This is a genomic window from Dyadobacter linearis (assembly GCF_907165045.1).
GTDB classification, from domain to species: domain Bacteria; phylum Bacteroidota; class Bacteroidia; order Cytophagales; family Spirosomataceae; genus Dyadobacter; species Dyadobacter linearis.
Map to the genome: position 1 here is coordinate 57,672 of NZ_CAJRAU010000004.1, position 115,343 is coordinate 173,014.

Annotated in this window: 96 protein-coding genes and 1 tRNA gene (2 of these 97 cut by a window edge); 56 read left to right on the plus strand and 41 right to left on the minus strand. The window is 46.2% G+C overall.

Going from position 1 to position 115,343, the window contains the following annotated elements; translation table 11 throughout:
- Positions 1–4,546, minus strand: partial view of an alpha-2-macroglobulin family protein gene (locus KOD92_RS14820; protein ID WP_215234364.1) — the 5' portion only. 1,508 nt of this gene lie to the left of the window's left edge; the window shows 4,546 of its 6,054 coding nt (coding positions 1–4,546); it begins with the start codon at positions 4,544–4,546; the stop codon falls past the left edge of the window.
- 241 nt (positions 4,547–4,787) lie between these two features.
- Here KOD92_RS14820 and KOD92_RS14825 point away from each other — a divergent pair, with 241 nt between their 5' ends.
- The 4 genes from KOD92_RS14825 to KOD92_RS14840 are packed head-to-tail and all read left to right on the plus strand — an operon-like array spanning position 4,788 to position 9,681.
- The gene (locus KOD92_RS14825) at positions 4,788–5,861 is read left to right on the plus strand and encodes an efflux RND transporter periplasmic adaptor subunit (protein WP_215234365.1); all 1,074 of its coding nucleotides are present in this window, start codon (positions 4,788–4,790) and stop codon (positions 5,859–5,861) included.
- A 13-nt stretch (positions 5,862–5,874) separates the two neighbouring features.
- Complete coding sequence (locus tag KOD92_RS14830) at positions 5,875–8,991, plus strand: efflux RND transporter permease subunit (RefSeq protein WP_215234366.1); 3,117 nt, start codon at positions 5,875–5,877, stop codon at positions 8,989–8,991.
- 46 nt (positions 8,992–9,037) lie between these two features.
- Positions 9,038–9,253: a hypothetical protein gene (locus KOD92_RS14835; RefSeq protein WP_215234367.1), complete on the plus strand. Its 216-nt coding sequence runs from the start codon at positions 9,038–9,040 to the stop codon at positions 9,251–9,253.
- Entirely contained in the window at positions 9,253–9,681 is a 429-nt protein-coding gene (locus tag KOD92_RS14840; RefSeq protein WP_215234368.1) for a putative toxin-antitoxin system toxin component, PIN family, read from the plus strand. Before KOD92_RS14835 ends, KOD92_RS14840 begins: the two co-directional genes overlap by 1 nt.
- Before the next feature lie 56 nt (positions 9,682–9,737).
- Here KOD92_RS14840 and metK read toward each other — a convergent pair whose 3' ends face one another.
- The 3 genes from metK to KOD92_RS14855 all read right to left on the minus strand — a co-directional run bounded on the left by metK (position 9,738) and on the right by KOD92_RS14855 (position 12,938).
- The gene (metK, locus tag KOD92_RS14845; protein WP_215234369.1) at positions 9,738–11,018 is read right to left on the minus strand and encodes a methionine adenosyltransferase; all 1,281 of its coding nucleotides are present in this window, start codon (positions 11,016–11,018) and stop codon (positions 9,738–9,740) included.
- Between the two features lie 211 nt (positions 11,019–11,229).
- Positions 11,230–12,108 (minus strand): lipoyl synthase, encoded by an 879-nt coding sequence (lipA, locus tag KOD92_RS14850; protein WP_215234370.1) that lies wholly within the window; start codon positions 12,106–12,108, stop codon positions 11,230–11,232.
- Positions 12,109–12,167: 59 nt separating this feature from the next.
- A complete protein-coding gene (locus tag KOD92_RS14855) occupies positions 12,168–12,938 on the minus strand; it encodes a hypothetical protein (RefSeq protein ID WP_215234371.1) in 771 nt (256 codons plus the stop codon).
- 218 nt (positions 12,939–13,156) lie between these two features.
- On the opposite strand from KOD92_RS14855, the gene KOD92_RS14860 reads away from it, so the two are divergent.
- Positions 13,157–14,413 (plus strand): 3-deoxy-D-manno-octulosonic acid transferase, encoded by a 1,257-nt coding sequence (locus KOD92_RS14860; protein WP_215234372.1) that lies wholly within the window; start codon positions 13,157–13,159, stop codon positions 14,411–14,413.
- Between the two features lie 19 nt (positions 14,414–14,432).
- On the opposite strand, the gene KOD92_RS14865 is transcribed toward KOD92_RS14860, so the two are convergent.
- On the minus strand, positions 14,433–15,656 hold the full coding sequence (locus KOD92_RS14865) for an ROK family transcriptional regulator (RefSeq protein ID WP_215234373.1): 1,224 nt from the start codon (positions 15,654–15,656) through the stop codon (positions 14,433–14,435).
- Between the two features lie 335 nt (positions 15,657–15,991).
- Here KOD92_RS14865 and rsgA point away from each other — a divergent pair, with 335 nt between their 5' ends.
- Positions 15,992–16,927 (plus strand): ribosome small subunit-dependent GTPase A, encoded by a 936-nt coding sequence (gene rsgA / locus KOD92_RS14870; RefSeq protein ID WP_215234374.1) that lies wholly within the window; start codon positions 15,992–15,994, stop codon positions 16,925–16,927.
- 47 nt (positions 16,928–16,974) lie between these two features.
- Complete coding sequence (gene mce, locus KOD92_RS14875) at positions 16,975–17,376, plus strand: methylmalonyl-CoA epimerase (RefSeq protein ID WP_215234375.1); 402 nt, start codon at positions 16,975–16,977, stop codon at positions 17,374–17,376.
- A gap of 847 nt (positions 17,377–18,223) precedes the next feature.
- Here the strand turns inward: mce and tamL are convergent.
- The 4 genes from tamL to KOD92_RS14895 form a co-directional block, all read right to left on the minus strand.
- Complete coding sequence (gene tamL / locus KOD92_RS14880; protein WP_215234376.1) at positions 18,224–20,674, minus strand: translocation and assembly module lipoprotein TamL; 2,451 nt, start codon at positions 20,672–20,674, stop codon at positions 18,224–18,226.
- Positions 20,664–25,604 carry a translocation/assembly module TamB domain-containing protein gene (locus KOD92_RS14885; RefSeq protein WP_215234377.1) on the minus strand — a complete coding sequence of 1,647 codons (4,941 nt, stop codon included), beginning with the start codon at positions 25,602–25,604 and terminating at the stop codon, positions 20,664–20,666. Before KOD92_RS14885 ends, tamL begins: the two co-directional genes overlap by 11 nt.
- A 131-nt stretch (positions 25,605–25,735) precedes the next feature.
- Complete coding sequence (locus tag KOD92_RS14890) at positions 25,736–26,449, minus strand: hypothetical protein (protein WP_215234378.1); 714 nt, start codon at positions 26,447–26,449, stop codon at positions 25,736–25,738.
- A 263-nt stretch (positions 26,450–26,712) separates the two neighbouring features.
- Positions 26,713–29,139: a TonB-dependent receptor domain-containing protein gene (locus tag KOD92_RS14895; protein ID WP_229254682.1), complete on the minus strand. Its 2,427-nt coding sequence runs from the start codon at positions 29,137–29,139 to the stop codon at positions 26,713–26,715.
- A gap of 270 nt (positions 29,140–29,409) precedes the next feature.
- On the opposite strand from KOD92_RS14895, the gene KOD92_RS14900 reads away from it, so the two are divergent.
- The 5 genes from KOD92_RS14900 to KOD92_RS14920 all read left to right on the plus strand — a co-directional run bounded on the left by KOD92_RS14900 (position 29,410) and on the right by KOD92_RS14920 (position 34,542).
- Entirely contained in the window at positions 29,410–29,619 is a 210-nt protein-coding gene (locus KOD92_RS14900) for a hypothetical protein (RefSeq protein ID WP_215234379.1), read from the plus strand.
- Positions 29,610–30,086: a hypothetical protein gene (locus KOD92_RS14905; RefSeq protein ID WP_215234380.1), complete on the plus strand. Its 477-nt coding sequence runs from the start codon at positions 29,610–29,612 to the stop codon at positions 30,084–30,086. The genes KOD92_RS14900 and KOD92_RS14905 overlap by 10 nt, the downstream gene beginning before the upstream one ends.
- Positions 30,087–30,162: 76 nt before the next feature.
- Positions 30,163–31,194 (plus strand): quinone-dependent dihydroorotate dehydrogenase, encoded by a 1,032-nt coding sequence (locus KOD92_RS14910; protein ID WP_215234381.1) that lies wholly within the window; start codon positions 30,163–30,165, stop codon positions 31,192–31,194.
- A gap of 42 nt (positions 31,195–31,236) precedes the next feature.
- Positions 31,237–33,765: an FtsK/SpoIIIE family DNA translocase gene (locus KOD92_RS14915; RefSeq protein WP_215234382.1), complete on the plus strand. Its 2,529-nt coding sequence runs from the start codon at positions 31,237–31,239 to the stop codon at positions 33,763–33,765.
- A 132-nt stretch (positions 33,766–33,897) separates the two neighbouring features.
- Positions 33,898–34,542, plus strand: coding sequence for a LolA family protein (locus tag KOD92_RS14920; protein ID WP_229254683.1), 645 nt, complete (start codon positions 33,898–33,900; stop codon positions 34,540–34,542).
- Between the two features lie 86 nt (positions 34,543–34,628).
- Here the strand turns inward: KOD92_RS14920 and KOD92_RS14925 are convergent, their stop codons facing one another.
- The 5 genes from KOD92_RS14925 to KOD92_RS14945 all read right to left on the minus strand — a co-directional run bounded on the left by KOD92_RS14925 (position 34,629) and on the right by KOD92_RS14945 (position 39,922).
- A complete protein-coding gene (locus KOD92_RS14925; protein WP_215234383.1) occupies positions 34,629–35,099 on the minus strand; it encodes a ferritin-like domain-containing protein in 471 nt (156 codons plus the stop codon).
- Positions 35,100–35,238: 139 nt separating this feature from the next.
- Positions 35,239–36,345: a DNA topoisomerase IB gene (locus tag KOD92_RS14930; RefSeq protein ID WP_215234384.1), complete on the minus strand. Its 1,107-nt coding sequence runs from the start codon at positions 36,343–36,345 to the stop codon at positions 35,239–35,241.
- A gap of 189 nt (positions 36,346–36,534) precedes the next feature.
- Positions 36,535–38,820, minus strand: a complete 2,286-nt coding sequence (locus KOD92_RS14935) for an ATP-binding protein (RefSeq protein ID WP_215234385.1) — start codon at positions 38,818–38,820, stop codon at positions 36,535–36,537.
- 19 nt (positions 38,821–38,839) lie between these two features.
- Positions 38,840–39,451 (minus strand): biliverdin-producing heme oxygenase, encoded by a 612-nt coding sequence (locus KOD92_RS14940; RefSeq protein WP_215234386.1) that lies wholly within the window; start codon positions 39,449–39,451, stop codon positions 38,840–38,842.
- Positions 39,452–39,478: 27 nt separating this feature from the next.
- A complete protein-coding gene (locus KOD92_RS14945; protein WP_215234387.1) occupies positions 39,479–39,922 on the minus strand; it encodes a response regulator in 444 nt (147 codons plus the stop codon).
- A gap of 203 nt (positions 39,923–40,125) precedes the next feature.
- Here KOD92_RS14945 and KOD92_RS14950 point away from each other — a divergent pair, with 203 nt between their 5' ends.
- From KOD92_RS14950 to KOD92_RS15055, 22 genes are all read left to right on the plus strand, one after another.
- Positions 40,126–40,689 (plus strand): DUF4142 domain-containing protein, encoded by a 564-nt coding sequence (locus KOD92_RS14950; protein WP_215234388.1) that lies wholly within the window; start codon positions 40,126–40,128, stop codon positions 40,687–40,689.
- A gap of 189 nt (positions 40,690–40,878) precedes the next feature.
- The gene (locus tag KOD92_RS14955) at positions 40,879–42,447 is read left to right on the plus strand and encodes a sulfatase family protein (protein WP_215234389.1); all 1,569 of its coding nucleotides are present in this window, start codon (positions 40,879–40,881) and stop codon (positions 42,445–42,447) included.
- Between the two features lie 6 nt (positions 42,448–42,453).
- Positions 42,454–43,893, plus strand: a complete 1,440-nt coding sequence (locus KOD92_RS14960) for a phytoene desaturase family protein (protein ID WP_215234390.1) — start codon at positions 42,454–42,456, stop codon at positions 43,891–43,893.
- A 140-nt stretch (positions 43,894–44,033) separates the two neighbouring features.
- The gene (locus KOD92_RS14965; RefSeq protein ID WP_229254714.1) at positions 44,034–45,008 is read left to right on the plus strand and encodes a formylglycine-generating enzyme family protein; all 975 of its coding nucleotides are present in this window, start codon (positions 44,034–44,036) and stop codon (positions 45,006–45,008) included.
- Positions 45,009–45,034: 26 nt separating this feature from the next.
- On the plus strand, positions 45,035–45,601 hold the full coding sequence (locus KOD92_RS14970) for an RBBP9/YdeN family alpha/beta hydrolase (protein WP_229254684.1): 567 nt from the start codon (positions 45,035–45,037) through the stop codon (positions 45,599–45,601).
- Between the two features lie 84 nt (positions 45,602–45,685).
- A complete protein-coding gene (locus tag KOD92_RS14975; RefSeq protein ID WP_229254685.1) occupies positions 45,686–46,297 on the plus strand; it encodes a YceI family protein in 612 nt (203 codons plus the stop codon).
- Between the two features lie 69 nt (positions 46,298–46,366).
- Positions 46,367–47,512, plus strand: a complete 1,146-nt coding sequence (locus KOD92_RS14980) for a glycoside hydrolase family 130 protein (RefSeq protein WP_215234393.1) — start codon at positions 46,367–46,369, stop codon at positions 47,510–47,512.
- Between the two features lie 112 nt (positions 47,513–47,624).
- A complete protein-coding gene (locus KOD92_RS14985; RefSeq protein WP_215234394.1) occupies positions 47,625–48,182 on the plus strand; it encodes a fasciclin domain-containing protein in 558 nt (185 codons plus the stop codon).
- A 249-nt stretch (positions 48,183–48,431) separates the two neighbouring features.
- Positions 48,432–49,196, plus strand: a complete 765-nt coding sequence (locus tag KOD92_RS14990; RefSeq protein WP_215234395.1) for a 3-keto-disaccharide hydrolase — start codon at positions 48,432–48,434, stop codon at positions 49,194–49,196.
- Between the two features lie 198 nt (positions 49,197–49,394).
- The gene (locus KOD92_RS14995) at positions 49,395–50,246 is read left to right on the plus strand and encodes a sugar phosphate isomerase/epimerase family protein (RefSeq protein WP_215234396.1); all 852 of its coding nucleotides are present in this window, start codon (positions 49,395–49,397) and stop codon (positions 50,244–50,246) included.
- Positions 50,247–50,373: 127 nt separating this feature from the next.
- A complete protein-coding gene (locus tag KOD92_RS15000; protein ID WP_215234397.1) occupies positions 50,374–51,408 on the plus strand; it encodes a ThuA domain-containing protein in 1,035 nt (344 codons plus the stop codon).
- Positions 51,409–51,441: 33 nt separating this feature from the next.
- Entirely contained in the window at positions 51,442–52,269 is an 828-nt protein-coding gene (locus KOD92_RS15005) for a sugar phosphate isomerase/epimerase family protein (protein WP_215234398.1), read from the plus strand.
- Between the two features lie 54 nt (positions 52,270–52,323).
- Complete coding sequence (locus KOD92_RS15010) at positions 52,324–53,127, plus strand: alpha/beta fold hydrolase (protein ID WP_215234399.1); 804 nt, start codon at positions 52,324–52,326, stop codon at positions 53,125–53,127.
- Between the two features lie 94 nt (positions 53,128–53,221).
- Entirely contained in the window at positions 53,222–54,319 is a 1,098-nt protein-coding gene (locus tag KOD92_RS15015) for an aldose 1-epimerase family protein (RefSeq protein ID WP_215234400.1), read from the plus strand.
- Between the two features lie 66 nt (positions 54,320–54,385).
- Positions 54,386–55,600 (plus strand): hypothetical protein, encoded by a 1,215-nt coding sequence (locus tag KOD92_RS15020; RefSeq protein WP_215234401.1) that lies wholly within the window; start codon positions 54,386–54,388, stop codon positions 55,598–55,600.
- A gap of 173 nt (positions 55,601–55,773) precedes the next feature.
- Positions 55,774–56,814, plus strand: a complete 1,041-nt coding sequence (locus tag KOD92_RS15025) for a sugar phosphate isomerase/epimerase family protein (protein WP_215234402.1) — start codon at positions 55,774–55,776, stop codon at positions 56,812–56,814.
- 164 nt (positions 56,815–56,978) lie between these two features.
- Entirely contained in the window at positions 56,979–58,139 is a 1,161-nt protein-coding gene (locus KOD92_RS15030; protein ID WP_215234768.1) for a Gfo/Idh/MocA family protein, read from the plus strand.
- Between the two features lie 83 nt (positions 58,140–58,222).
- A complete protein-coding gene (locus tag KOD92_RS15035) occupies positions 58,223–59,725 on the plus strand; it encodes a sugar ABC transporter ATP-binding protein (protein WP_215234403.1) in 1,503 nt (500 codons plus the stop codon).
- Positions 59,726–59,754: 29 nt separating this feature from the next.
- Positions 59,755–60,702, plus strand: a complete 948-nt coding sequence (locus KOD92_RS15040) for an ABC transporter permease (RefSeq protein WP_215234404.1) — start codon at positions 59,755–59,757, stop codon at positions 60,700–60,702.
- A 125-nt stretch (positions 60,703–60,827) separates the two neighbouring features.
- Positions 60,828–61,760 carry a sugar ABC transporter substrate-binding protein gene (locus tag KOD92_RS15045; protein WP_215234405.1) on the plus strand — a complete coding sequence of 311 codons (933 nt, stop codon included), beginning with the start codon at positions 60,828–60,830 and terminating at the stop codon, positions 61,758–61,760.
- 64 nt (positions 61,761–61,824) lie between these two features.
- On the plus strand, positions 61,825–62,058 hold the full coding sequence (locus KOD92_RS15050; RefSeq protein ID WP_215234406.1) for a hypothetical protein: 234 nt from the start codon (positions 61,825–61,827) through the stop codon (positions 62,056–62,058).
- The gene (locus tag KOD92_RS15055; protein ID WP_215234407.1) at positions 62,058–62,345 is read left to right on the plus strand and encodes a type II toxin-antitoxin system RelE/ParE family toxin; all 288 of its coding nucleotides are present in this window, start codon (positions 62,058–62,060) and stop codon (positions 62,343–62,345) included. Before KOD92_RS15050 ends, KOD92_RS15055 begins: the two co-directional genes overlap by 1 nt.
- Before the next feature lie 192 nt (positions 62,346–62,537).
- On the opposite strand, the gene KOD92_RS15060 is transcribed toward KOD92_RS15055, so the two are convergent.
- Positions 62,538–62,990, minus strand: a complete 453-nt coding sequence (locus tag KOD92_RS15060; RefSeq protein ID WP_215234408.1) for a DUF6934 family protein — start codon at positions 62,988–62,990, stop codon at positions 62,538–62,540.
- A 132-nt stretch (positions 62,991–63,122) separates the two neighbouring features.
- Between KOD92_RS15060 and KOD92_RS15065 the strand changes: the two genes are divergently transcribed.
- Both KOD92_RS15065 and KOD92_RS15070 read left to right on the plus strand, forming a co-directional pair.
- Positions 63,123–64,490 (plus strand): Gfo/Idh/MocA family protein, encoded by a 1,368-nt coding sequence (locus KOD92_RS15065; RefSeq protein ID WP_215234409.1) that lies wholly within the window; start codon positions 63,123–63,125, stop codon positions 64,488–64,490.
- 206 nt (positions 64,491–64,696) lie between these two features.
- On the plus strand, positions 64,697–65,272 hold the full coding sequence (locus tag KOD92_RS15070) for a DUF4136 domain-containing protein (RefSeq protein WP_215234410.1): 576 nt from the start codon (positions 64,697–64,699) through the stop codon (positions 65,270–65,272).
- Positions 65,273–65,326: 54 nt separating this feature from the next.
- Here the strand turns inward: KOD92_RS15070 and KOD92_RS15075 are convergent, their stop codons facing one another.
- The 4 genes from KOD92_RS15075 to KOD92_RS15090 are packed head-to-tail and all read right to left on the minus strand — an operon-like array spanning position 65,327 to position 71,706.
- Positions 65,327–65,557: a hypothetical protein gene (locus tag KOD92_RS15075; RefSeq protein ID WP_215234411.1), complete on the minus strand. Its 231-nt coding sequence runs from the start codon at positions 65,555–65,557 to the stop codon at positions 65,327–65,329.
- 7 nt (positions 65,558–65,564) lie between these two features.
- Complete coding sequence (locus tag KOD92_RS15080) at positions 65,565–65,858, minus strand: type II toxin-antitoxin system HigB family toxin (protein WP_215234412.1); 294 nt, start codon at positions 65,856–65,858, stop codon at positions 65,565–65,567.
- A 53-nt stretch (positions 65,859–65,911) separates the two neighbouring features.
- Positions 65,912–70,267: an efflux RND transporter permease subunit gene (locus KOD92_RS15085; RefSeq protein WP_215234413.1), complete on the minus strand. Its 4,356-nt coding sequence runs from the start codon at positions 70,265–70,267 to the stop codon at positions 65,912–65,914.
- A gap of 5 nt (positions 70,268–70,272) precedes the next feature.
- Positions 70,273–71,706: a TolC family protein gene (locus KOD92_RS15090; protein WP_215234414.1), complete on the minus strand. Its 1,434-nt coding sequence runs from the start codon at positions 71,704–71,706 to the stop codon at positions 70,273–70,275.
- Between the two features lie 163 nt (positions 71,707–71,869).
- Here KOD92_RS15090 and KOD92_RS15095 point away from each other — a divergent pair, with 163 nt between their 5' ends.
- Positions 71,870–72,547 (plus strand): response regulator transcription factor, encoded by a 678-nt coding sequence (locus tag KOD92_RS15095; protein WP_215234415.1) that lies wholly within the window; start codon positions 71,870–71,872, stop codon positions 72,545–72,547.
- Positions 72,544–73,803, plus strand: a complete 1,260-nt coding sequence (locus KOD92_RS15100; RefSeq protein WP_215234416.1) for a sensor histidine kinase — start codon at positions 72,544–72,546, stop codon at positions 73,801–73,803. Before KOD92_RS15095 ends, KOD92_RS15100 begins: the two co-directional genes overlap by 4 nt.
- Positions 73,804–73,837: 34 nt before the next feature.
- On the opposite strand, the gene KOD92_RS15105 is transcribed toward KOD92_RS15100, so the two are convergent.
- A complete protein-coding gene (locus KOD92_RS15105; protein WP_215234417.1) occupies positions 73,838–75,292 on the minus strand; it encodes a peroxiredoxin family protein in 1,455 nt (484 codons plus the stop codon).
- 174 nt (positions 75,293–75,466) lie between these two features.
- Between KOD92_RS15105 and KOD92_RS15110 the strand changes: the two genes are divergently transcribed.
- A complete protein-coding gene (locus KOD92_RS15110; protein ID WP_215234418.1) occupies positions 75,467–78,424 on the plus strand; it encodes an FAD-binding and (Fe-S)-binding domain-containing protein in 2,958 nt (985 codons plus the stop codon).
- 1 nt (position 78,425) lies between these two features.
- Here KOD92_RS15110 and KOD92_RS15115 read toward each other — a convergent pair whose 3' ends face one another.
- Complete coding sequence (locus KOD92_RS15115; protein ID WP_215234419.1) at positions 78,426–78,677, minus strand: YrdB family protein; 252 nt, start codon at positions 78,675–78,677, stop codon at positions 78,426–78,428.
- 208 nt (positions 78,678–78,885) lie between these two features.
- On the opposite strand from KOD92_RS15115, the gene KOD92_RS15120 reads away from it, so the two are divergent.
- The 7 genes from KOD92_RS15120 (at position 78,886) to KOD92_RS15150 (ending at position 85,338) form a co-directional block, all read left to right on the plus strand.
- Entirely contained in the window at positions 78,886–79,626 is a 741-nt protein-coding gene (locus tag KOD92_RS15120) for a hypothetical protein (RefSeq protein ID WP_215234420.1), read from the plus strand.
- 134 nt (positions 79,627–79,760) lie between these two features.
- Entirely contained in the window at positions 79,761–82,217 is a 2,457-nt protein-coding gene (gene thrA, locus KOD92_RS15125; protein ID WP_215234421.1) for a bifunctional aspartate kinase/homoserine dehydrogenase I, read from the plus strand.
- Positions 82,218–82,253: 36 nt separating this feature from the next.
- Positions 82,254–82,592: a nucleotidyltransferase domain-containing protein gene (locus KOD92_RS15130; protein ID WP_215234422.1), complete on the plus strand. Its 339-nt coding sequence runs from the start codon at positions 82,254–82,256 to the stop codon at positions 82,590–82,592.
- Positions 82,589–82,981 carry a HEPN domain-containing protein gene (locus KOD92_RS15135; RefSeq protein ID WP_215234423.1) on the plus strand — a complete coding sequence of 131 codons (393 nt, stop codon included), beginning with the start codon at positions 82,589–82,591 and terminating at the stop codon, positions 82,979–82,981. Before KOD92_RS15130 ends, KOD92_RS15135 begins: the two co-directional genes overlap by 4 nt.
- Positions 82,978–83,913 carry a homoserine kinase gene (locus KOD92_RS15140; protein WP_215234424.1) on the plus strand — a complete coding sequence of 312 codons (936 nt, stop codon included), beginning with the start codon at positions 82,978–82,980 and terminating at the stop codon, positions 83,911–83,913. Before KOD92_RS15135 ends, KOD92_RS15140 begins: the two co-directional genes overlap by 4 nt.
- Before the next feature lie 76 nt (positions 83,914–83,989).
- Positions 83,990–84,316 (plus strand): HesB/IscA family protein, encoded by a 327-nt coding sequence (locus tag KOD92_RS15145; RefSeq protein ID WP_215234425.1) that lies wholly within the window; start codon positions 83,990–83,992, stop codon positions 84,314–84,316.
- A 125-nt stretch (positions 84,317–84,441) separates the two neighbouring features.
- Positions 84,442–85,338, plus strand: a complete 897-nt coding sequence (locus KOD92_RS15150) for a nucleotidyltransferase family protein (RefSeq protein ID WP_215234426.1) — start codon at positions 84,442–84,444, stop codon at positions 85,336–85,338.
- 731 nt (positions 85,339–86,069) lie between these two features.
- Here KOD92_RS15150 and KOD92_RS15155 read toward each other — a convergent pair.
- The 4 genes from KOD92_RS15155 to modA all read right to left on the minus strand — a co-directional run bounded on the left by KOD92_RS15155 (position 86,070) and on the right by modA (position 89,321).
- Positions 86,070–86,747 (minus strand): SGNH/GDSL hydrolase family protein, encoded by a 678-nt coding sequence (locus KOD92_RS15155; protein WP_215234427.1) that lies wholly within the window; start codon positions 86,745–86,747, stop codon positions 86,070–86,072.
- 77 nt (positions 86,748–86,824) lie between these two features.
- The gene (locus KOD92_RS15160; protein WP_229254686.1) at positions 86,825–87,715 is read right to left on the minus strand and encodes an ABC transporter ATP-binding protein; all 891 of its coding nucleotides are present in this window, start codon (positions 87,713–87,715) and stop codon (positions 86,825–86,827) included.
- The gene (gene modB / locus KOD92_RS15165; RefSeq protein ID WP_215234428.1) at positions 87,696–88,370 is read right to left on the minus strand and encodes a molybdate ABC transporter permease subunit; all 675 of its coding nucleotides are present in this window, start codon (positions 88,368–88,370) and stop codon (positions 87,696–87,698) included. Before modB ends, KOD92_RS15160 begins: the two co-directional genes overlap by 20 nt.
- Before the next feature lie 69 nt (positions 88,371–88,439).
- Positions 88,440–89,321: a molybdate ABC transporter substrate-binding protein gene (modA, locus tag KOD92_RS15170; protein WP_229254687.1), complete on the minus strand. Its 882-nt coding sequence runs from the start codon at positions 89,319–89,321 to the stop codon at positions 88,440–88,442.
- Between the two features lie 18 nt (positions 89,322–89,339).
- On the opposite strand from modA, the gene KOD92_RS15175 reads away from it, so the two are divergent.
- The 3 genes from KOD92_RS15175 (at position 89,340) to KOD92_RS15185 (ending at position 92,299) form a co-directional block, all read left to right on the plus strand.
- Positions 89,340–90,497 (plus strand): pyridoxal phosphate-dependent aminotransferase, encoded by a 1,158-nt coding sequence (locus KOD92_RS15175; protein WP_215234429.1) that lies wholly within the window; start codon positions 89,340–89,342, stop codon positions 90,495–90,497.
- 15 nt (positions 90,498–90,512) lie between these two features.
- Complete coding sequence (locus KOD92_RS15180) at positions 90,513–91,370, plus strand: prephenate dehydrogenase (protein ID WP_215234430.1); 858 nt, start codon at positions 90,513–90,515, stop codon at positions 91,368–91,370.
- 149 nt (positions 91,371–91,519) lie between these two features.
- Positions 91,520–92,299: a murein L,D-transpeptidase catalytic domain family protein gene (locus KOD92_RS15185; protein WP_215234431.1), complete on the plus strand. Its 780-nt coding sequence runs from the start codon at positions 91,520–91,522 to the stop codon at positions 92,297–92,299.
- Here KOD92_RS15185 and KOD92_RS15190 read toward each other — a convergent pair.
- From KOD92_RS15190 to KOD92_RS15205, 4 genes are all read right to left on the minus strand, one after another.
- The gene (locus tag KOD92_RS15190) at positions 92,212–93,450 is read right to left on the minus strand and encodes a L,D-transpeptidase family protein (protein WP_215234432.1); all 1,239 of its coding nucleotides are present in this window, start codon (positions 93,448–93,450) and stop codon (positions 92,212–92,214) included. The genes KOD92_RS15185 and KOD92_RS15190 overlap by 88 nt on opposite strands.
- Before the next feature lie 241 nt (positions 93,451–93,691).
- On the minus strand, positions 93,692–94,681 hold the full coding sequence (locus KOD92_RS15195) for a glycosyltransferase family 4 protein (protein WP_215234433.1): 990 nt from the start codon (positions 94,679–94,681) through the stop codon (positions 93,692–93,694).
- On the minus strand, positions 94,678–96,012 hold the full coding sequence (locus KOD92_RS15200; protein WP_215234434.1) for a protoporphyrinogen/coproporphyrinogen oxidase: 1,335 nt from the start codon (positions 96,010–96,012) through the stop codon (positions 94,678–94,680). The genes KOD92_RS15195 and KOD92_RS15200 overlap by 4 nt, the downstream gene beginning before the upstream one ends.
- Positions 96,009–97,004, minus strand: coding sequence for an NAD-dependent epimerase/dehydratase family protein (locus KOD92_RS15205; RefSeq protein WP_215234435.1), 996 nt, complete (start codon positions 97,002–97,004; stop codon positions 96,009–96,011). The genes KOD92_RS15200 and KOD92_RS15205 overlap by 4 nt, the downstream gene beginning before the upstream one ends.
- A gap of 102 nt (positions 97,005–97,106) precedes the next feature.
- Between KOD92_RS15205 and KOD92_RS15210 the strand changes: the two genes are divergently transcribed.
- Positions 97,107–98,237: a glycosyltransferase family 4 protein gene (locus KOD92_RS15210; RefSeq protein WP_215234436.1), complete on the plus strand. Its 1,131-nt coding sequence runs from the start codon at positions 97,107–97,109 to the stop codon at positions 98,235–98,237.
- 76 nt (positions 98,238–98,313) lie between these two features.
- Here KOD92_RS15210 and KOD92_RS15215 read toward each other — a convergent pair.
- Both KOD92_RS15215 and hflX read right to left on the minus strand, forming a co-directional pair.
- A tRNA-Arg gene (locus KOD92_RS15215) sits at positions 98,314–98,385 on the minus strand.
- Between the two features lie 179 nt (positions 98,386–98,564).
- On the minus strand, positions 98,565–99,812 hold the full coding sequence (gene hflX, locus KOD92_RS15220; RefSeq protein ID WP_215234437.1) for a GTPase HflX: 1,248 nt from the start codon (positions 99,810–99,812) through the stop codon (positions 98,565–98,567).
- A gap of 330 nt (positions 99,813–100,142) precedes the next feature.
- Between hflX and KOD92_RS15225 the strand changes: the two genes are divergently transcribed.
- The 5 genes from KOD92_RS15225 to KOD92_RS15245 all read left to right on the plus strand — a co-directional run bounded on the left by KOD92_RS15225 (position 100,143) and on the right by KOD92_RS15245 (position 104,737).
- The gene (locus KOD92_RS15225; RefSeq protein WP_215234438.1) at positions 100,143–101,528 is read left to right on the plus strand and encodes an MATE family efflux transporter; all 1,386 of its coding nucleotides are present in this window, start codon (positions 100,143–100,145) and stop codon (positions 101,526–101,528) included.
- Between the two features lie 61 nt (positions 101,529–101,589).
- Positions 101,590–102,981 (plus strand): MBL fold metallo-hydrolase, encoded by a 1,392-nt coding sequence (locus KOD92_RS15230; RefSeq protein WP_215234439.1) that lies wholly within the window; start codon positions 101,590–101,592, stop codon positions 102,979–102,981.
- Positions 102,982–103,220: 239 nt separating this feature from the next.
- Positions 103,221–103,616, plus strand: a complete 396-nt coding sequence (locus KOD92_RS15235) for a type II toxin-antitoxin system VapC family toxin (RefSeq protein ID WP_215234440.1) — start codon at positions 103,221–103,223, stop codon at positions 103,614–103,616.
- A 21-nt stretch (positions 103,617–103,637) separates the two neighbouring features.
- A complete protein-coding gene (locus KOD92_RS15240; protein ID WP_215234441.1) occupies positions 103,638–104,216 on the plus strand; it encodes a YeeE/YedE family protein in 579 nt (192 codons plus the stop codon).
- Between the two features lie 86 nt (positions 104,217–104,302).
- Positions 104,303–104,737 carry a YeeE/YedE family protein gene (locus KOD92_RS15245; RefSeq protein WP_229254718.1) on the plus strand — a complete coding sequence of 145 codons (435 nt, stop codon included), beginning with the start codon at positions 104,303–104,305 and terminating at the stop codon, positions 104,735–104,737.
- On the opposite strand, the gene KOD92_RS15250 is transcribed toward KOD92_RS15245, so the two are convergent.
- The 9 genes from KOD92_RS15250 to KOD92_RS15290 all read right to left on the minus strand — a co-directional run bounded on the left by KOD92_RS15250 (position 104,738) and on the right by KOD92_RS15290 (position 113,675).
- Positions 104,738–105,505 (minus strand): class I SAM-dependent methyltransferase, encoded by a 768-nt coding sequence (locus KOD92_RS15250; protein WP_229254688.1) that lies wholly within the window; start codon positions 105,503–105,505, stop codon positions 104,738–104,740.
- A 44-nt stretch (positions 105,506–105,549) separates the two neighbouring features.
- Positions 105,550–106,950, minus strand: coding sequence for a hypothetical protein (locus KOD92_RS15255; RefSeq protein WP_215234443.1), 1,401 nt, complete (start codon positions 106,948–106,950; stop codon positions 105,550–105,552).
- An 18-nt stretch (positions 106,951–106,968) separates the two neighbouring features.
- Positions 106,969–107,313, minus strand: a complete 345-nt coding sequence (locus tag KOD92_RS15260; RefSeq protein ID WP_215234444.1) for a heavy-metal-associated domain-containing protein — start codon at positions 107,311–107,313, stop codon at positions 106,969–106,971.
- A 24-nt stretch (positions 107,314–107,337) separates the two neighbouring features.
- Positions 107,338–107,586, minus strand: a complete 249-nt coding sequence (locus KOD92_RS15265; protein ID WP_229254689.1) for a heavy metal-binding domain-containing protein — start codon at positions 107,584–107,586, stop codon at positions 107,338–107,340.
- A 47-nt stretch (positions 107,587–107,633) separates the two neighbouring features.
- Positions 107,634–108,200 (minus strand): AraC family transcriptional regulator, encoded by a 567-nt coding sequence (locus KOD92_RS15270; RefSeq protein WP_215234445.1) that lies wholly within the window; start codon positions 108,198–108,200, stop codon positions 107,634–107,636.
- Positions 108,201–108,270: 70 nt separating this feature from the next.
- Positions 108,271–110,493 carry a TonB-dependent receptor gene (locus KOD92_RS15275; RefSeq protein WP_215234446.1) on the minus strand — a complete coding sequence of 741 codons (2,223 nt, stop codon included), beginning with the start codon at positions 110,491–110,493 and terminating at the stop codon, positions 108,271–108,273.
- Between the two features lie 78 nt (positions 110,494–110,571).
- Positions 110,572–111,030, minus strand: a complete 459-nt coding sequence (locus KOD92_RS15280) for a hypothetical protein (protein ID WP_215234447.1) — start codon at positions 111,028–111,030, stop codon at positions 110,572–110,574.
- 73 nt (positions 111,031–111,103) lie between these two features.
- A complete protein-coding gene (locus tag KOD92_RS15285) occupies positions 111,104–111,313 on the minus strand; it encodes a heavy-metal-associated domain-containing protein (protein WP_215234448.1) in 210 nt (69 codons plus the stop codon).
- A gap of 133 nt (positions 111,314–111,446) precedes the next feature.
- A complete protein-coding gene (locus tag KOD92_RS15290; protein ID WP_215234449.1) occupies positions 111,447–113,675 on the minus strand; it encodes a heavy metal translocating P-type ATPase in 2,229 nt (742 codons plus the stop codon).
- A 153-nt stretch (positions 113,676–113,828) separates the two neighbouring features.
- Here KOD92_RS15290 and KOD92_RS15295 point away from each other — a divergent pair, with 153 nt between their 5' ends.
- Entirely contained in the window at positions 113,829–114,935 is a 1,107-nt protein-coding gene (locus KOD92_RS15295) for a lactonase family protein (RefSeq protein WP_215234450.1), read from the plus strand.
- A gap of 3 nt (positions 114,936–114,938) precedes the next feature.
- Here the strand turns inward: KOD92_RS15295 and KOD92_RS15300 are convergent, their stop codons facing one another.
- Positions 114,939–115,343: the 3' portion of a TlpA family protein disulfide reductase gene (locus KOD92_RS15300; protein ID WP_215234451.1), read on the minus strand. It continues 1,002 nt past the right edge of the window; the window shows 405 of its 1,407 coding nt (coding positions 1,003–1,407); the start codon falls outside the window, past its right edge; the stop codon is at positions 114,939–114,941.

Genomic DNA, 115,343 nt, shown 5'->3' on the forward strand with positions numbered 1-115,343 from the left:
CAAGATTACTTACCAATGCAGCTAGATCTTCTGTTTTCCATGCATTGAACACCCGGGCGATCGCAGGTGTACTTTTTACAATATTGCTGGCAAGTGCATTGGCGTAATACCTGTTCCAGGTCTGCTCCGCGCATTCGTACGGATATTCCATTAAATAAGGCAGCGACTGCACCGCGTACCAGGCCGGGTTGCTGGTATATTCAACAGTGACAGATTCGTGCGCCAGTGTTTTTGAATTGCCGGAATGGAGCAGCTTTTCAAACTTAAACTCCTTCTTGCCAGAGCCGCGCATAGCGAGGGGCAGACTTTCAGTTACCAGCATGCGATTAGGCAGAACTGGCAGTGTATTCTCCTCTCCGTCAGATAAATTTCCAGCTTTCGCAACCACACGCCAGGTCAATGCACTGGTGTAGCCTTTCGGGATTTTTAGTGAAAAATCAACTGTTTTGCTTTGTCCGGCAGCGATTGTAAATGCTTTTTCATTAGAACTTAAATCAAATATTTTCGAAACATCTTCATTCGTTTCAGGATCGAAAAGCTGCATTGTCGCATTACCCGCAAGTTCGTGGTCCGAAAGATTGACGATTTTGGCAGGGAATAGAATCCGGTCGCCTTCCCGCAGAAACCGGGGCGCATTGGGCTGCACCATCAATTCTTTTTGCGTGACGATCTCCTTTGTACTATATCCGAAAGCCAGTGCAGGAGTGTGCGCCAAAGCCTGGAATTTCCAGCGGGTAAGTGCTTCCGGTAACGTAAATGAAAAGGTAATAGCGCCGTTTTCGTCCGTTTTCAGATCGGGGAGAAAGAATGCAGTTTCGTTGAAGTTCTGCCGGATTTTAGCAGGTTCCGGCGTAGGTTCTGGTTTAGTTTGAACACCATAACCAACAATAACTACTTTTTCCATTTCCGCTTTATCCTCCAAAATCATTTGAGGAGCGGGAGCTGCTTCAAGCGCTTCTTCCTGGGTGTATTCTCCTTTCTTAAATGACTGGCTTCTTGGCAAGCTCATCCGGTGTCTCGCATTGCCTCCTCCTCTTGGCATTCGCGTTGCGATGTGATCGTCTAGTAGTTTGTCGTATGTTTTTTCAAAAGTCTTACCCAACTCAAACTGAAAGCTGGAAATCGAAGCATCTTTCGCCATAAAACTGACTCCGTTACTCCACCTGTTCAGCATTTGCCCCAGCGGCCAGTGATCCGGCTTTCTCCATTGATGCGGATAAAACTGATCGAGCGAGGCGTCGTACATACTTCCCAGCATTTCCGTCGCTACCCGCTCCTTTTTATAGCCTGAAATCCTGACTTTCCATTGCTCCTCACTGCCTGGCAACGTTTTGTCGCGGAACGTTTCATACTCAACTTCCAGCTCCTTATTTGTCCAGGGCACATTCACGAAATTTTGCGCCTGGTGCACGCGGTTGTGTTTTACAAAAACATAATCAATCGAATACCCTCCGCGGTCAGCTTCGGTAGGCGTGATCGTGAAAGTGCGTTGTTCGTTATTTAAGTTGAAAAATGAAAAGTTTTCGGGATTTTGCTTTTTGCCAAAAGTACTGATCACAAAAACTTTGTCAGCCGAGGTAGCGACTGTCACATTCGTTTTCTCGCCCGGCTCAATGGCTCCGTCGCTCTGCGCTTCCACGTATGCCGGTTTGATAAGTTTTGCATTTTCATAATCAGCTATTTCAATGTATTTGATATCGCTGCTCTCTTCTCCGTTTTCTTCTTTTGAGCGGATTTCTATTTTGTAAAATCCTGCTGTCAGCTTGTGGCCGGTTAATGCAAAATCTTTGTTTTCAATCAGCTTTTCAGTCTTTTCAAATGCAATTCCCTGCTCCGGCCAGTTTTCCATTTCGGTTTCGCTATCGTATTCGTCGTGCGGAAAATCGGCCATAAATTCGCCTTTTGTCATCACAAACATATCCGGCGTTCCCCAGTAGCGTGGCCGGATTAGTCTTTGTTCAGGCACGAGGCGAATCAGCTTCACATTTATAGTAGAGTTCACAAACTCCCCGTTCAGATTCTCCGTGCGGATTTTTAGATTTCTCAAACTATCCGGTGCTACTTTTTCAGGAATATCTGCTTTAATAACTGTTGATTTATACCCAACTGAAATAACAGTTTGCGCACTTCTGGTTTCTCCATTTGAATCGGTTACATCTGCATAAATCGTGTACATGAATACCGGATCCAGGTTTTTGTCTGTTTTTGCATTAGCTGAAGCCTCAAAATTGACATGAAACTGGCCGTCCGCACTCGTCACAGTTTCACCGTGCGTAATTTCTGTCGGCGGCGATGGATAATACCGTTTCCAGCGTGTCCAGGGCGACATAAATCTCTCATTGCGAACAACCCTGTACACCACCTTCGCGCCGTCGATCTGGTTACCCGCATAGGCTGTCCCGATTCCGGTCACTTTAATGGTATCTCCTAATTTGTAAGCATCTCGCAAAGTGTCAAAGCGCACTGCAAACCGCGGTCTTTTGTATTCTTCTACGTGAAATGAGACTGTGTGTTTTGAGTCGGCGACGATGGAAAAAGCACCATTTAATCCGGCGCGTGGCAATGCAAAAGTGCCTACGAAGCTTCCAAAATCGTTGACTGTCTTCGTGATCGTTTCAACGGTTTCACTGTTTGCATTCCGAAGTTCAATCTTGATTTTTTGAGTCTGGTCTTTCAGTACCGTTTTCCCGGAAGCTGCAATTCCTTTAAAGTAAACTGTCTGGCCGGGACGGTACAAGCTGCGGTCTGTGAAGAGGTAAATGCTGGTTTTGAGATCATCTTTTTCAACCTCATCATAATAATAGGTATTACTTCCTTCCTGAATGTAAAGCTTGTCATTGCCTGATGTGATCTCAAAACAATCCTTGTCGACTTGCTTCTGGCTGGCGAAGTGCTCTTTGAAATAGCCATTTTTGTCAGTTACATAGCTGGCGCCGAGTGTTTTCTTGTAAGTGCGGGACCGATAATCAAAACTGGAATCCCACCTTTTCACAACAGCTCCCGCAAGTGGCTGACCGGTATCTCTGTTTAAAACAAAATAATCCCTGTTTCGCTGGATATAGCTGATATTGCTCACATACATAAGCCTCACGCCGCCGATCGACTCGGTATCCGAAAAGTCAGGAGTGGAACTGGCGAGCAGCATATATTCGCCAATGGGTAGTGCATTCGCCTTGATTTGCACGCTATGTTCCTGATAATCTTTGGTATCCGGTAAAATCTGCTCCCAGCTCCGGATCGCCGGCGCTTTTGAAATGTCTCGCCAGAATTTATCCCCGCTACGTTCTTCGAAATTGACTTTCAGCGCTTCCGTCGCCTTTACAAGTTTGAGATACAACTTCTTAATGTTCCTATACTCAACAAAAAGCAAAAATGGTTTCTCAGGAATAACCACGTGTTCTGCATTGAATTGCAGGGTTTTTCGCCGGATACTGTTTAGTAAATTGAAAGCATTGATCCCGCCCTCCGTTTTGGGATTTTCCTGAATGATTTTCTTACAAATCTCCTCCGCTTTTACTTTCGCAAACCGGTTGGTGGAGTCTTCGCCCGTTTTGTAAGTATTGCCCCGGCCCACATAATAATCGGCTAATAGGTACCACGCCTGAGCAGCAGCGGGAGTTTGCTGATATTGCTCGGCGACGTGGTTGATCGACATATAATAAAGCTCATCCGCATTTTCATGCACCGATTTCTGCTTTACAAACTGAATGCGAAGCAGATCCACATCGATCAATGCATCGGGCTGCGGATCATTGATGTGAAAAGCAATTAGCCGCTGGAAGAGCTGCAATGCATAAAATTCAAGAGAAGCGGAATCTTTGGTTTCGAACTTGCGGTGAATAAAATCGGCAGCGGGATCAAATGCGGAGGCAGAATTAATCTGGAACACATTGGCTGGCTTCTTCAATTCTCTTTCGTCAGAAGAAAAATATTGCAACGCATTGTGCGCCAGTAAATCAAACAGGGTAGGGCGGAGCTGGCGGGTGTTGCCTTTTGTAATAATCGCATCAAATTGTTCCAAATCCGTTTGCTGCAACTCCTTTTCATTTTGCAGCGATGCGAGGTACAGCTCTGTGATTCTTTTGTGGAAATCCTCAGTTCCCCAGGTACTTACATCCGTTTTCGTGTAGCCCGATGTAGCAGTTCGCTGGTAAATTCGCCACCTAATATTTTGGTAATAACCATAATACTGATCGGCAACCAGACTTCTCAATATTGACTTTACCACCCCGCTGCTCGCCTCCATTTCGGCTTCCAGCTCCTTAATGGAAGCAATTTCGTTGCTTTCCCGCGTTTCCGCTTGCAGGGTTACCATATATATCGCAGCCTTGATCACCTGCGCTTCCTGCTTTTCGGCTTTGGCGGTTTTGTAGATCTGCTGCACTTCCGTCAATGCAGATTTCGAAAGTCCTTTTGCTTGAAAATCAGCTACTTTTTTCCATTTTACTTCATATTTCTTTGCCGGTACCTGACCATTTGTGTGCATAGTTATCAACAGGATTAATAGTGTGAAAAATAAATTGATCAGACATTTAGTCGCTTTCATTTTTATTCGAGGGTAAAATTTTTAGCCGAAATAAATATAGTGGAATAAGCAAGCTACTGACCAACGGATTATCCAAAGGACATATTTGAACATAAATTGGTAACACAACTTTCGCATTCCCGGAAAGTATAAAAATTACCAATTGCCGCTTTCTTCATTATGAAGTATCTTTAATTAATGCACTTCAAGGAATATTAAATATCTATAGTCTTTTTGAACGAAATTTATTTTAAGTAAGCTTATGCGTACAATCATGCTGGTCGGGGTGATCATTATCGGCCTGGTTATTGGTAAACTGTTCGTTTTCTCAAAGCCGGGTTCGGATAAAAATCCGGAAGGGAAAAAAGGGTCGGAGGGAAAGGGTGCGAAGTCTTCCGGTGGAGGCGCCGTGCCGGTGAATGTATTTGTGGTAGGTAGAGAATCCATTGAAAACCAGATTTTCGCCTCGGGTACTGTCTTGCCAAATGAAGAAGTAAACTTAATGGCGGAAACTTCGGGAAGGTTGGTGAAACTCAATATCCAGGAAGGCGCTCCGATCACGAAAGGCCAGCTGATTGCCAAAATCAATGACCGCGAATTACAGGCGCAATTGCAAAAAGTAGCCTACAACCAGGATCTGAGCAAAAAAATAGAAGCGCGCCAGAAGAAGTTGCTGAATGTAGAAGCGATTAATCTGGAAGAATACGATGTTACTTCCAACAATATCAAGCTTTTGGAAGCGGAAAAAGAAGTGATCGAAGCACAGCTTGAAAAGACTGAAATCCGCGCTCCATTTAGTGGCCGCATTGGTTTAAAATACATTAGTGAAGGCGCATATCTGGCTCCGGGTACGCCCATCGTAACCATTGTTCAGAGTAATCCCATTAAAATCGACTTCACTGTTCCTGAAAAATATACGCCCAATATTCGCGTGGGAAATACCGTGAAATTCAGTCTCGACGGTGATCCTGCTACTTACTCTGCCAAAATTCTTGCAGTGGACCCGAAAGTGGACGAAAGTCTGCGCACGTTGCGGGTTAGAGCAATTGCTCAGAATCCAAGTAACAGGTTTGTGCCTGGTATGTTTGTCAAAATTCTGGCGAACCTGGATGCTAATAAAGCTGCGATGATGATCCCGACGGAGGCGATTGTGCCTGTTTTGAAGGGTAAAAAGGTTTTTGTGGTAAAAAACGGCAAAGCGCAGGAAGTAATGGTAACCACCGGTTTGCGGACAGACAAGAAAATCCAGATTACCGATGGTTTGCAGGTCGGCGACTCGCTGATCACTTCCGGAATTATTGCGATCAAACCCAACACAGCCGTTAAGGTGAACTGATATCCAACCCATTATGAGTATTTCAACACTCTCTATCAAGCGGCCGGTACTCGCAATTGTGATGAACCTGCTGATTATCCTTTTCGGTTTTTTAGGGTACAAATTCCTGGGGATGCGCGAATTCCCATCCATTGACCCGCCCGTAGTTTCGATCCGGACCAGCTACACCGGGGCGAATGCAGATATCATCGAATCCCAGATTACTGAGCCGTTGGAAAAGCAGCTGAACAGTATCGAGGGGATCAAATCAATCAACTCCACGAGTAGCCAGGGTACCAGCCAGATCACAGTCGAATTTGACATTGGTGTGGATATGGAACGCGCCGCAAACGATGTGCGCGACAAAGTAGGTTCTGCTTCCCGCACTTTGCCTTTGGATATCGACGGCCCACCTGTGGTAAGTAAAGCCGACGCAAATTCCGAACCCATTATCGTACTGACCTTCAAAAGCGACACAAGATCCCACCTGGAAGTGAGTGACTACGCTGAAAATGTGATTGCGCAGCGACTTCAAACGATTGAAGGAGTGAGTGAAATCCGCATTTTTGGACAGAAAAAATATGCAATGCGCATTTGGATGGACCCGATCAAAATGGCTTCGCTGGGCATTACGACGCAAGATGTGAAGGTTGCATTGGATCAGGAAAATGTGGAGTTACCAAGTGGAAAGCTCGCGGGAGACAATACCGAGCTCACTGTAAAAACGATCGGGAGGTTCAGGACGGAGGAGGATTTTAATGAAATGATCGTTAAAAACTCGGCTACGCAAACCATTCACCTGAAAGATATCGGTTATGCTACGTTAGGTCCGGAAAATGAAGAAACGATTCTCCGGCTCGACAATGTACCGATGATCGGGCTAGCGATTTCGCCGATGCCGGGAGCCAATTACCTCAATATTGCCGAGGAGGTCAACAAGAGAATGGCCGATATCAAGAAGGAACTTCCCAAGGATTACGAGCTTGATACACTGATCGATAACACAATTTTTGTTGAAAGATCAATAGAGGAAGTTGGTGAAACTTTGCTAATCGCGATCATTTTGGTAGTAATTATCATCTACTTGTTTTTCCGCGACTGGCTGATCGCATTCCGCCCGCTGATCGACATTCCAGTCTCGCTGATCGGGACGTTTTTCATCATGTACATCATGGGTTTCTCGATCAATGTACTCACGCTGCTGGCGATCGTACTGGCAACCGGGCTTGTAGTTGATGATGGGATTGTGGTCACGGAGAACATTTTCAAGAAGATCGAACAGGGAATGGGGCCGATTGAAGCTTCTATTAAAGGTGCGAACGAGATCATTTTCGCGGTTTTATCCACTTCGGTAACGCTCGCCTCCGTGTTTTTGCCGGTGATTTTCATGGAAGGTTTTGTGGGTAAATTGTTCCGTGAATTTGGTATCGTGATATCTGCTGCGGTTTTGATCTCTGCATTTGTATCGCTTACATTGACACCGATGCTGAATGCATATCTCGTTCGTAAAACGCATAAGAAGAGCTGGTTCTACGAAAAGACGGAGCCATTTTTTGAAAAGATCACGGAGAATTACGGAAGTGCATTGGGTAAGTTTTTGAAAATGCGCTGGGTAGCTGCGCCGCTGGTTTTGGTGACGGTAGGTATGATCTGGTTTTTTGGAAAAGACCTGCAATCCGAACTCGCGCCGCTCGACGATCGCAACTGGTTCAGGATCACGATGACAGCGCCGGAAGGTTCGTCTTTTGAATTTACGGACCGGTATGTGAAGAGTGTCAGTGATATGTTAATGGACTCAATGCCTGGTAAAAAGGGCTTAATGCTCATTACTTCGCCGGGAAACTCAGGCTTAGGCGCGGCTAATACAGGAAGCGGCCGCATTGCTTTGGTTGACAAGAAATTCAGGGCAGAATCGCAGCAGGAAATTGCGGATTATATCAATCAAAAATTGAAGCAAATGCCTGATGCTAAATCTTTTGTGGTACAGCAGCAAACAATTTCCGTGGATTCCAGAGGCGGCCTGCCGATTCAATATGTAATCCAGGCGCCTGATTTTGAGAAACTGAGAGCGTACCTTCCGAAGTTCATGGAAGAGGCTTCAAATGATCCAACTTTCGCGATTACGGATGTGAACCTGAAATTCAGCAAGCCAGAGATCCAGATTTCCATCGACCGGGAAAAGGCCAAGTCGCTGGGTGTATCTGTTCAGGATGTGGCCCAAACAATGCAGCTGGCTTTTGCCGGACAGCGTTTTGGCTATTTTACAATGAATGGAAGGCAGTATCAGGTAATTGGTCAGTACGACCGCGCTAACCGCGACGAGCCGCTGGATTTGAAAAGTATGTTTGTGAAAACAAGCAACGGAACTTTGGTACAGCTTGATAATATCGTGAAGGCCGAAGAGGAAAGCAGCCCGCCGCAGCTTTTCCACTACAACAGGTACATGAGCGCGACGGTACAAGCCGCACTCGCGCCCGGGAAAACCATTGGTGACGGGATCGCAGCAATGGACAGGATCCGTGATAAGTTGAAAGACGAAGCAATACAAACTTCGCTGAGTGGCTCTTCACGTGATTATGCAGAAAGTTCGTCAAACACCATGTTCTCCTTTTTCCTCGCATTGGTGCTGATCTACTTCATTCTGGCAGCGCAATTCGAAAGCTTTATCGACCCGTTCATCATTATGTTCACAGTTCCGCTGGCTATCGGAGGGGCGGTATTCTCGCTCTGGTTCTTTGATCAGACATTGAATATTTTCAGTCAGATCGGGATGATTATGCTGATCGGTCTGGTTACGAAAAACGGTATCCTCATTGTGGAGTTTGCAAATCAGCTGCGCGAGCAGGGTAGAAGTATCCAGGAAGCGGCATTGGAAGCGGCCACACTGCGTTTCAGGCCGATCTTAATGACGAGTCTCGCTACAATTCTGGGTGCATTACCTATCGCAATGGCGCTGGGTTCTGCGGGGAAAAGCCGGATGTCAATGGGGATCGTAATCATGGGAGGCCTGCTGTTTTCGCTCGTACTCACATTGTACGTAATCCCCGCCATTTACACCTTCTTCTCGCGACCAAAGAATTACGAAAAAATGCGAATGATCGATAAAGTTGCGCGGGATAGTGAAGTGGAAGAGGCACCGCATTTGGGGTAAATACTTTTTTGATTTTCATTAACTTTGTTTTGAAACAATGTGAGTTATGGAGTCAACACTAAAAATGCCGTTTACAAATTTGCAGCAGGAATTGTTGCAATTGTATGCGCATCAGGTCAGCGAAGACGATCTGGTGAAAATTAAAGAATTGATCGGTAAGTATTTTGCACTGCGACTTTCGTCGATGGCAGACTCTGCCTGGGACCAGAACAATTGGAATCAGCAAAGTATGGAGGATCTTTTAAATGATCCGAATCAATAATGAATGTTGTAATCGACACCAACGTTCTGCTTGTTTCACTTCCAGGTCATTCCAATTATCATCCCATATTTCAAGCATTGCTGAACAAGGATTTCGACCTGTTTATATCAAACGAGATACTTGCAGAATATGAGGAACAAATAGGTAGGAGACTCGGCGTTGATCGAACAGATTTACATCTAATAGAGTTGGTAAACCTCGGCAACGTTCATAAAATTGAATCCTACTTTTTATGGCAGTTAATAGAGGTTGATAAAGACGATAATAAATTTGTGGATTGCGCGATAAGTTGTAACGCAGATTATCTTGTTACTAATGACAGTCACTTTAACATTCTGGCTGAAATCGAATTCCCCAAGGTTAATGTCGTCACGGCACAAAAGTTTTTGCAAATCATAAAAGACGCTGCAAAGTCAAACCAGCTATAAAGCAAAGAAGGCCAACGATTTCGCTGGCCTTCTTTGCTTTTATAAACTTATATCAACTAGATCGAAAACTTCTCCTTAATCTTATCAACAAAATCCAATTTCTCCCAGGTGAAAAGCTCTACTTCTAGTTCTTTTTCTTCACCATTTGCTCCTTTGAAGTATTTCGTAACAGTCTCATTCTTACGTCCCATGTGGCCGTAAGCTGCTGTCTCCGAGTATATTGGATTACGCAGTTTTAGGCGCTGCTCGATTGCGTATGGACGTAAGTCAAAGATCTCACCGATTTTTTCTGCAATTACACCATCGTGATCAGCTACTTTGGAAGTTCCGTAAGTATTGATGTACAAACCGCAAGGTTTTGCAACTCCGATCGCGTAAGATACCTGAACAAGTACTTCGTCGCAAAGACCGGAAGCAACCATATTTTTTGCAATGTGACGCGTTGCGTAAGCCGCAGAACGGTCAACTTTGGAAGGATCTTTTCCTGAGAATGCACCACCACCGTGAGCACCTTTTCCACCGTAAGTATCTACGATGATCTTTCTTCCTGTCAACCCGGTATCTCCGTGAGGACCACCGATCACAAATTTCCCGGTTGGGTTGATGTGGTAAGTGATTTCTCCTGTAAACAGTTTTTGCAATTCAGGAGTCAGTTTCGACTTCACGCGTGGAATGACGATGCTGATAATATCCTGCTTGATTTTCGCAAGCATTGCTTCCTCTGAATCAAAATCGTCGTGCTGGGTAGAAACTACGATCGTGTCGATACGCTGAGGTGCATTATCATCGCTGTATTCAATCGTAACCTGCGATTTCGCATCTGGACGCAGGTAAGGGATCAGGCTTGATTCGTTGTTACGAATAGCCGACATTTCCTGAAGTATTTTATGAGCCAGGTCAAGTGCAAGCGGCATGTAGTTTTCAGTCTCACGCGTCGCGTAACCGAACATCATACCCTGGTCACCAGCACCCTGTGCATTTGCCTTATCTTCAAAGCTAGAAGAAGATACTGCACGATCCACACCCTGGTTGATATCAGCGCTTTGATCATGGATTGCAGACAAAATCCCGCAGGAATTTGCTTCAAACATGTACTCGCTTTTTGTATAACCTATCTTTCTGATTACCTCTCTCGTAATTTTCTGAACATCGAGATAAGTATTGGTTTTAACTTCTCCTGCCAGTACCACCTGACCAGTTGTTACCAGCGTTTCGCAAGCTACCTTACTGTCAGTATCCCAGGCTAAAAAATTATCAATGAGCGCATCTGATATTTGATCTGCTACCTTGTCGGGGTGTCCTTCAGATACGGACTCCGAGGTGAATAAGTACGGCATAAACTAAATAAGTTGAAAAGTTAATCAGTCGGAATTGCGACGTAGTGTATAGACTAAAAAACAAAATTGACTTTTTTTAAGACATTAACCAAATAAAAAACCTGGAAAAAAGCCCCGTCTGTTATCCTGAATGCAAAGCCGCTTTTGTTGGGCTAAAATAAAAAAGCCCGCTCCGGTTGATCCAGAACAGGCTTTTTTAAGAGTATAGTATTTAAATAGGAACATTAACGTGTCTCTCAGCGTGGTAGCTCGACCTTACAAGCGGCCCGGACTCTACGTATTTCAATCCGCGTCTCAATCCTTCCTCTTTGTAGTTTTCGAACATTTCCGGCGTAATCCATTCGATTACTTCATGGTGCATTTTAGTCGGTTGCAGGTATTGTCCCAAAGTCAGGATATCCAGTCCGTGCTCAACAAGATCATCTATTGCTTTGTACACTTCGTCCTGCGTCTCGCCCAGCCCCAGCATAATGCCCGATTTCGTTCTCTGCCCGAAATCTTTCGTCCTTCTGATCTGTTCCAAACTCCGCACATACTTCGCCTGCGGCCTTACCGAACGGTATAAACGTTCAACCGTTTCCATATTATGTGAAACCACTTCCTGGCCTGCTTCGATCATATGGATCAGCGCGTCCCAGTTATTCTTAACGTCGGGGATCAGCGTTTCGATAGTCGTTTCGGGCGTATTCTCCTTCACCTGGCGCACTGTCTGGTACCATATCTCGGCGCCTTTATCTTTCAGCTCATCCCGGTTCACCGACGTAATTACTGCGTGCTTTACCTGCATTAGTTTAATCGCCTCCGCCACACGTCTCGGCTCGTCGGTATCATATTCACTCGGGCGGCCGGTAGCTACTGCACAAAAGCTGCAACTGCGGGTACAAATATTGCCCAGGATCATAAACGTGGCTGTACCTGCGCCCCAGCATTCGCCCATATTCGGGCAACTGCCGCTTTCGCAGATCGTGTGAAGTTTGTAATTATCAACGAGTTGCCGCACCTTGCGAAATTCAGGGCCGGCGGGAAGCTTCACTCTCAACCAGTCGGGGCGTCGTTTGCGTTCCGATGGAATAACTGGTAATTCAATCATATAAATCGTAATCTCTGACAGCGAACCTTTCGGCTTCCTGTCAATTTTTGTAATAGGAACTAGCGTTTTTTGCTGCCGAAATACAGGGTCAGATAGCCGGAAGTAAAGAAGCTTCTGTTTTCGGCAAATGCCATAATGCGCGTTTTCCGGCTGAATGCTTCTGCTATAAAACCAATTTCAAGACCGGTAACGTTCTCTCTGAATGCACTTAATTCGAAACTCAATGCGGTTTTAACATGAACACCCGGTACAATTTTCATTTGACCAAAACCCTGAAAAAAACTTCCTGCACCTACAATGCCCTGAGTTTGAGTGCTACCGGCATGTTTTACAGGATCAAAAGGCTCGGTAACCACTCTGCCGTCCGATTCAAACTGTACCATATAAGGTTTTTCCAAACCAAGTGAAGGGCCGGCAGCAAGAATCCCGCTGATGGAAATACCTTCATCTTCGTGACGGTTGAACAATGTCAGCTCGCGACCGTATTCCGGGCGAACCACAAAAAAATAGTTCTCTTTCCCATAAACCAGCCTGGCGCCAGTGACGAAATCCTGTGTAGAAAGCTCCTTCGGGTGTTTTACATTCACCACCTCAACTGCCAGGTAGCGATATTGATTTTTACCAAAAAGCTTGGATGAAAGTGCGGAAGACTGGCGAAACACAGCACCGCCGAGGATCCCCGAATTGGTGTTGGTGGTAATACCTACGGAGGTGAACGTTTTATAGCTCTCTTCACTATCCTCAATCTTTGCAGCACGGCGCTGGGCGTATATATCTGTTGATTGTGCAAACAGGATAGATACTAAAAGTAAAAGTTTTACACGCATCATTTTGTCAAATAAGTTCTCCGTGAACAGGTATCTCTCGTCTAAAAAGTGAAAATACAAAATAATAGTATAAGCACTTATATGCCGGTTCCACTTTAACGGAATTTCGTACTTTTATGTTCTTTAAACGAAAAAAGAAAGAAAAAAGCCTGCCACGGGCGCTCGGTTAAAGCGAATTTTTAACACTTTCTTTCTTTCTAATATCCTTCAAATCAGCGCCATTGGGTACGGGAATATATCAGCTAGCAATCAATCTCTTCGCGTCAGTAGTCAAGGTTGCTGCGCCTTTTAATAAAAAAATACAATTAGGCGTCGATGGTCGCCGCGACGTGTTTGACGATCTGAAAAAAGCACTTTCCGCCAATGCAGAGCGCCGCCCGGTAGCCTGGTTTCATGCAGCTTCCCTGGGTGAATTTGAGCAGGGCAGACCGGTTATGGAGGCGTATAAAACAGCTTATTCCGATCACTTTTTGCTGCTCACTTTCTTTTCTCCTTCTGGCTATGAAGTTCGAAAAAACTACTCCGGGGCCGATTTTGTTTGTTATCTTCCAATTGATACACAGGCTAATGCAATACGTTTTGTTAAGTGGGTCAAACCTGAAATTGCCTTCTTTATCAAATATGAATTTTGGTTCAACTACCTGCGGGCGCTGAAAAAAAACGGTACTTACATCGTTTCTTTTTCATCAATTTTCCGCCCGAGCCAGATCTATTTCAAACCGCACGGATTCCTTCACCGGCAAATGCTGGCTTGCGTCGATCACCTTTTTGTCCAAAATCAGGAGTCAATATCCATGCTCCATCAAATCGGCATAATAGCTTGCAGTATTGCGGGTGATACACGATTTGACAGGGTAAGGGAAATTGCGACCAAGGCGCGTGATTTGCCAGAAATAGCGGCATTCAAGAGCGGAAAAACCTGTCTGATCGCCGGCTCCGTTTGGGAAGCAGATATGCAGGTTTTGATCCCTGTTTTAAATCAATTTGAAAAGCAGCTGAAAGCGATCATAGCGCCGCACGAAATCAAGAAAGAAGAAATCGAAATCTGGCGAAAACAACTGAAAGGAAAGTCTGTTCTATATTCTGAATTACATTCCAAAACCGACACGAATGCTTTCGATTTCCTGATCATCGATAATGTGGGAATGCTTTCGTCCCTCTATAAATATGGGGAAATGGCGTGGATTGGAGGCTCTTTCGGCGTTGGGCTACATAATATTCTGGAAGCTGCGACTTTCGGTTTACCTGTGATTTTTGGGGATAAAAGCTATCACCGTTTTCAGGAAGCGGTGGATCTGGTAAAGCTGGGCGGTGCATTTCCTGTTTCCGATTCGGCGGGTGCCGGACAATTAGTAGGACAGTTTTTAGAAAATCATCCGGAAAGGGAAAAAGCGGGCCGGATTTCTGAAAACTACGTCGCCTCCGGTACCGGCGCCACGGACATCATCATGAGCAAGGTGAAACAGATTATTGCCTGAATCACCTTGCCGAAAAATTTTAAGGGAATTCTTTTACAATAAGATGCTCAAATAAATGCGCCTGAGTGCCCAGAAGCCGCGCTTTTGGGCCTAGCTTAGATATATGTGTCGTCAGTGAATTCTTAAAATCAGACAGACAATATTTGTTGATCGCCTGCTCAATAGGGTTTGAAATAAATGGCCCGGCCTCGGCAAGCAACCCTCCAACTATAATGACTTCGGGATTAAAAAGATGCACCGCCGTCGCCAGTCCCTTACCGAGCTCGGTACCAACTGTGCTCAGCAGGTCTATTGAAAATTCGTCACCTGCATGTACTGCTTCGATAATGTGTGAAGTTTCCAGCAGGTCAAGATCATTATTAACGATCTGGGTCAGAATAGTGGCCCTACCTGCCGCAATTCCTTCTTTCGCCTGACGGATGAGTGCCATCGCAGATGTGATCGTATCGAGGCAGCCGATCTTGCCGCAGTGGCAAAGCATACCGTCCGGTTTCACCTGAATATGCCCCAGTTCACCCGCAAAGCCCGAAGCGCCATTGAAAACTTCTCCATTTATAATAATCCCGAGACCTACGCCCCAGTCTATATTGATGGTCAGCACCTGTGATTTCTGGACAGCCAGACCAAACCGGTGCTCGCCGATCGTGGTAGCTTTGGTATCATTAAAAAGGCAGATCGGCAGGCGGAAATGATTTCTCAGGTGCGTTACCAGCGGAACGCCAGGCGGTGTCAGGTTCAGGTAAGTCAGGTTAATTCCCTGTGAAGAATTGATAAGTCCCGGCATCGAAACGCCTATGCCCCAAAGTTTGCTGGTATTAATATCATTGGAAGCCAAAAAATCATCGGCGAATTCAAAAAGGCTTTGCATAAAAGTAGCCGAATCGTCGAGGCGGATATCTATTTTTTTTCTGACTATCAGCTGGTTATGCAGGTCAAAAACCACCAATTGCGTATCATGTCTGTTGATGTCCATGATCAGCGTCAGATACTTTTTCGCATTCAGTCCGTAAAGTACCGGCGGGCGGCCTGCTCTGGCGGGACCCGTGCCAGTTTCTGTAATCCATCCTTCGCGGATCAGGTCATTGACTATGCCGGTGGCAGACGGAATACTGGCGTGAAAAAGCCGCGCCATTTTGTTGATAGAAGTGTCACCGTTTTGATACAAATGGAGCAACAGGTTGCTCTTTACACGGTTTTTTCGAATATCAATAACCGAATTCGGTTCTTCGGCAACTAGGTCCATTGGGATCAAAACTCTTTTTTGAGGTGTATTTTTAAGATTCTTTACTAGAAAGGCCAACTAATGTATGAAAAAAGACACGAACACTTCATTTTTTTAAAAAATATTATTTAATGAAATGAACCTTCCGACCATACCAGAAGCATCGTTTTTGAGTTACGTAAAGTTGGCGTATTTGTACTAGGCGTGCGGGCTTGGCAAATTTGATGAGTAAAGCACCTAGCCGGTCAAAAACTACTGGACTTGAAGTGACTCAAATGCCTTCAACGGGAACAATTTTGATGGAATTTTGAGAATCTCCTTTTAATTTTCTGTACTTAGACAAAAAATATTCACGAATGGGTTTGAACAAAGGCTTGGTGCTGCGCTCGACCGGTTCATGGTACGAGGTACGTGACGATACGGACGGCCATATCTGGCAATGCAGACTAAAAGGAAAATTTAAGACGCTGGGATTAAAAGTTACCAATCCCATTGCAGTTGGCGATTTTGTTAAATTTGAAATAGAAGATGAGGGCGAGAATTTCGGGATTATACACGAAATCATGCCAAGGGAGAATTACGTGATCCGCCGATCGGTACACAAAACCGCCCACGCGCATTTGCTCGCGGCCAATGTGGACCAGGCGATACTGATCGCAACGCTGGTGTTTCCAAGAACTTCACTCGGTTTTATCGACCGTTTTCTGGTCGCGATTGAATCTTTCCGCATTCCGGGCGTACTCGTTTTTAACAAGCAGGACCTGCTCAATGACGAAATGAAGGAGTTTCAGTCGGAGTTAATGGAGCTGTATGAGAGTCTGGGATACCGGTGTTTGGCTGTTACTGCGCTAGCTGAAATTGGCCTGGAAAATTTTGCTGAATTATTAAATGGCAAGGTTTCGCTGCTTTCTGGTCACTCGGGCGTGGGTAAGTCGACGCTGGTTAATGCAATTGCGCCGGGACTTTCTATTAAAACACAGGAAGTTTCCACATTTGCAAACAAGGGTGTGCATACCACCACTTTTGCGGAAATGTTTGAACTCAATCAAGGGACCTTTATTATTGATTCTCCCGGGATTAAAGAACTGGGCCTTGCAGATACCAAGCCCGAGGAAATCAGCCACTACTTTCCGGAAATGCGCGACTTATTAAATCAATGTCGCTTTAATAACTGTCAGCATATTAACGAGCCGGGTTGCGCGGTGAAGACTGCTGTGACCGAGGGTACCATTGCATTCAGCCGTTACGAGAGTTATTTGAGTATGGTTGGGGGAGGAGATAACAGGAAGTGAGTTTTGTAAGTTCATGAGTTTAGAGTTTAAAGTTTTTTTGGTTTTGTATGAAAAACGTGGAGCATATTGGGATTGCGGTAAAGGAGCTGGCGGCGGCTGAAAAGTTGTTTTCCACCTTGTTCAATGCGGCGCCCTATAAGCGTGAAACAGTGGAATCGGAACACGTCTCTACTTCATTTTTTCAGATTAATCAAACCAAAATAGAACTCCTGGAAGCGACCAATGAGGAAAGTGCTATTGCTAAATTCATTGAAAAAAAAGGAGAAGGTTTTCATCATATCGCATTCGAGGTAGGGGATATTCACTCGGAAATGCAGCGGCTTCAAGATGAAGGGTTTACACTTCTAAACGCCGAGCCCAAAATCGGTGCAGACAACAAGCTTGTCTGCTTTCTCCATCCTAAGGGTACGAGCGGGATTTTGGTTGAATTGTGTCAGGAGATTAGATAACCGTTTGATCTGTTTCCAGGTAGCTCCGCAGGAGCTCTTAAAAAAAAGGGGAAATCGATTTCTAGAAACAGGCTGCCCCTCTGGGGCATTTTTTTGTGCGAACAGCTCCGGCAGGAGCTACCTGTTTCTAGCAGACCAATTGTTATGACTATCGCGGCTCCGGCAGGAACCTCCTGTATCTAGAAACCATTTGTTATAACCATCGCATCTCCGGCAGGAGCCTCCTGTTTCTAGCAGACCAATTGTTATGACTATCGCGGCTCCGGCAGGAGCCTCCTGTTTCTAGAAACCGATTGTTATGACTATCGCGGCTCCGGCAGGAGCCTCCTGTATCTAGAAACCATTTGTTATAATCATCGCGGCTCCGGCAGGAGCCTCCTGTTTCTAGAAACCCAATTGTTATGACTATCGCGGCTCCGGCAGGAGCCTCCTGTTTCTAGAAACCCGATTGTTATGACTATCACGGCTCCGGCAGGAACCTCCTGTTTCTAGAAACCCGATTGTTATGACTATCGCGGCTCCGGCAGGAGCCTCCTGTTTCTAGAAACCCAATTGTTATGACTATCGCGGCTCCGGCAGGAGCCTCCTGTTTCTAGAAACCCGATTGTTATGACTATCGCGGCTCCGGCAGGAGCCTCCTGTTTCTAGAAACTCGATTGTTATGACTATCGCGGCTCCGGCAGGAGCCTCCTGTTTCTAGAAACCATTTGTTATAACCATCGGGGCTCCGGCAGGAGCCTCCTGTTTCTAGAAACCCATTCAGGGATTTTGGTAGAGCCGTGTCAGGATATTGCCTCGTCTTCTTTAGACTGCCTTTAATCCACAAAAATGCAGCCTAAGAGCATATTTAAAATGGCAAACCAACTGCGATATTCAATATCAAATTCTCCCGCCGCCAGGCTTTGCTTCGGAAATTGATTTCATTGAATACCCACGGACTTTTACTTAAATAGGGGCCGTCAGGATTTTCAACATTTTTATATTGCGTATACCAGGGTTTTCTGAATGGGGTTGCCACATCGAGTCTGAAAACGAGAAACGAGAAATCAAGTCGCAAGCCAATCCCGCCTCCGACAGCAACTTGTTTCATGAAATCCTTGCTGATCAATGCTCTGGAATCGGATACAATTCGTGCTGTATCGCCAAAGGACCAGATATTTCCAGCATCCATGAAAACAGCCCCATTGATGATATTTGTGAATTTGATCCTGAATTCTGTATTGAATTCCAGCCGGATGTCAGCGAATTGCTGATAACCCAAAAGGGCGAAGCTGGCTGTGTCAGGCTCTACTGCGCCGGGTCCAAGTGACCGCGCGCGAAACGCCCTGATGCCTGTACTACCGCCACCGAAGTACTGTTTGAACTGCGGAGTCGGCATCGTTCTCGAATTACCATAAGGCTTTATCATTCCGACCAGCAAGCGGTTGGCCCATTTAATAGAGGGCGTGAGTGTGCGGTAATACCGGATATCTCCATCTACTTTCACATATTGAAAAACAGGGACTTTCAGGAATTCCTTAGGTAATGTATCGTCGGGTGGCAGGGGTCTTTTTGCAAACAAACTTAGCAGGTTACCGCCGTAATCAAGACCCCCGGTTAATGCAAACTGGTTTTTACTGAATGGTCGAGGAGTAGGGCGGTAGGAAATGGAATAATTAGATCCTGCTATAAAGTACTTTGCGTCGATGATTTTGTAGATTCTGTCAATATCAAGTGGATTCGTACTAGGATTAAATATAATCTTGTCCAGATTTTCAGTATTGATGCCCCCAGTTTGTACATAGTTAATCGAAAACGGAGTGAGCGTATGCACTACTTCTGATTTTTTACTCCAAACATAAGACCAATCGGCCCTGATGGAAGTTGTAGTGTAAAGCCCTCGCTGAACCCGGTTTTCGTAGTTGAGCGACAAGATGGTTTTAGGAAGCGCCTGGCTTTTCTCTGGTCGGATCCTGGAAAATGGGATGATAAACCGAGGGAAAGACAAATCTGCTCTGGCACCATATCTGATATACTCATTTCCAATTTTCCTGAAATCCGAAGTTGCTTCAGCCCGGTTGCCTCCGAGCTGCACGTCAAATCCAAAATAAGCATTGACCGACAACATCTCGGCCCCCTTAAATGTATTCCGGTTCCGCCAGGTTACATCCAGCTGCGAACCACCCAGGTTATTGGATTTGGTACTTGCGCTGAGCGTCGTTTGAAGTGACTTTTTCTTCATCGGCGCCAGATCGTAATATACATCCAGCAATGCAGAGTCCGAGCGGGGAACGAGGTCGAAACGATTTTTTACAAAACGGAAATTTTGAAGGTTAACAAGCCGCGAAAGCGACACTTCGTGCATGGTGTTCGTGTACATATTCCCACGGCGGAAACCAATTGCGTCGTAGAAAATCCGTCTCTTATAGAGCTTTCCCGGGTCGGTTACCTGAATCCCCCGGCGCAACCGGCCGCGGGAAGTGACTACCGTATCGGCACTCTGGTTTTCCTCTGTTCCGGTGTTGACAAAAATGTTGTTGATGAAATACTGTTTCAGCGAAGTTTGCGCGGTTTCTTTTTTTACTTCCAAAAATACATTAACCTGCTGCGGCCCCAACGTGGAATCTGCTCTTCCAATCGTCGAGTCAATTTTTACGATCAGATAGTCGGGGTTAAAAAAGTAATATCCTTTGCCTTTCAATTCCTGATCGATCCGCGTTCTTTCCGTAGTAACTACATCCAGGCGGATCGGGTCACCTTTGCGGAAAACGGTTTTTTCCTTCGCTTTTACAAGATCTCTGTTAAACAAAGAGCTGTCCGGCACCATATAACTAATTTCATTGATCACATAGCGCGGCATTACGTAGGCATCAAATTCCATGGTCGCGGTGCGGCGCTTTTGTTTTTTGCTATTTACAATCTTACCCTGCACAGACGAGCGATAATAGCCCTCATTGTCCAAAAACGAAACCATATTAGCCGCATTGATATCCGCCACACGCTCCGTAGCGAAGCGCGGTTCTTCCCCCAGTTTATCACGAAACCAGCTGCGTAATCCGCCTTCATCCTTAGGTTCGCCGATCCAGTAGTAAAACCAAACTTTCCATGCAAATCCAAAAAGCGTGGCGTTTGGTGGCGGCTTCACTAATCCTTCGAGCTGATCTGCTACTCCCGATACATTGGGTTTGGAAATAGTATCCGGCTGTACATTCACCTTGCTTCCTACATACAAACTTTGTCCGGCAGGGACATACTTATTCACCGAGCATCCGCCTAGAAATAAACACGTTACCAGTATGACAAATAAACTATTCTTCATTTCGCTTGTTAAAAAATTCACGGAACAGATCGTAATCGGCAGTTATGATGAAACTAACGCCGGTTTCTATAATAAAACCTTCCAGGATTGACTGATATTGATTTTTACGATAGCCCCTGAAAAGATACCTGCCATCCTTAGTGATTGAATAGTCAAGTGCGATGTTGTCAAAAACTTCCGACGAGCTCGCGGAGTTGCTTTGGCTTTCCAGCTCGAAGTTTTTACCCACTGAAACTTTCAAACGATCGTTCAGAAAAGCTTTGCTCAATCCAAGATTCAGGTCTGTGCGCGCACCGGTGGTCTGGTCTGCGGTAGAATTTACGCCAATGTCCAGATCCACGCCCTTGATCAGATCGGAAGCCAGGTTATTCAGCTGGTCACTCAGCAGCTGGCTCACGCTTTGGCGGGCTACCGCTTCTGCGCTGGAACCGAGGTTGAAGCCGGGTGAAGATTGGTCTGTAATGAATTTATTAGTGATCAACAAAGCAAATGCCTGTTTGTTCATTTCCGACGGGTTATTCTGCATATCCGCCCAGAAGGTCTGGTTGGAAATGTCACTCCTGATCTGTTCGTCGATCTGTGTTTTGGGGAGAACGATATTGAAGGTGATATTCGGAGTGGTCAGGTTTCCGGTAATGACAATTTGAACTTCAATAGGAATTTTGCCCGCTCCCTGAAATTTGGAAGAAATAGACCCCGGGTCGACCATTACCGGGTAAGCTGCTGTAATATTCAAATCCGCTTTCATCGGGTCGCCGGTCCAGAGCAGTGTACTTCCTTCCTTAATCTCAAACTGCCTTTTCAGGATTTGCAGCGTCAGGTCGTAAGAACCTTCTGTCAGATCGTAGGATCCTAAAAGGAATAGCTGACCGTTTGGAGCAATACCGGTATTGAGCTGCGCATTTCCTTTCAGTCTGATATTGTCGCCATTCAATTCATCGATCACCACCTTAAACTCCGACTTATCATCCACCGTTACATCCAGTGAAATCTGGGAGGCGAAATCGACAACTATATTTTCTGTTTTCTCAACCGAATCGGCCAAAGCGACCTGTGTAGAGTCGCTCATATCCACGAATTCTATCACCCCTTTTGTGGCGTCGCCAGCTTCGGTCGCATCGTTGGGCATTACAAAAGTGATATTGCTACCCGGGTCGACTTTAACACTTCCGTCGATCACAGACTTGCTACCCACACCTTTTACAGTCAGGTTAGCATCGATATTTGCTTTGCCGAAAAACAGTTCGTTTTCCTTTTGCGTCGAGTTCAGTACATTGAAGTTCTTACCCTGAATTGTCAGATCATAACCCACATTCGGGATATTCGCAATATTCACATTTCCATTGATCTTCATCTGCTGATTCACTGAATCGGCGATCGTGAAATTATTGAAATTGATCGTCTGACCGTTGAACTGGATTTTCTGATTTGCAAGAGAGTACCGTGATCCGAGTTGAGTCGCATTGAAAGCGACGTTGTCAAAATTCACCGCTCCATTCAGGCGCGGGCTGTCGGTAGCACCGGTAATCGAAATATCGCCGGTCAGATTTCCTTCCGCCCTTTTCAACTCACCGAAACTAAATGCTTCGATCGTCTGCGCACTCAGCTTTTTAAGTGCCATTTTGAAATCCATCGGAGATTCCGATTTCAGGTTGTAGCTCCCGTCGATCGCAATATCGTTCTGGGCGCTCACCAGTGACATCGCAACTTTGATCAGGTCTTCGGTTTCGTTGGTAGATTTCAGAGACAGATTGCCCACTGGAATTTTAGTAACCGCCAAACTATCGATCGTCAGGTCGCCCGTGTACACCGGCGCCGTCATGTAGTTGCTCAAAAGTACTTTTCCATTCAATATCCCCGTCGCCATCGTAGAGTCGCGGGTAGCGATCTCGATCAGTTCGCCGATTGAAATATTGGACATTGCAATATCAAGCGGACTATTCGGCTCCGGTGTAGTGGAGTTGATCACCAGGGACTGCTCGCCATTTTTGATCAGGAAATCCTTTACATAAACACTATCCGTAGCATATTGAATATAGCCCGAAGTGTCAGTCGCCCATTCGCTGTAATTCAAAAGCAGGTTTTCTCTCAGGTTGAGGCGGTACCGGTTATCGGCGATCATCAGATCACCTTTAACCATATGCTGCTCGGTATTCACCGAATCGCGTACGATGAAGTCAAACTTGACATCATTATTCACAATCTTGCTGGCCAGCGAAGCTTTTTGTATCCTGAAACTGCCGGTATTGACAGAACCCACATTCGCATTCAGCGCCGCATTTTCTTCCACCGTACTCAGGTCAACCGACACGCGCTCGATCCGGATACTGTCGTAATCCACCATTGGAATACTCAGCCTCGCCACAATCGAAGAATCTTTCTGGTTGTCCATTTCAGCATGGAACTGTATCGGGTTCATTTCGCGAAGCTGCGGAACGAACATCGTGATGATCGGGTGGTTGGAAACCGTCGCGTCCATCGTGAAGTTGACGGGCTTGGTCACTTCCGTATATGTTAGTTCAGGTGCTTTGAAATGCTTTCCTACCTCCGTCAGCAATGCATCGCCCAGCTCGGTGTAAGAATAATCGCCTTCCATTTTTACCTTCAAAAACGGCGAATCTATGTTAGCCTGCCGCTTACCGCTCGAATCCGTCAGCGCCATATTGATATTCTCGATAGTAGTCGGCCGGCGGTGGTGGGTAAGTACCAGATCATTGATATTAACCGTTCCAAGTGGATTTTCGGGATTTGTTGACGGCATATCTACCTTGATATCTCCTTTGATCTGCAAAGAATCCGCATACAGATTCAATGCGGTCAGGTCGAGGTGATCGATGGAAACGTCGGCTTTTACCGTAGGATATTCTTTGGAAAGATCGGCCTGGGCAGTGAGATTTACGTCAATATTGCGGTCCTGCATATCGGCAGTTACATTCGCCAGTCCGTGGTCAACATCGCCTCTCAGCCTCAGATTTTGGTATACATAACCTTTAATATCCGCACTCGCCACAGTTCCGTCCAGGCGCGCTTTCATTGTAGTAGGCGCATACCCAATACCTTCCAGATCTGTTCGTAATGTCAGCTTGCCCATTTCTGCCGGCGGCTGTTTGGTCAGTTTCCCAAGATCAAAATCCTGAAAAGCCAGCGTACCGTTGTACTGCGCTTTCAGACTATCTGTAATGTTTTTCAGATTTCCGGAGAATGTGCCTGTGCCAAATGAAGTATTGATAGTGGTAGTCATCGTCAGATTTTCCATCGATCCTTTGACCTTACCCGTTATTTTAATATCCTCCGGCAGCTCGATCGACGCAGGTACCGCGCTGTCCGGCAGCATTTTCATCAGGTCTTGTCTGGTAGAAGAGATCTCGCTGATATTCAGGTCCATCGCCAGCTTTTCTGCATCCGGTAATCCCTGTACGCGGCCATTCACATTCAATACCGTTCCATCCAGCATCCGGAAATCGGCTTTCGAAATGAGCATATCGTTTACAGAACCGGTGATGTTCGCCGAGCCTTGCACTACCCCATTCGGTTCTTTGTCAAACGGCGGTGTCTCCGCCATATCCGGCATGATCAGCAGCACATCAGCGAACGAAACGCGGCTGTTGGTCAGTTTTAGTTTCAGTTTTACTTTGGCAATATCATTGGTAAGCTGGTCCAGATTCGCGTATCGCAGACTTAGCTCGTCACGCAGGGTTGTGTTGGGAGTTTTTACCAATAAATTCCTCAAATACGTTTCCTGCGCGCCATAGGCGAAATCGGTGTGAAATTCCAGTAATTTAAATCCGCTCTTTTCGTTGAATGAACCCGATTTCAAGGCGCCAGCGATCAGGTCGGGGTTGAATATAAAATCCTGCAAATCGATATTCAGGTCCTTTACATTCAAATGCGCAAAATCAAGTCCTTTCGGTTGTTTCGGTGCATTATTATCGTCGTAACGAATATCGTTATTCACCAATCTGATCTGCCCGACTTTTACATTCCATCCAGGCGTTTCGGGTGCGGCAGTAGTAGTATCTTTCTTTTCAGCTGTTTTCGCCTTTTTTGCAAATTCCGCAAACAGCGACATATTTTCGAGGTTGACGTTCTTCACATCCACCTGCTGGCTTTCCAGGAAAAGCTTATTAATATGTCCCTGTAACTTACCTACTTCAATGCCGTTTTTCAAACCGGAAACCTCGTCGTCGAACTGGAATTTGAACTGACTGATATCAATATCCCCCAGTTTCAAATCAAGTGTATCGCCTGGTTCAGTATCCACCGGCGGCGGGCCGGCGGCAACGGCGGTTTTTAGCGGGGCGTACATTCTGAGTTTCGCCTCGCTGTTCACCAATGCGACCATTGTTGGATGGTATTGCGAAAGGGTCGGATTGAATTTATCAAACTTAACCTGTGCCGAATCGATCACCGCAATTGCGTCCATTCCGGTAACCGCGTCGCGGTAGGATAGTCGGACTTGTTTAAGCGAAATCTGATCCAGCCGCATTTCCAGGGGAGCAGAAGTCGTATCCTCAACGGTTGTCGTGTCAGTACTTGCAAATGCATCGACGATGAACTGAAAGTTGAAAACGGTGTCAGGAAGTACGCGGTTGATATTCGCATTGATTCCTTCCAGCTCAACCTTATTTATCCCGATATTTCCCTTGATCAGACTGAACATGTCAAGATCGACATACAATCTTTTACCCGCTACCAGCGTGTCGCCGTGGGTATCTTCAAAGTAAACGCCTTCCAGCAATATCCAGTCAGGAATGTCAAAGCGGACTTTCTCGATCGTGACATTCGTTTTGAGTTTTTTGCGTAAAAATGAATTAGCCTGAGATGTTAAAACATTCTGTCCGTATGGTGTGGTTATTCCCCAGATCAGCACGCCGACCAGAATCAATACTGTTAAAACTATAATTGCCAGTACTTTTAGTGCTTTCTTCATCCGTAGCTTAAAATTCCGTTTGCTCTTCCTCCTTCAACAGGCGATTAGGTTAGTTGCGCCGCCTTATAAAAAATCTGGACAGTCGGCGCTATGTCCGGCTATCCAGTATTAATCTTTTGTATTTCAATTAATTATCTTTTAAACAACTCTACATTAACAGGTGCATTCACCGTCACTGCCGACTTGATCGTCACCGGTTTTTTGTCCACTGAATTGATCTCTACCAACTTCGATGGAAACGAAATTCCGTATGCTGATTTTACATAATCCGACATATCCGTAGTGGTTTCAACGCCCGCCTGAGTTTCTCTCTGACGAACCAGCAAGCCCGATTTTGCATCAAAGTAAAGGTTGTATTTCGCACCCTTTCCCTGCAATTCCACGTGATTTACCTGCACACCATTTAATGTTTCAGTACCAACCGTGGTAGCAATCAATCCCCTGTTCTTGTAATTAATGAAAGGCGCCAGGATATCATACATTTCCAGACGCATGTTTTGTTGTTCTGCCTGGCTCAGGTCCTTCACATCCATCCGCTGCCCGATCGGCACTTTGATCCACCCTTCGTTACCTTTTACAGTGTACACGAAGCTGCGTTTCATGATGGTTTTAGATTTATGTATGGATTGATCAGGAAGGGAAACCGTGATATTGGCGTCGTATGGGGCAGCCGCGGCAGCTGAATAACTTCTTTTCAGGCTGTAAGATTTAACCCCGTCCCAAAGTGCTTTTCCACCAGTCGCCTTGTAAAAATTGGCAAAAACAGAATCAGCGGGTATTTTTTGGGCAAACGATGCGGTATTGATCAGCAATAGTGCGGCTAAAATTCTCAATGTATTTTTCATGTGGATCAAATGTTTTTGGTTAAAATGTTGTCTGTGAACATACTTGTATCTCACGACTATTTACAACATTTTAGATCAGTATACTTACCTGAGGTTTAATTACGCCGAATTCCAACTGCTCCTAACCTGCGTTTCTTGGGAATTGCAAAAACCATTCCATCGGAGGCGGAAACCGTATATTGTCCATTAGAATAGCAATAAAACCAAAAAAGGAAGAGCAATCGACGCTCTTCCTTTCCATTATATTTCCTTGTTAACGTTTGTTAAGCATCGTCGCCGCTCGCCGAGATCTTGCCGAAACGGTATTGAAAGGTAAGGTTGACCTGGCGATTTGTCTGCTGCCAATGCGAAGCCTGCGAATAGGTAGCCGTATTCAGCTGACTTTTATATGCTCTCGACAAAAAGATATCCTGCACATTAAAAGATATAGTCGCCTTCTTTTCCAGCAAGTCCTTTCTGATGCCCATATTGGCGATAAATACACCCTCGCGTGTTCCCTGTGCAATCGCGCGCGGACCTTCATAATTCACGTAAGCCGAAGCCCGGAAATCGGCAGGTAGGGTGATAAATGCGTTCAAATTACCTGAGTAACTCCATGTACGGTTGTCGATCTGGGCTAATTGTGAAACTACCTCACTGCGGAATACGCGGCCGCTGCCGTTCAGTTTAAGTACTTCTCCTATTTTTTGTGAAAAATCCGTTTCAAAACCATAAGAAAGTTCGCGACCCACATTGTCGTACCGAGTCAGGGAAACGCCGCTTTCATCGATGGTCCTGATCTGCGTGATCGCGTTGTTGGAATAGTCCATGAATAGCGACGGGCCAAAACCGCCTGATTCCTCATAGTTCGAATAGCCCATTTCTGCTTTGTGCGTAAACTCAGGACGCAGGTTCGGGTTACCGGATTTGATATTTCGCGGATCGGAAACGTCTGTAAACGGGTTCAGCCAATCGGCCTCCGGGCGTTGCACGCGGCGGCTGTAATTCAGTTTTATCTGAGAAGATTCACCTAGTTTTCGAGTCAGTGCGAGGGAGGGTACCAAGGTCAGAAAGTGCACGGTGAATTCGCGGTTGGCGCTGATCTGATCAATTTCCTGGTTGTAGTCCGTCACACGCAGTCCGGCCCGCATTCCCCACAGGTCGGTTTTTTGGGAAAATGTCATAAAACCTGTGTAGGTCGCATCGCGGTACCCGAATATATTACTGATGTTTTCGTCAAATTCATAAGCGCCCGTTTCCTTGTCCATATTATAAAAGGAATTGGTATTATTGTTCGAGCTCATACGGGTTCTTAATCCTGCTTCAAGCGTTGCTTTTGGAGTAATAGGCCAGGTGTAGTCGGTATTGATAAAGAGCGAGTTCCGGTTGTTGTCGCGGAGGTTCTGCTGGTTTCGCATCAAACTGTCGATCGCGCTTTCCTGAACGAAATAGGATTCCCCGTCCGACTCTCCGAGCGAGTAACTGGTCGTGAAGGTAAACTGGTGATCTTTATCGTCGAACTTTTTGCGGTAGTCGAGGTTGAAATTCATATTATTTCCACCCCCGGTGCTATTGTTGAGGCGGCGGAAACTTTCGTATACAAAACCGGTGGCATCACTGGTCTCATTCAGCAGGTTGCTGTTATTCTTGCTGTTGTTGCCAGAATAGTTCATACCCACTTCCAGCGTGTTTTTTTCATTAAAATCATAATTTACCCCAACGCGGCCGAACACGTTTTTGCCGGAATTGTCACCGGTACCGGTTTGTTCAAGCAGTGAGGTATTTTCAGAAATTAAATTTTCACGGTTCAATGTTCTTTTCCACGTCATTCCGCGACTTTGCCCGCTCAGTGAAGCATTAACACCCAGCTTACCTGCACGGTAGCTGATATTCCCGGACGCATTGTGGTTGTTCTTATTTCCCAACCCAATGCGGATCCCACCATTTGTACCGCGGATCTTTGATTTTTTGGTAATGATATCAATCACACCCGAAGCTCCCTCTCCTTCATATTTCGCCGAGGGCGTCGTCATAACGTCTATCCGCTCGATCAGGTTGGCGGGGAAGGATTGTAATATAGTAGGCAGGTCGCTTCCGTACAGGTTCGAAGGTTTTCCGTCGATCAAAACCACCACATTTCCTTTTCCCCGAACCTGCGGATTTCCATTTTCATCTAGGGAAACAGCCGGCACTTTTTCCAGCAGGTCACTCACATTATTACTCGTCGCGAGCATATCCTTTCCGATGTTGACGATCTTTTTATCAATATCATCAACGATCATACTTTTTTCACCTCTAACCAAAACCTCCGCCAGTTTCTGGGCCTCGGGTATCAATGTAATAGAACCGAGATCGATCAGGTTTGCTTCGGGAGAAACGCGGATATTCGGGACGAAAAGCGTCTGATAACCCATATTGGTGATGCGCAGCAAATAGCTTCCTGCGGCTACATTGGACATTGCGAAAACGCCATTTTCATCCGTCACCACCCCGTCTGTAATAGAAGAATCCTTCGCAGCCAGGAGCGCAACCGTCGCAAAGCTCACCGCAGCACCCGCCGGCGACTCCACAACCTTACCTACCAGCTTACCTCCGTCTACAACCGGTGACGTTACCGGAGCGGGATCTGAAAAACTGGAAATGCTGCTTGCAGAAAGGCTTACTGGAATTGCAAAAACTAATAGAAGATTCAGGAAAGTAAATTTGATCACGGGTATAGGATTTTAATTTTTATCAGGAGTAAAGTTGTCAGAATTCGGAACGAATAGTGTGGAGAGACTAAAAAAGCACCAGAAATGGAGCGGAAATGCAAAGTTACCTGAATAATCGTAACGCGCTTTTGCCGGAAAGAATTACATGAAATTATAAAAAAATAAAGATCAGGAAATATTGTAGTACAATACCGCCCTGGAACTTACAGAAGATTTTCCGGAAAGTTAATGTGATCGTTATATTTGTAAAGTGGCATTTAATGTAAGATTATGGGGAAGAAAATTAAGGTTTACGAATCTTTCGAAGCACTCGACGCCGACCAGCTCCGTCAAAACATCGAATCTACATTGGAAGAACGTTGGGAGAAATTTTGGCAACTTCGTAAATTCCACAAAGAGTTGTTTCCTGAAAGTGTAAAAAGCAATGTGTCGTTGAACGGTAAAAAGAAAATCATTATCAGCAAACCGGAGTGGATCTAGAAAATAGTGAATTCCTGAATTTCGTAAAGGCAGCAACTGAATGCGAACTTGACTACTTGCTTGTAGGAGGGCTTGCGCTTGCTATGCATGGAATTCCAAGATTTACTCAGGATGCAGATGTGTGGATAAGGCCCTCAATTGACAACAAGACAAAACTGCTCCTAACACTGGAAAGTTTGGAGTATGAATCGGAGGAGCTTGTCAGAATTGAAGAGCTGGATTTTGGTGTGCCGCAAGTACTTCGCCTGGAAGGACCTATTGACATTCTGACGTCTATTCATTTTAGAATGGAATATGATGTCTGTCGCAAAAGAGCGCGGGCTTTTACTACCTCAGCCGGGGAAATCCTTTTTATTCATATCAATGACCTGAGGGAAGCTAAGTTACTTTCACGGCGGCCAAAAGATCTTAGTGACGTTGTGATGATTGATCAAATGCTGGAAGAGCTGGCAAAACGAAAGGAGTAGTTAGGATCTGTATTGATTTAGAAAATAAATTCCCTTTGCTTCGACCCCTTGCTGTGAAACACCCTATTTTTGCAGCATGTATAAAATTCTCATCTCCCCTATACTTTTCCTGTTTGACGCTGAGCGGATTCACTACTTCGTTGTGGAAGTATTGCATGTTGCATTCAAGATTCCGTTTGTACCGCAGTTGCTTCGGTGGCTGTATACTTTCGAGCATCCTGATCTGGTAACGGAAGTGGCCGGTTTGCGTTTTAGAAATCCCGTAGGACTTGCCGCCGGTTTTGACAAAAACGCAGAAATGGTCGATCAGCTTGAAGCATTAGGGTTTGGGTATATTGAAATCGGAACCGTCACCCCGCGGCCTCAGCCCGGGAATGATAAACCCAGATTGTTCAGATTAAAGAAAGATAAGGCGCTCATCAACAGGATGGGATTTAATAACAAGGGAGCGGCAGTAGCTTCGGCGAAGCTGGCGACACGTAAATCCCGGATCATGGTAGGAGGGAATATCGGCAAGAATAAGGATACCCCGAACGAGGAGGCATTGAAAGATTACCTGATCTGTTTTCGCGAGCTATTTGATGTGGTGGATTATTTTGTAGTCAATGTGAGTTCGCCTAACACGCCGGGCCTGCGCGATCTGCAGGAAAAAGGACCGCTTACTGCTTTGTTAAAAGAACTCCAGACAAAGAATCGCGAGAAATTTCATCCAAAACCTATATTTTTAAAGATTGCTCCGGATCTGACGAACAGCCAGCTTGACGATATCATTGATATCGTGAAAGAAACCGGGATCGCCGGAGTGATTGCAACCAATACTACAATAGAGCGGAAAAACCTTCGCACCGACAAGAGCGAAGTGGAAAAAATCGGGGCGGGCGGACTAAGCGGCGCGCCGCTCACACATCGGTCAACGGAAGTAATTCGTTACCTTTGCGACAAATCGAATCATGCATTTCCTGTAATTGGCGTCGGTGGAATAGCCTCGCCGGGAGAAGCCTTGGAGAAAACAAATGCAGGAGCCGCATTGATTCAACTTTACACCGGATTCATCTACGAAGGCCCGGGGCTCGTTAAAAGGATTTGCAAGGCGATGGTCAGGCAATAAGAGTTACAAAATAAGCATTCACGCATCCCAGAGTTGAAATAAATGTCTGTCAATAAGCCGAGAGGAAACACACAACGTCCGAAAGCAGAGGAAACTGCGGAGTCCCGCATTCGCTTTTCTTTTGACTGGGAGCAAATTTTTTCGAGTCCCAAAGGCACATTGGCCTGGGGTACATTCTTTATATTACTTGGGATATTTCTTGAAATCGCATTCATTTCCTACCTCGTCACCGGTATTTCAGACCAGAGTGTGATCGACGGTCTGGGTCAGCAGTCGGTTCGCGACGCGGGCAGGCAAACGCGCAATTTCTTCGGTGTGCTGGGTGCGGTAATCTCCCATTTCTTTGTTTACAGATGGTTCGGCGTAGGCGCGCTGCTATTGCCGCTGGTCCCTATTGTTGCCGGCTGGAAAATGGCTTTCGACAAAGAGATCATCCCGCTGAACAGAACTACCAAGGAAGTAATCTTTTTTACATTGTGGATCAGTGCGCTGATGGGTTACATTATCCTGATGAGCAACTCCGAAAGTACCATGAGCTTCGTTTCGGGTGGTATTGGTTACATTATCAATGTCACGCTTTTTGACTGGCTCAAATGGGGAAGTATCATTCCGATCATATTCGCATTGTTCGTTTTTGCTGTATTCTTTTACGACGCCAGGTCAGCTTATGATGCGTGGCAGGCAAAAAATGCGAAGCCGGAAGTTACTCCCGAACTCAATGGAACTGCGGCTGCGGAAGCTCCTCAGCCAAAAGTTGCAGAGCCGGTCAGTACCTACGCATCGGTATTAAATGATACCTATGATGATGAACTTCCTGCAACCAACGGTCAGGAAAAGCCTGAAAAGGCTGGTTTGATATTGGAGGTGGAGGAAGAAACGCCGGTAGCTGCTCCTGTCCTGCCCGTTATTCCGATAGCTCCCGTGGTTCCTGTTATTACAGCCCCGGTCGACGCGAAACTGGAACTGGAAGTGGAAGATACCACGCACATAGCTGTTCAGGAAACGGAGGAATTTGAGGATGAGGATGTAAACGCTTCGATCCTGCGCGAGTTCGGCCAATATGACCCGATGCTGGATCTGCCTTCCTATCAATTTCCAAGGGTTGATTTATTGAATGAAGTATTTGAAAATCACCACGAAAAAGTAAGTCAGGAAGAACTTGAAAGTAACAAAACCAAGATCGTCGACACACTTGGAAGTTATGGGATCAATATTTCCAAGATCAAAGCCACGATCGGGCCGACTGTTACTTTATATGAAATTATCCCGGAAGCGGGTGTCAGGATTTCCAAGATCAAAAACCTGGAAGGAGATATTGCATTAAGTCTTGCGGCGCTGGGGATCAGGATCATCGCGCCGATGCCCGGGCGTGGTACCATTGGTATTGAGGTACCAAATAAGAATAGGGAAACCGTTTTTGCTCGCTCCGTTCTATCTAATGAGCGTTTCCTGAAATCAAATTATGACCTGCCTATTGTTCTTGGAAAAACCATTTCCAACGAAATCCATATTGTAGACCTTGCCAAAATGCCCCACTTGCTTATGGCAGGAGCTACCGGACAGGGTAAGTCAGTAGGATTGAACGTGATCCTGGCTTCGCTGATCTACAAAAAGCACCCAGCTGAGCTGAAATTTGTACTGGTCGACCCGAAAAAGGTGGAACTTACGCTTTTCAACAAACTGGAAAGACACTTCCTGGCCAAGCTTCCCAATGCAGAAGAGGCGATCATTACCGATACCAAAAAGGTGATTTTTACATTGAATTCCCTTTGTATCGAAATGGATTCCCGCTACGATCTCTTGAAGGAAGCTGCGGTGCGGAACCTGAAAGAATACAATGCGAAATTTGCCCAGAGAAGACTTAATCCCGAAAAAGGCCACCGCTTCCTTCCATATATTGTACTTGTAATCGATGAGTTGGCGGATTTAATGATGACAGCCGGCAAGGAAGTCGAAACGCCGATCGCACGTTTGGCGCAGCTCGCGCGGGCTGTTGGTATTCACTTGGTTGTGGCTACGCAGCGGCCTTCCGTGAAAGTGATTACCGGTTTGATCAAAGCCAACTTCCCGGCCCGTTTATCTTTCCGCGTTACTTCCAGCATTGATTCACGTACCATTCTGGATATGGGCGGCGCGGAGCAGCTAGTCGGTCAGGGAGATATGCTCCTGGCGATCAACTCGGAGGTGATCCGCCTGCAATGTCCGTTTATTGATACCCGTGAAATCGAGGATGTCTGCGAATTTATCGGCAGTCAGCGCGGCTATGATGAAGCGTATGCATTGCCGGAATATGAAGGGGAAGATGCCGCAGAAGGAAAAGCAGACCTTAACCCGGACGATTTTGACGCATTGTTGCCCGACGCAGCCCGCCTGATCGTAACCCACCAGCAGGGAAGTACTTCGCTGATCCAGCGCAAAATGAAGCTTGGATACAACCGCGCCGGTCGTATTATGGACCAGCTGGAAGTGCTCGGTGTAGTGGGGCCTTTCACAGGAAGCAAAGCGAGGGACGTGATGTTCCACGACCTGAGCGGCCTGGAAGAACACCTTCGGGTAATGGGCGTCCACTAGCATTCATCTCTTGCAAAGCACAATCTGTTGACATACCGGATCTCGCGTTAAACCATCCTTTTCGGCGATGGTCTAAATTTTGTAATATCTCCTAATCAAGCATTTTAATTTTTACTCACTAGAAACCTCGTTATGAAAAATCTGAAAATGAATGCATTCCTGCTTGCTGTACTCTTTGTTTTTCTCGGCGGCAGTGCATTTGCTCAGGGCGACAAAAAGTCATCGGCGATCCTGGAAGCGATGAGCAATAAGTACCAGAAGATCAAATCCTTCAAAGCAGCATTTACTTATCTTCCGGAAGGCGGCAAACCGCTGAAAGGTGAGGCTACCGTGAAAGGAACGAAGTTCAGGCTGAAAATGGCGGGTCAGGAGATCTTCAACGACGGTAAATTAATGGCCACTTATATTAAAGAAACAAACGAAGTCAACTTGCAGGATTTCGATCCGACTGCCGGCGGCGACCTTGACCCGACAAGAATTTATTCAGCCTATAAAAAAGGTTTTAAATACGCATTCCTGAAAGAGAAAAAGGAAGGCGCCAAAGTACTGGAAGTGGTGGAGCTTACTTCTACCAACAAAAGCAGTCAGGTAGATAAGGTGCAGATTGAGGTTAATAAGGCTGATAAGTCTATCAATAGCTGGAAAATATTTCAGAAAAACGGGCAGGAAGTATTGTACAAAGTGGATCAGTTTCAGCCTGACGTGACAGTAGCAGACACTTATTTCACATTCAATGCGAAGCAATATCCGGGAGTTGAAGTAGTTGATCTTCGGTAAAATTCAGGGTACCTGAAAAGCACAAAAAGGCGGGATCGATCAGATCCCGCCTTTTTTATTTAGCGTGTATTCGCATGACTATCAGATCAGCTTTTAACTGCCTGGTGCAAATCCCTGTATTTCTTGATCAGGTTGTGCGATTCCAATAATTCCGCTTTCTGGTTGGCGATGATCTGTCTGATGTCCACAGGCAGGTCGGCATCGGTGGCCAATGCATCGTCGTAAGCTTCCTGCGCCGCATCTTCACCATATTCGCAGCTTTCCAGGACGGAAGTTCTGTCGTGGCCGGTGAAAGTTGCTTTAATATCCATCCAAACCCTGTATATCTTGCCTGAATTCGTAGTGCCCGTTTCAATTTCACCACCGAGGTTACGTACTTCCGCACTTAGCTCATTGATATTCTGGCGGCTCTCATTTGCCATTTTTTGAAATATACCTTTCAGGTCGACGTCAATATCTTCTACTTCATTGATCGCTCTTTCGTATCCTTCAATTCTATCATTATTAATTTTAATCAGGTCGTTGAGAACCTCAACAAGATTTTCATTGGTTTCCATAACTTATGTTTTTTAGTGTTGATAAATTTTTGTTTTGACTTTCGACCCACCTAAAAATGCTGTGCCATTTCAGGTTTAGGCGCTAAGCGCATTGGAATTTTTTGTTTGGGAAAGGCTTAAATGAATCAGTGCCAGCAGGTCAGTTCAAGGCTTTCGGGTTACCAAGCAGCATTTTTACCCGCTGCTCAGACGTTGAAAACTGGTTTATTTCCTCCACTTCCTTGTCCGCATATTTCCTGATCTTGTCTTGCTCGTAAGCCCGGAAAATCGCGGGGTGCACGTAATATTTTTTGCATACTGCCCTGGTATTTCCCAAATGGGCTGCCACCACATCCAGGCAGGTATTCAGTGTGCGCGTCAGCTGGCGCTGCGACGGTGCCTTTTCCTGCGTACTCAGGTATTCGAAGGCAGTAACAGTTCCCATCCAGGTCCTGAAATCTTTGGCGGAAAAATGAGAGCCGGTGTGTTCCCGGATATAATCGTTCACCTGCGCCGCAGACAGCGCACATTTGCCGCCGGCTTCATTTGTATATTGAAAAAGCCGCTTCCCGGGCATTTCTTTATATAGTTTCACCAGCCGCGCAAGCTGCGTATCCCGCAGGGTAATATCCTGTTTTACACCCTTTTTACCCTTAAATACAAACCGGATCCGGCTGCCGGTAACTGTCGCGCATTTTGAGTCAAGTGTGGTAATGCCCGAAGAACCATGCTTTAATTTATACCGCTGATTCCCGACCCGGATACAGGTTTTGTCCATCAGTTTTACGACCAAGGCAATCGACTTATTCAGGTCAAAATCGCGTTTTCTCAGATCGTGTTCCACCTGTTCACGCAGTTTTGGCAAAGCTTCCGAAAAGGTTAATAACCGAAAGTATTTGGCCTGGTTGCGGATCAGGTTCCATTGCGGGTGGTACCGGTATTGCTTTCTGCCAGCGTCGTCAGTTCCGGTTGCCTGCAAATGCGCGTCCGGGTCGCTGCTGATCCAAACATCCTTCCAGGCAGGCGGCAGCACAAGCGATCTGATACGTTTGATTGCTTCCTTATCTTTTACCCGGTTCCCTTTTTGATCTGTATAGTAAAAGCGCGGAGACTTACCTTTCCTCAGGTATCCCGGCGCAAAGCCAGACTTGATATAATTGAGTCCCACGGCCGCGGCTGTCAGCGCCGGATCCTTCCTTAACTTCTTAAATTGCCTGGCTGATATTTCAGGTACTTGTGTGAGCGTCCCGATTGCGACTGGTTGCATTTCATTTCCGTTAAATTTCGGTTGTTATTACCAAATTAGTACCAGTTGAAAACGGGAAACCGCGACGCGGGAAAATGCCACTTATGAAAGCATTCAGCGGCTCGGTACTAAACAAAAATCCTCAGCCCGAATCTTTTCAGATTGACCTGAGGAAGTATATACTCAGTTTTAAAAATTAGCGCAGCTTGATCAGACGGGAAAGTAAACCTGGAATACCGAACCTTTGTCAGGCTCGGAAGAGGCGGTCAGAAAACCTTTATGGTTTTCCATAATCTTCTTGCAGATAGCAAGCCCGATTCCGCTTCCGGGATATTTGTGGGCAGGATGCAGTCTCTGGAAAACGTCGAATATCCTTTCCTTATATTCTTCGCTGAACCCAATGCCGTTATCGGCAAAAGAGATCCGGCAATACCTTGTGTTACCCACCGATTTTTCGTGACTAATATCCTCTCCACTCACTTCGTCGACAGTAATATTGATCTCAGGGTGAATATGCGGGGCGGTAAACTTGATACCATTGCTGATCAGGTTGATAAACAACTGACGAACCTGGAAAGGGATCACAGCCAGCTCGGGCAGCTTGTCGGCATGAACTACTGCTTTTTTCTCCTCGATAACCGTACTCAGTTCCTGTAATACTTCCGATAAAATATTGTTCAGATCCACTTTTTCATACACCTTTTCCATATTTCCAGTCTTGGAATAGGAGAGGATATCTTCGATCAGCAACTGCATTTTTTCGGCAGCAAACCGCATCCGTTCCACAGAATCCTTTACCTGCGCAGAAAGATCTGGATCTTCGCGGTCAAGGACCTTAGAAGCAAATATCTGGATTTTGCGAAGCGGCTCTTTCAAATCGTGGGTGCTGATCCAGTTAAGGTTGGCCAGTTCTTTGTTAGCACTTTTCAGCTCTTCGTTCAGTATCCTGTTTTTATCTTCCTGCGTGCGGATCAGACGAAGATTGACGTGTTTTTGCAAAGAAAAAGAGAAGTTTGCGGCTGCATTGATCTCAGATTTGCGCCAGGTTTCGCTCAGATCTTTTACCTCCTCCGCCCACAGTTCGAAAGACTTACGTGGAGAAAGTCTGTCCCCTGCTTCATTGGGCAGTACAGCCTTGTGCGGATTGCCAGCCCATTTGATCGTCTCGATTTTTTCACTGCGCAGCCACAATATGCCAGCATGCGAACCGGATGGAATCGCGTGATAAATAATCCCTGCCGCGTATCTGGAAAGTGATTTTCCTTCCGGGTAAATGCCGAGCAAGTGCTCGGTGTGAATGCCGTGAGAATTATAATTCGCTGCCAGGTGCTCCAACAGCGGGATCAGCTCCTCGTCGGCTGGTACCTGCCCGTTTTTATAGAGTTTTCCATTGTAATAAATAACTACGCCGGTCGCATTGGCCATTTTCAAAACCGATGGAGCCTGGTGAAAAGCCTCGATGAAATCGTCGTGATCGTGCAGTAAAGTCAGGGATTCGCTGAGCGCCTTATCCACTTCCTGAGTTACCTCAAACTCTTCCGCCACTTCTCTTACAGCGATCTGCGAGGTCAGGAAATGGCCTTGAAGTAAAGCTGAAAGTCGGGTATAATGCGGGAGTATTTTAGGCGAATAATGGTGGCAGGCGATCAGTCCCCACAATTTCTGATTTTGCAAAAGGGAAATGGTAAGCGTTGCGGCTACTCCCATATTCATCAGATATTCAATATGTATGGGCGAAACACTCCTTAATATCGACAGGCTCAGATCAAGCGATTTGTTGCTTTTCCCGGCTGCGTCGTCGAGTGTCAGCAGCGGTACTGGCTTGTAGCTCACGTCCGCGATCATCCGCAGCGGGCTGCGGATATACAGCTCGCGCGCCTGTACCGGAATATCGGTATGCGGGTATTTTTGACCTTCAAAAGAAGCCACGTCTTTATTCCGGCTTTCTGCAATCACTTCCCCGTTATAGTTTGCGTCGAATTTGTAAACCATAACCCGGTCGTAGCCCGTGATTTCGCGCGTTTCATTCACGATCTCCTGACAAAGCTCTTTCATATAGGTCGCTTTTTCCATAATGGAAACAAACTTCCTGGTCTGGTTATACAGGTTTGGGAGATTTAAAGTCCCGTCGGGAAAAGGCTCGAATTCAAGTATTATCGTCTCTCCGCTCTGATGCACCGTTGTGTTGTACAATTCCTCTTTCATGGAGAACACATACGGTTTTGCAGTGTCAATAACGGCCGCACTAACGTATTCAACAAATCCGCTGGCCTCTTCTTCCGTGAAGATTTCGGCCAGGGTTTTTCCCAAAATGACTTCCGGGGTAAGACCAATATAATCAGCTGAGTTTTCGCTGCTGAATTCGATCTTCGAGTTGTTTTTATTTATGCCGAGGAGGAAACCGTGTGGCTGTATGCTGCCAGGAATGTGGATAGGTTCGCTTTCACAGTTCGTCAGGTTAACAATATCCCGGTTTACAATATTCTTAATGTTCATTTCGACACGTTCATTTCGGCTAACTATTTCTGCCGCTTAGCCAATTATCAATAACTGTAAATGTTTGTTTGGCACTATCAATAATGCCGGGCTGGTCATTACTGTTATCTGCAAATTGGGTAAACACGGAAATGAAGGATTTCCATAAAATCCCGGTTTGGGTACCGTAGCCCCAAAAATACGCTGCGCCGGTTTCTGGCGTCAAGCCGAGCTTTTCGTGAATATGCTTGAATATAATCTTGCCGCCCAATGTGGAACCTTCCAGTACATACATAATGCCCATTGCTTCTGATACACCGTCAAATTCGAATTGGTGCAGCGGCAATGCGGCTGTATCCTGTGCTGGCATGCCGGTAGCTTCCAGATCTTTTATAATCAAATGTGATTTGTGTCTCTCGCCCAAATCCGGCACAATATCCGTCAGGAGAGGGAAGATCTGCTTTTCACAAGCAAGTATAACACCGTAGATTTTGGACAGATACAACTGATAGTTGGCCAGGGTCACATCCGGATCAAGTAATGCTCTTGATATTGGATTATCTTCTAAATTCTGGTGGCTTTCGGCCGTTACGTTTCTAAGCGTTTTAATAAAAGAATCCTGATCTTTTACAGAAACAGTTACTTCATTCATAAGAATGCATTTTCAAACCTGACAAAGTTAATTGGTAATCAAAAATTGTTCCATGGGAGCAGCTTCGTCTTTGATCAGACTTTGGAAGAGGCACTTATGAAGTACATTAACAAGCCCCGAAAAGCTGGTTGGTTTCTGGATATACAGGTTCGCGCCACCTTTATATGCGGATTCCCACAGATATTGCGCGACGGAAGTGGAAAGAACAACAATAGGTGTTTTTTCAAATCCCGGGGTCGCCCTGATCTCTTCCAGACATTCCAGCCCATTTTTTACCGGCATATTCATGTCCAGGAAAATGAGGTCCGGATTAATGCTGTCTTTGACGATCGTGTCCATCAGCTCCATGCCATTTGCCGCCGTGAATAATTGCGATTCAAATGAAACCTGTTCCAGTGCTTCGCGAAACAAAAAGGTATCATCATCATCATCGTCAGCGAGCAGGATACGAAAATGTTTATCGTGTTTCATTCTTATTTGCGGGTGGGGCCGCTCTGCTTGTAGGTTATTTTGAACAGATAGTAGGTTGAAGGCTCTCCTGCCAGTGAATGGCCGAAACGCAAAAATAATATTTTCTTTTCCAAATAAACGCTTCAAAACCCTTTTTCCTGATTTGCAGTTGGCATGCTTTTTTAAAAATAGTAAACCAGCATCACAAAAAAATGAAAATGATTATGAAAAAGATAACAATAGGTTCTTTGGCACTTGCCGCTATGATGGCATTTTCTGCGTGTAATAGCAATAAAACAGAAGATACCAAGGACGTTGCAGAAGAACAAAATGAGCAGAAACTGGACGACACCACGCTCGAAGATGATTCGGAATTCGCAGTGGCAGCAGCCGACGGTGGCATGATGGAAGTGAAGCTGGGCGAGCTGGCTAAAACTGCCGCAGTGAATGCTGAGGTGAAGAAATTCGGTGAACAAATGGTGACCGACCACGGAAAAGCAAACGACGAGCTGAAAGCTTTGGCGCAGCAAAAAAACATCACATTGCCTATGGCATTGAGCGATGACAAGCAAAAGAAATATGATGATCTGGCAGCGAAAAAAGGCGCTGACTTCGATAAAGCGTATATCTCTTTTATGGTGGATGATCACAAAGAAGATATCAGCGAGTTTGAAGAAGCGGCCAAAGACGCGAAAGATCCTGATGTAAAATCATGGGCGGCAGGCAAGGTCCCTGCATTGAAACACCATCTTGAAATGGCGCAAAAAATCAAAGACGCTCAGAAATAAGCTGATTTATAGCAAAGCAGTCAGCCGGGTCCATAAAGGATCCGGCTTTTTTTATTTAAAAATCACTTATTTAACAGGAAGTAATATTGAATACTAATTTTGGTACATCCGAAACCCTACTAAATCGAGGAAACGTTTGATAAATACTTTTTAATAACCTTATTTTGTCTATCTATTTAATAGAGTATTATGTTTTCTACCTATCCCAACCATTTCTTGCTGCCTTTCAGGTACTTATTGATTGCTGTTCTCACGTTTGCCGGCTTACAGGCCGCAGCTCAAACCAACTCTAAGCCGAATATCATCTTCATTTTCTCCGACGACCACGCCTATCAGGCGATCAGTGCGTATGGAAATAAGCTTGTTCAAACCCCCAATATTGACCGTATTGCCAAAGAAGGCGCGCTGCTCACTAATAATATTGTAACAAATTCCATCTGCGGACCAAGCCGGGCCACTTTGCTGACTGGTAAATACAGCCATATGAATGGATACAAGCGTAATGATAATACGCGTTTCAATACCAACCAGACGCTGCTTTCAGAGACTTTGAGAAACAGCGGATATCAGACCGCCTGGATCGGAAAAATGCATTTGAATAGCCTACCGGCAGGATTTGACTATTGGAACGTGTTGCCCGGGCAGGGGAGCTACTATAATCCCGACTTTATTGGCCAGCCGAATGATACCACCAAATACACCGGCTATGTGTCCAATGTAATCACGCAGCTCTCGACCGAGTGGCTTGACAAACGGGATAATTCGAAACCTTTTTTCCTGATCGTTGGGCATAAAGCTACCCACCGCGAGTGGCTTCCCGACTTGCAGGACCTGGGTGCTTACGATAAAATTGATTTTCCTGTCCCTGCGAATTTTTATGATGAATATAAAGGAAGAGCAGCTGCATTAAATCAGGATATGTCCATTGAAAAGACGATGCGCCTTAAACAGGATCTGAAAATAGATTTGGATTATGAAAAAGACTGGACTTACAAACGTTTTAATCCAGAACAAAAAAAGGTATTCAAGGCGTATTACGACAAGATCACAAAGGAGTTTCATGAAAAAAAATTGACGGGAAAAGCACTGACCGAGTGGAAATACCAGCGTTATCTCAAAGACTATTACGCAGTGGCCAAGTCGCTCGACAGGAATATCGGTACCCTGCTGGACTATCTGGATAAAAGTGGTTTAGCTAAAAATACGGTAGTTATTTACGCATCCGATCAGGGTTTCTATCTGGGCGAGCACGGCTGGTTTGACAAGCGCTTTATTTACGAAGAATCGCTAAAAACGCCTTTTGTGATCCGTTACCCAGGTGTGATCAAGCCAGGAACGAGAACGGAAGATCTGACCATGAATATAGACTGGGCGCCTACCGTGCTTAATATCGCTGGTGCGAAAATACCGGCAGATATGCAGGGGAAATCCTTCCTGCCCCTTTTGAAGGAAACGCGCACAGCGCAGGTTCCCTGGCGGAAAGAAGCCTATTATCACTACTATGAATTTCCGGACCCGCACCATGTTTACCCGCATTTTGGCTTGCGCACCAATCGCTATAAACTGGCGTATTTCTATGGAGGAGCCGATTCATGGGAGCTTTTCGACCTGCAAAAAGATCCGACGGAAGTCAACAATATATATGGTACCAAAGGAGCAGAAGCGATTTCAGCAGATTTGAAGGCAAAACTGAAAGTGCTGATGAATGAATATAAGGATGAAGAAGCGCTGAAAATCCTGGCTTCGGCCAAAAAGTAATTTAACATGGAGCGAAACCGATATGACGCGATTGTAGTTGGCACCGGCCCGAATGGCCTGGCTGCGGGTATTACTTTACAGCGTCAGGGCCTTTCGGTTCTGATCGTAGAAGGAAAAGATACGGTTGGCGGAGGAATGCGGTCGGCGGAGCTGACACTGCCTGGATATCTCCATGATATTTGCTCGGCGATCCACCCGATGGCATTGATGTCTCCGTTTTTTCAGAGTGTTCCTTTGCAGGATTTCGGAGTGGAATTTATCCAGCCAACTTACGCAGCCGCACACGCATTCGACGACGGATCGGCTGCATTATTACACCAGTCACTCGAAAAAACCGCTCGCGGCCTGGGTACGGACGAGCAGGCTTATCTTGACTTTATGGGCCCGCTTCTGGAAGATATGCCCAGGCTGTTACCAGGTTTGCTGGGGCCATTTACTTTTCCCGAACATCCTGTTGCATTGGCTAAGTTTGGATTAAAAGCATTGCCGCCCGCTACGTGGTCTGTGAACCGGTTCAAGACCAAAGAGGCGCGGGGATTGTGGGCGGGAATGGCGGCGCACTCGATTCAACCGCTTGAAAATGTAGCGACGTCTGCATTTGGTATCATGCTGGCTGCTGCGGCGCACTTATACGGCTGGCCGGTGCCGAAGGGGGGAAGTCAGTCGCTCGCCAATGCGCTTTCCGATTATTTCATTTCGCTGGGCGGAGAAGTACGAACAGGGTTTTTGGTCAATAATCTGAAAGAGCTGCCTGAATCGAAAGTGATCTTAATGGATGTGACGCCAAAACAGCTCGCCCGCATTGCCGCAGACGAACTTAGCGCCTCCTACCGCGGTCGCCTCAACAGCTATCGTTACGGATCCGGCGTTTTCAAAGTGGACTGGGCATTGGACGAGCCGATACCGTTTACTTCCGAGGTTTGCAAAGGAGCAGGGACGGTACATTTAGGTAATACATTTGAGGATATTGCGCGATACGAAAGCGGCATTTCAAAGCATATTGAGTCTGACAAACCATTCATTTTGCTGGCTCAGCAAAGTGCGTTCGACCCTACGCGGGCACCGGAAGGCAAGCACACCGCCTGGGCATATTGCCACGTTCCAAACGGCTCTACCCGCGATATGACCGCAGCTATCGAAAATCAGATCGAGCTGGTCGCGCCCGGTTTTAAAGATTTGATTAAAGAAAAACACATAATGGGGCCGGCGCAGATCGAAGCTTACAATCCGAATTATATTGGTGGCGATATCAATGGCGGCGTACAGGATATATTTCAGTTGTATTCGCGGCCGGTACTGAGCGTTTCACCGTACCGCACTTCCGCTTCCAACATATATATATGTTCGTCCTCCACACCTCCGGGAGGCGGTGTGCACGGGATGTGCGGCTACCATGCTGCGAGCCAGGCTTTGAAGGATATATTTAAGATTCAGATACCGTTTTAAGGATTAGTTTTTAGTTAAATATGAGATTTTTGAAAAGTGAACTTCCGGTAAAATGTGCATTGACAGCGGCTCTTGCGGTAGTTGCATTGGGCTGTGGGAATAAGCAAACTGCGGAAGAGCGGAAAGCAGACAGCCTGGCTATGTGCATTTCCGAAGGTATTCCTTCCCGGGCGGCGGCTATTGCAAATGCAGTACAGATCACAGCCGGTTCAGGCGATACTGCCGGAATGGTGTGGATCGGCGGAGGAAAGTTTCTGATGGGCGCCGATGAATTTCCCGATTCCCGCCCGATGCACGAAGTGACCGTCGACGGATTTTATATGGATGCGCATGAAGTTACCAATGCAGAATTTGCTGCATTTGTGAAAGCTACCAATTACAAAACCGTAGCCGAGCGCCCGTTGAATCCCGCGGATTATCCGGGCGTGCCAGCCGATAAACTCGTTCCCGGCTCGGCCGTTTTTACACCTACCGCCTCGAAGGTAAGTATGGACAATCCTTTGCAATGGTGGAATTACGTGCCCGGAGCAAGCTGGGCACATCCCGAGGGGCCGCAAAGCTCGATCAAGGGCCGGGAGAATTTTCCGGTAACCCACGTTTCCTACGAAGATGCGGCCGCTTATGCGAAATGGGCTGGAAAACGCCTGCCTACCGAAGCGGAATGGGAATACGCGGCGCAGGGCGGAAAAGGAAACCATACGTATTACTGGGGCGACGAACTGAAACCCGGCAACAAGTGGGTAGCCAATATTTACCAGGGGAGTTTTCCAGATAAAAACACGCAGGAAGACGGTTACCTGACCGCCGCGCCAGTGCAGACATTTCCGGCGAATGGTTACGGATTGTACGATATGGACGGAAATGTGTGGGAATGGTGTGAAGACTTTTATCGCCCTGATTATTACCAAAAAAGTGCGAAATCGAATCCGAAAGGCCCGGGCGACAGCTTTGATCCAGACGAACCAGGCGCTGTAAAACGCGTGCAGCGTGGCGGCTCGTTCCTGTGCAGTGACGATTATTGCATTCGTTACAAAGCCGGCAGTCGCGGAAAAGGCGAAGTAACAAGCGGGAGCAATAACCTGGGTTTCCGTTGTGTGATGAATAAAAAATTGTAGGAATAAATACGATCCAAATGCACTTCATGAATATACCTGGCCTGGCAAGCTCAGGACCGCAGCATTGGCAAACGATCTGGGAACAGCAGTATCCGGCGCTTTTTAGTCGGGTAATGCAGGAAAACTGGGACTGGCCGGTGAAAACAGACTGGGTTGCGCAGTTGCAAAAGCAGATCAGCGAACTGACCGGGCCGACGATTCTGGTAGCGCACAGCCTTGGCTGCATTACCGTTGCGCATTGGGCCCAGGAGCATTCTTCTGACAAAATCAAAGGAGCATTATTGGTAGCGCCAGCCGATGCTGATCTATCCAAAAGACTGAATTTTGTGATCGGTTTTGCGCCGATCCCGACGGTTAAGCTACGTTTTCCGAGCATTGTGGTCGCCAGCACGAATGATATGTATGCCACGATTGCCCGCTCTCAGCATTTTGCCGACAGCTGGGGCAGTGAGTTTATTAATCTGGGTAAAAAAGGACATATCAATGCAGTTTCCGGCCTGGGAGACTGGTCGGAGGGAAAGGAAATATTGCAACAACTGGCGGGACAACGTATATTACTGTCCCACGCAACCGGACAGGAAAAGTTACCGTAACGGAATTGCAGGTGAGCCCTGCGTATTTTCACTATATCTTTTTATATTACAAAAAAATCTTTCTACACTTAAACCGATGGAGCAATGAAGAAAATGTTTCTTTTCGCAATGGCTGGCTTGTTGTTCAACGTAGCAGCGATCGCCGATGGACCTGGCAAGACGAAGGCCGCAGACAAAACTTTGAAGGTGGACACTAAAAGCAGCAGTGTAACCTGGGGCGCTAAAAAAGTAACCGGCACACACGCAGGTACCGTACCGCTGGAAAGTGGCAGCCTGATCGTAGACGGAGACAAACTGAAAGGCGGCAATTTTGTGGCGGACCTGAAAAATCTGGTCGTTACAGACATTACCGACAAGGAAATGAACGGTAAGCTGACTGGTCACCTGAAAAGCGATGATTTTTTCTCGGTTGAAAAACATCCGCAGGCGAAACTCGTGATCTCTTCTGTGACTCCAAAAGGCGGCAATAACTACGACGTAGCCGGAAAGCTGACGATCAAAGGCATTACGGAGGAAGTGAAATTTCCTGCAACTGTAAAGACCGACGCGCAGAAAGTAACTGCGAATGCGAAAGTGAAGATCGACCGCACCAAGTATGATATCAAATTCCGCTCGTCCAATTTCTTCGAAAACCTGGGAGATAAGGCGATCGACAACGATTTTACATTGGACGTGAATCTGGTTGCAAACAAATAATCTTAGTTTTTCTTTGAAATAGAAAATCCGGTTTGAATATTTCAGACCGGATTTTTAACATTTATAACTATGAAAAAATCGATTACCGCACTATTTCTATGCTTGCTGCTCTTTGTCGGACAGGCTTTTGCGCAAACTGAAAATAAGCTGCCGGACTGGACTTTTGGCGGATTTAAACGCCCGGCTGGCGTAAATCCGGTCATTTCGCCCGACAGTACCTCCACATTTTTCTGTCCGATGAACAAAAAGCAGATCGACTGGGAATCGAATGATACATTCAACCCGGCTGCGACGATCAAAGATGGAAAGATCATAGTGCTTTATCGGGCCGAGGACAAAGCGGGAAAAGCAATTGGAAAACGCACCTCCCGCATTGGTTATGCAGAAAGTGAAGACGGTATCAGTTTTAAACGAAAAAAAGAACCGGTACTGTTTCCGGGCGAGGACAGCCAGAAAGCGGTTGAATGGCCGGGCGGCTGCGAAGATCCCCGCGTGGCAGTAACCGAGGATGGTTTGTACGTGATATTTTACACACAATGGAACCAGGATAAGGCGCGGATCGGCGTCGCCACTTCCCGTGACCTTATGAAATGGGAGAAACACGGGCCGGTATTTAAGAAAGCGTTCAACGGAAAATTCAACGAGATCTGGACCAAGTCGGGCTCGATCGTGACGAAGTTGGTAGGCGACAAGCAGGTGATCGCGAAAATTAATGGTAAATACTGGCTGTACTTTGGTGAGGCTAATGTGAATGTAGCTACGTCGACAGACCTGATCAACTGGGAGCCGGTAGTGGACAGCAATCAGAATCTGGTCAACCTGATCTCGCCGAGAAAAGGATATTTCGATAGTAACCTGACTGAATGCGGCCCGCCGGCGATTCTTACGGACAAAGGTATTGTCCTTTTATATAATGGAAAAAATGACAAAGGCGAAGACGGCGACAAGCAATTTACACCCAACAGTTACTGCGCCGGACAGGTACTATTTGATAAAAACGATCCTTCAAAAGTACTTGCAAGGTTAGACAAGCCATTTTTCCGGCCGATGGAGGCATTCGAAAAAAGCGGCCAGTATGTAGCAGGGACGGTATTTATCGAAGGAATGGTGTACCACAAGAAAAAGTGGCTGCTGTATTATGGTTGCGCAGATTCGAGAGTGGGTGTTGCCGTTTATGATCCAGCCATTAAAACACCCGGTGATCCGCTGCCGTGAAAAGCAAGTAACCGTTAGTTTCAAAAAGTATATTAGCTATTATTGTGAACCTTCGATCTATCGGACACTTGCTGGCGTACATAAAGGAAATCAACCAAACTAGATTTTTTTTATGAAAATGTCAACAAAGTTTACAGGCTTACTGGTAGCAGCATTATTTACCACTGTCAGCGCTTTTGCACAAAAAGAAAAAACTGTGATGGTAGGCGGAGCAGAAATGTATCCTTCTAAAAACATCATTGAAAATGCAGTGAATTCGAAAGATCATACTACGCTTGTAGCAGCTGTAAAAGCGGCCGGTCTGGTAGAAACACTTTCAGGAACAGGTCCATTTACGGTATTTGCTCCGGTAAATGCAGCATTTGAAGCACTACCGGCTGGTACTGTTGAAAACCTTTTGAAACCGGAAAACAAAGCGACGCTTACTTCGGTACTTACTTACCACGTAGTTCCAGGAAAAGTGGATGCTAAATCGGTAATGAAAATGATCAAAGACGGCGGCGGCAAGGCAATGGCCAAAACTGCACAAGGCGCTGAACTGACTTTCTCAATGAAAGGAAAAGATGTAATTGTGACCGATACGAAAGGTAATATGGCGAAAGTTACTACCGCTGACGTATTTCAGTCAAATGGTGTGATCCACGTGATCGACAAAGTATTAATGCCTTGATTACGTAGTGAAGTTGGTTGTGTGAGTGGTTGTTGAGACGACGGGAGGACTTAGGTCTTCCCGTTTTTTTGTGCCCTTTCGGTCCGGTTGTATTCGTGTAAGCAGGTCAGTACAGGATAGTCGCATAGATAATTTTAGGAATTTTTGGATATAATTTTCTGCTTTTTTAAGAGTATTAACTTTTGAAAAAACCCTCTTGTAAGGGAAACAGCGATTACATAAGTCACTAAACCTATAAAGCGCATTCAAATGAATTTCAGATTTATCAAAGTCGGCTTCATGCTGGCTGCTCTGCTGACGATCGCAAGCCAGGCTACTACAATAGCTCAAAAAAAGGAAAAAGGGTTCGTCTCTATTTTTGACGGAAAATCTCTGAAAGGCTGGGAGTATGACGCAAAGTACTGGCGCGTTGAAAATGGCAATCTTGTAGGTGAAATTACCCCTGAAACCCTTTTAAAGAACAATTCTTTCATTGTGTGGCAAGGTGGCCAACCAGCGGATTTTGAATTCAAAGGTTCGTTCAAGATCCAGCAAAGCGGAAATTCGGGCATTCAGTACCGGAGCGAAAAAGTGGAGGATGTGCCGAATGCACTGAGAGGATATCAGGCCGATATTGACGGGAAAAACACTTATACAGGCCAGAACTACGAAGAGCGCCGCCGCACGACGCTGGCCTATCGCGGACAAAAAACGGTTATTAACGAATACACAGGGGATAAAACGCCCGAAGGTGTTCGAGGCAATATCAAAGCAAATGCCTGGAAAGGCTTCGAAGTAACCGGCTCACTTGGTTCTTCTGATTCCCTCAAAACATTGATCAAATCCGAAGACTGGAACACATTTCGTCTGGTGATCAAAGGCAACCGTCTGCAACATTACATCAACGATGTGCTGATGAGCGAGGTAACTGACAATGATTCTTACAATGGTCGTAAAAAAGGCTACCTGGGCATGCAGGTGCACGTAGGTCCGCCGATGAAGGTTGAGTTTAAGGATTTGAGGATTAAGCAGTAGGGGTTGGCTATTGGCTATTAGCCGTTAGCTTTTAGCTTTTGGGAGGAAGGAGGAAGGAGGAAAGGGAGGAAGTGAATCTATTTAAGACGTATAACTAATAGCTAACAGTTATATCTCAAATCAAGCATAGAGTTAAAAGCTAACAGCCAACAGCTAACAGCTAATTGCTAACAGCTAATAGCCCAAAGCAAATTACCAATGAACAAAATAGGATTTAATGTACTTGCCTGGACGGCTTCGGTTTCGGATGATCTGTTTCCGGTTATTGATAGATTAAAGGGTATTGGCTATGATGGCGTCGAGTTTTATCTCGGGCCGCAGGAAATTGCGGCTTACCAGCGAATGGGAGATTACACCCGGGATCTGGGGCTTGAAACTACGGCGGTGATGACTTTGGGAGCGGACGAAAATCCGATCAGCGAATCTGTTGAAATCCGCCAGAAAGCACTGGACAAGATCAAGCTGGCTGTTGACCGCGCGCACGCTTTGAACTCCAAAATCATTTGCGGACCATTTCACTCGGCGCATACCATATTCGTAAATCGCCCCGCCGAAGACCAGGAATATGCACTGGCCGGCGAGGTACTGAATGCAGCTGCGGAATATGCTGCGCAAGCCAATATCACTTTCGCATTGGAAGCGCTCAATCGTTTCGAATGCTACCTGTGCAATACGATGGAACAGCTGCACAAGCTCGTGAAAGCCGCAAACCACCCGAATGTGCGGGCGATGTTCGATACGCACCATTCTAATATTGAAGAAAAAAATTACGGTACCGCGCTCCAAACGATCGCGCCGGTACTTGCTCACGTGCATATCAGCGAAAACGACCGAGGTACGCCGGGCAGCGGTCAGGTGCTTTGGGACGATGCATTCGCCGGATTGGCGGCGATCAATTACCAGGGCTGGCTTACCATCGAAGCTTTTTCAAGAAACGATCCGGGATTTGCGAATGCGATTGGGGTTTGGAGAGAATTCAATGAACCCTGGGATATTGCTGAAAACGGCTACAAGTTCATTCGGGAAATGAGCTTAAAGCATGGGTTATGAGAGGGGGCTATTAGCTATTAGCTGTTGGCTATAAGCTATTCGCTTCTCTTAATTATCTTGACCGGAGTTAAATCATCTGAGACAAAAAAGCTAACGGCTAAAAGCTAATAGCCAACAGCCAAAAATTATGCTAAAATCCATCCTGCTATTCTTACTGCTTACATCTCCCGTTTTCGGGCAGGACGAAGCTGGAAAATACAAGGTCGTATACAAAGGTGAGAAAGGTCCGGGAGTGGGTAAGAATATCGTTTTTATCGCCACTGATCATGAATACCGCGGGGAAGAGTCGCTTCCTGCATTCGCGCGGATTCTTGCAAAACGGTATGGTTTTACGTGCACGGTGATCTGGGCGCTGGACGAGGCTGGTAATATCTTGCCCGGCGGTTCAAATGTGAAAGGGCTGGAAGTTTTAGATAACGCCGACCTGCTCGTCATATTCATGCGCTTTGCTCATTTTGAGGATAAGCAAATGCAGCATATTGATAACTACATCAAACGCGGCGGTCCCATCGTCGCTTTCCGTACTTCTACCCACGCCTTTGAAATCAAAAATGACCCTAAATGGGAACATTATAGCTGGGAGTATAACGGTCCGAAAAAGGAATGGAAAGACGGTTTTGGCGAGGTAGTGCTGGGTGAAACCTGGGTTTCGCATTATGGCACCAATCACAAGCAATCTTCTAAGATCATCATTCAAAAAGCACAGGCTTCGCATCCTATTATGACCGGGGTGAAAGATATGTGGGTTCAATCCGGCGGGTACACGGCCGAGCCGAAAGGTACGGTTTTGGCGCGCGGTCAGGTTTTGAACGGAATGACCGCAACTTCAGCACCCGATCCTTCGAAAGAGCTGCTACCGGTAGCCTGGGTGAAAGAATATCAGGTGGAAGGCGGAAAAAAGGGTAAATCCTTTACTACAACGCACGGCGCATCAGAGGACATCCTGAACGATGGTTTCCGGAGAATGGCTATCAATGCGATGTTCTGGGGATTGGGAATGGAAAAGGCGATTAATGCTAAAAATGATATCGCATTTGTCGGACCTTATAAGCCTACTACTTTCAATTTCAGCGGCTATAAAGCGGATGTCAAACCTGCCGACCTGGCTGGCTTCGAGTCACTTATTATGCCGGGAGAGATTGTGAAGAAGAAGGAGAAATGAGTTTTAATTTTTGACCAAAAAGATTAACAGATAATGTCAGTACAACTTCCATTTCGCTTTGGTTCTGAGGTATATACGTGGTTTATGAGTGGCAGCGGCAAAACGCACGAAGGCCGGCTCGGACACATGATAGAGGTAATTGCAAAAGCGGGTTTCAGTGGTATTCAACCCATATTCACCTGGATGGGCGACCTTATTGACCCGGATCTTTTGGAGGCTAAACTAAAAGAACAGGGAATTGAGCTGGCTGCACTTGCGCTGGCGCTGGATTGGAATGGAGCAGAAGAGACAGCACACGAACGCGAAGTGGCCGATCACGCAATCCGCGTATTGCAGCGTTTTCCAGGCGCTATTTTAAATACCGTACAAATTCCGACGGACAGGCATAATCTCGCTGATCGTCAGGCTAGTCTGGTTAATATTGTCAATACAGTTTCCCGCCGAGCCGCCGAAAAAGGGGTGCCTTGCAGCTTTCACCCGAACTCCCCGCATACCTCGATAATCCGCACCGAAGAAGATTACAAAATGGTGCTGGAATCACTGGATATTTCCGTAACCGGCTGGACGCCCGATGTGGGCCACATTATCAACGGCGGCATGGATCCGCTTGCAAAAATGAAGGAATACCAGTCGCTGATCAACCACGTGCATTACAAGGATTGGGACGGCGCGCCGGAATTTGCTCTGATGGGCAATGGTAGGGTGGATTTGCCGGGAGTTACGCAATGGCTGAAAGATATCAACTACAAAGGCTGGATCATTTGTGAAGACGAAGGTGCAGAAGCGCTGGAAGATCCGGATTATGTGACTTTACATGACGGAAAGTGGATACAGGAAACCTTGCTGCCTGGTTTGAAATGAGTTTAATTTAAATCACCAAAAGCTGTTACAGATAGCCTGCTAGCGTACCATCCTATGCCCACTATCAAAACCAACGGAATAAATTTCTATTACGAAGAACGAGGTTCCGGCGAGCCGCTTCTGCTGATTATGGGCATTACTGCGCCGGGGTCGGTTTGGAATGTGCATCTGGCGGATTGGAAGCATCATTTCCGGTGCATTATTGGAGATAACAGAGGTGTAGGATTGACTGATAAACCGGCCGGATCCTATTCTTCCGAACAAATGGCGGATGATTATGCCGGGTTACTGGATTCGCTGGGTTTGGAGAATGTAAATGTGGTAGGCTGTTCCATGGGTAGTACTATCGCGCAGCAACTGGCGATCAGGCATCCTGACAAAGTAAAATCATTGGTATTAATGTGCCCCTGGGCGCGCTGCGATAATTACGCGAAGGGATTGTTCCAGCATATTATGAATGCAAAAGCGCGGTTCAGGCCGGAGGAATTTAGCCTGTATATTCAATTGCTTATTTTCTCAAAATCGTCCTGGGACAATGAAGAAAAGCATGCGGATCTGGCGCAGGGCCGGCAGCAGGATGCATTTGGCGCCTTTCCACAGCCTCTTCACGGATTGGAAGGCCAGGCTGCCGCTTGTATCAACCACAATGCATTGCCGCATTTAAATCAGATCAACAAACCGACGCTGGTGATAGGAGGTAAGGAAGACATATTTACCCCGGTTTGGATGGCGGAAGAAGTGGCCGGCGGCATTCCGGGTGCTGAGCTTTTTTTATACGAAAACCTCGGTCACGCATTCCATTTTGAGAATACAGAAGACTTTAACCAACGTGTCAGAAACTGGCTTCAACACAATTGAAATTGCGTTTACAGTCCTATTTTCTTTGAATAAAGCATTAAAAAACAGGTTTTTCAGCCTTTCATATTTATTAAAAATCAGGTAAACAAAAATAATGAAAAGTGCCGACTCGATAAATCAGGACTGGGTAAACCCGGATTGGACCGACAAAGTATCCAATCACTTGCAGGTCGGCGGGATCGAGACTTCGGTGCTGGATAACGGTGCCGGAAGAGGAACGCGGATCGCCTGGCTGAATACCGGGGCGGGATTGCGGTACAAGATCGTGCTGGACCGTGCGATGGATATTGCAGAAGCTTTTTATAATCAGCACAGTCTGGCGTGGATCAGTCACGGTGGTATTACCTACCCGCAGCCTTTTTCGGACAAGGGAATTGACTGGCTTCGCACTTTCGGAGGCGGGCTGCTCACTACCTGCGGGCTTTCGCACGCCGGCGGGCCCGAGTCTGACGAATATGGCGACCGCGGTTTGCACGGTCTCATCGGAAATTCACCCGCAGAAATTATCTCCATTAAACAACCCGATTTGCGAAGAGGCGACCTGGAAATGAGCATTACAGGCATTATCCGCGAAACCAAGCCATTTGGACCCAATTTCGAACTGAGAAGAACAATATCAGCCACATTAGGCAAACCGGAAATCCGCATTAAAGATGAAGTGACAAACCGGGCCAATACACCGGCTCCGCACATGCTGCTGTACCATTTCAACTTTGGCTGGCCGCTGGCAGACGAAGGAACGGACATTCTCTGGAATGGAAAATGGCACCCGCGCCACGGGGAGGAAAATGCGAAGATATTTAAGGAAGGTAATGCCTTCAAAAAGTGCCCTGCGCCGCTGGAAGACCACTTAGGTAGTGGCGAAGAAGTGGTGCTCGTAGATGTAGAAGCCGATATTTTCGGAGATAGCATTTGCGGATTATATAATGGAAAACTGGGCCTGGCTGTCTCATTAAAATGGAAAAAAGAGCAGTTACCCTGGATGGCCAACTGGCAGCATTGGGGCAAAGGCGAATACGTTACCGGCCTGGAACCGAGCACGCACCCGCTTTCCGGACAAGCGAAAGCGCGGGAGGACGGGACTTTGATCTTTATCCAGCCGGAGGAAACCAGATTCTACGAGTTGGAATTGAATGTTTTGACTGAGAAAGAGGCGATTGAGGAGTTGATATTGAAAGTGAATGTTTCGTAGCGCGACGGGAGTAAAGAGTTTTTAATAATAGTGAGTATTCAATAAACCAATTTTTAATATAATACAATGGGACTTTCAAGTATAGCTGCAAAGGCATTAGAGCAGGGAAAAGGAATAGTGCGTTTGGCCCCGACCTGGGTACCACGCTCGTTTTGCGTTCCCGGCCGCAGGATCAAATTACACCCGGATGATTATTATGTATTGGGTGGAGAAAGAGGAGGAATTGACGAACGTTGGTTGTCTTCTACTACTCCGGCTGAAAACGGGCCACTGACGGGTGAAAATGAAGGTTTGAGCCAGATTGTTTTTGAAGATGAGTCAGGAGTCCAGAAAGTGACATTGCGGGACGCGGTAGAAGAGCTGAAAGGTGAAGTGATAGGTGACAGACTTTGGGATCAATACAAAAGCTGGCCGATGTACTCCAAGTTTTTCGATAACATGGGCCCGCTTCCGCACCATATTCACCACAGAGATGAGCACGCTGCGATGGTGGGCCAAAATGGAAAGCCGGAAGCCTACTATTTCCCGCCTCAACTTAACAACCACGGCGGCGATTTTCCGTATACATTCATTGGTATCGCGCCCGGAACTTCAAAGGAGCAAATCAAGGAGTGTCTGATGAACTTTACCAAGGGCGATAACAAGATCACCAACTACTCTCAGGCATTTCGTCTTGAACCGGGTACAGGTTGGGACGTTCCTCCTGGGATGCTGCATGCACCGGGTAGCTTGTGTACCTATGAGCCTCAAAAAGCTTCGGATATTTTTGCTATGTATCAATCACTTGTTAACGAGGCAGTTATTCCGGAAGAATTGCTTTGGAAAGGTACTCCGAAAGATAGGATTGGAGATTATGACCTGTTGATGGAAGTAATCGATTGGGATTTGAACGTGAACCCAAATCTGATGGAAAAACACTTCATGCGTCCAAAACCGGTGAAAGATGTCGCTGAGATGGAGCAGGAAGGATATTCTGAAAACTGGATTTGCTACAAAAACGAAGCTTATAGTGCCAAGGAGTTAACCGTTTTACCGGGACAGACTGTAACTATTACTGACGCCGCTGCATACGGAATGATCGTCATGCAGGGTCACGGCAAGTTCGGCGAGTGGGATATCGAAACACCTGCATTGATCCGCTACGGACAACTAACCAATGATGAGTTTTTTGTATCGGAAAAAGCGGCAACAGAGGGTGTTGTGATCAGCAACCCATCCAAAACCGATCCGATCGTGATATTGAAGCATTTCGGTCCAGGAAACCCGGATCTGGTATTGTAAAAACCCCAGCGGGGTTCCCTGTTTCTAGGAAAACAATACATGATAATGCAAGACTCCTGAGGAGTCGCCTGATACAGGAGGCACCTCAGGCGCCCGCAACTGGCGGTGTCCAATTGCTATAAACAGGATGCTCCTCAGGAGCATGAACTTTTTAACCAAATAATTCTTAAACCATGCCTGAAAATAATTATCCTAAGCTCCACAATGCCACCTGGCCTGGGATTGTCGGAAAAGGTTCTGATTCTGAGCCTATTATTCCTTTTGATACTATGCTGGAACACACCGCTGCTGCTGAGGTAGACGGTGTTAAGTTCGATGGTATCGATATCGGTCTTTTCGATCCGCATGTTGGTATTTACATGAATACCGAAGACGGACCGGCGAGGCTTGCTGCCAAACTGAATGCACTTGGACTGGAAGTAGGAAGTCTGGTTGCCAACGTGTGGGCTGGTTCTGCAATTGGTACCCAAGACGCTCGCGATGAGTTTGTGAACCAGGTACGGCTAGCATGTGAGTTTGGTAAAAAACTGCGTGAACTGGGCGTTCGCAAAGGTGGCGTAATCCGTGTGGACTCTGCCTGCTCGCCGGAAGCCTGGGCCGCTGATCCTGCCGGAAATACCAAACAAATTGCTGAAACCTGGCGCAAAGCCTGCGATATAGCAGCTGATTTTGGTGAAAAATTGGCTGCGGAAGGTGAGATCTGCTGGGGTGGAATGCACAGCTGGAAAACGATGCTGGAAACGATGAAAGCTGTTGACCGTCCGAATATGGGATTCCAGGCGGATATGTCGCATACTTTCCTTTATCTGTTGGGTTATAATGCACCCGAAGACCGCATCCTGCCAGAAGATTTCCAATGGGGCGATCGCGTTGCTCAGGAAGAAGGTTTGAAAAAAATGACGGCTGCACTTCGTCCGTATACCTTCGATTTCCACGTAGCGCAAAACGACGGAACGGTACACGGAACAGGCTCTCATGACAAAACCGGCCGCCACTGTCTGGCTACCGATCCAAATGGTAAGCTGGACATCGTGCGCGACGCGGGTTTCTGGATGCGGGACGAAAATGGAGAGATAACCAAGGCGTTCCGCCATATCTGCTGGGACGGTTGTATGTTCCCGAACGAGGTAATGACCAATCAGCAAACATGGAATGATATCCTCGCTGCATTGATCAACGTAAGAAAAGCCCACGGCTGGTACCAGGAGGATTAATCCTTATTGCAGCATTGTGCTTTCCTATTCTTTCCTGTCCGTCGACTGAAGTCGACGGCTATTGATTTTGGAATATCAATAATCAATAGCGACGGACTCGAAACAACAAAAAAATCACTTGCCGCCGGCTTCAGCCGACGGAATAAGATAGATAAAAAGATAAAATTATGGCTAAAAAAGAGATAAGAGTAGCATTGATTGGAAGCGGGCTGATGGGACGCACGCATTCCAATGGATATAAGAGAATAGGCGATTTCTTTCCTGAGTTGGAATACCGTCCTGTTTTACAGGCAGTTTGCTCGCGCAATGAGGAGAAAGTAAAAGCCTTCGCTGAGCAGTGGGGCTATGCTTCTTACGAAACGGATTGGAGAAGGATCATCGAGCGTGACGATATTGACGCAGTTGATATCTGTACACCCAACGATACCCATGCTGAAATAGCATTGGCTGCTGCCGCTGCGGGTAAAATGATACTTTGCGAAAAACCACTAGCCCGTACTTTGGAAGAAGCCAAAAGTATGGTGGACGCAATTGAGAAAGCAGGTGTGAAAAATACAGTTTGGTACAATTATCGTCGCGTGCCGGCGGTTACTTTGGCCAAACAAATCGTTGATTCAGGTAAGCTGGGACGTATTTTCCATTACCGCGCCAACTTCCTGCAAGACTGGACAATCAGTCCGGATGTACCGCAGGGTGGCGCTGCAACGTGGCGTTTGGATGTGGATGCAGCAGGTTCTGGTGTAACCGGCGATTTGCTTGCGCACTGTATTGACACTGCAATGTGGATCAACGGAGGTATCAAGGATGTATCGGCGGTTACCGAGACTTTCATCAAAGAGCGTGTGCATTCTGGCAGCGGGGAAGTTAAAAAAGTTGGTATCGACGATGCCTGTATTTTCCATTGCCATTTTGATAACGGTTCGCTCGGCCTCTTTGAATCAACACGTTACGCGCGTGGCCACAAGGCACTTTATACATTTGAGATCAACGGGGAGCACGCCTCTATTCGCTGGGATTTGCATGATCTGAACCGTCTGGAATATTTCGATCACAGCGACGAATCGATCGTTCGCGGTTGGAGATCGATCCTTGTTACGGACAGCGACCAGCCTTATATGAAGCGTTGGTGGATCCCGGGAACCAGTATTGGTTATGAGCATTCGTTCATTCACCAGGCTGCCGATTTCTTCGAAAGTCTGCAAACCGGCGAACCTTGCTCACCTACCTTCAAGGATGCTTACGAAACACAGAAAGTGTGTGAAGCGGTACTCGACTCGGCGGCTTCCAAATCATGGAAGGATACCGGCGTGGAATGGGAAGGTTAACTCCATTTTTTGACTAAACTAAAAAGGCTTTAACCACTTGCTGAGTATTCAGGTTGCGGTTAAAGCCTTTCTTGTAGTTACCTATGCCAGACTTTATTCTCACTGTCAATCAACTTTCCAAGTCATTTTCCGGGGTTAAGGCGCTCGATAATGTGAGCCTGAACCTGCGGAAAGGGGAAGTGCATGCATTGATGGGGGAAAATGGCGCGGGTAAGTCTACATTCATGAAAGTCCTGATCGGTCTGCTCGCGCCGGATTCTGGTGAGATCATTTTTGAGGGTAAAAACCTGCACGATAGCAATGTAGGCGAAACGCTCAAAAAAGGGATTTCGATGATTCACCAGGAGATACTGATCGTACCCGAGCTGACGGTCGCGCAGAATATCTTTTTGGGAAGAGAAAAATCAGTTTCAGGAAAAAGTGGCTGGCTTTGGGGCTGGCTCGATGATTCGGAGATCAACGAAAAATCGGAGCAGGTCCTGAAACAGCTCGGTGTTGATATTTCTCCCAAAACTAAAATGAAATACCTGAGCGTCGCGCAAATGCAGATGGTGGAGATTGCAAAGGCGATTTCCAACAATGCGAAGGTGATTATCATGGACGAGCCTACCTCGGCAATTTCGGATAAAGAAGTGGAAATGCTGTTTAAAATGATCCGCGACCTGAAAGCCAAAGGTGTGAGTATCATTTACATATCTCACAAAATGGACGAGATTTTCCGGATTTCGGATACGATCACTGTCTTGCGGGATGGTAAATATATTGGAACAAAAAATGCGACCGAACTCGATCAGAATTCGCTGATTTCGATGATGGTAGGGCGAGAAATAGGGCAAATGTTTCCGGAAGGAAATACAGCTATTAACGAAGAAATACTGTCGGTTGAAAATTTAGGTAAAAAAGGAAAATTCTCAGATATCAACTTTGCGGTACACGCGGGTGAAATCGTGGGATTGTCTGGCTTAATGGGCGCAGGACGTACAGAAATTGCGCGGGTGATTTTTGGTTTAGATAAATCAGATGAAGGAATGATCAGTATCTCGGGTGAAACCGTGCAGATCAATTCTCCATTAAAAGCATTAAAAAATGGTATCGGCTATGTGAGCGAGGATAGGAAAGGTCTGGGTTTGATTCCTAAAATGTCTGTAAAAGATAATATTACACTATCCAGTATGAACCGGCACCGGAAAGGCATTTTTATTAATACAAAAAGAGAAGAAACAGCCACCGCACAAATGATCGCAGATCTGCGGATCAAAACCTCGGGAATGGATCAGAAAGTAACTCACCTCAGCGGCGGTAACCAGCAGAAAGTGGTGATTGGGAAAGTGTTACTAGCTGCTCCACAGTTAATTATATTAGACGAGCCAACCAGAGGAGTAGATGTTGGGGCCAAATTTGAAATATATAAATTAATAAGAAACCTGGCTGAAAACGGCATGGCAATCATCCTGATTTCGTCTGAACTACCTGAGATTTTGGGTATGAGCGACCGGATCGTGGTTTTGTCGAAAGGCAGACAAACCGCACTGCTTTCCAGGCAGGAAGCGACGCAGGAATTGATCATGAAATATGCAGTGGCGTGAATCCCACCAGACCAAATACCTTGTATAATATGCCTCCGACTCAAAACTTACGCTTGACAAAATTTGGCCAGTACGGGATTTATCTGGCTTTTTTAATTTTATGCATTGTGCTGGCTTTCAGTACCCCGCGTTTTTTTACGGTTTCCAATTTACTGATTATCGGCACGCAGGTTTCGATCAATGCGTTGCTCGCATTTGGAGTGACATTTGTGATCATTACCGGCGGGATTGATCTGTCTTTGGGATCGATGGTGGCGGTTACGGGCGTGGTCGCGGCCACTTTTGCACATCCCGATACTTATCCGCTGGCGGTTCCACTATTGGCTGGACTAGGTGCCGGGCTGCTTTTCGGCGCATTTAATGGGTTGGTCATCACCAAAAGTAAAGTGCCTCCATTTATCGTCACGCTGGGTACGATGACGATCGGTCGGGGACTGGCTTTGATCCTAAGCAAGGGCCGGCCGATATCCAACTTGTCAGATTCCTTCAACTTTATTGGTGGTGGAAATATTTTCGGTATTCCGTTTCCGATTATTATTCTGATCGTTGCATTTATAGTCTGCGCGGTGATTCTGAATAAAACTGTTTTGGGCAGATATATGTATGCGGTTGGTGGAAATGAGCCTGCTGCGCGCGCTTCCGGCATTCGTGTCGGGAATGTAAAAATGTGGGTTTACACGATCTGCGGGATACTTTCTGCAATGGGCGGGATCTTGCTTACTGCCAGGATCACAACCGGCCAGCCGAATGCTGGCGCCGGCTTTGAACTGGATGCAATTGCCGCCGCGATAATAGGCGGTACCAGTACCTCGGGTGGAACCGGTACAATGACGGGCACTTTGATTGGTGCATTACTAATCGGCGTGATCAGCAATAGTCTGGATTTGCTGAATGTGACCTCTTACTACCAGCAGGTTGTGATGGGCGTAATTATCATTGGCGCGGTGGTGCTGGATGGTTTTGGGAAGAAGGATTGATTTTGGGGGAGGAAAGGGAGGAAGGAGGAAGGAGGAAAGGGCGGCGCGCGTAGGGAGGATGGAGGAAGGTTCTAAGTATTTTCAAAATATAAATCGACGGCCGATAGCCGAATGCTGACTGCCTTATGAAAAATGCAATTTTTGGTACCCTTATCGCAACTGCTCTTCTTTCGGGCTGTAATCAAACTTCAGAGAAAGGGTCAGGTGATGGGGAAAAGCTGGTCGTTGGCGCTACTATGCTGAGCATGCAGAATGAATTTATCGTGAATGTGAGTGATGAAATGGAGGCGAAGGCTAAGGAACTGGATGTGGACCTGATCACAGTTGACGCGGAACGTTCGGCGTTGAAGCAGGTGGAGCAGGTGGAAAGCTTTATAGCTCAGGGAGTTGATGCAATTATCATGAATCCTTGTGAAGTAGAAGCCAGCTCTCCGGCAGTGAAGCTGGCGATGGCGGCAAATATTCCTATTATCAATGTAAACTCAGAAACTTCTGCAAAACCAACCGCATTCGTCGGCTCGGACGATACGGAATCGGCTCGCATTGCGATGAAGTATCTGGCGGAAAAGTTGGGCGGAAAAGGGAATATATTGATAATGCACGGTTTTATGGGTCAGGCCGCGCAGCTTAAAAGGGACAATGGAGCTAAAGAAATATTGAAAGCAAATCCTGGTTTAAAACTGCTAGCCGAGCAGACCGGCGAGTGGGACCGTGCAAAAGGAATGTCACTCACCGAAAACTGGATCCAATCTTACGGTTCAAAGATCAACGCCATTTTCGCACATAATGACGAAATGGGAATGGGAGCTGTAAAAGCGCTGGAAGCAGCCGGTCTAAAAAACAAAGTGATCGTAGTAAGCGTAGACGCGATCCCCGATGCATTGCAGGCCGTGAAAAAAGGTACTTTGGACGCAACAATCTTCCAAAATGCCAAAGAGCAAGGCAGCAAAGCAATTGAAACAGCAGTAAAAGCAGCAAAAAAGGAGGCGTTTGATAAAGAGGTATTAATACCTTTTCAGCTGGTGACGAAGGAGAATGTGGGGGAGTTTTTAAAGTAGGGTAACCTTGTTGGCGGTTTTAATTATTATCTTTAAATGAAGGTCACATTAAAGATCTGAGACTATGGCGATCACTTATCATATTAAGGTAAAGAAAGACTATGCAGCCGATCTGATTGAAGATTTGGAGAAGGTTGATGCAATAGAGGTCTTTGCTTCCGAAAATGAATCCACCATCGAAATAGCCGATTGGCAGAAGGAAACAGTTTTAGCTCGATTAAAAGAGGCCAAGACAAGTCCAGAAACCCTGATTAGCTGGACACAAGCCAAAGAGCGAATTGAAAAATTAATTAGTTAATGACTTTTAAGATATTAGTTTCACCACACGCACTTGATGATATAGAAGCCGCCGCCCATTACTACAACGAAAAGGTAACGGGTTTGGGAAGCCGATTTGCTCACCAGGTGCAAAGCACTATTGAGAAGATTGCAGATAATCCATTTATGTATGAAGTACGGTACAATGGAATTCGATGTGCAGGAGTTTGGAAATTCCCCTTTCTTATTCATTTTACGGCAGATAAAGAAGCAGGTACTGTGTTGATACTATCGGTGTACAGCACCTATCAGAATCCAAAATGGTAGAGTAGCAAAATGTTTCTTCTAGTCTCAGGGAGTTTTAGGAGTCGAATTACTCTCTATCCCTATCCAGAGACGAAAAATTCACATTTTTTAGCTGTTCACGGACAAGTTTCAATTTTGCTTCCACAGCGGCTTCGAGACTAGGATAAGTAATCACTTCTCTTGGAATTCGTCTCTTGGATTTGTCTATTACGTTCATTTTAATGTGCGTTTAAGCTTTACTAAATATCCAACGTACCTCTTATTCGGTTGAAAAGGCTCCGGTTCGTCCTTCATGATTCCATAAATTTCATAATATTTCGTGACATCCAAAAATTCCCGACTGATAATCACCCGGTAAAGCCTGATCCTTGCAGGAGTACTACCGGTGAAATAGACTGATCTCATCGGGTACTTGCCTAGAAAAATGGCTACCGTTCGAATTACAGTCGCCATGATAGTCTCTAAATCACCATTGTTAGTGATCGTTAGATCGCATAAGTCTCCGTCTGCTAAAAGATGACCTAGAAACAGGTTATATTGATTGAAATTTGACGCCACCGGCGAATAGATCACAACCTTCCTGTCTGTCTTCAAACTCCCCTTGCTCACAAATTCAAAATAACAGCACGACTCGTCGTGTGTGAATGCGTAAATGTCTGACTTCAATGGCTGTTCTTGTTATATAGCTTTAGACGTCAGTTTCCGCAAATGGTAACAAGGTATTTTATATAAAGTAAAATCCGGCTACGCTCGTGCTTTTAGAAGCATCGTTTTAGATTTGAACCAATAGACTTTTACATGAACAATTTCAATATCAACCGCCGGAATTTTCTGCATGGTGCAACTGCGGCCCTGGCGCTTTCCAGTTTTGGAGCAAGAGGGATGGACCTTATTAATCCGCCTAAAACACTTCGGGTAGGTTTGATAGGTACAGGCTGGTATGGAAAAAGTGACTTGTTCAGGTTGATTCAGGTGGCTCCCGTTGAAGTACTGGCGCTTTGTGATGTGGATAAAAATCAGTTAAATGAAGCAGGTAAACTCGTGAGTCAGCGGCAGAAATCGGGGAAGGTACCAAAGCTTTACGGAGATTATCAGAAAATGCTTGCTGAGAATGAAATGGACATTGTCCTGATCGGTACGCCCGATCACTGGCACGCATTGCAGATGATCGACGCTGTGAAAGCCGGCGCGCACGTGTATGTTCAGAAGCCGATCAGCGTGGATGTGCTGGAAGGTGAAGCGATGGTGGCTGCCGCGCGTAAATACAAAAAAGTGGTACAGGTAGGAACGCAGCGCAAGAGCACTCCCCACTTGATTGACGCCAAGAAAAATATTGTAGACGCTGGTCTGTTAGGTAAGATATCGCACGTAGAAATGTGCTGCTATTTCCATATGCGCAACAATGGAAATCCGCCTGTGGAAGCAGTGCCTGCATTTTTGGACTATGAAAAATGGACAGGACCGGCGCCACTTCGGCCCTACGACGGAATACCGCACGTTCGCTGGTGGCGGACTTTCATGGAATATGGAAATGGCATTACCGGAGATATGTGCGTGCACATGTTTGATACGGTTCGCTGGATGCTAAAACTCGGCTGGCCGAAAAAAATCAGTTCAACCGGTGGCATTTACGTTCAGAAGGAAGGTAAGTCCAATATTTCCGATACCCAGTCAGCTATTTTTGAATATGATGGGCTAAATTGTGTGTGGCAGCATCGCACGTGGGGAGCGCCGAACAATCCCGATTACCCGTGGTCATTTACATTATATGGCGAAAAAGGCACGCTCTGGGCGAGTACCATGGCGTACGATTTCATTCCGCAAGGTAAAGGCGAGAAAATCCATAAGGATGTGGTTTACGAAAAAGAAAAGTATCCGGAAGATTTGAAAGAAGATAAGATAGAACTCAATGCCGCGCCAGCGACAAGACTACATATGCTCGATTTTCTGAGTGCGATTGATCAGAGCAGTAAGCCGGTGGCAGATATTGAGGAAGGTCACATTTCTACCGCAAGCTGTATTCTCGCAAATCTCTCTATGAAAACCGGCAGGTCGCTTGTTTATGATCCTGTTAAACGCGAAATTGTTGGGGATAGAGAAGCGACCGCATTGTTGGCGCGTGAGTACCGTTCCCCCTACATTCATCCCGACTATAAAACCGTTTAGTTTGATTTAAAAGCTTGTGGTCCCCGAATACTCCAGTGCATCGCGTCCGGCAAAACCCGGGCGCTTTTTTGTTGCTGGTATGAAATTTATAAAGCGACATAACAATTTGATAAAAAAGGAGTTTATAGATTGTTTTCCGACCATTTTAAACCTTTTACCCTCGGAAACTGTCAGATATATTGTTAAACTAAACGTTCAATCAAAAGATGAAAAACATAGTGAAGTTGATGAAATCCGCAGGCATTGCGGTAGTGGCGGGAGTGCTGATCATGGCGTGCAGCCAGGCGCTTCAGGTAAGTTACGATTACGATTCATCCGTTAATTTAAAGCAGTTCAAAACGTTCAAGGTAGAGGCGGAACACAATATGGAAAGTGATCCGTTACTGGGCAGCGAACTGAACAGAAGAAGGTTGGGGGATGCAGTAAAAGAGGTAATGGAAGCGAAAGGTTACAAATACGACCAGCAAAGCCCTGAGCTGATCGTTCGTTTCATGACGGACGTGAAAGACCGTCAGCAGGTTCGCTCCAATAACATGTACTCGCCTTACATGTGGTGGTATGGTGGTGGTAACAACATTTCTACCTACAACTACCAGGAAAGTCGCTTTATCCTGAACATTTATCAGAAAAATAGCGACAAGATGATCTGGCAAGGTTGGGCTTCCGGTAAAGTGAAAGCTCCGACCAAAAAAGAAGATCGCGAAACAATGGTTAAAAATACCATGACCGATATTCTGAGAACTTTCCCGCAAGCGACGCAGGATACGTATAGCAGGAAGTAATTTGGTGCTGGATTAAAATGAAAGCGAGCCGCTCAATCGAGCGGCTCGCTTTGGTTAATGTACTACGGGAACTCTTGGCTCCATTTCTTCTTTTCGGATTTTAGCATATTCAATCGGATCAGGTTCATCGATGGGATAATGGTCTGATTCGTATTTGTTCACCATTGAAACCAGCATTTCCAGCTCAATAGCTTCTGACGAGCCAGCTGGTGCATCGAATAGTTCGTCAATGCGTACTATAATGCGATTGTAGTCCTCTTCCGTTTCTATTTCTCTCGTTTCCATGTCAGCATTAAATTTTCGCAGCATTAATTTTGTCGTAATCGGCATGCGATCCTATCCACTTGATCATGACTCTTTTGTATTCGAAATTCACGCGGGCAATCAGTCTGTAATGATTTCCTTTGATATTAAATATGATTCTGTTGTCAGCAATCATATCAGCACTTTGAAAATCCTTTCGGACCGCATTAAAATCTTTCCACTGCGCTTTTCGAACCGTCTTGAACCAAGAGGTAAGGTAAACTTTACCGTCAGGATGTTCAATGTAAAACTCCCTCAGAATTTTGAAGCTGATAACATTCATTGATGTGTGTGATAGTCAAACAAATATAGCGACAAAAATCGTTTCGTGAAAAACTACAAACTCTCCCCATTGCGATACTCCTCCGAAGCCTTTTTCACAATCTGGTCGCCCGCATGCAGGTCGCCAAATACCTCCACCAGCGTGTCTACAACAGTTCCTCTTTTTACCGGAACCCATTCTGCTTTTTTGTTTTTATCACGGATCACAAAAACCTGCTCGCTGGAACTTACTACCGAAGTAACAGGTACAAACAGGGTATTTGCCGATCTTTCAGTATTCAGTAAAACCTGTGCGTACATGCCCGCTTTCAGCTCATTTGATTTATTGACAAAATCAAATTCCGTGATCATAGCACGATGTTCTTCTGATAAAGTCCGCGAACTTCTGGCATAAACTGCGGTATACTTTTTCTCCGGACTGGCTGAAACTGTGAAATTTACCTCGCCTTTTGTAGGGATCGCACTGGAAAGATTTTCTGGAATAGCCAGAGTAAGGCGCAGTTTTGTGTTGTCTTCCAGCATAAACAAAGGCTTTGCCGCACTTTCACCCGGCCCCACCAATGCGCCCGGACTAATATTCCGCTCGGTTACGATTCCGTCGAAAGGGGCGGTAACTGTCAGGTATCTCGCTAATTCGGCCTTTGTTTCCATAAAAGATTTGGCGGCCTGCACGTTTCCTTTGGCTACCGCAGTGGCGGAGCTGTCGGTTAGTACTCTTGCTTTGGCAATGTCCAGTTCGTTGAGCGACACGGCGCCTTCTGTTTTGTTGGTCCTTACCAAGCGACTATATGTCAATGCGCTGGTTTGGTATTTCGTTGTTACTTCATGCAAATTTGCTTCGGCAGCGATTACCTGCGCTTTCGCCTGACTTAGCTCGGCGAGTATTTCAGGCGCTTCCAGAACCGCCAGGACCTGACCTTTCCGCACCATTGTTCCCCGGTCTGCATTCACGTTTTTGATAAATCCCTTCACTTTTGGATAAATACTTACCTTATTCCACGGTTTCAGTTCGCCCGGCAATGCAATTTGTTTGGCCGGTTTCAGACTTTGTACCTCCGCAAGTTCCACAGCAGCAGGTTGTTCGGTTTTTTGCTCGTGGTTCTTACTTGTTTCTGCCTCTGAACTGCACGCGCTCATTCCGATGGTAACCGTCAGAATGATTAGAAGAGATTTTAGGGTATTCATGGAAATGGATGTTTGAAGTTTTTTGAAGAAATTACTTTCAGGATCCTCAGGATCAAGGGAAACAGAATGGACGGAAGCTTTGCGCTGTACCATCGTGAACACAGCCGGCAGGATTAACAGTGAAGCCAATGTAGACGCAATCAACCCGCCAATTACAGCCTGACCAAGCGGCGCAATCTGGTCACCGCCTTCTCCCATTCCCGACGCCATGGGTACCATACCCGCGATCATCGCAATACTTGTCATCAGGATCGGCCGGATCCTGCTTCCGGCTGCGAGCATTACCGCTTTTGCTGCATCCTGCAATTTCAAGCGCAGATTTTCTGCATTGGTCACCATCAAAATGGCATTTGCAACCGATACGCCGACCGACATGATCAGTCCCATATAAGATTGCAGGTTCAGCGTCGCGCCGGTTAGCAGCAGTAAGCCGATTGACCCAACAACAACCGCCGGAATCGTAGACAAAACTACCAGCGACAGTTTGAAGGACTGATAAGTAGCCGCAAGCAGCAGGAACATGATCACAACTGCGATCAAAAGTCCGGTTTGCAAGCTGCTCAGTGTTTCGGTTAGCAAGTCAGTTTGTCCTTTCAGCTCAACCAAAACCCCACGCGGAGGCTCGCCCGCATTTTTGATTGCATTCTGAACAGCAGCTGATGCCGCTCCCAGGTCTTTTTGGTGAATGTTGGCAGTGACCGTTACCAGCCTATTCGGGCCGGCGCGGTCGTATTCACCGGGAGCAGTTTTTTCGGAAAAAGTGGCTACATCGGCCAGCAGCGGGTTACTTACGCCCGTTTTCAATGGGATGGTTCCAATATCTTCCACAGAAGTCATCTGATATTCCGGAATCTGAACCTGCACTTGATACGCCAATCCTTTTGAATCATCGAGCCAAAGGTTTTTATCCGTAAAACGGCTGGAAGAAGTAGCTGCAACCATCGACCTCGCTACCTGCGTCGAGGTAATGCCAAGCTGTCCTGCCCGCTCACGGTCGATTTTTACGTCCAGCACGGGATATTCAAGCGGTTGCGCAATCTGCACGTCACGGAGGAATGCGATCTGCTTCATTTCTTTCTGAATTTTCTTGGCAAATCTTCCTGCCTCTTCCACATCTTTCGCCGCCACAGTTACTTCGATCGGCGTCGACGCGCCCTGGCTCATTATCTTGTCCACCAGCTCGATCGGTTCGAAGGATATAGCCAGATTCGGGATTTCTTTTCCAATCCTTTCGCGTAGTTTTTCCTTCAATGCATCCATTTTTACAGGAAAATCCTCATGCAGCGAAACCTGCAATACCGCCTCGTGCGGGCCGCTGTTGAACACGAAAATGTTGGAGGTACCATAGCTGGAAGGCACAGTTCCCACGTACGCGGACGAGATTTCCACGTGCTCTTTGCCCACTTCCGATTTGATCAGGTTCAGTACCTTTAATGTAGCCTGTTCAGTCCGCTCCACGCGCGTTCCGTCGGGTACGCGAAGGCGCATTTGAAATTGGTGACTATTGGCTTTTGGTAAAATATCCGTCCCGATCAGCAGGAAGCCGCCTACAATCAGCAATACTGTTCCCACCAGATATACCGGCACTACCAGCTTGCCCCGGTTCATAATACCCGAGAGGAAATTGAGGTACCTGAGTTTGAATTTTTCAAAACCGGTAGGAGGCAATGAAGGATGCGCACCTTCTTCGATCACGTCGTTAACTTCCCGGTTATCCAGTGCCAAAGTGGGCGCTTCGTGGTGCGGGTGGTCTTTCAAAAGCCAGTTGGCCAAAACTGGTACCAATGTTTGGGAAAGCAAAAACGAGGCGATCATCGCGAAACCTACCGCCAGTGAAAGCGGCAAAAACATGGATCTCGGAATACCGCTCATGACAAACGAGGGCGCAAATACAGCAAGAATTGCGAGCAAAATCAGGAATTCAGGGAATGCAATTTCCTTACAAGCATCCCAGATAGCCTGTTCTTTAGGTTTGCCCATTTCCTGATGCTGGTGGATGTTTTCAATGGTCACCGTCGCCTGATCGACCAGTACGCCGATAGCCAGTGCGAGGCCGCTCAATGTCATGATATTGATTGTTTGTCCAAACAAATTCATCAATATCACAGCCGAAAGAATGGAGATCGGAATGGTAACGATCACGATAATCACACTGCGCCAGTCGCGGAGGAATAGGAGTACCATTAAACCCGTGAGCAATGCGCCGAGGATACCTTCTGTGATCAAGCTTTTTAGCGAGTTGGTAACATAAACCGACTGGTCAAACTCGTAAGAGATCTTCACATCTTCCGGAACTGCATTGCGCAGCTGCGGCAATGCAGCGCGGATATTGTTCACCACATCCAGCGTGGAAGCATCTGATTTTTTAACAACAGGAATATAAACTGCACGGCGACCATTGATCAATGCGTAGCTCACCGTCACATCAGCGCCATCTTCCACAGTACCTACATCGCGGACAAAAACGGTAGGTCCAGCGCCAACGCGGATAGGGATATTGGCGAAATCCTCGGGTTTCTTGATCAGCGAGTTAACCGGCGTCATCAAAGTCCGGTCGCCCATTCTGATATTACCCGCCGGTGAAGGCTGGTTGTTGGTAATAATGGATTTAATGATCTCTTCGGGCGTCAAATGGTAACTTCTGATACGCTCGGGATCTACGCGGATCACGATCGTGCGCTGGTTACCACCAAATGGCGGCGGACTTGAAACACCTTCAATCCGGCTGAACATAGGACGAACCCGCGACGAGGCAAAATCCTGGATCTCATTCAGAGAACGCGAAGAACTTTCAAAAACCATTTGCCCGATCGGCACCGAACTCGCGTCGAAGCGCACGACTTGCGGAGGCACCGTACCCTCGGGCATATACGCTTTCGCCCGCGACACATTGTTGGCAACCTCGGCCGCCGCCTGCGCCATATCTGTTCCCGGGTAAAAAGAAAGTTTGATCAGCGACAATCCCTGGATCGTTTTCACATCTACATCCCGGATACCCGAAACGTACAGAAAGTGGTCCTGGTAGCGCGTAGCGATGAAACCGTCCATCTGATCGGGCGCCATACCTCCGTAAGGCTGCACTACATATATTGTCGGTAAATCCAGATTTGGGAAAATGTCGACCGGAATGCTGCGGATCGACAGCACTGAAAAGAACAGAATTCCTATTACGACCACGACAATGGAAATCGGTTGCCGGAGTGCGGTTCGAATGAGTTGATACATAAGGATTATTTATTTTCTACCTGATTTAAAAAAATGGAGATATCTCCCGCCGCAGCAGCTTTCATGAGCAGCGAGCGCCAAACATTTCCGTTGGTGACGAACTTATCTACCTCCGCGCGGTTCAATGCATTGACACTCTGCGCCAATGTGAAAAGGTCGGTTAGTCCGCTCTGGTACCTTGCTTCTGCCTGATTGAAAGCACGTTGCGCCGCATTGAGCTGAACCGGAGTAAGCCGTGCCTGCTCCATGGAAAGTTGTAATTGTATCTCAGCCTCACGCGACTGGCGGTCGAGCTGTAATTTTTGGGTTTGGTAAATTTCCTTAAACCGCTCTACCTGAAATTGCTCGCTCTTGTAGTCATTTCTGACCCGGGCAATACTGGTAAGGTTCCAGCGGGTGGAAAGCCCAAACAAATAATTGTAAACCTGATAGTTAGCCCCGCTCGCGAAACTGGTATGATAGGAATCGTCTTTATTAGAAATCCCCGAACCCCGCGCCCAGCCAGCGCCGGTCAGTGAAACGGAGGGCAGAAAAGATCTTTTAATAGCAAGGCTCCTAGCCGTCGACGCATCCAGCTGGGCTTGCGAAAAACGCAATGCAGGATTTTTCAGGAAAGCATCTTCGGCTCCCGTTGGGACAGGTAATCTGGAATAAAATCCCATACTGTCTACCTGGATACTATCGCGCAATTCGCCCGTCAGTTCGGATAACCTCAGCTGCTGCGACTTTTCCGAACGCTGACTTTCCAACAAGGTCAGCCGCGCTTTTGCGAATTCTGCCGCGGCGAGCGAACTATCTACGCCCGGACGCATCCCCGAGCTCACAGCCGCGTCGGTGACATTCTTGAAAACGGTCGCGCGCTGCAAGTTTTGCCGCTGCGCCTCAACGAGTTTCTGATTAATTAAAAGAACGAGATATGCATCGATCACTCTGACCTGATGCTGGAAAAGCTCATTCTCATAATCTGCCTGTGTGCGGCTCAGATCGGCTTTTGCAGACTTCACTTCTGCTTTTACCTTGCCAAAATTGAAAACGCGCCAGTCGACCAGCGCGGTCGTGAAACTGCCGAATGTTCCGGTATAAATGTTCTCGGGGCGAATACCGCCGGAGGGAGAAATTGCGCTGCCTTCATTGGGCAGAAAAGCTCCGGCTACACTGTTATCAGTAGCGAATGTGTATTGATGCTGCACGATCAATGCAGGCAGATAATTCGTTTTAACAGCCTTCACGCGGCTCTCGGCACTGCGGATCTCAGCCTGTTTTGACCTCAGAAACGGAAAATTTTGTTTACTCTCTTCCAGAAGATCCTGCAACTGCACTTGCTGGGCATTTGCATTTACGAATAAAAAAAGAAGAACGGCGACCAGCTTCCAGACGTTTTTGAAAACGGGAGCAGGCTTTTGGCCGGGCGGAATTTGATTGAAACGGAGTCGATACATAGGATGCGGGCTATTCCGGTAAATTATTTTTGGTCAAAACTATTGGCCAATTCTGGAAACATTTGGGAAAAGCGTGGATAGCAAGCTGCTGTGCGATAAATTATTATCTTCCTAAATGTTTCCAGATTCGGGAGCTATTTTTGGCGCACACGAATTCACTGAAATGAAAGTATTAGTAGTCGAAGACGAAAAGGGGCTGGCGGAAAGCATTGTAGATTACCTCTCACGGGAAGGATTTGTGTGCGAAGTCGCGAATACATTTTGGCAGGCCGACGAAAAGATCAGCCTGTACCAATACGATTGCACGATCGTGGACCTCACGCTGCCTGACGGCGACGGTTTTAACATCGTCCAAACTTTGAAAAAGATAGCCGCAGCGACCGGTATCATCATTATTTCAGCGCGTAATACCCTGGAAGACAAGATCAAAGGGCTGGAAATTGGCTCGGACGATTATATGACAAAACCATTTCACTTGTCAGAACTGAATGCACGCGTGAAATCGCTGATCAGACGGCGGAATTTTGGCGGGAATAATGATATGGTCTGGAAAGAAATTCGCGTTCAGCTGCCTTCCAGGAAGGTTTTTATTGATGAAAAAGACACGGTACTATCCCGAAAAGAATACGATCTGCTGCTTTATTTTTTGTCAAATATCGATGTCGCATTGACCAAAGAAGCAATCGCCGAGCATTTGTGGGGCGATCACATGGATTCTTCGGATTCGCTTGATATGGTGTATTCGCATATCAAAAATCTCCGGCGCAAGATCCTCGAAAAAGGTGGGAAGGACTATATTCAATCGATTTACGGCATAGGCTACAAATTCACCGCGCCTTGAAACTGCTCGAAAAAACCAGTCGGATTTACCTGCTCGCTTCGCTTGTTATATATGTAGCCGTCGGTGTTGCATTTTACTGGATCACCACATTTATGATCTATGATGAGGTGGAAAGCCGGTTAATGGTCGAAAAGCGCGATTTTGAGACTTACCTCCAAACCAACAACACGTGGACTAACAACTCTTATTTTGTTGAAAATAAAATTGAAGTGGTGCCTGTATTTGGAGAATTTGAAAACGAAGCGACTTTCACCGACACGCTGATCTACAATCGGTACGAGCAGAGTATGGACCCTTTCCGGCAGCTTACTTTCTACACGATGATCGGCGGCTCACCTTACCGCGTCGCGATCCGGAAATCTATTGTGGAATCCTACAAGCTGATCGAGGCTATTTCTGCCGCGATGGTCACTTTTCTGGCGCTTTTGATGATCAGTATGTTCTTTTTTCAGCGAAATCTTTCGGGCAAATTGTGGCGGCCATTTTACGATTCGCTCGCCAGGATCAAGAATTTTGACTGGACGAAGGATAAAAAGCTGGAATTTGAAAGCAGTGAGATCTCCGAATTCAATGAGCTGGATGAAGTAATGGTGAAAATGGCTTCCAAAATGCAGCACGATTATAAAAGTCTGCGGGAGTTTACTGAAAATGCATCCCACGAAATACAAACGCCGCTGGCTTTGATCAATGCCCGGGTCGAGCAATTTATTCAATCACAGGATCTTAGCGAAAACCAGACGCATTGGATCGAGGAAATCTACCACGCTGCCCGCAGAATGTCGCGGCTCAACCAGGGACTTTTATTATTGGCTAAAATTGAAAATCAGCAGTTTACGGATCAGGAACCTATTGATTTGGCTGCATTGATCATAGCCAGGCTGAAAGATTTTGAAGATATTATCACGCACAAAAATATTATGGTACATACTGAATCGACAGGCAGTTTTGTGAAAACAATATCCCCGGCTCTTGCGGAAATAATGGTCACAAACCTGGTAAGCAATGCGATCAAGCACAATTATAACGACGGAAAACTTACGATTTTAACAGGAGCTAACTACTTCGTGATCAGCAATACAGGGCACGAATTGAAGGCGGATCCCGGGCGGCTGTTTGAAAGATTCAAGAAAGAATCGGCGCAGGCTGAATCGGTAGGTCTGGGGCTGGCGATCGTGAAGCAAATTTGTGATAATTATGAGCTGCACATCGACTACCGAAATGTCGATTCGCTGCATAGTATCAGGGTTTTTGCATAAAAAAATAGCGCGGAGAATATCTCCGCGCCAACTATTATTTCGCTTTCTGCAATTCTGCGGCGAGCGTTTTGTTATCCGGAAACTCCTGCGGGATCCAGCGATTTACAATCTTTCCACCCGAATCGGCAACCAGGAAAGGGTACCTGATATCGATCGCATATTTCTCTTTCAGAACCTCAATATTTTCGTCCGAGGCCCACAAATGCTTCACATTCGGGCGCTCCTTCACATATTGTTTCCAAGTTGAAAGGGGAATGCCGGGTGAGACTAACACGTACACAAACTGCACGTTAGCGCCGAATTTATCCTCCAAAGCCTTCATGCCCGGCTCGTGCTGACCAATGCTAAATGAAAACACCATGCAAACCGGCTTGCCCTGCAAAGAAGCGACGGTAACCGCACTGCTATCTGGCGCCAGCAGCGTGACATCCGCAAGAGCGTCGCCAGGCTGCAACGATTCTTTGGTCTGGATCAGCTTCGTAATGTATTCTGTGTTAGGTGATTGCGGGAATGTAGTCTTGAAATCTTCCAGCAGCGATTTGGCAGTTTCCACGGTTGGTATCGCAGTAGCTGCGTAGTTGAGCCAGTAAGTGAGCAGATATTCTTTTTGCTTCGGATATTCGGCCAGTTGCGTCTTGCTGAATGCATAAACGTCTTTCAGTGCATCCGGGCTGATCTCATAACGCGTTTCCGAAGCCAGCGGGAATTTTCGGGTAGATGGAATTAACGCCCAGTTGCGCAGCTCGTCTCGGTAAGCCTGGCTCAGCAATGCATCGTCGGGCATGATCTTGAAATCGGCCAAAGTAGCGTCTTCCAGTTCTTTACGTTGCGCATCGTCGAGCTTGGTCACCCTGTTCCTGCGCATAATGCGTTCCTGTATCAGCCTGCGGGTAAGTGCGGGCTCGGTGGCGGTAGTAGCCAATACATAAGCTTCAAATGCAGGGACGGACGGATTGGCGGTCTTAAACTTTTCATAAGCCTCCAATCTCACTTTTTTCAGACTATCACTTTGCGCCAAAACGCTTTTATTGTCGATCTGAGATGGTTTATAACCGAAAACTGGCAGGTATTGGTATTGGTTTTCGAGAAAATAATTTTTCAGGAAAGTCTGGTAATTCGCATTCTTGCCGTTAAAAGTAATATCGTTGTTTTCGGCAAAGTTGATGGTCAGATCGTCGCCGGGCTGCATAAAGAGCATCCAGGTTTTGTTAAGCCCGTTGCCACTGTATTGCAGGCGCATCATTTGTGGCTTATTGAGCTGGATAACCGCTTTTTCACTAGCTTTCTCGGCGAAGTTCACGGCCATAACCGGTTCGAGTTCAGCGTCGGCAAGCCCGATGCCCAGATTGGGGTGGAAGTGAACATTCTCGCTGATCAGCGTGACATTGACCGGACCCTGCTTGGAAATAGAAAGTGTAATCGTCGCAGTGTTCTGCGCGAATGTGTAGCAACTGAATAGTGTGAGTATCAGTACAGTAATTTTTCTCATATTTTGGTTTGATAACAGTTTTTCCTGAATAGGATTGTGTAAAAACTGTGCCAATATACGTAAAGGCGTTGCCGTATTGGTGCTGAAAAGAGAAGCGCACGCGATTGATTTTAATTCTGCAAGAATAAATAGTTTTTGTGCCCTAAATTAGCCGGGCATATTCCTAAACTCCTGATGAACCCAGTATCCCAATTCCAGTTTAATACCCTCCGCAGGGACTTTGAAGGCGAGCTTTATTTTGATGATTCTACATTACATAAGGCCCAAAAGTCCATTTACGCTACCGATGCATCGGTTTATCAGGAATTGCCGGTTGCGGTCGCACTGCCACTTAATGTGCAGGATATCAAGTTATTAATTGCATTTGCCAAAACGAATAAGGTAACATTGATTCCAAGAGCTGCGGGAACGTCGCTGGCGGGGCAGGTTGTCGGGAAGGGAATTGTGGTTGATATTTCGAAGCATTTTAACAAGATACTGGAAGTTAATAAAGAGGAAAAATGGGTGCGCGTGCAGCCGGGCGTGATCCGCGACGACCTGAATAAATACCTGGCGCCTTACGGATTATTGTTCGGACCTGAAACTTCCACGGCAAGCCGCGCGATGATCGGCGGCATGATCGGTAACAATTCCTGCGGGCTACATTCCATTACCTGGGGCGATACGAGGGGAAATTTACTGGAAGTAACAGCGCTGCTTTCGGACGGGCAGGAAGTGAATTTTTCCAACCACTCTGTTTCTGAATATACCAAAAGAATTACCGACAAGGAGCTAAAAAGTGAGCGGAAAAAGGCGATTGTGGCAGGTATGTTCGGGCTGATATCCAATCCGGTCGATCAGGATCTAATTAAAAAACAGTTTCCCAAATCAACAGTAACGCGCCGGAACTCAGGTTATGCACTCGATGCGCTGGTGCGGCATTTCGAAGTTGGCAATATCAATCTCTGCAACCTGATCGCGGGTTCGGAAGGTACTTTGTGCTTTGTTACCGAGGCCAAACTGTCATTGGTGGATGTGCCGCCAGCTTCTGTCGGTGTCATTTGTGTGCATACCAATTCTGTCGCAGAAGCCTTGCACGCCAATCAGATCGCGATGCAGCTGAATCCCAAAGCTTCCGAGCTGGTGGATAAGTATATCATGGATTTCACCAAAGACCACACCATTTATTCGCAGAACCGTTTTTTCATGCAGGGCGACCCTGCTGCATTATTATTGGTTGAATTTTGGGGGAATACTAATGAAGAAGTTGAAGCGCAAGCCCGTACGCTGACAACTGAATTAGTTGCGAAGGGGCTGGGCTATGCATATCCTCTATTGTTTGGAAGTGATGCAGCGGCGGCGTGGGATATTCGAAAAGCAGGGTTGGGGCTGATCCGAAACCTGCCCGGCGACACGCAGCCTGTGAATCTGATCGAGGATTGTGCGGTGGCGGTGGAAGATCTGCCGGCTTATATTGAAGAAGTGGAATCGCTGCTGCGCTCACATAATCTGCACGCTTCCTATTATGCACATGCCGGCGCGGGCGAGCTGCACGTGGAGCCAATGATCAATCTGAAAACATCCGAGGGGAAGGCACTTTTCAGACAAGTGCTGGCAGATACGGCTGTTTTAGTCAAAAAATACAATGGCGCGCTTTCCGGCGAGCACGGCGACGGGCGGTTACGAGGAGAGTTCATTCCGTTTATGATGGGCGGTGAGGTGTACGAAATGTTCCGGCAGGTGAAGCGGATCTGGGACCCGGATGGGATATTTAATGCAAATAAAATCGTAGATACCCCGCCGATGAACGAATTCCTGCGTTACGAGCAGGATAAACCGCAGCCGGAAATCAAGACTATTTTTGATTTTAGTAAGCAGGAAGGAATATTGCGCTTAGCCGAAAAGTGCAGTGGATCTGGCGATTGTCGGAAAACGGAGCTGACGGGCGGTACGATGTGCCCCAGCTATATGGCGACCCGCCGCGAGAGGGATACCACCCGCGCCCGCGCCAATATCCTGCGCCAATATTTTACACCTTCTAATAAAAAAGAGAAAATAGAAGCCAGCCAGGAAATGGTAAGAGAGATTCTTGATCTGTGCCTTTCGTGCAAAGGCTGTAAGTCGGAATGTCCGTCGAGTGTGGATATCGGGAAAATGAAGGCGGAGTTTACACAGCAATACTATGAAACGCATGGTATTCCGATGCGCAGCAAGCTCATCGCGAATTTTTCCAAACAGATGAAACTGGCTTCTATTGCTCCCTGGGCATTTAATGGCGTTTTTGGTCAGCCTGCGTTGCGGAAAGTAGCAAACAAAGTGATCGGTTTTCATCCCGAAAGGTCGATGCCGGTATTAGCTTCGCAAACTTTATCGAGCTGGTGGCAGAAGCGTAAAAAGTTAATTAATACAAGTCAGCAGATCGGGAAAGTGTACTTGTTCTGTGATGAATTTACCAATTATAATGATGTTGAAATAGGTAAAAAGGCCGTGGAATTGCTGGAAGCGTTGGGTTATGAGGTTATTTTTCCAAAACACACAGAATCGGGCCGCTCTTATTTGTCCAAAGGTTTTGTAAAAGAAGCGCAGAAGCTGGCGATCGAAAATGTCAGTTTATTAAAAGATAAAATCACCTACGAAACGCCGCTGATCGGTATTGAACCTTCTGCAATTCTTTCTTTCAGGGATGAATATATTGATCTGGTTCCTGAAAGTCAGCGCGCCGAAGCAGAACGGATTTCTGCAAATGCATTGCTTTTTGAAGAATTCATAGCCAGGGAAATTGACTCAAAACGTATTAACAAGACCGTTTTTACACAAAAAAAGCAGCTCATCAAGCTGCATGGACATTGTCACCAAAAAGCATTATCGACCTTGTCTGCTTCCAAAAAAATGCTTTCCCTTCCCGAAAATTATCAAACCCAGCTGATACCCTCGGGCTGCTGCGGAATGGCGGGATCGTTTGGTTATGAAGAGGAGCATTACGATGTTTCCATGCAGATCGGTGAGTTGGTATTATTCCCAACTGTCCGCCAGCAGCCGGAAGATGTGATAATTGCCGCATCGGGAACCAGCTGCCGGCATCAGATCAAAGATGGTACGGGACGTAAAGCTAAACATCCCGTAGAGATCTTGTGGGAAGCATTGATCAGGTGACCTATTTCGTGCCTCTCACATGCTCCATCATCGTATCCGAGCGCATTCTGCCCGCAGTATCCGAAGCCGCTGAATCTGCTACCGGGACACTTTCAGAAGGGGTTTCTGCTTCCTGAAAGTTTTCATTGTGATTGAAAAACCCGCCCCAGAACGCAATTATCATCAATACTACACCGACTCCAAGGATCCATTTCCACACATTCTTGGTGTTTTTGGTAGCTCTTGCTTCTTTATCTGTTTCCTTATTATCCATGGTTCACTGATTTAGTTTGATAAAGTGGCTACCATTTTTATACCAACCGCAAAAACAGCGCTGAGCGGCCATTTATATAACATTGTGTTGATAAAATTTCCCCAAACCAAGTACCTGAAATAAAATGTAATAAAACGGCTAAGTTTGGTGTTAGCATAGTTGGAATTTAGTCTCGACGGCGTTTTCTATTACATTAAGCCATATTTTCATGAAGATTACTCACATCCTCCGCGCACTGCTCATTTGCTGTTTTGCATTTATTTACACTCAGGGTTTAGCACAAAATACAAGAAGTTTTCTCTCGGTGACAGCTGGTTACAGTTTGCCTGTCGGCGAACTCGCACGGGAAAAACTAGATGACCCTTTTGCCGGACTAACCGGTTCGGGATACTTTGGGCAGGCTAATTTCGATTTTCGTCTATCACGCGGTTTCGGTTTGCGCGCCTCGGGAAGTATGAACCTCAATACGACCATGTCCGAGCCGATTGTGGATAAAGCGAATTCTTATGCACAGGTTTTAGGTGAAACTTTCCTGTGGGACGCCAAAGTTTCAAAATGGAAGCTGAATGCATTGATGATCGGGCCAGCATTCTACATTAATATGGGCCGCGCGCAGTTCGAGGTGCACGGTCAGGTCGGAAAAGTTTGGGCCGATTCTCCGTCTGTTAATCTGGTAGGCCTGGCAGAAGGTGGTGGAGAGCCGATCACCGTTGATCTTAAACCGGCATCTACTTCGGCAATAGGATTGGCCGGCGGCGCGAGTTTACGTTTACCGATCGTCGGAAATCTGTTTTTTCAGTTGAGCGGCGACGTGATCGGTGCAGAGGCTGAGATAAAAGATGTGACGATCAGGGCGGTACGAGGCAATTTCAATTTTGAGGAATCGGTAAGTGAAAAGCGATTTATCGGCGTAGTGAACGTGGGAGCAGGGTTAGGTATCGCTTTCTAAATTTTTGATATTCAATATATAGACCGGCGGGGCGCTACAATGCCCTGCCGGTCTTTTTTTGTTTTATATTTGCGTCCTGTTCAAAAACGGCCTTTTCAGGCTGGAAATCAAAGTGTATTCGAATATTGCATTCAATGAAGGTTCTTAAATTTGGCGGTACTTCTGTCGGTTCGGTTGACAGTATCAAGACAGTAATTAATATCCTCGAAGAAAACCTGGCGAAAGGCGAGCGTTTTGCGGTCGTGTTTTCTGCGATGGGCGGGGTAACCAACCGTTTGATCGAGATTGGGAAAATGGCAGCTTCCGGCAATCCTGACTACATCGAATTCCTGAAAGGAGTGGAGGAAAGGCATTTTGCGATCGTCAGGGGATTAATACCTGTGAAAAGTCAGAGCAGCACTTTTGCGGCGGTAAGGGGACTTTTTAACGAACTGGAAGATATATTAAGAGGTGTTTCCTGGATCAAGGAGCTTTCCGAGCGCACTTTGGATCTGATTATGAGTTTTGGGGAAAGGTTATCTACGATGGTGATCACTGAAATCCTGAAATCGAAAGGAATAGCCGCCGAATTTTGCGACGCCCGCCAGATTATCCATACCAACGCTACGTATGGAATGGGTGACGTCAATTTTGAAATAACCAATAAACAGATACTCGAATACTTCGCTAAAAACGCTGCATTACAATGCGTTACAGGTTTTATCGCCTCTACTGCCGAAGGTGTGACAACTACGTTGGGAAGAGGAGGATCTGACTTTACCGCGTCGATTCTTGGCGCGGCGCTGGATGCGGAAGCGATTGAGATCTGGACGGATGTGGATGGTATGATGACCGCCGATCCGCGCAAGGTGACCAATGCATTTACGATACCTTCGATCTCCTATGCCGAGGCGATGGAACTTTCGCATTTCGGTGCGAAGGTGATTTATCCACCTAGTTTGCAGCCTGCATTTGCCAAAAATATCACGTTGAAAGTTCTTAATACCTTCAATACCGACTTTGAAGGCACTTATGTACAAAAGGCAGCGAACGGTAAGGAATATGCGATCACGGGGATTTCGTCCATTGATGAAATTGCATTGGTAAATATTCAGGGTAGCGGAATGATCGGTGTGGCTGGGATCTCGGGTCGTTTATTTACTGCGCTTTCCAACAATGCGATCAGCGTGATCCTGATCTCGCAGGCTTCTTCCGAGCATTCGATCTGCTTTTCTATTGACCCAAAAAACGCTCAAAAGGCAAGTGAGGTATTGGAAAAGGAATTTGCGACTGAGATCAGCCTGGGACATATTGACAGCATTTCCATCGAGAAAAATCTGTCCATTATCGCGATAGTGGGTGAGGGAATGAAAAAGAGCACCGGCGTTTCGGGTAAGCTGTTTTCGGTATTGGGTAAAAACGGTATCAATGTAGTAGCGACCGCGCAGGGTTCTTCGGAGTTGAATATATCGGTCGTGATTGCGAAAAGTGACTTGTCGAAGGCTTTGAATGCGATTCACGGCGTATTCTTCCAGTCCGAAACGCGCTCGCTGAACTTGTTTATAGTAGGCGTAGGGTTGATCGGCAGTACTTTAATCGAACAGGTAAGGAACCAGACGCAATACTTGCGTACGGAAAAATTTCTGAATCTGAATATCGCGGGATTGTCTAACACCAAAAAAATGCTGCTGGATATCGACGGAATCAAACCTGAAAACTGGCGCGACCGGGTGATGGACGAAGGCGTTAAAACCAATCTGCCTGCATTTGTACAGCGCATGATCGAGCTCAACCTGCCAAACAGCGTTTTTGTAGATTGTACCTCGGACAAAGATATTGTTCAATATTACCAGATATTGCTGGATGCGAGTATTTCGGTAGTAACCCCAAATAAAGTTGCCAATTCAGGCTCGTATTCTGAATACGTTTCACTGCAAAGAACTGCGCTGCAACGCGGGGTTAAGTTCCTGTACGAGACCAATGTAGGAGCGGGTTTGCCGATTATCAATACGATCCAGGGGCTAATGGCGAGTGGCGACAAATTCCTTAAAATAGAGGCAATTCTATCTGGTACCTTGTCTTATATATTCAATAATTTCAGTTCCGAAAATCGCTTTGTGGATGTAGTGAAAGAAGCGAAGGCAAAAGGTTTCACCGAGCCCGATCCGCGCGACGATCTGAGCGGGGCGGATGTAGGGAGGAAGATATTGATCCTGGCGAGAGAAGTAGGAGTGCCGCTGGAACCTGAAGAAATTAAAATTTCACAGATACTGCCCGGAAACTGCCTGAATGCGCCAACGGTCGATGCTTTCTTTAAAGAACTTGAAATTTCAAACAACTACTTTGCTGAGAACCAGGCTAATGCAGAAGCGAATGGAGAAAAGCTGCGCTACATCGCGACGCTTGAAAACGGAAAAGCCAGCATCGAATTGAAAACCGTCGACTCGTCGCACCCGTTTTACAACTTATCCGGCAGCGACAATATCATCTCATTCACCACAGAACGTTACAAAGACCGCCCGCTAGTAATTAAAGGCCCCGGCGCAGGAGCAGAAGTAACCGCCTCCGGCGTTTTCGCCGACATTATGAGTATCAGTAGCTATTTGGGGTAATGTGTTAAATTGCATAGTATTCAGACGATTTGAACTATGAGCAACAGGAAGGTTCCGGAATCGATATCAGCTTTGACACAGGAATTCGTCGCACGCGTAAGCGAGCTCTATGGTGAACGGCTTAATCAGGTGATTCTATTTGGTTCCTATGCACGAGGCGAACAACGTGAAGATTCCGATATCGACTACCTTGTTGTGTTAAATGATGAAGAGATAAAGTCTTTTGCCGAAATAAGCGTCCTTTCTCCGATTACCAGTGCTCTTGGTCTGAAATACAATTTATGGATTTCGGCAGTACCTTTCACAGTTAGAAAACTGCTGCCAGGCAATGCAATTTTAAGTTCTGAGATTCACAAAGATGGCATTGTCATATGAGTGAGGTTACTCTGGAAAAAATTCTCCAAAAAGTCGAAGACTGCTTGCAAGTAAGCCAATTATCTCTCGAAGAAGATCGAAATGAAGCATGCGTTAATCGCGCCTATTATGCGATGTTTCACAGCATTCAGGCTTTACTCTTTGTTTCGAATGTCCAGGCTAAAACTCACGTCGGGTCACATACTAAGTTCCGTGAGCTGTTTATCAAGTCTGGGATTCTGAATATAGAATTAAATCTAATGTTACAGCGTGCATTTGAAAAGCGACAATTCAGCGACTATGATTACGATGAAGTGTTAAGCGATGACGCGCAAGAGTCGGTAGCAGATGCAGAACAATTTGTTAATGCGACAATGCATTATTTAAAAGAAAACAATCATTTAAAGTGAATTTTGTAAAAGCTTTTGCCCCGGCTACGGTTGCTAATGTGGCTTGCGGGTTTGATATATTTGGTTTTGCGGTGAAGGAGCCGGGTGATACTGTGGAGTTGCGGCGGCGTGACGAGCCGGGCATTGTGATCACAGATATTACCGGCGATGAAGGCAGGTTGCCTAGAAATGCAGAGAAGAATTCTGTGACGGGCGTAATGCTTTATTTGCTCAAACATCTTGGCATAACCGACTTCGGCTGCGAAGTGGTATTACATAAAAACATGCCGCTGGGCAGTGGAATGGGATCCAGCGCAGCCAGCGCAGTTGCCGGTGTGGTGGCGATTAACGAAATGCTGGGAAAACCGCTAACCAGACAGGAGCTACTGCCGTTTGCTATGGAAGGCGAAAGAATTGCCTCGGGCTCGGCACACGCAGATAATGTTGGTCCGTCGCTTTTGGGAGGATTTGTGGTGATCAGAAGTTACAATCCACTCGATATCTTCACGATTCCGGTGCCCGGTGATTTGTATTGTACGCTGGTTCATCCTGATATTGAGATCAATACGAAAGATGCCCGTTTTATTTTAAGAAATGAGGTTTCGCTTAAAAATACGATCGCTCAAATGGGGAATGTCGCCGGCTTGGTGGCTGGTTTGATGCAGGCCGATTACGATCTGATTAGCCGCTCGATGGTGGATGTGATCATTGAGCCGGTTCGCTCGATTTTGATCCCGCAATTCAAGGAAGTGAAGCAGGCTGCGATCGATCATGGGGCTCTGGGTTGCAGTATTTCTGGCTCTGGACCATCGTTATTCGCATTGAGCAGAGGTGTTGAAAATGCGCAAAAAGCCGGTGCAGCGATGAAAGACACATTTGCAGACGCTGGAATAGCATCTTCGCTGCATGTTTCTTCCATTAATCAGGGAGGCGCGGTAGTCCTTACGGAGTAAACGCATTTTCTTTGTTACGATGAACTTTCTCGAAGGTTTGAATTGTTTAAAAAGGTAGTTACAAAATTTAGAAATCATGGTTACTGTAAGCGATACCGCCAAAAACAAAATTGTTGAACTCCGTACTGCAGATGGATTTGCTGACGATTATCAGATCCGCGTTGGCGTTTTGGGAGGTGGCTGTTCCGGTTTGACTTATAATCTGGAATTTAACTCAGATTCGAAGCCGACTGATATGATTTTCGAAGATAAAGGAGTGAAAATTATTGTTGACAAGAAAAGTTTGTTGTACCTGGCAGGCACTACGCTGGATTTCTCTGATGGGCTGAACGGTAAAGGTTTCCAGTTTGTGAATCCGAATGCGACCCGCACCTGTGGCTGCGGAGAGAGCTTTGCAGTATAAATATTAAAATATTTTATTTTTAAAAAACGCGCTTCGAAATTTGGAGCGCGTTTTTTTTATCGTGTTGAATGGGCTTATTTTGCTAACGACTTTTATACACCACAGTACGTTTTTAACCAATTTGAATGAAACCAACTCTTTTGATTCTTGCTGCCGGAATAGGTAGCCGATACGGGGGCATTAAGCAGCTAGACCAGTTTGGCCCGAATGGCGAAACAATCATCGATTACTCACTATATGATGCGATCAGAAGCGGTTTTGGAAAAGTAGTGTTCATTGTCCGGCAAGAAATTAAGGACAATGCGGAAGCTATTTTTGCTCCGAAGCTGAAAGGTAAGATCGACTACGATTTCGCGATCCAGGGAATACAATCCTACGTGCCCGAAGATCTGGGAACCGTTGAAAGGACCAAACCCTGGGGCACCGGCCACGCCACATTGTGCGCCTGGGAGCAGACTGATACGCCCTTTGCGGTGATCAATGCAGACGATTTTTACGGTCGCGACGCTTTTGAAACGATGGCCCAGTTTCTTCAAACCGACACCGACGATTCGCAGCACGCCATGATCGGGTACGAGCTGAAAAGGACATTATCCGAAAACGGAACAGTATCCCGCGGAATTTGCATCGAAAGAGCAGACCTAAATCTGGAATCGGTTGTGGAGAGGACCAAGATCTTCGAAGAGAATGGGAAAATTTACTTCGAGGAAGAAGGATTGAAAACGGAATTAGCACCTGAAACGCCCGTTTCTATGAATTTCTGGGGTTTTAAATCGACTATGTTCCCGCTAACCAAGGAGTTTTTCGAAACTTACGCGAGAGAAAATATCAACACGCCGAAAGCTGAGTTTTACATCCCGACCGTTATGACGAAACTCATCGAGAATGGTCTCGGTAACTGCCGCGTATTCCGCAGCTCTTCTGACTGGTTTGGAGTGACTTATCCTGATGATAAACCGAATGTACAGGCATCGCTGGCAGCGCTGCACGAGTCAGGGGAGTATCCGGAAAAATTATGGTAGTCCAAGGAGCCGGTTTCCGTTGACTGAAGTCAACGGAAATTGATTGCGTTTTTTCGGATTGTAGGAAGTGTTTTTTAGAATAAAGCTTCCTTGGAAGCTGGCACAAATGGGATCCCGAATAGCAACTCGGGAAACCCGTTTCCGTCGACTGAAGTCGGCGGAAATTGATTTCGTTTTTTTTGATTTGGAGTAGGGTATTTAGAATAATATGTTTCTGGAAGCTGGCACAAATCAAATCCCGAATAGCAACTAAAATCAATTTCCGTTGACTTCAGTCAACGGAAAAAGTCGACGGAAATTGATTTCGTTTTTTCAGATTTGGAGTAAGGTATTTTAGAATAAATACGTATCTGAAAGCTGGCACAAATCAAATTCCGAATAGCAACTAAAATCAATTTCCGTTGACTTCAGTCAACGGAAAAAGTCGGCGAGAATTGATTTCGTTTTTTCAGATTGGAGTAAGGTATTTTAGAATAATACGTCTCTGAAAGCCGGCACAAATCAAATCCCGAATAGCAACTGAAGCAACCGGTATCCGTCGACTGAAGTCGGCGGAAATTGATTTCGTCTTGTTAGATTTGGAGCGAGGTATTTTAGCATAAAGCTTCCCTTTAAGCTGGCACAAATCAATTCCAAATGAGCAACCAATAAATTTCCGTCGACTTCAGTCAACGGAAAAACGGAAAAACGGAAAACGAAACACGAAAACAGAACACGAAAACGGAAAAAGCTTATTTCTGGACCAGCGCTTCTAACATTTTCTCGGCTAGAAACTTGTTTCCGGCATCTGTTAAATGCACTCTGTCAGTTGTTAGGATACCTTTTTCTTTATTTTCAGGGTTGTTCTGAATGAGGTGGTCTGCGAAATGTTTGCGCAGGTCGCAGAGTTGCAGGCTGTTTCTGGAAGCTATTTCGCGGATCAGTTTGGAGTATTGGTTCAAATCTCCGTCATGCTGGTTTGAATTATCGGTTCTTTCCCCAATTACAGTCGGCGTGCAAACGATCACGCGGATATTCTGCGCTTTCATTTTCTTGATCAGCGCTTCATAGAACTTTACATATTTATCAGGATCAGTGCCGGTTCCCGACGATGCTTTATGCCAAACGTCATTGATTCCCACATAAATAAATACCACATCCGGCTTTTTAGAAAGTACGTCATCTTCGAGTCTGAGATAAAGATCGTACACCTTATTTCCGCCAATACCCGCTCCGATCAGCTCATATTGATTGCTTTGATTTTTGGCTTTCAGCATTTCGCCCATTTGGGTGATGTACCCTGTCGGATTTACGCCAGCTTGCGTAATCGAATCGCCGAAGAAAATGACTTTGAGAGGTTTATCCTGCCGCATGGCGATCATTGGCAAAACGAAAATTGCAATCTGTAAAAATTTGAAAAATAGCTTCATAGCAGTTTTTGAATGGATTTTAGGGGAAAAGACGAATTAGTCGCAAAGTTACTTTCTGGCAAAAAATGCTTCTTAAATCAACTGAGCCACAAAATTTCGGGAGATCGAAGCGAAAGGCTTAATGTAAATTTTTTACCTGCAAGTATATTTTCTTCCATTCCAAGAGGAAGTTTTACTAGTCGTATCTTGTTGTCAATCAATGCATTAGCAAAAATACAATCGGCGGTCTTAGTGTAATTAATAATCTCGCCATGAATGTATAGATCCTTTTCGGGCTGATTGATATTCAGGTACACTTGTGCTGGCGGGCCAAATTGCGGTAGCTTCCCATTTTCCATAATCCCAACCTGATCAGCCAGGCGGAAGATTTCGCTGGTCTCGTGGGTGACGATGATCGCCGTGAATTGGAAAAGCTTGTGAAATTTCAATATCAATTCCTGCAATTGATAACGCATGTCGGGATCTACGGCGGAAAAGGGCTCGTCGAGCAATAGCAATTCTGGCTTCCTGACCAGAGCCCGCGCCAATGCAACCCGCTGCTGCTGCCCGCCGGAAAGCTGATCTGGTTTTCTGCCGGATAAATTTTCCAGTCCGGTAGCTTCCAAAAGTTCTTTAATAATTGTTCTATCTCCGCCTTTTGGTAGCGCGAAGGTTAGATTTTCGGCTACGGTCATATTAGGGAAGAGCGCGTAGTCCTGGAAAACAAAACCGATATTCCGCTGCTGCGGAGGTAGCGAAATCTGATTTTGCGTATCCAGCCAGGCAGAGTTTTCTGTTTTGATATTCCCCTCCTCCGGCATCAGCAATCCCGCAATCTGCTTCAATAGCGTTGTTTTTCCCGCGCCCGAATGTCCGGTCAATGCCATAATTGCTGCTTTCTCCAGAGAAAATGACACTTCCATCGGCAATATACCCTGGGCAGTGTGGAGCGTATGCCGGATCGCAATGTTAAGCTGACTGTCGGACACGGAGCAGGCGATTGTTGATTGAATAGACGAGCAATAAAATCACGAAAGTGATCGCAAATAAAATTAACGCATATTGATTTGCCACGCCGTAATTCAGCGCTTCCACCTCATTATAGATCGCGACAGAAGCCACTTTCGTAACACCCGGAATATTTCCCCCAATCATTAAAACCACCCCAAATTCTCCCACAGTATGCGCAAAAGTGAGTACAAAAGCCGTGAGAATGGCGGGTTTGCAATTGGGTAACAGCACTTTGAAAAAAGTCTGCATTTCAGTTTTTCCCAAAGTATAGGAAGCTTCCCGCAACGAAGCAGGTAACGATTGCAGCCCGGCGCGGATCGGGTAGACCATAAAAGGCAGGCTATATAAAATGGAAGCGATTACGAGCCCGGGAAATGAGAAAACCAGCCGCAGCCCCAGCACTTTTTCGATCCAGGCCCCAAACCAATAGGAGGGACTGAATGCCAGCAAAAGATAGAATCCGATCACAGAAGGGGGCAAAACCAGCGGCAAGCCGATTACCGCCTCTACCACGCCGCGACCCTTGAACTTCCCGAATGCAAGCCAATAGGCAACCGGCAATGCTAGCACAAGCAAAATAGCCGATGTGATAGTTGCGAGCCGGAAAGTGAGCCAGATTGGCTGGTAGTCCATTTTTTAATGATTGAATTTTGAATGATCCGCCGTGGAACGGGGAATGACCGAATTAGTGAGTGATTGCTGCTATTTATAGCCGTATTTCTTTAAAATAGCTTTACCTTTTTCAGAAAAAAGGAAGTCGTAGAATTTCTGGCTGGATTCCTTTTTTGGGGAATCGTCGCTGTGTTTTAATAAAATCGCAGCTTGTTCTATTGGTTGGTATAAGGTTGAATCTACCACTATATAATACCCCTGATTCTTCATTTCTGGCGAGAGCACTATTGATAGGGCATTGAAACCTACTTCTGCCGAGCCCGACATAATATACTGTGCAGTCTGCGCGATACTTTCACCGTACACCAGTTTGGATTCGGTTTGATCGTATAGTTTTTGTGATTTTAGTATATCAATCGCTGCAACGCCGTAAGGTGCCGTTTTAGGATTGGGTATTGCGATTTTTCTTATTTTTTCAGTTGATAATAATGCAGTATTTAACTCTCCTAGCGGGATGTTTTTTGACCATAATACCAAAGAACCTAACGCATAAACTCTCGGTTTTTCATCTGAACCGCCATTTTTGAAAATTTCGTTCGGGTATTTCGTATCTGCGGAAACGAATACATCGAAAGGTGCGCCTTCTCGGATCTGCGTAGTAAGATTGCCCGAGGAGCCTACTACGATCTCGATCTGCTTGCCAGTTTCCTTCTCAAATTCTACCTTGATCTCCTTCATTACATACTGCACGTTAGCAGCGGTGGCCACGATTATTTTTTCCGACGGTTTGGAACAGCCCGCCAGAATCAGCGCAATCAATGGAATGAGGTACCGAAAGTTCATCTTGCAATTTAAAGGTTTTTGTTTGGCATACACACGACGGAAATCCGCCTGATCGGGAAAATATCGTAAATTGCGCGCCGTTTCGACCATTCTGGTCGATCTTTTAACCGCTGGCTGCCAGGTGCTCAAAGCGAAATTCAGTACATAATGATCATAGAAACCGCCCGGCGTACAAAGCAAACTTCTGAATACTATTTTTCAGTAAAACTTGCCGAAGTCCGCAAACTCATCGCCGAAGGGCATGATGTTATCAATTTGGGAATTGGTAATCCCGACATGATGCCGTCGGAAGCGACGCTTGAAGCGTTGTCGTCAGCTATTTTGAAACCGAATGCGCATGGTTATCAGTCTTACACAGGTACCCCCGCTTTTCGGAATGCGATCGCCGACTTTTATGATCACAATTACAAAGTTAACCTTGACCCTAGCTCAGAAATACTTCCTTTAATCGGGTCCAAAGAGGGTATTACACATATTAGTCTCACCTTCCTCGATCCTGGCGACGAAGTATTGGTACCAGAGCTGGGATATCCTGCTTATCGTGCTGTCAGTCAAATGGTTGGTGGGGTTGTGAAAGAATATCCTTTGCAGGAAGAAAACGGCTGGCAGCCCGATTGGGAAGCGATGGAGACTCTGGTGAGCGACAAAACGAAGATTATGTGGCTCAACTATCCGCACATGCCGACGGGTGCACCCGCCACTTTGGAGCTGTTTGAAAATGCAGTAGCTTTTGCCAAAAAACACCAGATACTGCTTTGTCACGACAACCCTTACAGTCTGATCCTGAACAAAAAGCAGCCGATCAGTTTGCTGTCTGTCGAGGGGGCGAAGGAAGTAGCAATGGAGTTGAATTCGATGAGTAAGTCGCATAATATGGCAGGCTGGCGAATGGGCTGGCTGGCGGCGGCAAAACCTTATATTAATGCAGTGCTGACAATAAAAAGCAATGTTGATTCAGGGATGTTCTGGGCAATGCAGGAAGCGGCGGTAGCGGCCTTACACAACGCTGATGAATGGCACGCAGAAAGAAATGCAGTTTACCAGGGCCGTTTAGAGGCTTCTGAGGCACTTTTGAGTATGCTCGGTTGTACCTGGGACCCCAAGCAGGAAGGGATGTTCCTCTGGGGTAAACTGCCCGATTCAGTTGAATCTGCTGAAAAGCTGGTGAATGAAACGCTCGTTGAAAAGCACGTTTTTATTGCGCCGGGTTTCATATTCGGGCCGAAAGGTCAGCGGTATATCCGGTTGTCGCTTTGTTTGCCGAAAGAGCGGATCTGGGAGGCAGTTGAAAGAATTGGAGGCTAAGTTAATGTTATCAATATGGTAGTAAGTATTATAGGAATTGGTTTATTGGGAGGATCGTTTGCCCTGGCTTTGCGTCAAAAATACCCTAATGTCCGGTTTGTTGGAGTGGATACTTCTGTTGTAAATCAGAAGATTGCGCTGGCAAAAGGTATTGTGGACGAGATTGTGGATCTGGAAGAGGCACTGACAATTTCGGAGCTGAATGTGCTATCCACACCTGTGGACGCTATATCCAAGATGCTTCCGCGCATGCTGGATCTTTTGCCGGAAGGCCGCACGATCATGGATCTTGGTTCTACCAAAGAACTGATTTGCCAGCTGGCCGATACGCATCCAAAAAGGGGACAGTTCGTGGCAGCTCATCCAATGGCTGGAACGGAAGATTCAGGTCCCGGCGCCGCTTTTAAAGAGCTTTTGCCGCATAAAAACGTCATCGTTTGCGACAAGGAGAAGAGTAATCCTGATTCGCTTGGATTGGTGGAAACGTTTTTACGGGATGCCGGCATGAAGATTCATTATATGAAGCCTGTCGAGCATGATCTGCATTTGGCTTATGTTTCGCATTTGAGCCATATCAGTTCGTTTGCGCTTGGATTGACGGTATTGGATAAGGAAGCCGATGAAAAAGCGATATTTGCCATGGCGAGTACCGGTTTTTCATCTACGGTCAGACTGGCGAAAAGTTCGCCGCAGATGTGGGCGCCCATTTTTGATCAGAATAAAACCAATGTCTCCAAAGCATTGGGCGACTATATTGAACTGCTGAAAAAATTTAAAGAAGCGATTGACAACAAAGACCTTGATACCAGCCTCAATTACATGAGTCGCGCCAACGATATTGGCCGGGTTCTTGCAGGTATTGAGAAAAAATAGCTGCATTTTGATATTTGTAAACGTCAGTAAGTCAAGCACTTACTGACGTTTTTTCTGTTTTTCGGAACCATTAACGCCAGGCTGCCTGTTAACCTCCTACCTGTTTAACTACCAGTTAAAATCAATTTTTTCCAACAAAACGACAAGAAATGACGAAGGCTCATGCGGTTTTTGTAGCGGTGATCATTGCGCTTAGTGTTTCCTTAGGTATCCAGCAGATCAATCCGTTTACAGACACTTCTTCCCCAAGAAAAATCAGTGTCGCAGATTCAGACTCAATTGCCCGCCCGGAATGGGTTTCATTATATGATTCTTTAAACTTAAAAGAACAGGGGCTTTCGGAATCAGCATTTTACTGTGCTTGGTTTGGTTTTCAAAAAATGGATCTGCAAAATCAGATACTCGCTATTGCTGATTTTACCCAGTCTTCCCGCAATAAGAGATTGTATGTGATTGATCTTTTGAAGAAAAAAGTATTATTCAATACGTACGTCGCACACGGTCGGAACTCCGGTCAGGAGTTCGCTGAGAAGTTTTCCAACGATAATTCTTCCTATCAATCCAGCTTAGGTTTTTATAAGACACTAGGTACTTATCAGGGCAAGCACGGTTTGTCTTTGCGGCTGGAAGGCGTGGAAAAAGGCATAAACGACCGCGCTTTGGAAAGGGCGATCGTTATGCATGGTGCTGATTATGTAAGTGAATCTTTTATTAAGAATACCGGCCGGTTGGGACGGAGCCTGGGCTGCCCGGCTGTTTCTGTCGAAGATTCTAAAAAAATCATCGACTTGCTATATGGAGGCGCAGGTCTGTTCATCTATTCCGCCAACCAAAAATATCTTCAAGCGTCGCCTTTGCTGGCTGGTTTGTCTTTGGACAATGTCAAGCGCGCCTTAGGTGATCCTCTTTTGTATATATCGGGGAAATAAAGCAGGTCGCCTTTTTCATTACAATCCGCTCCCAGATATAACAAGAATACAGGAATGCGGACTTTCAGCTTGTGCCATTTCGGAGGAGTTGAAACTGTATCCGGTTCCGTCATAAAATCATCTCCCAGCAACTCGGTGCCAGCCATATAATTAGCCAGCTCAGTTGGGCGTTGCACACGCACACAGCCGTGACTTCTCCAACGTTGATTGCTGGCGAAAAGATATCTCGCATTGGTGTCATGCAAATAAATCGCCAATGGATTTTTGATCTCAACTTTTAATAGACCAAGGGAGTTATCTTCTCCGGTTTCCTGTCTGAAACGATAGGGGAACTTCTTCTCCTTCATTTCCTCCCAGTCAATATCTTCCGGGTTCACAACCTGCCCGCTGTTATCAATTACCTCGATCCTGTTTCTTGAAAGATATTCAGGATCACTGGCAGCCTTTGGGAGAATTTCCTTGATCGCAATGCTCTTTGGCACATTCCAGTAAGGGTGCGTTACAATACTTGTCGCATAAGTGTCGATAGTTGGCGTCGGCGTGTCTGCTTTTCCGACTACGGTGCGCATGGTCAGAACATTTTTCCCGGCAGAATCCATCGCCGTCAAATAAGCCCCACGGATGTTAACCATCACAAAACGAGGCGCATTTTTAGCTTGTCTATGGATCCACCGGTACGCATTCATAGACTCAGCCACGTAGGCCGCGCTGTCATATTTGCTCTCTTTCAGTAACCGGGTGTAGTTGACTTTCAGGTTATTATAAACTGGGAAAACAGGTTCCAGCTTTTCCATTACTTTCTCAATTGCCTTACCTTCCACCAATTCTTCTGCGGCAGCACGTAGCAAAACGGTATCTGCTTCGATTTTTTTCTGGGTAAATCTGATCGCAGGTTTATGCCCAAAACCAATCTCTTCCAGCAGCGCATATACTGGCGCTACCCCGTCTTTCGCTGAGAACTTCTCCGGGTCTACCCCAACTTTCTTGGAGAATTCCAGCAGCTTATCGTAATTTTTTTCTGTGATTGCTTCGGCCAGTTCGGCGCTTGTCATTTCCTTCGGATTTTTCCGGCAGGATTGCAGGATAGCAAGCGTAAATAGAACGAGGAGTGGGATGTACCTGGAACGACCAAGACCTGAGAACATTTGCATTGTATTGCGGGTTGATATTTGTTGATATGCAATACAATTGTTGTGCTAACGCTTTTGGTTTAACGTAATGATATTAATGCGTTGATTATTAGTGCTATACCAAATTGCAAATTTTTACAATAATCTAAAACTGGGGAATTTAATTGCCAGTTCAATGATTCAAAAATCCCCTTTTTTGAAGATTAGCTTGCTCTTGCTTATTGCTCGGTATACCGGATTAATGCAAAAAGTATTTTGATTGCTAAGTACGCCTTTGCACTTCATGACGGAGTAAGTATTTCCAGCTGAAAGACAGAGCTGCAAAAAGTGTTAGATATAATGCGAGTTGGTAAATGATACCAACATTAGAAGTGTAAAAAGCGACTATCAAAATAAATACCTGCGCTGTCCATGCGATCACATCAGTCTGCCACCTTGTAAAGCCTGCGCTTTGCAGGCGAAGGGAAAAATGGTCAGGACTTCCTTTCCACCAGGCGAGTCCCTTTTGAATGCGAACTACAGTCAAAAATGCAAGTTCAAAAAGCATAACGCCCGGAACAAGCAGGAAACTCCCAAGTTCTGCAAGTGTGGGACTATGTTCGAAGCGAAGCAGTGTTATAGCTGCCAGCAGGAATCCAAGCATGTGAGAACCAGCATCACCCAAAAATATGCTGGCTCTTGGCGAGTTGAAGATTAGGAAACCCAATATACTTCCGGAAATAACTAATGCGAAGCCAGCCTGTTCCTGGTTAGTAATAGCCAGGAACATAAATGTGATCATACATAAACCGCCTACCAGGCCATCGCATACATCGGTCAGGTTAGCCGCATTTACCAGTACCAAGATCCAGAATGCAGAAAGCAGAAAATCGATGGCAGCTATATTCGTAAATGCTGCTTTTACACCGAAAGCTACACTAGCAAATGCAAGTATTAGTTGAATGGCGAATTTCTTTCGAGCGCTATACACGTTCAGATCATCAAATATGCCCAGTATCAAAAATCCGGCGGCGCCTAATGCAGCTCCGGCTTCCGGAAAGGAGAGCAATTCAAAGTAGTACAGTATGGCAAGCGAAGTTACGCCGCCCAGGAATATGCCAAGTCCGCCGAGGTAGGCAACCGGCTTTACATGTTGCGGAACAATGGGATTAGGCTTGTTGACAATGTTATTTTTTAATGCAAAAGTGCGGACAAGCCACGTAAATAATGTGCCCGCAGCAAGTGAGACGCCGAATATCAGTGGCCAGTTCATCCGCGTAGTTTTTTGCCGATTTCGAATCCATCCTCAATATTTCTTGACATGGAAGAATATTCCCAGCTGCCGTATCTGCCGCCAGACGTAATATCAAATTGCGCAAGATATTCGTGGCAATGATCTATGATCTGGCGTGTTTCAGGAGTAAATACGACATATGCAGGATCTGCAAGCCATTTGTGAATCCCAATAATCTCGTGGTCGTCTGAAACGAAACCAGCCTTTTTGATAGCTTTAATCGCTTTTTCCTGAATCGGCTCTTCCAGTGCAGATGGATAATCTGCGCTAAGCGGGATTTCTATTAGTAATCCCCAACCTTCCTCAGGCGCATTGTTGGGATCAAATTCAGTCATGAATACCAATCTGGTAAACGGCGCTTCGGAGTCAGTGAAATAGCGCCAGCAGCCAGGATTTACAGGTCTGGTGCCTTTAATTGAAAGGGCAATGGAAAGCACTTTGATCCATTTCAGCTTTTTCACGTCTCTCAGTAAATGATCGGGTACTCCTTCGCACAAATGCATTAAAGCCGGCAATGGAATAGTAGACAGACAATGGCGATCATACCTATATTCATTCACCTGCGCATTCCGGGCGTATGAAACAGTTCTCTTTCGTGGGTTAACGTGGACGATCTCCGAACTCAAATTCAGCTTTTTTACTTTCCTGCTAAAACCTTGTGAGAGGATTTCCATACCTCGTAACGGTGCGTTGATCTCAGGCCGCGGGTAAAATGCATTCGTATTATACGTTTCCCGCAGCACATTTGGCTCAACTAACCCGCGGAGAATTTCATCGAAGGAAGGTCGGTGCAAGTTCCATAGCTGACCATTTGTGGAAATCTCATCCAGCGGAAGTTTCCAAAGCTTTTCATTGTATGGATAGTAAAAAAGATCGCACATGGTTTTTCCAAACGCATTCGTCAGATATTCGCCATAAGACATTCCTGAAAAATCCTTTTGCTGGTAAAATGCGTGTGAAAAGTCTTTAACGCAATTAATTTTCGCTTCTGTCGACAAACTGCCTAGATTGAGCTGAAAAGGATAGCGAACTACACCAGCAGCTGTCTCGATCCATGCCACGGGGGGACATTCCGCAAGTAGCGGACCAACGATTTCATTTACTTTTTTTAGAATGTCCGGTTTGTTGCAGTGGAAAATGTGCAGCACATGGTCAAACCAGTACCCGTCGTTGAAACAATGGGATTTTACCAATCCTCCCGGCCTTTCTGATCTTTCAAAAACCGTCGCACTTTCACCCAGTTCACTCGCAGCGGCCAGACCAGTAATGCCTGCCCCAAGAAGTACAACTTCGTTGTGATTATCAATCATGAAGCAATGCTTTTAACGTCAAGGAAGGTTTTAATAACATCATCAATGATCGGCCAGTTGATATCACCGATGAGGGTTTTTGAATAAGAAATATCAGGGAGCCTGTTTTGTACATCTTTTTGCCCGGGAAATACGGTTTTGAAAGGCACGTATTCAATTACAGACGATGAGCCGACGGCATTGATTATTTTCAGTGCCAGCAAATTTATGCTAACCGTCTGGTCGGAACCGAGATTGACAATGTTATGGCCTGGCCGCCATGCCATTTTTGTTGACAACAATTGTATTAAGGATTGTACAAATGTAGTCACATCGCTAAAACAACGCGATTGATTCCCATCTCCAAATACGCGCAGTGGCATACCTGCCATTGCCGCTCCAATAAACGTAGGAACAACCATTCCATAAGTACCCACCTGCCCTACTCCGATGACATTGAAAGGTCGAAGGATAAGCACCTGCCTGCCAGAAGCTGAGGCCGCAATACCCAGTTCTTCCATATGGCGCTTGCCGCAGGCATAACCCAGTATGCCTCCATCGTAATCTAGTAGACTATTTTCTGCAATTTCTGCATCTTCCCGCATCCTTGTGCCCGTGTCCGAAAGTCCATATACGGACGACGAAGAACACAGAACGACAGGAGTGTCGCCAGTGTATCTCAGGACGTTTTCGGTACCCTTGATCGCAGTCTTGTAAGTAAGTATTGGATCTTGCTTGGCAAGTTTCATTCCGACAATGCTGGCCAGATGAACTACGAGGTCAAATTTTCCCAGATTTCGCATCTCAGCTTCGTCCAGAATGCTTGCTTGATTAAAAGACAAATCCGGATGGACGGGAAGATTTTCTAATAGACCGGTTGAAAGGTTATCCAGAACCTGAACTTTGAATCCGATTTTTAAAAAAGCCGGCACCAGGTGGCTCCCGATAAAGCCAGCACCGCCGGTAACAAGTACACTGGGCCGTTTACCCGAGTGTAATACTGATAGATTCATAAGGGAATGCGATCATGTGAATAGTGCATTTTGGGCATTAAAATAACTAATATTCGAAAGCAAATAGTAACTTAAATGTACTTGTAGAATTTTTACGTTAGAATGGCTTTGAAAACGATTTTGGTCGCCTGCGGCCCGCCTCGCTCGGTTGTAGCATTTAGGGGAGATTTATTAAGGGAAATGGTTAAAGATCATCGCGTCGTGCTAGTTTCTCCTGTTATAAGCGATGGGGAAATCCGCGATGATCTGCAGTCAATCGGTGTTACCATTTTTGAAAGCAATTTGAAGCCGAATAACATATCAATCCTTGACGATCTGGCTTATTGTATGTTTCTGTTTAAAGTAATCAGCAGGGAAAAGCCTTCATTGTTTTTTGGGTACACCATCAAGCCGGTCATTTTTGGGAGTATGATCGCTTTCCTTTCGGGAATTACGGAAATCTGTTCAATGCTGACAGGACTTGGATACAACTTTGTCGAAGGTGAAAATGTTGAAAAAGGACATAAAAAGGTTGTGCACTTTTTACTTAAAATTGCTTTGAAATGCAATAGAACTGTGATTTTTCATAATCCGGATGATCGGAACCTGCTTGTAAAAATGGGGTTAGTACCAGCTGACAAAACAAAGGTTGTAAACGGGTCGGGCGTAAATTTATCCAGGTATCCATTTAAGCAGGTAAACCTGTCCAGCATTACGTTTTTGATGGTAGGGAGGCTGATCAAATCCAAGGGAGTTCAAGAGTACTATGATGCAGTGAAAATAATTCGCAGACACTACCCGGAAGTTAAGTGTTATCTGGCTGGTGAGTTTGAAGAGCAGAACATCGATCGCATTGATGCTGACCTGCTCGATAATCTTTTAAAAGGAGAGGTGGTGACTTACCTGGGTTTTAGAAAGGATATTCCGTCGCTAATTGAAAAAAGTTCGGTCGTGGTGCTTCCTTCCTACCGCGAAGGCACGCCGAGAGCACTGCTTGAAGCGTTATCAATCGGACGTGCAGTGGTTACTACCGACACGCCCGGATGCACAGAAGTTGTCAACCCTGATCCTCGTTATTCAAACGGATTCCTAGTTCCCCCAGGCGATTCGACAATATTGGCTCAATGCATGAAGGACCTGATTTTAAATCCAGATCAAATTGTAGAACTCGGTTTAAACGGGCGGAGATATGCCGAGGAAAAGTTTGACGTCAGCAAGGTGAATAAGGAAATGCTGAAAAGCCTGGGGTTGTAAAATCTCGAAGCCATCCGTTTAATGAACTAGCTCAACTTTTAAAACGCAAAAAAGCCAGGCTCAAACCTTGCTTTCGTGACCGCGACGGGAATCGAACCCATATCTAGAGTTTAGGAAACTCCTATTCTATCCGTTGAACTACGCAGTCTCTTACTTTTCCAATTGTGACCGCGAAGGGAATCGAGTTGTTCGCAACCCCGGCCCATATCTAGAGTTTAGGCTGGGGTCGCATCCGACAACTCTTATCGGGCGCCGCGCGCTCTATCCGTTGAACTACGCAGTCAATTTGGGCTGCAAAACTCGGAAAAAATCGTTTGAATTCAAAGATTATTCCTCTGTTTGAATCGCAGTGTAGCCCAGATCCAGCCAGTTCGGATAAATGGAAAAATGTCTTTCCTTGACAAGAGCGAACAATGTATTCCTCAATTCCTCAATATTCTCCTTCTTTTCGGCAGAAATAAATACGACGTGTTCAGCTTTGTCGGCAATGTAGCTTTTCTTGAGTTGTTCAAGTGGCGTTTCTTGTAGCATGATGCCGTCCTGCGTCTCCTCCTCTTCCTCTCCATCTGCATGAGACAAAGGTTTATAAAGGTCTATCTTGTTGAAAACCAGGATAACTGGCTTATTCGCAGCGCCGATTTCTTCCAGCGTTTTGTTCACAACATCCAGATGTTCCTCAAAAGAAGGGTGTGAAATATCAACTACGTGCATCAGAATATCAGCTTCCCTCACCTCATCCAGCGTCGATTTAAACGACTCGATCAGCGTAGTAGGCAGCTTCCTGATAAACCCAACAGTATCAGTTAAAAGGAATGGAATGTTCTCCATATTCACCTTCCGGACGGTCGAATCAACGGTCGCAAAAAGTTTGTTTTCTGCAAATACATCTGCTTTCGACAAGCCGCGCATTAAAGTAGATTTTCCAACATTCGTATAGCCCACGATCGCTACACGCACCAATCTGTCGCGCTCTTTTCTGCGTGTTACACTTTGGCGATCCACTTTTTCCAGCTTCTCTTTCAGGAATGCGATCCGGTCTTTTACAATCCTTCTATCCGTTTCCAATTCCGTTTCACCAGGTCCGCGCATACCTACACCAGCACCTGACTGGCGGCTTAAGTGCGTCCACAAACGGGTTAGCCTCGGGTACATATATTGATATTGCGCGAGCTCCACCTGCAACTTCGATTGTGCAGTCTGAGCACGCATTGCGAAGATCGACAGGATCAGTAGGCTTCTGTCAATCACCTTGATATCAGTGAATTCGGCTTCCAAATTTCGAACCTGTGACGGCGTAAGATCATCATCATAAATGACCATATCCACGGGAGTCGCCTTGATAAACGTATGTATTTCTTCCAGTTTCCCTTTCCCTGTATAGGTGCGGATATCCGGACGTTCCAGGTTTTGGGTAAATTGTGCAATCGTTTCTATTCCCAGGGTCGTTGCCAGAAATGCAAGCTCTTCCAGGTATTCCTTTGTTTTGTCAGCCGATTGTTTTTGGGTACTAACCGCCACTAAAACAGCCTTTTCGGGCTGAACTGCAGTGGAGTATAATTTATTTTTATCGATCATGTAATGCTTTTTTGTTTCTTAATAATTGTGTCTGCAATGTAGCAACTTGCAGCGTCTGTATGCGGAGAAGGTAGATTTTCAACGGCAAGTCGGCTTCAAAAGTTCATAAAACTTTATGCCTGAGTAACATTAATTGACTGAACGGCTTTCATTTTGTTTGATTTTGCGAAAAACACTTTTGTATATTTGCGCAAATCCCAAAAGCCGATGCTGCTCTTCAACCTCGGACTACAAGCTTAGTCCACCGACCTTCCGGTCATTTTTCCAGTTTTATTTTTGTGATCCGCACGGGTCGCATTCTTCATTTTATACATTTCAATTTTTACAAAAATGAAAAAGTGGTTTCAACTACTTCGTCAGGCTATTCGTGGCTCCGAAGAAAGTTTTACCGAGGGGAGCATCAACCGCGCCATTTTTCTATTATCTGTGCCCATGATCCTGGAAATGGTCATGGAGTCGCTTTTTGCCGTTGTTGATATTTTTTTCGTTTCAAAAGTCAGTACTGAGGCTGTCGCGACCGTCGGCCTCACTGAATCTGTGATTACACTCGTCTATTCGGTTGCGATAGGGTTAAGTACTGCCGCTACGGCCACTATTTCGCGCCGTATCGGAGAAGGAAATCCTGCGCAGGCCAAACGTGCTATTGGTCAGGTTATCCTCATTTCTGTATCCATTTCGCTCGTGATCGCAGTAGTCGGAACGTGGTTTGCGGGTGATATCCTGCGTGCGATGGGCGCTGACGAAAAGGTAATTGCGACGGGTACCAATTTTGCGCGTATACAGTTTCTGAGTAGCCCGGTAGTGGTGTTGCTCTATTCGTTGAGTGGCGCATTGAGAGGGGCCGGATCTGCTGCCACGGCAATGCGATCGCTGATCGTCGCGAATGTTTTCAATATGATCCTGGGACCGATATTGATATTCGGCGTCGGGCCTTTTCCTGAGCTGGGCGTTACAGGCGCGGCAATCGCAACTGCAACCGGCCGCTCGATAGGTGTCGCTTACCAGCTTTTTTCTTTGACCAAAGTGAACAAAATGCTGTCACTCACCTGGGCGGATCTGGCTCCGAATAAGGAAATGATTGCCACGATCGTCAAAGTAGCGACCGGCGGCACCGTGCAGTTTCTGATCGGCTCGGCCAGCTGGATCTTCCTGACGCGTATTCTGTCCGAATTTGGAAGCGACGTGGTGGCTGGGTACACTATTTCTATCCGCGTAATTATGTTCACATTGCTGCCGGCCTGGGGGCTGGCGAATGCAGCAGCTACATTAGTGGGCCAAAATCTGGGAGCGCAAAAGCCTGATCGTGCCGAGGCTTCGGTCTGGAAATGCGCGTTTTACAATCTGGTCTTCTTGCTCGGACTTTCGGTATTCATGTTTGCCGGCGCAGAAATGATCGTAAGTTTTTTCAGTACAAATGCAAAAGTGGTCGAAACCGGAAAAACGGCACTACGCGTACTGTGCCTCGGTTATGGATTTTATGCCTACGGAATGGTCGTGATCCAATCGCTGAACGGTGCCGGGGATACCAAAACGCCGACTGTGCTCAACCTGATCTGCTTCTGGGCGATCGAAATACCGGTTGCGTATGTGCTGGCCGTTATCCTGGATATGGGGCCAATAGGCGTTTTTGCATCGGTACCAATCGCCGAATCGGTACTTGCTTTGCTCGGCATCTGGCGTTTCAGAATGGGCGGGTGGAAGGTTGTGAAGGTATAAAGCGAACCAAACGCGCAGTTCCTTTGGTTAAACAAACAGTAAAAAACGAATTACTTTCCGCATGAAAATAGAACAGATATATACCGGTTGCCTTGCTCAGGGTGCTTATTTTATTGTTTCAAATGGCGAGGCCGCGGTCATAGACCCGCTCCGCGAAGTAGAACCTTATATTCGCAAGGCCGCGCTAACAGGCGCGACGATCAAGTATGTATTTGAGACGCATTTTCATGCGGATTTCGTTTCCGGTCATTTGGATCTTTCTGAAAAAACGGGCGCTCCCATTATCTACGGACCGGGCGCAAAAACGGGCTTTAAAGCGCATATTGCGAGTGACGGAGAAGAATTTCAGCTGGGAGAAATCACGATTCAGGTATTGCATACGCCTGGCCACACGCTGGAATCGGCTTGTTATCTGCTTTTGGATAAAAACCGTAAACCTGTCGCATTGTTCAGCGGGGACACCCTTTTCATCGGCGATGTGGGCCGGCCGGATCTGGCGCAAAAAGGAGAACTGACGATGGATGATCTTGCCGGAATGCTTTTCGATAGTCTGCGGAACAAAGTAATGCCGCTGCCCGACGATGTGATCGTTTACCCGGCTCACGGCGCGGGATCGGCTTGTGGAAAACACATGAGTAAGGAAACGTCCGACACGCTCGGTAATCAAAAACGCTTCAATTACGCATTACGGGCGGATATGACGAAGGAAGAATTTGTCAAGGAAGTAACTGCCGGCCTGACCGAGCCGCCGCAATATTTTCCCAAAAATGTGAAAATGAACCGTGACGGTTACGAGAGTATCGACGATGTGCTCGAACGCGGCGACCAGGCTTTGTCTGCCGAAGCATTTGAAGCAAAAGCCAACAATACTGGCGCGCTGATCATCGATACCAGAAAAGCGACCGATTTTGCGAAAGGTTTTATTCCAAATTCGATCAATATAGGTATTGACGGAAATTTCGCTCCCTGGGTAGGAGCGCTGGTGCCGGATTTGAAGCAGACTTTACTGATTATCACCGAGCCAGGCAAGGAAGAAGAAGTGATTACCAGGCTGGCCAGGGTTGGTTACGATCATACAATTGGCTATTTGAATGGCGGTTTCCAAACCTGGGAAGCATCCGGGAAGGAAGTGGATTCCATCAAATCAATTTCCGCAAACGAGTTTGAGGCTGATTTTGAAAAAGGCGAGCTGGAAATTATTGACGTGCGGAAACCTGATGAATTTGCCTCCGGGCACATTGAAGGAGCAAAAAACCTGCCGCTCGACTATATCAACGACCTGATGGAAGAATTTCCAAAAGACAAAAATTTATATATTCACTGTGCCGGCGGCTACCGTTCCATGGTCGCCGCATCGATCCTGAAATCAAGAGGAATCGAAAGGGTTATCAACATAGAAGGCGGTTTCGGAGCAGTTTCGAAAACGAAGGTGCCCGTTTTGGAAGGGGTTTAGAATGTAGGTGAATGTTTGTAAATTAGGAAAATAAAAACAGGAACTATGGAAAAGCTGCTTGTTGAGCTCACACATGAAAAAGCATTACAACTGCTCTTGGATCTGGAAGCAATGAGCGTAATTCGGATACACCAACATGAGGAAAAAGTTGCGTCCAGCTTATCGTCGAAATACAGGGGCACGTTGAGTAGGGAAGAGGGGCAAGATCTGAGCAGGCATATCTCTCAAATCCGAAATGAATGGAGCAGTATCTGATTGATTCAAATGCAGTTTCGCATTATCTGTCAGGACTTCTTCCTGATGACGGAATGGTATTCTTAGATGGTGTAATTAACCAGATTCCAATTATTTCTGTGATCACGCAGATCGAATTGCTTTCCTGGAAAACTGCCTCTGGTAGGCTGGTTGAGGATTTTGTCAATGATTCTCAGGTTTTGGCAATTACACCTGACGTCGTTAAAATTTGTGTTAAAATTCGCAGAGAGCGGAAAGTCAAAACGCCCGATGCCATTATTGCCGCCACTGCAATTGCTAATAACCTGACTCTGATCACCGATAATGAAAAGGACTTTGTTAATATCCCGAATTTGAAGGTGATCAATCCAAAAAATATCAATTCCAACCCCGGCCTCTAAAAAGAATCATACGCAAACAATATGAACGAACTACTGGAAACATTGCGCCAGCCTTGGCCGTGGTATGTGGCAGGGCCTTTGATTGGGTTGACGGTGCCGATTTTGCTGCTTTTTGGGAATAAGTCTTTCGGGATATCTTCTTCCCTGCGCCACATTTGCGCGGCGGTGATTCCTGCCAATATTTCCTTTTTCAAATACAACTGGCGCAAGGAATCGTGGAACCTGTTTTTTGTAGCTGGAATTGCATTGGGAGGTTTTTTAGGCACTTATCTGCTCGGAAATCCAGATCAGATAGTCGTTTCGGAACATACGCAAACTACGCTAGCTTCCTTTGGAATCACAGATTTCTCAGGATTGATGCCTGCGGAAATATTTGGTACAGCTCAGATTTTCTCGCTTAAAGGATTGATATTCCTCGTATTTGGCGGATTTCTCGTCGGTTTCGGGACAAGATATGCAGGAGGCTGCACGTCGGGTCACGCGATCATGGGGCTGTCGAACTTACAGTGGCCTTCGCTCGTAGCGACGGTCAGTTTCATGGCGGGCGGCTTTCTTTGTACCCATCTTATATTGCCTTTCCTGTTACAATTAGTCAGATAACCGACATGGAAAATCAAAACAAAGCATTAAAGGAAAACCGCGCCGGGCAGGATATTTCTTTGGTAGAGGAACCAGAAGGCACCAACATGCAGCAGTCGCCCGAATCTTTTGGCAGCAATCTAAAATACCTGATCGTGGGAGCGTTATTTGGGATCGTATTTGTGAAGGCTGAAATTATCTCCTGGTTTCGCATTCAGGAAATGTTCCGGCTCGATTCATTTCACATGTACGGCGTCATCGGCTCGGCGGTGGTCGTAGGTTTGATATCCGTTTTGCTGATCAAAAAATTCAATATCAAAACCATGTCAGGCGAAACGGTTTATATCAAAGACAAGATTTTTCAGAAAGGCCAGGTTTACGGAGGCTTACTATTCGGGATCGGCTGGGCAATCACCGGAGCTTGTCCCGGGCCGCTATTTGCACAGATCGGCAGCGGTTATCTCGCTGTTATCGTCACATTACTCAGCGCAATCGCAGGTACCTGGACTTACGGTCTCCTCCGCCCCAGGCTGCCGCATTGATTATTTACGCACAGCCACCAGATACAGCTGCTCGTCGCCCAACACAAATGGATCGGCTTCCAGATTTCCAAAAGTACCTACCACTTTCAAACCAACTGATTCCAGCATTGCCGATATTTCAGCAAGTGTATAAATGTACTGATAAACGGTATGCGTCACTTTTTCGCTGCCCGAAATAAAAGTTTGCTGGGCTTCAATGCAACCTTCTTCGGGCCGGTATTCATTTTCTGCAAGATAGTAAATGTCATCGCCTACTGGCATCCAGTTTCGAGCCTGGAAATTAGGCAAAATGCTCTCAGCAAGGTTCTCGGTATGCAAAGCAACGTGGCCGCCAGGTTTGACACTACCAGCAATTTTGGTAAAAAACCGGAGCATATCTGCGCGCGGGAAGAAGCTCAGGCTATTGCCCAAACAATAAGCCGCGTCAAATTTACCCTGCCCAAAATCAGTTTCCAGCACATCGCCGCACAATACCTCAACAGGCAATTTTCGCTTGGTTTTCGCATTTGAAAGCTCGTCGCAATACTCTGCTGAAATATCAATGCACGTCATTTTGCATCCCGCCTCCGCCAGTGGCAGCGCGTGCCGACCGTAGCCCGACAGGATATCAAGTACCTGGTTACCTTTTTTCAGTTCAAGTACATCCCGCAGGAAGTCAACTTCGAAATCTGTATATTCTTCGTCCTGGTGAAGTTTCCAGGCGACTTGGGGCAAACCTTTAAAATAACTGTGATACCAGGCCACTTCGATGTTTTTGAATTTTGGCAAAACTAATAAAATGCAGCCCGGAAATGCAGTTGCGAATGATAATCCTACATTTTCATCAAACCCGGCGTAAGTCGCAGATAAACCTGTCCGGACATCGGATTTTTACCATAAGCATTGCTAAAAAGCGCATTGTTGTCATTTACATTGTGGTAACTGATCTGTCCGCCAGCCTGAACCAGCGTATTAGAAAAAGAGAAAAGCTGCCTGTTAATGCCCAGCGTAAATGCCGAAATAGACGCATTCGACAAGTATTCCGGAATATCGCTTCCCACTTCCAGAAGGTCATTAAAGCTCTTTTCCACGTTTTCAAACCGGCCGTAAACTGCCCATTTGTTGAGTTGCAGGTTCGTTTCAGCCAGATACGAATTGCCGCTGTGGCTACCCGAATTCTGTCCCCAAAGCAGCGTCGAAGATATCCATTTGTTTTCGCCTCCAAGACTGGCGCTATGTTGCAGTGAGGCGGTTGTGCGCGTCACATCATCGTGCGCATGCAGCGGCTCAGGACTTTCGATAAATGCCCGGCTAACCTGAAAAGCGAAGTTTTTCGTAGGATTAAAAAGCAGCCGGTAACTGTAAGAATCGAAACGCGGCTTGTCGAAATCGAAACGGTTTTCATCGGGCTCGCGGCCTGTGAATGACGACCCTTCCAGCTTGAACCACAAGTAACGCACGCCCGCCGTCACCACACCAAAAGTAATATGCGTTGCGTCCTGCCAGTGGTGGCCCAAAACCGCGTCAGGGTTGTTGAATGCAGACATTCTATGCATAAATGCAGTCGGGCCGAGTGCCGGCTCTCCTGGGTAACCTGCGTAAATGGTTAAGTCCATTTTTTCATTGATCCGCTGCGTGTAACCCACCGAAAGTTCGGAAATCAGGTCGTGCGGGTGTTGCCGATCTACGAGCGGCACATTTTTCCAGCTTTCGCCCGATTGAAAAAGGAGCGGGTAACCTGCGCCGCCGTCGAAAAGCCTGTCCACCGAAACCATCGCCCGCAGGTTCAGAAGACCGTTTTTCCCAATCTGCCGCTGTGCCATTCCCATTACCCAGTTTGGCGCACTGAATTTTGCGTCGTTTCCCTTTTTATTTTTATTATTAAAATTCTGAGAGGTATATCTGAGAAAAATGCTTCCGTGCAGCATGTAATTCCACTTATCGCCGTGTTTCATATACGCATACATCGGCGTCGCATCGGGCTGCCAGCCGGTACCCGATCCATTTCGCGTCATCGGCAGACTGAGTGAAAAGCTGTGGGTCATTTGATGCTGCATGCCGCTATGGTCCATTTTGCTATGGTCCATTGTTTCATGATCTGCCTTCTTTTCGTGCATTTCATGATTTACAGTGTCTTTGGCGGGCTGCTGATGGTGTTCGTGCTGCGCAAAAACGGGCGCAGAGATCATTCCCAGGCCAAGAATGGCCAGGTTGCTTAGTCTGTTGAATTTCATAATGAAGTGTTTTAAGGTTTAATGCGGCGCGGCAGTTTTCCGGCAACAACTTGGCAGCTTATCGTGCGCTTTCTGGTTTGCCAATTGCGTATCGGCGTCGTAGCCGGTATTGATTATCGTCGCTTTAATAGCCTCCGGCGTGGTTTTATCCGGATTGTATTTGACCGTAATTACTTTATTATCAAGGTTCAAACTAGATTCTTTAACACCTTTCGAAAGTCCGAGATTACGTTCAAGGCGGGCTTTACACATTTCGCAAATCGCCGAAGTTTTGATTTTTACCTCCTTGTCTTTATCAGAAGTAAATGCTGTATTTAACCCTAAAAAAAGGATTATTATGAGTGAAAAAATCGTCGTTTTCATAAATTTCAGTCGTTTTATTGATACTTAATGCTGGTGTTTAATAGAATCGACGCCATAAAACGCCATTCCCTGCATTTCCATTTTACAAACCGGACACTTACCAGCTTCCGGGTAGGTTTTATCCCCCTCACATTTCATCGGACAGCTATAAATCGCAAAGTCAGCTGGTTTGATTTCCGTAGTTTGTTCCTTTGCTTCCTCTTTTTTTTCAGAGTTTGCGGAACAGCCGAGGATTAGAAAAAGGCTTGCGGCTAAAAGTGCTTTTGTCATCATATTGAAGGTTTTATCAATTAAATACTTACACCAAATTATCTCAAATGTCACGCGATTTGATCCAGCGTTTTGCGCGTCATCGCACTTTTCTTATATTCTCCCGGCGTCATTCCGGTTACTTTTTTGAATTGATTACTCAAATGCGCGGTACTGCTGTAAGAAAGCCGCCACGCCATTTCGCTTAATGTCAGTTCGTTATAAGACAGCCATTCTTTCAGTTTTTCAACCTTTTGAGCGATAATATAATGTTCAATGGTCTGCCCGGTTTCAGAAGAAAACAATGTGCTGAGATAGGAATATTCATAACCGATCTTCTCCGACAGAAAATCCGAAAAATTCATCTGCGCCGGTTTCTGACCTTTCAGATTTTGAATTTCTTCAATGATCAGAGTCTTGATATGCTCCACCAGCGCCAGTTTGCGATCATCCAAAAGTTCAAAACCGTTGGCTTCCAATACTGATTTTACCTCCTTCAATTTCTCCGAATCAATATCCCCGCCAGTCTCAACTTCCCCAAGCCCGACCGAAGTCAGTTCAAGCCCAAGCCCCATCAGCTCCTCCCGAACAACCCGCTTACACCGGTCACACACCATATTTTTAATATACAACTTCATATCAAAGCCAATTTACAATAAGAACATCTTTTCCTCCCTTCCTCCTTCCTCCCTTCCTCCTTCCTCCCTTCTAACGTACAATCTTATAACGCAGTCCCGCGTAAATCATTCGTCCTACTACCGGTCCCCACGCCATTCCTGCGTCAAATTGTTGTCCAAAAGGCTGATCTGCGCCCATAATAGGGTTTTTCTGCCTGAAATTCGCTAAATTTTCTCCGCCCAGATAAATATCCCATTTCGGAAAAGTCCGAGTAATCTGCGCATTCAGGTTATAAAATGACGGCGCCATTGTTGAATTCAGGTTACCGGGAATGTGGTGGTCAGGTAGGCTTCCCATGTACGGTAGCCGCTTTTTTCCATTCCATTGAACCGTAAAATCGAACTTCCATTTATCGTAAGGCAATGCATAACCCGCATTAAATAGCACACGGTCGCGGCTCACCATCATTTTCGGCAGCAGTACATTTTGGTCGTAAATGTCGCGCACCGTTTGTTTTACATCAAATAACCGGTAAGCCAGTTTCAGCTCAAATCGCTTGACAGGTACCACATTCACCTCCGCCTGAAAACTGTTCGCGAAAGCTTTTCCTTCGAGATTGTAAAAACGGATGTATCGCGGATCCTCAAAGTCTGCAACGAGCTGGTTTTCAAAGTCAGTCCTGTAAAAATCCACGATCAGACTTCCATTCATATTGCCCAATGTAAACTCCTGCGTGACACTAGCGCCGTAATTCCACGTTTTTTCCGGCCGGATATTTTCCCTGAAAACCACATCCCGCGCACTTACAAGGTTACCATAATATTCAGCGAGCGGATTAGAAACGCGGAAACCTTTTCCTGCGGAAGCCCGCAGCGTAGTTTGATCAGTGAGGCTATATTTCAAATGCACCCGCGGCGTCCATTGCGTGCCGTAGAGATTATGGAAATCGGCGCGGCCGCCGGCTACAAATACAAACTTATCGAGGTGATTGTAGGTATATTCAAAAAAAGCACCGGGTACCGACTCATTTCTGGCCAAAGTAAGGTTGCGATAACGCTCGTTATAACTATCAAGCAAATAGCTCAGCCCGGTTTTATAGGAATGATTTGTATTGCCAATGATTGATTGATAGATCAGATTTGCGTAAAACGTTTTTTGCTTTCCGTCATAGTTATTTACTCCAAAATAAGACTTGGAATCATGAACCGCCGCATTCACGATCAGGCCCAGACCTTTGTAAGGTTGCTCAGGAAAAAGGCGCGCTATCTTGGAAAAAAACTCGTAACGATTGATTTTTGCTCCAAAACCATAAGTCTGATCGCTACCCCGCATTTCCCGCTCAAAATCCTTCTGCCCGCCCATTCTGTCTTCCACCAAGGCTTTTACACCAAATTGCGCCATCCATTTTTCATCTTGGAACTTCCAGCGGTTCACCGCATTCACCTGACTATAAAGCGGCAGGTCCAGGAAGTTGTCACCGTTCTTGTCGATCCTGTTTTGCAATGTACTTCCGTGGGTCAGTAAGCCGGTGCTCCATTTTTTATTGATTTGATGCGCCAGGTTCAGGTTTAGCTCGGCACGGCCAAAATTGTTAATATAGGTATTGAGATAAAGCTTTTCCTGCGTGTCAGGTTTCTGCAACTCCACATTAATCTGCCCCGTCATGGATTCATAACCATTCACCACAGAACCCGCGCCTTTGCCGATATCAATAGACTGGATCCAGGTTCCGGGAATAAAATTGAGACCAAAAGTGGAGCCTAAGCCACGCAAAGAAGGAATATTCTCAACATTGGTCTGAATATAGGTACCGCTCAGTCCCAGCATCTGGATCTGCTTCGAGCCGGTCACCGCGTCGCTATATGAAACGGACACGGATGCATTGGTTTCGAAACTTTCGGAGAGGTTACAGCAAGCCGCTTTGGCGAGCGCGCGGGTTGTGATTATTTCAGTTTGATGCGGCGAAAGTCTGTCGATACTGCCCGAGCCGCTGCGCACGGTAACCTCGTCGAGTGTCTGATCACTTCGTAACACGACCTGTAATTCACTGTCAGCTCCCACTTTTACGGTATCATTTCTAAAACCAACAAAGCTGATTACGAGTAAGTTGGATTGCGCTAATCGCGGAATGCTAAAAAGTCCGGCCGTATCAGTGACAGTAGCCTGTGTGGTTCCCGCCCAATATACATTCGCGCCGGAAATGGGGCTCAGCTTCGTGGAATTGGCCACCTGCTCGTTGACCGAGCCGGTAATGCGTTGCGCAGAGAGGGAAATGGAAATCAGGCAGAGTAGTCCCGCCAAAAAGGTTTTCATTTCAAATAGATTCAATTGATAAATAAATTAACCAGCAAGTCGACTGACTTGCATTCAACTAGTTCATTATCAATTGTATCAGATCAGAAATGACTGGATAAAAATGAGCATTCTTTTCCCGTGAAGCCGGGAAGAGAAGGATGATAAGTCGGAGAAATCGGGCGCGGACGGAAGTATCCACTGTGCCCGAAGGAATAAATAGGAAGTGTTGAACCAGACAATATCCGCCGGCCACGCTTTGATCACTTTGGCGGCGGAATGCGAAGCGGCGGTTACTATATCAAGCTTCTCAAACGTGTGGCTTTCCTTGCAGCAAGCCGTTTTTTTGAAGAATGTACCTTTGCTTTCAGTTTGTGCTTTTTTCTTCGCACAGCACGATCCTACTTTCTTTTCTGAATCAGCGTTCTTAGTCGCCAATAACTGCACCGATTTCCCGCGCATCATGCACTGATGCTCCACCAAGGCAAATCCGGTACTGCTAAACAGTATCAGAAATGCCATCAGGGCGGTGATCGATCGGTGCAATTTGCTTTTCATAGTTGCTTTTCAGCGCGTTATTTCGGTTGCAGGTTATTTAATTTGAGCATAACCTGTTCAAATATATTAATTATCAGGCTATTTCCTGGGCAGAGTAACCAGCCTTTTTGATCAGTTGTTCAATTTCCTCGGCAGATTGTGTGGTCTCCACGGTCAGGATCCTGTCCGCATTTTCCAGGTCGACAGTCCATTTTTCAACGTTTTCATCGCCATTTAGAAACGGAGTAACAGTTGCTATGCATCCTCCGCATTTAATATTTGTCTTGAATTTGAGTGTTTCCATTTGTCAGTAGCAGCCAGGCTGCAAGTGTTTTATTTAAAATTTCCTTTTGCAAATATCGCTTATCCAGCTTCACTAATTATTACAGAATTATGCAGGCGCATTACAGAGTTTTTGTGTGTTTAATTGAAAAATCTCACAAACGAGCACTTTTCAACCGCAAACTATTCATCACCACGGATACCGAGCTGAGTGCCATCGCGCCGCCTGCGAGCATTGGATCGAGCAGGAAACCGTTGATCGGGTACAGAATTCCGGCAGCGATCGGAATGCCGATTACATTGTAAATGAATGCCCAGAATAGGTTCTGACGGATCGTGGCGACCGTTTTTCGGGATAGTTTTAATGCTTTTGGTAAAATCATCAGATCCGAAGTAATAAGCGTCATTTTGGCCACGTCCATCGCAATGTCCGAACCTTTACCCATCGCAATACTAACGTCGGCCTGGGCCAGCGCCTGCGAATCGTTGATACCATCGCCGACCATCGCCACTACTTTTCCTTTTGATTGCAATTCGCTGATGAACTGCATTTTATCGGCTGGCTTCACTTCGGCCCGGTACGATTCAATACCCGTTTGCTTTGCGACAGCCGCAGCAGTTTGCAGATTGTCGCCGGTGAGCATATACACTTCAATACCCTGTTTTTTGAGTTGCGCAACTGCCTCAGAGGAAGTAGGTTTAAGGGCGTCGGCAATGGAGACCAGCGCCACGATCTGCTGGTCTGCGGCAATTGCAATAACCGTTTTTGCCTGCTCGGACAAATTTCTGACCTCGCGAACCAGCCCGTCACTTACATCGACATTTTCTGATTTCAGGAAACTAAGGGTACCGATCAGATATTCCACATTGTCAACCGCCCCACGTATCCCGCTGCCCGTTACAGAAGCAAATCGGCTAACATTCACATTGGAAGGCGCATTAATGTACTGCACAATCGCGGCAGCCAGCGGGTGTTCGGAGCGGGATTCCAGCGCTCTTGCAGCGGCCAGATGCTTTTGCTGATCAGTATTTTCAACCTTCCAGATCCAGTCCGTAACTGCGGGGCGGCCCTGGGTTAGCGTACCCGTTTTGTCGAGAACGATCGCATTCACGCGAAACGCCTTTTCCAGACTTTCGGCATCACGGATCAGGATATTATTCTCCGCACCTTTTCCCACACCCACCATCATCGCAGTAGGCGTCGCGAGACCCAGTGCGCAAGGACAGGCTATCACCAGCACAGATACCGCCGCCATTATTCCGTGTGTCAATGCATTATCGCCGCCTGCAAAAATCCATACGATCAATGTTAAAATGGCGATTCCGATCACGACGGGTACAAAAATGCCGGCGATCTTGTCTACCAGTTTTTGAACCGGCGCCTTGCTTCCCTGCGCTTCCTGTACGGTTTTAATAATCTGCGCCAATACCGTCTGTTTGCCCACTTTCTCAGCTCGGAATGTAAAGCTGCCGTTCTGGTTGATCGTACCTGCAAATACCTGGCTGCCCGCGCTTTTCTCGGCCGCGAGCGGTTCGCCCGTCATCAGACTTTCATCTACAAACGAACTTCCCGAAAGCACCTTCCCATCGACCGGAATTTTCTCGCCGGAGCGAATGATAATCTCGTCTCCTGCCAGTACTTCCTTTACATTGATCTCACTCTCAGCACCATTGCGGATCACGTGCACGGTTTTAGGTTGCAGTCCGATCAACTTTTTCAGTGCGTCGGAAGTTTTCGTTTTAGCCCTTTCTTCCATCAATTTACCCAAAAGAATAAAAAAGATGATCACCGCAGCCGCCTCGAAATAAACGTGCGGATGCAGCCCCCGCTCGTGCCAGAATTGTGGATAAAAGGTATTAAAAGTGCTGAAAAGGAATGCTACACCTGTACTAAGTGCCACCAGCGTGTCCATATTCGCTTTCCGGTGGCTGGCCTGTTTCCATGCATTCACAAAAAAGTCGCGGCCGAAAAAGAAGAGTACCGGGAGCGTGAGCGCAAGCATCACGTAATTCGCGAACCGCATTTCCATGAAGAACATACCCAATATCACCACGGGAACAGTCAATACCCCGGCCCAGATAGTTTTTGTTTTTAAAGCTGCGTAATGGGCGTGCTGGATTTTTTCCTGCTCGGCAACCGCGTCGTCTTCATCGTCTTCAATAATCAGCCCGTAGCCTATTCCCTGCAATACCTCGTCCATTTGCTGCAAAGTGACAGCCCCGGGATCGTAGCTCACAGATACCGATTGATTGGCATAATTCACGCCCGCATTTTCAATCCCGGCTGTGCTTTTCAGCATACTTTCCACGCTCACCGCACAAGCCGCGCACGACATGCCGGTTACCGGGAGCGTTATTTTATGTAGTTCTGTTGTTGTTTCCATCGCCTTGTAATTTCTTTCACAAAGGTAACTTCGCCCGGCCCCGGCAGGGTTACACAATTTTGGCTGTGCATTACAACTTTATATTAACACAAACACATTAAAAAAGGGTTTGTGTTCGCTTTTGGCTGCATTGACGATTCATTTAAATCCACAATGATGAAAAAACTGATCCTTCCGTTCCTATTGGCTGCGGCTTCGCTGATGCTGGTTTCATTTCAGGACAAGACGATCCCTTTTTATATTGGTACGCAGGATAAAGGTGCTAATTCATCGATCACGCTGTGTGAGCTCAATTTGTCGACGGGGCAGATTACCGTTATTGACACATTTAATAACTCCGTCGGGCCGGGGTATGTGGCTATTTCATCGAATAAGAAATTCCTCTACGCCGCGGGCGGAAATAATAAGATCGATGCTTACGCGATAGGAGGCGACAAAAAGCTGACTTATTTGAACAGTCAGTCGTCGGAAGGCGCGAACCCTTGTCACGTGGCGGTGCATCCTTCGGGCAAAATGGTACTGGCGGCCAACTACACGGGCGGCAGCTTTTCTGCCTATCCGGCAACCGCTGATGGGAAACTGGGCGCGCCCAGTTATACCGAACAATATACCGGTACCGGACCCAATGAAAAGCGTCAGGAAAAAGCACACGCGCATTTCGCCACAGCAAGTCCGGACGGAAAGTACGTATATGTGACCGACCTGGGAAGTGACAAAGTGATGAATTATGTAGTTGACAGTAAGGCTAATAAGTTAATCCCAAACCCTGCGCAGCCATTTTTCTCAGGTAAGCCAGGCGCTGGTCCAAGGCACCTCATCATTCATCCTTCCGGTAAATCACTTTTCCTTTTGAATGAACTGGAAGCGTCACTTACTGCATGCACAATTGACAAAAAAGGAGTGATTACCGCTGGTAAAACTTATCCGACTATCCCGACCGATTTCTCAGGCGCTAATACCAGCGCAGCTATTCATTTGCACCCGAATGGAAAGTTCGTTTACGTTTCGAACCGCGGGCATAACTCGATTACGGGATTTGCGATCAAGGCGGATGGGGATCTGGAAATGATCGATCAGCAGACAAAATCAATCGCAACACCCAGGGATTTCAATATCGATCCCTCAGGTAAGATCATGATTGTCGCTAACCAATCGACTGATAATCTGGTAGTTTACGATATTGATCAGGCGACAGGCAAGTTTACATTCAAGCATGAAAGCATTGCCGTGAAGTCGCCGATCTGTGTGGCTTTTCTGTAAATTTTACAGTTTTCTGGCCATTTTATTCTGGTAGTAATTCATAAAATCTTCCAGCTGCTCCACAGGCATTTTGCGGGCAATGATCTTTTTATTTTTATCCAGAATATAGATCATCGGAGTAGTCACCACATCGAATTTGCGATTGAAATCTATGGTTTTCAACGCGTCGAATCCGTTCGTAAGCTCTTCCAGGTGGTAAGTTTTGATAAACGATTTCCACTCGGCCAGGTCGTGCTCGGTGGAAACCGCCACTACCTTAATTCCGTTTGCTTTATTCTTGTCGTAAAAATCCTTCAATTTCGGGGAAGCTTCCTTGCAGTGGCCGCAAGTGGGTGCGTAAAAGAACAAAACGGTATAATTTGCCTGGATCGCCTGCACGCTGACCTTCTTTCCGCTGGGGTCGGTAAG

Coding starts and splice junctions, on each gene's coding strand:
- KOD92_RS14825 (WP_215234365.1), top strand. CDS start 4,788: ATGCGTACAATCATGCTGGTCGGGGTGATCATTATCGGCCTGGTTATT.
- KOD92_RS14830 (WP_215234366.1), top strand. CDS start 5,875: ATGAGTATTTCAACACTCTCTATCAAGCGGCCGGTACTCGCAATTGTG.
- KOD92_RS14835 (WP_215234367.1), top strand. CDS start 9,038: ATGGAGTCAACACTAAAAATGCCGTTTACAAATTTGCAGCAGGAATTG.
- KOD92_RS14840 (WP_215234368.1), top strand. CDS start 9,253: ATGAATGTTGTAATCGACACCAACGTTCTGCTTGTTTCACTTCCAGGT.
- metK (WP_215234369.1), bottom strand. CDS start 11,018: ATGCCGTACTTATTCACCTCGGAGTCCGTATCTGAAGGACACCCCGAC.
- lipA (WP_215234370.1), bottom strand. CDS start 12,108: ATGATTGAATTACCAGTTATTCCATCGGAACGCAAACGACGCCCCGAC.
- KOD92_RS14855 (WP_215234371.1), bottom strand. CDS start 12,938: ATGATGCGTGTAAAACTTTTACTTTTAGTATCTATCCTGTTTGCACAA.
- KOD92_RS14865 (WP_215234373.1), bottom strand. CDS start 15,656: ATGGACCTAGTTGCCGAAGAACCGAATTCGGTTATTGATATTCGAAAA.
- rsgA (WP_215234374.1), top strand. CDS start 15,992: ATGGGTTTGAACAAAGGCTTGGTGCTGCGCTCGACCGGTTCATGGTAC.
- mce (WP_215234375.1), top strand. CDS start 16,975: ATGAAAAACGTGGAGCATATTGGGATTGCGGTAAAGGAGCTGGCGGCG.
- tamL (WP_215234376.1), bottom strand. CDS start 20,674: ATGAAGAATAGTTTATTTGTCATACTGGTAACGTGTTTATTTCTAGGC.
- KOD92_RS14885 (WP_215234377.1), bottom strand. CDS start 25,604: ATGAAGAAAGCACTAAAAGTACTGGCAATTATAGTTTTAACAGTATTG.
- KOD92_RS14890 (WP_215234378.1), bottom strand. CDS start 26,449: ATGAAAAATACATTGAGAATTTTAGCCGCACTATTGCTGATCAATACC.
- KOD92_RS14900 (WP_215234379.1), top strand. CDS start 29,410: ATGGGGAAGAAAATTAAGGTTTACGAATCTTTCGAAGCACTCGACGCC.
- KOD92_RS14910 (WP_215234381.1), top strand. CDS start 30,163: ATGTATAAAATTCTCATCTCCCCTATACTTTTCCTGTTTGACGCTGAG.
- KOD92_RS14915 (WP_215234382.1), top strand. CDS start 31,237: ATGTCTGTCAATAAGCCGAGAGGAAACACACAACGTCCGAAAGCAGAG.
- KOD92_RS14920 (WP_229254683.1), top strand. CDS start 33,898: ATGAAAAATCTGAAAATGAATGCATTCCTGCTTGCTGTACTCTTTGTT.
- KOD92_RS14925 (WP_215234383.1), bottom strand. CDS start 35,099: ATGGAAACCAATGAAAATCTTGTTGAGGTTCTCAACGACCTGATTAAA.
- KOD92_RS14930 (WP_215234384.1), bottom strand. CDS start 36,345: ATGCAACCAGTCGCAATCGGGACGCTCACACAAGTACCTGAAATATCA.
- KOD92_RS14935 (WP_215234385.1), bottom strand. CDS start 38,820: ATGAACATTAAGAATATTGTAAACCGGGATATTGTTAACCTGACGAAC.
- KOD92_RS14940 (WP_215234386.1), bottom strand. CDS start 39,451: ATGAATGAAGTAACTGTTTCTGTAAAAGATCAGGATTCTTTTATTAAA.
- KOD92_RS14945 (WP_215234387.1), bottom strand. CDS start 39,922: ATGAAACACGATAAACATTTTCGTATCCTGCTCGCTGACGATGATGAT.
- KOD92_RS14950 (WP_215234388.1), top strand. CDS start 40,126: ATGAAAAAGATAACAATAGGTTCTTTGGCACTTGCCGCTATGATGGCA.
- KOD92_RS14955 (WP_215234389.1), top strand. CDS start 40,879: ATGTTTTCTACCTATCCCAACCATTTCTTGCTGCCTTTCAGGTACTTA.
- KOD92_RS14960 (WP_215234390.1), top strand. CDS start 42,454: ATGGAGCGAAACCGATATGACGCGATTGTAGTTGGCACCGGCCCGAAT.
- KOD92_RS14965 (WP_229254714.1), top strand. CDS start 44,034: ATGTGCATTTCCGAAGGTATTCCTTCCCGGGCGGCGGCTATTGCAAAT.
- KOD92_RS14970 (WP_229254684.1), top strand. CDS start 45,035: ATGAATATACCTGGCCTGGCAAGCTCAGGACCGCAGCATTGGCAAACG.
- KOD92_RS14975 (WP_229254685.1), top strand. CDS start 45,686: ATGAAGAAAATGTTTCTTTTCGCAATGGCTGGCTTGTTGTTCAACGTA.
- KOD92_RS14980 (WP_215234393.1), top strand. CDS start 46,367: ATGAAAAAATCGATTACCGCACTATTTCTATGCTTGCTGCTCTTTGTC.
- KOD92_RS14985 (WP_215234394.1), top strand. CDS start 47,625: ATGAAAATGTCAACAAAGTTTACAGGCTTACTGGTAGCAGCATTATTT.
- KOD92_RS14990 (WP_215234395.1), top strand. CDS start 48,432: ATGAATTTCAGATTTATCAAAGTCGGCTTCATGCTGGCTGCTCTGCTG.
- KOD92_RS14995 (WP_215234396.1), top strand. CDS start 49,395: ATGAACAAAATAGGATTTAATGTACTTGCCTGGACGGCTTCGGTTTCG.
- KOD92_RS15000 (WP_215234397.1), top strand. CDS start 50,374: ATGCTAAAATCCATCCTGCTATTCTTACTGCTTACATCTCCCGTTTTC.
- KOD92_RS15005 (WP_215234398.1), top strand. CDS start 51,442: ATGTCAGTACAACTTCCATTTCGCTTTGGTTCTGAGGTATATACGTGG.
- KOD92_RS15010 (WP_215234399.1), top strand. CDS start 52,324: ATGCCCACTATCAAAACCAACGGAATAAATTTCTATTACGAAGAACGA.
- KOD92_RS15015 (WP_215234400.1), top strand. CDS start 53,222: ATGAAAAGTGCCGACTCGATAAATCAGGACTGGGTAAACCCGGATTGG.
- KOD92_RS15020 (WP_215234401.1), top strand. CDS start 54,386: ATGGGACTTTCAAGTATAGCTGCAAAGGCATTAGAGCAGGGAAAAGGA.
- KOD92_RS15025 (WP_215234402.1), top strand. CDS start 55,774: ATGCCTGAAAATAATTATCCTAAGCTCCACAATGCCACCTGGCCTGGG.
- KOD92_RS15035 (WP_215234403.1), top strand. CDS start 58,223: ATGCCAGACTTTATTCTCACTGTCAATCAACTTTCCAAGTCATTTTCC.
- KOD92_RS15040 (WP_215234404.1), top strand. CDS start 59,755: ATGCCTCCGACTCAAAACTTACGCTTGACAAAATTTGGCCAGTACGGG.
- KOD92_RS15045 (WP_215234405.1), top strand. CDS start 60,828: ATGAAAAATGCAATTTTTGGTACCCTTATCGCAACTGCTCTTCTTTCG.
- KOD92_RS15050 (WP_215234406.1), top strand. CDS start 61,825: ATGGCGATCACTTATCATATTAAGGTAAAGAAAGACTATGCAGCCGAT.
- KOD92_RS15055 (WP_215234407.1), top strand. CDS start 62,058: ATGACTTTTAAGATATTAGTTTCACCACACGCACTTGATGATATAGAA.
- KOD92_RS15065 (WP_215234409.1), top strand. CDS start 63,123: ATGAACAATTTCAATATCAACCGCCGGAATTTTCTGCATGGTGCAACT.
- KOD92_RS15070 (WP_215234410.1), top strand. CDS start 64,697: ATGAAAAACATAGTGAAGTTGATGAAATCCGCAGGCATTGCGGTAGTG.
- KOD92_RS15075 (WP_215234411.1), bottom strand. CDS start 65,557: ATGGAAACGAGAGAAATAGAAACGGAAGAGGACTACAATCGCATTATA.
- KOD92_RS15080 (WP_215234412.1), bottom strand. CDS start 65,858: ATGAATGTTATCAGCTTCAAAATTCTGAGGGAGTTTTACATTGAACAT.
- KOD92_RS15085 (WP_215234413.1), bottom strand. CDS start 70,267: ATGTATCAACTCATTCGAACCGCACTCCGGCAACCGATTTCCATTGTC.
- KOD92_RS15090 (WP_215234414.1), bottom strand. CDS start 71,706: ATGTATCGACTCCGTTTCAATCAAATTCCGCCCGGCCAAAAGCCTGCT.
- KOD92_RS15095 (WP_215234415.1), top strand. CDS start 71,870: ATGAAAGTATTAGTAGTCGAAGACGAAAAGGGGCTGGCGGAAAGCATT.
- KOD92_RS15105 (WP_215234417.1), bottom strand. CDS start 75,292: ATGAGAAAAATTACTGTACTGATACTCACACTATTCAGTTGCTACACA.
- KOD92_RS15110 (WP_215234418.1), top strand. CDS start 75,467: ATGAACCCAGTATCCCAATTCCAGTTTAATACCCTCCGCAGGGACTTT.
- KOD92_RS15115 (WP_215234419.1), bottom strand. CDS start 78,677: ATGGATAATAAGGAAACAGATAAAGAAGCAAGAGCTACCAAAAACACC.
- KOD92_RS15120 (WP_215234420.1), top strand. CDS start 78,886: ATGAAGATTACTCACATCCTCCGCGCACTGCTCATTTGCTGTTTTGCA.
- thrA (WP_215234421.1), top strand. CDS start 79,761: ATGAAGGTTCTTAAATTTGGCGGTACTTCTGTCGGTTCGGTTGACAGT.
- KOD92_RS15130 (WP_215234422.1), top strand. CDS start 82,254: ATGAGCAACAGGAAGGTTCCGGAATCGATATCAGCTTTGACACAGGAA.
- KOD92_RS15135 (WP_215234423.1), top strand. CDS start 82,589: ATGAGTGAGGTTACTCTGGAAAAAATTCTCCAAAAAGTCGAAGACTGC.
- KOD92_RS15145 (WP_215234425.1), top strand. CDS start 83,990: ATGGTTACTGTAAGCGATACCGCCAAAAACAAAATTGTTGAACTCCGT.
- KOD92_RS15150 (WP_215234426.1), top strand. CDS start 84,442: ATGAAACCAACTCTTTTGATTCTTGCTGCCGGAATAGGTAGCCGATAC.
- KOD92_RS15155 (WP_215234427.1), bottom strand. CDS start 86,747: ATGAAGCTATTTTTCAAATTTTTACAGATTGCAATTTTCGTTTTGCCA.
- modB (WP_215234428.1), bottom strand. CDS start 88,370: ATGGACTACCAGCCAATCTGGCTCACTTTCCGGCTCGCAACTATCACA.
- KOD92_RS15175 (WP_215234429.1), top strand. CDS start 89,340: ATGATCATAGAAACCGCCCGGCGTACAAAGCAAACTTCTGAATACTAT.
- KOD92_RS15180 (WP_215234430.1), top strand. CDS start 90,513: ATGGTAGTAAGTATTATAGGAATTGGTTTATTGGGAGGATCGTTTGCC.
- KOD92_RS15185 (WP_215234431.1), top strand. CDS start 91,520: ATGACGAAGGCTCATGCGGTTTTTGTAGCGGTGATCATTGCGCTTAGT.
- KOD92_RS15190 (WP_215234432.1), bottom strand. CDS start 93,450: ATGCAAATGTTCTCAGGTCTTGGTCGTTCCAGGTACATCCCACTCCTC.
- KOD92_RS15195 (WP_215234433.1), bottom strand. CDS start 94,681: ATGAACTGGCCACTGATATTCGGCGTCTCACTTGCTGCGGGCACATTA.
- KOD92_RS15200 (WP_215234434.1), bottom strand. CDS start 96,012: ATGATTGATAATCACAACGAAGTTGTACTTCTTGGGGCAGGCATTACT.
- KOD92_RS15205 (WP_215234435.1), bottom strand. CDS start 97,004: ATGAATCTATCAGTATTACACTCGGGTAAACGGCCCAGTGTACTTGTT.
- KOD92_RS15210 (WP_215234436.1), top strand. CDS start 97,107: ATGGCTTTGAAAACGATTTTGGTCGCCTGCGGCCCGCCTCGCTCGGTT.
- hflX (WP_215234437.1), bottom strand. CDS start 99,812: ATGATCGATAAAAATAAATTATACTCCACTGCAGTTCAGCCCGAAAAG.
- KOD92_RS15225 (WP_215234438.1), top strand. CDS start 100,143: ATGAAAAAGTGGTTTCAACTACTTCGTCAGGCTATTCGTGGCTCCGAA.
- KOD92_RS15230 (WP_215234439.1), top strand. CDS start 101,590: ATGAAAATAGAACAGATATATACCGGTTGCCTTGCTCAGGGTGCTTAT.
- KOD92_RS15235 (WP_215234440.1), top strand. CDS start 103,221: ATGGAGCAGTATCTGATTGATTCAAATGCAGTTTCGCATTATCTGTCA.
- KOD92_RS15240 (WP_215234441.1), top strand. CDS start 103,638: ATGAACGAACTACTGGAAACATTGCGCCAGCCTTGGCCGTGGTATGTG.
- KOD92_RS15245 (WP_229254718.1), top strand. CDS start 104,303: ATGCAGCAGTCGCCCGAATCTTTTGGCAGCAATCTAAAATACCTGATC.
- KOD92_RS15255 (WP_215234443.1), bottom strand. CDS start 106,950: ATGAAATTCAACAGACTAAGCAACCTGGCCATTCTTGGCCTGGGAATG.
- KOD92_RS15260 (WP_215234444.1), bottom strand. CDS start 107,313: ATGAAAACGACGATTTTTTCACTCATAATAATCCTTTTTTTAGGGTTA.
- KOD92_RS15265 (WP_229254689.1), bottom strand. CDS start 107,586: ATGATGACAAAAGCACTTTTAGCCGCAAGCCTTTTTCTAATCCTCGGC.
- KOD92_RS15270 (WP_215234445.1), bottom strand. CDS start 108,200: ATGAAGTTGTATATTAAAAATATGGTGTGTGACCGGTGTAAGCGGGTT.
- KOD92_RS15275 (WP_215234446.1), bottom strand. CDS start 110,493: ATGAAAACCTTTTTGGCGGGACTACTCTGCCTGATTTCCATTTCCCTC.
- KOD92_RS15280 (WP_215234447.1), bottom strand. CDS start 111,030: ATGAAAAGCAAATTGCACCGATCGATCACCGCCCTGATGGCATTTCTG.
- KOD92_RS15285 (WP_215234448.1), bottom strand. CDS start 111,313: ATGGAAACACTCAAATTCAAGACAAATATTAAATGCGGAGGATGCATA.
- KOD92_RS15290 (WP_215234449.1), bottom strand. CDS start 113,675: ATGGAAACAACAACAGAACTACATAAAATAACGCTCCCGGTAACCGGC.
- KOD92_RS15295 (WP_215234450.1), top strand. CDS start 113,829: ATGATGAAAAAACTGATCCTTCCGTTCCTATTGGCTGCGGCTTCGCTG.